The organism is Geobacillus sp. FSL K6-3411, assembly GCF_037965715.1.
Taxonomy (GTDB): domain Bacteria; phylum Bacillota; class Bacilli; order Bacillales; family Anoxybacillaceae; genus Geobacillus; species Geobacillus thermodenitrificans.
In genome coordinates, this window is record NZ_CP150187.1 from 839,902 (window position 1) to 951,626 (window position 111,725).

Annotated in this window: 121 protein-coding genes, 1 tRNA gene, 3 pseudogenes, 2 riboswitches and 1 other annotated feature (1 of these 128 running past the window's edge); of the genes and pseudogenes, 75 read left to right on the plus strand and 50 right to left on the minus strand. The window is 47.8% G+C overall.

Going from position 1 to position 111,725, the window contains the following annotated elements; all coding sequences use genetic code 11:
- Positions 1–109: 109 nt before the first annotated feature.
- On the plus strand, positions 110–850 hold the full coding sequence (locus tag NSQ22_RS04240) for an alpha/beta hydrolase (protein WP_008878985.1): 741 nt from the start codon (positions 110–112) through the stop codon (positions 848–850).
- A gap of 35 nt (positions 851–885) precedes the next feature.
- On the opposite strand, the gene NSQ22_RS04245 is transcribed toward NSQ22_RS04240, so the two are convergent.
- Positions 886–1,134 (minus strand): hypothetical protein, encoded by a 249-nt coding sequence (locus tag NSQ22_RS04245; RefSeq protein WP_099232950.1) that lies wholly within the window; start codon positions 1,132–1,134, stop codon positions 886–888.
- Positions 1,135–1,415: 281 nt separating this feature from the next.
- Between NSQ22_RS04245 and NSQ22_RS04250 the strand changes: the two genes are divergently transcribed.
- The 5 genes from NSQ22_RS04250 to NSQ22_RS04270 all read left to right on the plus strand — a co-directional run bounded on the left by NSQ22_RS04250 (position 1,416) and on the right by NSQ22_RS04270 (position 5,722).
- Positions 1,416–2,348: a beta-ketoacyl-ACP synthase III gene (locus NSQ22_RS04250; protein WP_008878983.1), complete on the plus strand. Its 933-nt coding sequence runs from the start codon at positions 1,416–1,418 to the stop codon at positions 2,346–2,348.
- 37 nt (positions 2,349–2,385) lie between these two features.
- Positions 2,386–3,624 (plus strand): beta-ketoacyl-ACP synthase II, encoded by a 1,239-nt coding sequence (fabF, locus tag NSQ22_RS04255; RefSeq protein WP_011886935.1) that lies wholly within the window; start codon positions 2,386–2,388, stop codon positions 3,622–3,624.
- A 175-nt stretch (positions 3,625–3,799) separates the two neighbouring features.
- The gene (locus tag NSQ22_RS04260; RefSeq protein ID WP_011886936.1) at positions 3,800–4,591 is read left to right on the plus strand and encodes a DUF2268 domain-containing protein; all 792 of its coding nucleotides are present in this window, start codon (positions 3,800–3,802) and stop codon (positions 4,589–4,591) included.
- Between the two features lie 98 nt (positions 4,592–4,689).
- Positions 4,690–4,896, plus strand: coding sequence for a hypothetical protein (locus NSQ22_RS04265; protein ID WP_008878980.1), 207 nt, complete (start codon positions 4,690–4,692; stop codon positions 4,894–4,896).
- Positions 4,897–4,981: 85 nt separating this feature from the next.
- Positions 4,982–5,722 (plus strand): YjbA family protein, encoded by a 741-nt coding sequence (locus tag NSQ22_RS04270; RefSeq protein ID WP_008878979.1) that lies wholly within the window; start codon positions 4,982–4,984, stop codon positions 5,720–5,722.
- Between the two features lie 58 nt (positions 5,723–5,780).
- Here the strand turns inward: NSQ22_RS04270 and trpS are convergent, their stop codons facing one another.
- Both trpS and NSQ22_RS04280 read right to left on the minus strand, forming a co-directional pair.
- The gene (gene trpS, locus NSQ22_RS04275; RefSeq protein WP_011886937.1) at positions 5,781–6,767 is read right to left on the minus strand and encodes a tryptophan--tRNA ligase; all 987 of its coding nucleotides are present in this window, start codon (positions 6,765–6,767) and stop codon (positions 5,781–5,783) included.
- A 49-nt stretch (positions 6,768–6,816) separates the two neighbouring features.
- Positions 6,817–7,049 (minus strand) — a binding site (T-box leader).
- 46 nt (positions 7,050–7,095) lie between these two features.
- Positions 7,096–7,470, minus strand: a complete 375-nt coding sequence (locus NSQ22_RS04280; RefSeq protein WP_008878977.1) for a DUF3899 domain-containing protein — start codon at positions 7,468–7,470, stop codon at positions 7,096–7,098.
- Positions 7,471–7,874: 404 nt separating this feature from the next.
- Between NSQ22_RS04280 and NSQ22_RS04285 the strand changes: the two genes are divergently transcribed.
- From NSQ22_RS04285 to NSQ22_RS04305, 5 genes are all read left to right on the plus strand, one after another.
- Positions 7,875–9,524, plus strand: a complete 1,650-nt coding sequence (locus tag NSQ22_RS04285) for a peptide ABC transporter substrate-binding protein (RefSeq protein ID WP_029761526.1) — start codon at positions 7,875–7,877, stop codon at positions 9,522–9,524.
- 145 nt (positions 9,525–9,669) lie between these two features.
- On the plus strand, positions 9,670–10,599 hold the full coding sequence (gene opp3b / locus NSQ22_RS04290) for an oligopeptide ABC transporter permease (protein ID WP_008878975.1): 930 nt from the start codon (positions 9,670–9,672) through the stop codon (positions 10,597–10,599).
- Positions 10,599–11,618 carry an oligopeptide ABC transporter permease gene (gene opp3C / locus NSQ22_RS04295; protein WP_008878974.1) on the plus strand — a complete coding sequence of 340 codons (1,020 nt, stop codon included), beginning with the start codon at positions 10,599–10,601 and terminating at the stop codon, positions 11,616–11,618. Before opp3b ends, opp3C begins: the two co-directional genes overlap by 1 nt.
- Positions 11,619–11,639: 21 nt before the next feature.
- Positions 11,640–12,701, plus strand: a complete 1,062-nt coding sequence (locus tag NSQ22_RS04300) for an ABC transporter ATP-binding protein (protein ID WP_008878973.1) — start codon at positions 11,640–11,642, stop codon at positions 12,699–12,701.
- The gene (locus NSQ22_RS04305) at positions 12,694–13,629 is read left to right on the plus strand and encodes an ATP-binding cassette domain-containing protein (protein WP_029761528.1); all 936 of its coding nucleotides are present in this window, start codon (positions 12,694–12,696) and stop codon (positions 13,627–13,629) included. The genes NSQ22_RS04300 and NSQ22_RS04305 overlap by 8 nt, the downstream gene beginning before the upstream one ends.
- 118 nt (positions 13,630–13,747) lie before the next feature.
- On the opposite strand, the gene NSQ22_RS04310 is transcribed toward NSQ22_RS04305, so the two are convergent.
- Positions 13,748–13,930 (minus strand): hypothetical protein, encoded by a 183-nt coding sequence (locus NSQ22_RS04310; RefSeq protein ID WP_008878971.1) that lies wholly within the window; start codon positions 13,928–13,930, stop codon positions 13,748–13,750.
- 304 nt (positions 13,931–14,234) lie between these two features.
- Between NSQ22_RS04310 and spxA the strand changes: the two genes are divergently transcribed.
- Positions 14,235–14,633 carry a transcriptional regulator SpxA gene (gene spxA, locus NSQ22_RS04315; RefSeq protein WP_008878970.1) on the plus strand — a complete coding sequence of 133 codons (399 nt, stop codon included), beginning with the start codon at positions 14,235–14,237 and terminating at the stop codon, positions 14,631–14,633.
- A gap of 50 nt (positions 14,634–14,683) precedes the next feature.
- Here the strand turns inward: spxA and NSQ22_RS04320 are convergent, their stop codons facing one another.
- Positions 14,684–15,352, minus strand: coding sequence for a TerC family protein (locus tag NSQ22_RS04320; RefSeq protein WP_081157052.1), 669 nt, complete (start codon positions 15,350–15,352; stop codon positions 14,684–14,686).
- Between the two features lie 215 nt (positions 15,353–15,567).
- On the opposite strand from NSQ22_RS04320, the gene mecA reads away from it, so the two are divergent.
- From mecA to pepF, 4 genes are all read left to right on the plus strand, one after another.
- Positions 15,568–16,248, plus strand: coding sequence for an adaptor protein MecA (gene mecA, locus NSQ22_RS04325; RefSeq protein ID WP_008878968.1), 681 nt, complete (start codon positions 15,568–15,570; stop codon positions 16,246–16,248).
- Between the two features lie 96 nt (positions 16,249–16,344).
- Positions 16,345–17,853 (plus strand): cardiolipin synthase, encoded by a 1,509-nt coding sequence (gene cls, locus NSQ22_RS04330; RefSeq protein WP_008878967.1) that lies wholly within the window; start codon positions 16,345–16,347, stop codon positions 17,851–17,853.
- An 84-nt stretch (positions 17,854–17,937) separates the two neighbouring features.
- Complete coding sequence (locus tag NSQ22_RS04335; protein ID WP_339264221.1) at positions 17,938–19,287, plus strand: competence protein CoiA family protein; 1,350 nt, start codon at positions 17,938–17,940, stop codon at positions 19,285–19,287.
- Positions 19,288–19,319: 32 nt separating this feature from the next.
- On the plus strand, positions 19,320–21,143 hold the full coding sequence (gene pepF / locus NSQ22_RS04340; protein ID WP_011886942.1) for an oligoendopeptidase F: 1,824 nt from the start codon (positions 19,320–19,322) through the stop codon (positions 21,141–21,143).
- Between the two features lie 13 nt (positions 21,144–21,156).
- On the opposite strand, the gene NSQ22_RS04345 is transcribed toward pepF, so the two are convergent.
- The 5 genes from NSQ22_RS04345 to NSQ22_RS04365 all read right to left on the minus strand — a co-directional run bounded on the left by NSQ22_RS04345 (position 21,157) and on the right by NSQ22_RS04365 (position 24,222).
- The gene (locus tag NSQ22_RS04345) at positions 21,157–21,354 is read right to left on the minus strand and encodes a hypothetical protein (RefSeq protein ID WP_011886943.1); all 198 of its coding nucleotides are present in this window, start codon (positions 21,352–21,354) and stop codon (positions 21,157–21,159) included.
- 271 nt (positions 21,355–21,625) lie between these two features.
- Positions 21,626–22,519 carry a ClpXP adapter protein SpxH gene (gene spxH, locus NSQ22_RS04350; RefSeq protein WP_081157054.1) on the minus strand — a complete coding sequence of 298 codons (894 nt, stop codon included), beginning with the start codon at positions 22,517–22,519 and terminating at the stop codon, positions 21,626–21,628.
- Positions 22,512–22,925, minus strand: a complete 414-nt coding sequence (locus NSQ22_RS04355) for a globin (RefSeq protein WP_008878963.1) — start codon at positions 22,923–22,925, stop codon at positions 22,512–22,514. Before NSQ22_RS04355 ends, spxH begins: the two co-directional genes overlap by 8 nt.
- A 101-nt stretch (positions 22,926–23,026) precedes the next feature.
- Entirely contained in the window at positions 23,027–23,635 is a 609-nt protein-coding gene (locus tag NSQ22_RS04360) for a lytic transglycosylase domain-containing protein (RefSeq protein WP_029761533.1), read from the minus strand.
- Positions 23,635–24,222: a CYTH domain-containing protein gene (locus NSQ22_RS04365; protein ID WP_008878961.1), complete on the minus strand. Its 588-nt coding sequence runs from the start codon at positions 24,220–24,222 to the stop codon at positions 23,635–23,637. The genes NSQ22_RS04360 and NSQ22_RS04365 overlap by 1 nt, the downstream gene beginning before the upstream one ends.
- Before the next feature lie 134 nt (positions 24,223–24,356).
- Here NSQ22_RS04365 and NSQ22_RS04370 point away from each other — a divergent pair, with 134 nt between their 5' ends.
- The 4 genes from NSQ22_RS04370 to NSQ22_RS04385 all read left to right on the plus strand — a co-directional run bounded on the left by NSQ22_RS04370 (position 24,357) and on the right by NSQ22_RS04385 (position 27,326).
- Positions 24,357–24,734 carry a hypothetical protein gene (locus tag NSQ22_RS04370; RefSeq protein ID WP_029761534.1) on the plus strand — a complete coding sequence of 126 codons (378 nt, stop codon included), beginning with the start codon at positions 24,357–24,359 and terminating at the stop codon, positions 24,732–24,734.
- Positions 24,735–24,860: 126 nt separating this feature from the next.
- Entirely contained in the window at positions 24,861–25,499 is a 639-nt protein-coding gene (locus tag NSQ22_RS04375) for a GTP pyrophosphokinase family protein (RefSeq protein ID WP_029761535.1), read from the plus strand.
- Positions 25,496–26,311: an NAD kinase gene (locus NSQ22_RS04380; protein WP_081157056.1), complete on the plus strand. Its 816-nt coding sequence runs from the start codon at positions 25,496–25,498 to the stop codon at positions 26,309–26,311. Before NSQ22_RS04375 ends, NSQ22_RS04380 begins: the two co-directional genes overlap by 4 nt.
- A 115-nt stretch (positions 26,312–26,426) precedes the next feature.
- A complete protein-coding gene (locus NSQ22_RS04385; protein WP_011886948.1) occupies positions 26,427–27,326 on the plus strand; it encodes an RluA family pseudouridine synthase in 900 nt (299 codons plus the stop codon).
- Positions 27,327–27,334: 8 nt separating this feature from the next.
- Here NSQ22_RS04385 and prpE read toward each other — a convergent pair whose 3' ends face one another.
- Both prpE and NSQ22_RS04395 read right to left on the minus strand, forming a co-directional pair.
- Positions 27,335–28,072, minus strand: coding sequence for a bis(5'-nucleosyl)-tetraphosphatase PrpE (gene prpE, locus NSQ22_RS04390; protein WP_011886949.1), 738 nt, complete (start codon positions 28,070–28,072; stop codon positions 27,335–27,337).
- Positions 28,073–28,189: 117 nt separating this feature from the next.
- Positions 28,190–29,368, minus strand: coding sequence for an FtsW/RodA/SpoVE family cell cycle protein (locus tag NSQ22_RS04395; RefSeq protein WP_041264261.1), 1,179 nt, complete (start codon positions 29,366–29,368; stop codon positions 28,190–28,192).
- Positions 29,369–29,567: 199 nt separating this feature from the next.
- Here NSQ22_RS04395 and fabI point away from each other — a divergent pair, with 199 nt between their 5' ends.
- Positions 29,568–30,344 (plus strand): enoyl-ACP reductase FabI, encoded by a 777-nt coding sequence (gene fabI, locus NSQ22_RS04400; RefSeq protein ID WP_008878954.1) that lies wholly within the window; start codon positions 29,568–29,570, stop codon positions 30,342–30,344.
- A gap of 118 nt (positions 30,345–30,462) precedes the next feature.
- Positions 30,463–30,870, plus strand: a complete 408-nt coding sequence (locus tag NSQ22_RS04405; RefSeq protein ID WP_081157058.1) for a CotO family spore coat protein — start codon at positions 30,463–30,465, stop codon at positions 30,868–30,870.
- Positions 30,871–31,038: 168 nt separating this feature from the next.
- Here the strand turns inward: NSQ22_RS04405 and NSQ22_RS04410 are convergent, their stop codons facing one another.
- Positions 31,039–32,085: a CotS family spore coat protein gene (locus NSQ22_RS04410; RefSeq protein ID WP_233129478.1), complete on the minus strand. Its 1,047-nt coding sequence runs from the start codon at positions 32,083–32,085 to the stop codon at positions 31,039–31,041.
- Between the two features lie 232 nt (positions 32,086–32,317).
- Between NSQ22_RS04410 and NSQ22_RS04415 the strand changes: the two genes are divergently transcribed.
- From NSQ22_RS04415 to NSQ22_RS04425, 3 genes are read left to right on the plus strand one after another with little or no spacing between them, the layout of a single operon-like run.
- Positions 32,318–33,457 carry a glycosyltransferase family 4 protein gene (locus NSQ22_RS04415; RefSeq protein WP_008878951.1) on the plus strand — a complete coding sequence of 380 codons (1,140 nt, stop codon included), beginning with the start codon at positions 32,318–32,320 and terminating at the stop codon, positions 33,455–33,457.
- Positions 33,458–33,462: 5 nt separating this feature from the next.
- Positions 33,463–34,482 carry a CotS family spore coat protein gene (locus tag NSQ22_RS04420; RefSeq protein WP_008878950.1) on the plus strand — a complete coding sequence of 340 codons (1,020 nt, stop codon included), beginning with the start codon at positions 33,463–33,465 and terminating at the stop codon, positions 34,480–34,482.
- Between the two features lie 9 nt (positions 34,483–34,491).
- Positions 34,492–35,109: a hypothetical protein gene (locus NSQ22_RS04425; RefSeq protein ID WP_008878949.1), complete on the plus strand. Its 618-nt coding sequence runs from the start codon at positions 34,492–34,494 to the stop codon at positions 35,107–35,109.
- Positions 35,110–35,183: 74 nt separating this feature from the next.
- On the opposite strand, the gene NSQ22_RS04430 is transcribed toward NSQ22_RS04425, so the two are convergent.
- The 6 genes from NSQ22_RS04430 to NSQ22_RS04455 form a co-directional block, all read right to left on the minus strand.
- Positions 35,184–36,347, minus strand: a complete 1,164-nt coding sequence (locus NSQ22_RS04430; protein ID WP_011886954.1) for a glycosyltransferase family 4 protein — start codon at positions 36,345–36,347, stop codon at positions 35,184–35,186.
- Positions 36,344–37,300, minus strand: a complete 957-nt coding sequence (locus tag NSQ22_RS04435) for an NAD-dependent epimerase/dehydratase family protein (RefSeq protein ID WP_008878947.1) — start codon at positions 37,298–37,300, stop codon at positions 36,344–36,346. The genes NSQ22_RS04430 and NSQ22_RS04435 overlap by 4 nt, the downstream gene beginning before the upstream one ends.
- Positions 37,297–38,580 (minus strand): UDP-glucose/GDP-mannose dehydrogenase family protein, encoded by a 1,284-nt coding sequence (locus NSQ22_RS04440; RefSeq protein WP_029761540.1) that lies wholly within the window; start codon positions 38,578–38,580, stop codon positions 37,297–37,299. Before NSQ22_RS04440 ends, NSQ22_RS04435 begins: the two co-directional genes overlap by 4 nt.
- Positions 38,581–38,786: 206 nt before the next feature.
- The gene (locus NSQ22_RS04445; RefSeq protein WP_011886955.1) at positions 38,787–39,053 is read right to left on the minus strand and encodes a hypothetical protein; all 267 of its coding nucleotides are present in this window, start codon (positions 39,051–39,053) and stop codon (positions 38,787–38,789) included.
- Positions 39,054–39,132: 79 nt separating this feature from the next.
- Complete coding sequence (locus NSQ22_RS04450) at positions 39,133–39,270, minus strand: hypothetical protein (protein ID WP_190300614.1); 138 nt, start codon at positions 39,268–39,270, stop codon at positions 39,133–39,135.
- Entirely contained in the window at positions 39,254–39,589 is a 336-nt protein-coding gene (locus tag NSQ22_RS04455) for a hypothetical protein (RefSeq protein ID WP_008878945.1), read from the minus strand. Before NSQ22_RS04455 ends, NSQ22_RS04450 begins: the two co-directional genes overlap by 17 nt.
- A gap of 169 nt (positions 39,590–39,758) precedes the next feature.
- On the opposite strand from NSQ22_RS04455, the gene NSQ22_RS04460 reads away from it, so the two are divergent.
- Positions 39,759–40,109 (plus strand): DUF1360 domain-containing protein, encoded by a 351-nt coding sequence (locus NSQ22_RS04460; protein WP_029761542.1) that lies wholly within the window; start codon positions 39,759–39,761, stop codon positions 40,107–40,109.
- Positions 40,110–40,296: 187 nt separating this feature from the next.
- Here the strand turns inward: NSQ22_RS04460 and NSQ22_RS04465 are convergent, their stop codons facing one another.
- Both NSQ22_RS04465 and NSQ22_RS04470 read right to left on the minus strand, forming a co-directional pair.
- Positions 40,297–41,061, minus strand: coding sequence for a hypothetical protein (locus NSQ22_RS04465; RefSeq protein ID WP_081157062.1), 765 nt, complete (start codon positions 41,059–41,061; stop codon positions 40,297–40,299).
- A gap of 102 nt (positions 41,062–41,163) precedes the next feature.
- A complete protein-coding gene (locus NSQ22_RS04470; protein WP_339264227.1) occupies positions 41,164–41,886 on the minus strand; it encodes a hypothetical protein in 723 nt (240 codons plus the stop codon).
- A 150-nt stretch (positions 41,887–42,036) separates the two neighbouring features.
- Between NSQ22_RS04470 and NSQ22_RS04475 the strand changes: the two genes are divergently transcribed.
- The 11 genes from NSQ22_RS04475 to NSQ22_RS04525 all read left to right on the plus strand — a co-directional run bounded on the left by NSQ22_RS04475 (position 42,037) and on the right by NSQ22_RS04525 (position 47,188).
- Positions 42,037–42,375: a spore coat protein gene (locus NSQ22_RS04475; protein WP_008878941.1), complete on the plus strand. Its 339-nt coding sequence runs from the start codon at positions 42,037–42,039 to the stop codon at positions 42,373–42,375.
- 271 nt (positions 42,376–42,646) lie between these two features.
- Complete coding sequence (locus NSQ22_RS04480) at positions 42,647–42,871, plus strand: hypothetical protein (protein ID WP_327054802.1); 225 nt, start codon at positions 42,647–42,649, stop codon at positions 42,869–42,871.
- A gap of 27 nt (positions 42,872–42,898) precedes the next feature.
- A complete protein-coding gene (locus tag NSQ22_RS04485; RefSeq protein WP_008878939.1) occupies positions 42,899–43,102 on the plus strand; it encodes a hypothetical protein in 204 nt (67 codons plus the stop codon).
- Between the two features lie 163 nt (positions 43,103–43,265).
- A complete protein-coding gene (locus tag NSQ22_RS04490) occupies positions 43,266–43,472 on the plus strand; it encodes a DUF1657 domain-containing protein (RefSeq protein ID WP_008878938.1) in 207 nt (68 codons plus the stop codon).
- A 96-nt stretch (positions 43,473–43,568) separates the two neighbouring features.
- Positions 43,569–44,045, plus strand: coding sequence for a YhcN/YlaJ family sporulation lipoprotein (locus NSQ22_RS04495; protein WP_081157066.1), 477 nt, complete (start codon positions 43,569–43,571; stop codon positions 44,043–44,045).
- 11 nt (positions 44,046–44,056) lie between these two features.
- Positions 44,057–44,536 (plus strand): stage V sporulation protein AC, encoded by a 480-nt coding sequence (spoVAC, locus tag NSQ22_RS04500; RefSeq protein WP_008878936.1) that lies wholly within the window; start codon positions 44,057–44,059, stop codon positions 44,534–44,536.
- Positions 44,536–45,549 carry a stage V sporulation protein AD gene (gene spoVAD, locus NSQ22_RS04505; RefSeq protein WP_081157068.1) on the plus strand — a complete coding sequence of 338 codons (1,014 nt, stop codon included), beginning with the start codon at positions 44,536–44,538 and terminating at the stop codon, positions 45,547–45,549. The genes spoVAC and spoVAD overlap by 1 nt, the downstream gene beginning before the upstream one ends.
- Position 45,550: 1 nt before the next feature.
- The gene (gene spoVAE / locus NSQ22_RS04510) at positions 45,551–45,907 is read left to right on the plus strand and encodes a stage V sporulation protein AE (RefSeq protein ID WP_327054803.1); all 357 of its coding nucleotides are present in this window, start codon (positions 45,551–45,553) and stop codon (positions 45,905–45,907) included.
- A gap of 11 nt (positions 45,908–45,918) precedes the next feature.
- A complete protein-coding gene (locus NSQ22_RS04515; RefSeq protein ID WP_081157070.1) occupies positions 45,919–46,125 on the plus strand; it encodes a DUF1657 domain-containing protein in 207 nt (68 codons plus the stop codon).
- Between the two features lie 12 nt (positions 46,126–46,137).
- Positions 46,138–46,998 (plus strand): DUF421 domain-containing protein, encoded by an 861-nt coding sequence (locus NSQ22_RS04520; protein ID WP_081157072.1) that lies wholly within the window; start codon positions 46,138–46,140, stop codon positions 46,996–46,998.
- Between the two features lie 19 nt (positions 46,999–47,017).
- Complete coding sequence (locus NSQ22_RS04525) at positions 47,018–47,188, plus strand: hypothetical protein (RefSeq protein WP_008878931.1); 171 nt, start codon at positions 47,018–47,020, stop codon at positions 47,186–47,188.
- A 125-nt stretch (positions 47,189–47,313) separates the two neighbouring features.
- Here NSQ22_RS04525 and NSQ22_RS04530 read toward each other — a convergent pair whose 3' ends face one another.
- Positions 47,314–47,634, minus strand: coding sequence for a thioredoxin family protein (locus NSQ22_RS04530; RefSeq protein ID WP_008878930.1), 321 nt, complete (start codon positions 47,632–47,634; stop codon positions 47,314–47,316).
- Between the two features lie 124 nt (positions 47,635–47,758).
- On the opposite strand from NSQ22_RS04530, the gene NSQ22_RS04535 reads away from it, so the two are divergent.
- The 3 genes from NSQ22_RS04535 to NSQ22_RS04545 all read left to right on the plus strand — a co-directional run bounded on the left by NSQ22_RS04535 (position 47,759) and on the right by NSQ22_RS04545 (position 48,589).
- Positions 47,759–47,995 (plus strand): hypothetical protein, encoded by a 237-nt coding sequence (locus NSQ22_RS04535; RefSeq protein ID WP_008878929.1) that lies wholly within the window; start codon positions 47,759–47,761, stop codon positions 47,993–47,995.
- Positions 47,996–48,072: 77 nt separating this feature from the next.
- Positions 48,073–48,207 (plus strand): YjcZ family sporulation protein, encoded by a 135-nt coding sequence (locus NSQ22_RS04540; RefSeq protein WP_008878928.1) that lies wholly within the window; start codon positions 48,073–48,075, stop codon positions 48,205–48,207.
- Between the two features lie 124 nt (positions 48,208–48,331).
- Positions 48,332–48,589 (plus strand): stage VI sporulation protein F, encoded by a 258-nt coding sequence (locus tag NSQ22_RS04545; RefSeq protein ID WP_008878927.1) that lies wholly within the window; start codon positions 48,332–48,334, stop codon positions 48,587–48,589.
- 34 nt (positions 48,590–48,623) lie between these two features.
- On the opposite strand, the gene NSQ22_RS04550 is transcribed toward NSQ22_RS04545, so the two are convergent.
- The 3 genes from NSQ22_RS04550 to NSQ22_RS04560 are packed head-to-tail and all read right to left on the minus strand — an operon-like array spanning position 48,624 to position 50,345.
- The gene (locus tag NSQ22_RS04550) at positions 48,624–49,058 is read right to left on the minus strand and encodes a GNAT family N-acetyltransferase (protein ID WP_008878926.1); all 435 of its coding nucleotides are present in this window, start codon (positions 49,056–49,058) and stop codon (positions 48,624–48,626) included.
- Positions 49,058–49,579, minus strand: coding sequence for a YjcG family protein (locus NSQ22_RS04555; RefSeq protein ID WP_008878925.1), 522 nt, complete (start codon positions 49,577–49,579; stop codon positions 49,058–49,060). Before NSQ22_RS04555 ends, NSQ22_RS04550 begins: the two co-directional genes overlap by 1 nt.
- A gap of 37 nt (positions 49,580–49,616) precedes the next feature.
- Entirely contained in the window at positions 49,617–50,345 is a 729-nt protein-coding gene (locus NSQ22_RS04560; protein ID WP_327054804.1) for an alpha/beta hydrolase-fold protein, read from the minus strand.
- A gap of 190 nt (positions 50,346–50,535) precedes the next feature.
- Positions 50,536–50,646, plus strand: a riboswitch (SAM riboswitch).
- A gap of 191 nt (positions 50,647–50,837) precedes the next feature.
- Here NSQ22_RS04560 and NSQ22_RS04565 point away from each other — a divergent pair.
- Positions 50,838–51,941 (plus strand): methionine biosynthesis PLP-dependent protein, encoded by a 1,104-nt coding sequence (locus NSQ22_RS04565; protein ID WP_008878923.1) that lies wholly within the window; start codon positions 50,838–50,840, stop codon positions 51,939–51,941.
- Positions 51,942–51,944: 3 nt separating this feature from the next.
- Positions 51,945–53,123 (plus strand): cystathionine beta-lyase, encoded by a 1,179-nt coding sequence (gene metC / locus NSQ22_RS04570; protein WP_008878922.1) that lies wholly within the window; start codon positions 51,945–51,947, stop codon positions 53,121–53,123.
- Between the two features lie 102 nt (positions 53,124–53,225).
- Here metC and NSQ22_RS04575 read toward each other — a convergent pair whose 3' ends face one another.
- Both NSQ22_RS04575 and NSQ22_RS04580 read right to left on the minus strand, forming a co-directional pair.
- Complete coding sequence (locus NSQ22_RS04575; RefSeq protein ID WP_008878921.1) at positions 53,226–53,435, minus strand: hypothetical protein; 210 nt, start codon at positions 53,433–53,435, stop codon at positions 53,226–53,228.
- Positions 53,436–53,451: 16 nt separating this feature from the next.
- On the minus strand, positions 53,452–53,883 hold the full coding sequence (locus tag NSQ22_RS04580) for a hypothetical protein (protein WP_008878920.1): 432 nt from the start codon (positions 53,881–53,883) through the stop codon (positions 53,452–53,454).
- A 265-nt stretch (positions 53,884–54,148) separates the two neighbouring features.
- On the opposite strand from NSQ22_RS04580, the gene NSQ22_RS04585 reads away from it, so the two are divergent.
- The 7 genes from NSQ22_RS04585 (at position 54,149) to NSQ22_RS04615 (ending at position 60,325) form a co-directional block, all read left to right on the plus strand.
- On the plus strand, positions 54,149–54,847 hold the full coding sequence (locus NSQ22_RS04585; protein WP_008878919.1) for a glycosyltransferase family 2 protein: 699 nt from the start codon (positions 54,149–54,151) through the stop codon (positions 54,845–54,847).
- 5 nt (positions 54,848–54,852) lie between these two features.
- Positions 54,853–55,971 (plus strand): glycosyltransferase family 4 protein, encoded by a 1,119-nt coding sequence (locus tag NSQ22_RS04590; RefSeq protein WP_253806249.1) that lies wholly within the window; start codon positions 54,853–54,855, stop codon positions 55,969–55,971.
- Positions 55,968–57,023: a polysaccharide pyruvyl transferase family protein gene (locus NSQ22_RS04595; RefSeq protein ID WP_008878917.1), complete on the plus strand. Its 1,056-nt coding sequence runs from the start codon at positions 55,968–55,970 to the stop codon at positions 57,021–57,023. The genes NSQ22_RS04590 and NSQ22_RS04595 overlap by 4 nt, the downstream gene beginning before the upstream one ends.
- Positions 57,024–57,151: 128 nt before the next feature.
- Positions 57,152–57,224 (plus strand) — tRNA-Val (locus NSQ22_RS04600).
- Positions 57,225–57,580: 356 nt separating this feature from the next.
- Positions 57,581–58,138, plus strand: a complete 558-nt coding sequence (locus tag NSQ22_RS04605) for a DUF6431 domain-containing protein (RefSeq protein ID WP_042412494.1) — start codon at positions 57,581–57,583, stop codon at positions 58,136–58,138.
- A gap of 140 nt (positions 58,139–58,278) precedes the next feature.
- The gene (locus tag NSQ22_RS04610; RefSeq protein ID WP_021292743.1) at positions 58,279–59,532 is read left to right on the plus strand and encodes an IS481 family transposase; all 1,254 of its coding nucleotides are present in this window, start codon (positions 58,279–58,281) and stop codon (positions 59,530–59,532) included.
- A complete protein-coding gene (locus NSQ22_RS04615) occupies positions 59,525–60,325 on the plus strand; it encodes an AAA family ATPase (protein WP_087959892.1) in 801 nt (266 codons plus the stop codon). Before NSQ22_RS04610 ends, NSQ22_RS04615 begins: the two co-directional genes overlap by 8 nt.
- 144 nt (positions 60,326–60,469) lie before the next feature.
- On the opposite strand, the gene NSQ22_RS04620 is transcribed toward NSQ22_RS04615, so the two are convergent.
- From NSQ22_RS04620 to NSQ22_RS04645, 6 genes and pseudogenes are all read right to left on the minus strand, one after another.
- Entirely contained in the window at positions 60,470–61,600 is a 1,131-nt protein-coding gene (locus NSQ22_RS04620; RefSeq protein ID WP_339264238.1) for a tyrosine-type recombinase/integrase, read from the minus strand.
- Positions 61,601–62,435: 835 nt separating this feature from the next.
- The gene (locus tag NSQ22_RS04625) at positions 62,436–63,602 is read right to left on the minus strand and encodes an IS256 family transposase (protein ID WP_099233518.1); all 1,167 of its coding nucleotides are present in this window, start codon (positions 63,600–63,602) and stop codon (positions 62,436–62,438) included.
- A gap of 325 nt (positions 63,603–63,927) precedes the next feature.
- Positions 63,928–65,163: an IS256 family transposase gene (locus NSQ22_RS04630; protein ID WP_339264603.1), complete on the minus strand. Its 1,236-nt coding sequence runs from the start codon at positions 65,161–65,163 to the stop codon at positions 63,928–63,930.
- Between the two features lie 114 nt (positions 65,164–65,277).
- Positions 65,278–65,802 (minus strand): annotated as a pseudogene (locus tag NSQ22_RS04635) (transposase); the annotation flags it as partial.
- A 169-nt stretch (positions 65,803–65,971) separates the two neighbouring features.
- Positions 65,972–66,349, minus strand: coding sequence for a hypothetical protein (locus NSQ22_RS04640; RefSeq protein WP_025950780.1), 378 nt, complete (start codon positions 66,347–66,349; stop codon positions 65,972–65,974).
- A 149-nt stretch (positions 66,350–66,498) separates the two neighbouring features.
- Positions 66,499–67,668, minus strand: a complete 1,170-nt coding sequence (locus NSQ22_RS04645; protein WP_021292746.1) for an ISL3 family transposase — start codon at positions 67,666–67,668, stop codon at positions 66,499–66,501.
- Positions 67,669–67,929: 261 nt separating this feature from the next.
- Here NSQ22_RS04645 and NSQ22_RS04650 point away from each other — a divergent pair, with 261 nt between their 5' ends.
- Positions 67,930–69,207 carry an IS110 family transposase gene (locus NSQ22_RS04650; protein WP_311089061.1) on the plus strand — a complete coding sequence of 426 codons (1,278 nt, stop codon included), beginning with the start codon at positions 67,930–67,932 and terminating at the stop codon, positions 69,205–69,207.
- A 564-nt stretch (positions 69,208–69,771) separates the two neighbouring features.
- A protein-coding gene (locus NSQ22_RS04655) for an IS3 family transposase (RefSeq protein WP_339264240.1) occupies positions 69,772–71,000 on the plus strand; the annotation gives its coding sequence in 2 pieces (ribosomal slippage) (positions 69,772–70,060 and positions 70,060–71,000; 1,230 coding nt in all).
- Between the two features lie 370 nt (positions 71,001–71,370).
- Here NSQ22_RS04655 and NSQ22_RS04660 read toward each other — a convergent pair.
- On the minus strand, positions 71,371–72,339 hold the full coding sequence (locus NSQ22_RS04660; RefSeq protein ID WP_087959896.1) for a hypothetical protein: 969 nt from the start codon (positions 72,337–72,339) through the stop codon (positions 71,371–71,373).
- A gap of 139 nt (positions 72,340–72,478) precedes the next feature.
- Positions 72,479–73,612, minus strand: a complete 1,134-nt coding sequence (locus NSQ22_RS04665; protein ID WP_015374614.1) for an IS4-like element IS5377 family transposase — start codon at positions 73,610–73,612, stop codon at positions 72,479–72,481.
- 339 nt (positions 73,613–73,951) lie between these two features.
- Between NSQ22_RS04665 and NSQ22_RS04670 the strand changes: the two are divergent.
- A pseudogene (locus NSQ22_RS04670) lies at positions 73,952–74,187 on the plus strand (transposase); the annotation flags it as partial.
- A 170-nt stretch (positions 74,188–74,357) separates the two neighbouring features.
- Here the strand turns inward: NSQ22_RS04670 and NSQ22_RS04675 are convergent.
- The 7 genes from NSQ22_RS04675 to NSQ22_RS04705 all read right to left on the minus strand — a co-directional run bounded on the left by NSQ22_RS04675 (position 74,358) and on the right by NSQ22_RS04705 (position 82,012).
- Entirely contained in the window at positions 74,358–74,699 is a 342-nt protein-coding gene (locus tag NSQ22_RS04675) for a hypothetical protein (protein WP_087959898.1), read from the minus strand.
- A gap of 58 nt (positions 74,700–74,757) precedes the next feature.
- A complete protein-coding gene (locus tag NSQ22_RS04680; protein WP_087959899.1) occupies positions 74,758–74,979 on the minus strand; it encodes a transposase in 222 nt (73 codons plus the stop codon).
- Positions 74,980–75,276: 297 nt separating this feature from the next.
- Positions 75,277–76,944: an IS1634 family transposase gene (locus NSQ22_RS04685; RefSeq protein WP_172437878.1), complete on the minus strand. Its 1,668-nt coding sequence runs from the start codon at positions 76,942–76,944 to the stop codon at positions 75,277–75,279.
- Positions 76,945–77,499: 555 nt separating this feature from the next.
- On the minus strand, positions 77,500–78,987 hold the full coding sequence (locus tag NSQ22_RS04690; RefSeq protein WP_011886990.1) for a PH domain-containing protein: 1,488 nt from the start codon (positions 78,985–78,987) through the stop codon (positions 77,500–77,502).
- Positions 78,984–79,472, minus strand: coding sequence for a PH domain-containing protein (locus NSQ22_RS04695; protein ID WP_099232936.1), 489 nt, complete (start codon positions 79,470–79,472; stop codon positions 78,984–78,986). The genes NSQ22_RS04690 and NSQ22_RS04695 overlap by 4 nt, the downstream gene beginning before the upstream one ends.
- Positions 79,473–79,893: 421 nt before the next feature.
- Entirely contained in the window at positions 79,894–81,444 is a 1,551-nt protein-coding gene (locus NSQ22_RS04700; RefSeq protein ID WP_013399800.1) for an IS1182 family transposase, read from the minus strand.
- 196 nt (positions 81,445–81,640) lie between these two features.
- Positions 81,641–82,012 carry a helix-turn-helix domain-containing protein gene (locus tag NSQ22_RS04705; RefSeq protein WP_008878902.1) on the minus strand — a complete coding sequence of 124 codons (372 nt, stop codon included), beginning with the start codon at positions 82,010–82,012 and terminating at the stop codon, positions 81,641–81,643.
- 190 nt (positions 82,013–82,202) lie between these two features.
- Here NSQ22_RS04705 and NSQ22_RS04710 point away from each other — a divergent pair, with 190 nt between their 5' ends.
- From NSQ22_RS04710 to asnB, 11 genes and pseudogenes are all read left to right on the plus strand, one after another.
- Positions 82,203–83,396 carry an MFS transporter gene (locus NSQ22_RS04710; protein ID WP_029760340.1) on the plus strand — a complete coding sequence of 398 codons (1,194 nt, stop codon included), beginning with the start codon at positions 82,203–82,205 and terminating at the stop codon, positions 83,394–83,396.
- Positions 83,397–83,615: 219 nt separating this feature from the next.
- On the plus strand, positions 83,616–84,461 hold the full coding sequence (locus tag NSQ22_RS04715) for an aldo/keto reductase (protein WP_029760341.1): 846 nt from the start codon (positions 83,616–83,618) through the stop codon (positions 84,459–84,461).
- A 267-nt stretch (positions 84,462–84,728) separates the two neighbouring features.
- Positions 84,729–84,964, plus strand: a pseudogene (locus NSQ22_RS04720) (enoyl-CoA hydratase); the annotation flags it as partial.
- Between the two features lie 424 nt (positions 84,965–85,388).
- Positions 85,389–85,904, plus strand: a complete 516-nt coding sequence (locus NSQ22_RS04725) for a DoxX family protein (protein ID WP_081157188.1) — start codon at positions 85,389–85,391, stop codon at positions 85,902–85,904.
- A gap of 412 nt (positions 85,905–86,316) precedes the next feature.
- Complete coding sequence (locus NSQ22_RS04730) at positions 86,317–87,132, plus strand: electron transfer flavoprotein subunit beta/FixA family protein (protein WP_008878898.1); 816 nt, start codon at positions 86,317–86,319, stop codon at positions 87,130–87,132.
- A gap of 76 nt (positions 87,133–87,208) precedes the next feature.
- Positions 87,209–88,258, plus strand: a complete 1,050-nt coding sequence (locus NSQ22_RS04735; RefSeq protein WP_008878897.1) for an electron transfer flavoprotein subunit alpha/FixB family protein — start codon at positions 87,209–87,211, stop codon at positions 88,256–88,258.
- On the plus strand, positions 88,251–89,546 hold the full coding sequence (locus NSQ22_RS04740; RefSeq protein WP_029760344.1) for an FAD-dependent oxidoreductase: 1,296 nt from the start codon (positions 88,251–88,253) through the stop codon (positions 89,544–89,546). Before NSQ22_RS04735 ends, NSQ22_RS04740 begins: the two co-directional genes overlap by 8 nt.
- Complete coding sequence (locus NSQ22_RS04745; RefSeq protein ID WP_049756676.1) at positions 89,528–89,833, plus strand: 4Fe-4S dicluster domain-containing protein; 306 nt, start codon at positions 89,528–89,530, stop codon at positions 89,831–89,833. Before NSQ22_RS04740 ends, NSQ22_RS04745 begins: the two co-directional genes overlap by 19 nt.
- Before the next feature lie 5 nt (positions 89,834–89,838).
- Positions 89,839–90,054, plus strand: a complete 216-nt coding sequence (locus NSQ22_RS04750; protein ID WP_008878894.1) for a hypothetical protein — start codon at positions 89,839–89,841, stop codon at positions 90,052–90,054.
- A gap of 112 nt (positions 90,055–90,166) precedes the next feature.
- Positions 90,167–90,388: a hypothetical protein gene (locus NSQ22_RS04755; protein WP_008878893.1), complete on the plus strand. Its 222-nt coding sequence runs from the start codon at positions 90,167–90,169 to the stop codon at positions 90,386–90,388.
- A 517-nt stretch (positions 90,389–90,905) separates the two neighbouring features.
- The gene (asnB, locus tag NSQ22_RS04760; RefSeq protein WP_011886997.1) at positions 90,906–92,813 is read left to right on the plus strand and encodes an asparagine synthase (glutamine-hydrolyzing); all 1,908 of its coding nucleotides are present in this window, start codon (positions 90,906–90,908) and stop codon (positions 92,811–92,813) included.
- A gap of 218 nt (positions 92,814–93,031) precedes the next feature.
- Here the strand turns inward: asnB and NSQ22_RS04765 are convergent, their stop codons facing one another.
- The 5 genes from NSQ22_RS04765 to NSQ22_RS04785 all read right to left on the minus strand — a co-directional run bounded on the left by NSQ22_RS04765 (position 93,032) and on the right by NSQ22_RS04785 (position 96,801).
- Positions 93,032–94,096 carry a HAMP domain-containing sensor histidine kinase gene (locus NSQ22_RS04765; RefSeq protein ID WP_011886998.1) on the minus strand — a complete coding sequence of 355 codons (1,065 nt, stop codon included), beginning with the start codon at positions 94,094–94,096 and terminating at the stop codon, positions 93,032–93,034.
- The gene (locus NSQ22_RS04770; protein WP_008878890.1) at positions 94,093–94,767 is read right to left on the minus strand and encodes a response regulator transcription factor; all 675 of its coding nucleotides are present in this window, start codon (positions 94,765–94,767) and stop codon (positions 94,093–94,095) included. The genes NSQ22_RS04765 and NSQ22_RS04770 overlap by 4 nt, the downstream gene beginning before the upstream one ends.
- Positions 94,742–94,921, minus strand: a complete 180-nt coding sequence (locus tag NSQ22_RS04775; RefSeq protein ID WP_190300619.1) for a hypothetical protein — start codon at positions 94,919–94,921, stop codon at positions 94,742–94,744. The genes NSQ22_RS04770 and NSQ22_RS04775 overlap by 26 nt, the downstream gene beginning before the upstream one ends.
- A gap of 76 nt (positions 94,922–94,997) precedes the next feature.
- A complete protein-coding gene (locus NSQ22_RS04780; protein ID WP_008878889.1) occupies positions 94,998–95,789 on the minus strand; it encodes an ABC transporter permease in 792 nt (263 codons plus the stop codon).
- A 1-nt stretch (position 95,790) separates the two neighbouring features.
- On the minus strand, positions 95,791–96,801 hold the full coding sequence (locus NSQ22_RS04785) for an ATP-binding cassette domain-containing protein (RefSeq protein ID WP_008878888.1): 1,011 nt from the start codon (positions 96,799–96,801) through the stop codon (positions 95,791–95,793).
- 189 nt (positions 96,802–96,990) lie between these two features.
- A riboswitch (cobalamin riboswitch) is annotated at positions 96,991–97,187 on the plus strand.
- Positions 97,188–97,314: 127 nt separating this feature from the next.
- Here NSQ22_RS04785 and NSQ22_RS04790 point away from each other — a divergent pair.
- From NSQ22_RS04790 to NSQ22_RS04820, 7 genes are all read left to right on the plus strand, one after another.
- Positions 97,315–99,597: a ribonucleoside-diphosphate reductase subunit alpha gene (locus NSQ22_RS04790; protein ID WP_029760345.1), complete on the plus strand. Its 2,283-nt coding sequence runs from the start codon at positions 97,315–97,317 to the stop codon at positions 99,595–99,597.
- Positions 99,598–99,702: 105 nt separating this feature from the next.
- Positions 99,703–100,737, plus strand: a complete 1,035-nt coding sequence (locus tag NSQ22_RS04795) for a ribonucleotide-diphosphate reductase subunit beta (protein WP_008878886.1) — start codon at positions 99,703–99,705, stop codon at positions 100,735–100,737.
- Positions 100,738–101,355: 618 nt separating this feature from the next.
- Entirely contained in the window at positions 101,356–102,198 is an 843-nt protein-coding gene (locus tag NSQ22_RS04800; protein WP_339264246.1) for a tetratricopeptide repeat protein, read from the plus strand.
- Between the two features lie 231 nt (positions 102,199–102,429).
- On the plus strand, positions 102,430–102,762 hold the full coding sequence (locus tag NSQ22_RS04805; protein WP_339264248.1) for a hypothetical protein: 333 nt from the start codon (positions 102,430–102,432) through the stop codon (positions 102,760–102,762).
- On the plus strand, positions 102,746–102,961 hold the full coding sequence (locus NSQ22_RS04810) for a hypothetical protein (protein ID WP_008878881.1): 216 nt from the start codon (positions 102,746–102,748) through the stop codon (positions 102,959–102,961). The genes NSQ22_RS04805 and NSQ22_RS04810 overlap by 17 nt, the downstream gene beginning before the upstream one ends.
- A 115-nt stretch (positions 102,962–103,076) precedes the next feature.
- The gene (locus tag NSQ22_RS04815) at positions 103,077–103,949 is read left to right on the plus strand and encodes a gamma-glutamylcyclotransferase (RefSeq protein WP_008878880.1); all 873 of its coding nucleotides are present in this window, start codon (positions 103,077–103,079) and stop codon (positions 103,947–103,949) included.
- A 398-nt stretch (positions 103,950–104,347) separates the two neighbouring features.
- Complete coding sequence (locus NSQ22_RS04820) at positions 104,348–104,896, plus strand: DUF2179 domain-containing protein (RefSeq protein ID WP_008878879.1); 549 nt, start codon at positions 104,348–104,350, stop codon at positions 104,894–104,896.
- 117 nt (positions 104,897–105,013) lie between these two features.
- On the opposite strand, the gene NSQ22_RS04825 is transcribed toward NSQ22_RS04820, so the two are convergent.
- The 3 genes from NSQ22_RS04825 to NSQ22_RS04835 form a co-directional block, all read right to left on the minus strand.
- A complete protein-coding gene (locus NSQ22_RS04825) occupies positions 105,014–105,550 on the minus strand; it encodes an HD domain-containing protein (RefSeq protein ID WP_060475689.1) in 537 nt (178 codons plus the stop codon).
- Positions 105,551–105,677: 127 nt separating this feature from the next.
- Positions 105,678–105,815, minus strand: a complete 138-nt coding sequence (locus tag NSQ22_RS04830) for a 2Fe-2S iron-sulfur cluster-binding protein (RefSeq protein ID WP_223812826.1) — start codon at positions 105,813–105,815, stop codon at positions 105,678–105,680.
- A gap of 214 nt (positions 105,816–106,029) precedes the next feature.
- Positions 106,030–106,296 carry an IMEF encapsulin system ferritin-like cargo protein gene (locus NSQ22_RS04835; RefSeq protein WP_008878876.1) on the minus strand — a complete coding sequence of 89 codons (267 nt, stop codon included), beginning with the start codon at positions 106,294–106,296 and terminating at the stop codon, positions 106,030–106,032.
- A gap of 413 nt (positions 106,297–106,709) precedes the next feature.
- On the opposite strand from NSQ22_RS04835, the gene NSQ22_RS04840 reads away from it, so the two are divergent.
- From NSQ22_RS04840 to NSQ22_RS04860, 5 genes are all read left to right on the plus strand, one after another.
- A complete protein-coding gene (locus NSQ22_RS04840) occupies positions 106,710–108,002 on the plus strand; it encodes an MFS transporter (RefSeq protein ID WP_011887010.1) in 1,293 nt (430 codons plus the stop codon).
- A gap of 34 nt (positions 108,003–108,036) precedes the next feature.
- A complete protein-coding gene (locus NSQ22_RS04845) occupies positions 108,037–109,020 on the plus strand; it encodes an NAD(P)-binding domain-containing protein (RefSeq protein WP_011887011.1) in 984 nt (327 codons plus the stop codon).
- Between the two features lie 225 nt (positions 109,021–109,245).
- Positions 109,246–110,160 (plus strand): UDP-N-acetylmuramate dehydrogenase, encoded by a 915-nt coding sequence (gene murB / locus NSQ22_RS04850; RefSeq protein ID WP_008878872.1) that lies wholly within the window; start codon positions 109,246–109,248, stop codon positions 110,158–110,160.
- Between the two features lie 181 nt (positions 110,161–110,341).
- On the plus strand, positions 110,342–111,268 hold the full coding sequence (locus tag NSQ22_RS04855; protein WP_087959904.1) for a diacylglycerol kinase family protein: 927 nt from the start codon (positions 110,342–110,344) through the stop codon (positions 111,266–111,268).
- 51 nt (positions 111,269–111,319) lie between these two features.
- Positions 111,320–111,725, plus strand: partial view of a VC0807 family protein gene (locus NSQ22_RS04860; RefSeq protein ID WP_008878870.1) — the 5' portion only. 221 nt of this gene lie beyond the right edge of the window; the window shows 406 of its 627 coding nt (coding positions 1–406); its start codon is at positions 111,320–111,322; the stop codon falls past the right edge of the window.

Here is a 111,725-nt window from a genome sequence, read left to right on the forward strand (position 1 = left end):
TTTCTTCCCTTATCTTATCACAATTTGTTCATTTAGGCATATACCCGGACGTTTTTTTTCGTCGGGCATATCGTATACTGTACAATTATGTATCGCCAAACAAGGGTGAATGGAAACGATGGCAGGACAACAACGGTTTTTCCAACTTGATGGGCAATGGTGCATCGTTCACGTGCCGGAGCGCCCGAACGGGTTTGCCCTTTTTTTAATGGGGGACGGCGATCATTTCGTGAACGAACAGACGAGTTTTTGGCTCGAGCATCCGGGGCGGCGCCAGTGGCTGGAGGAGTGGCTTGAACGTGGGTATACGGTGTTTTACTCTCATTTGTACGGCCGGCATTGGGGAAGCCCAAAAGCAGTCCGGCTGGCGCGTCAGCTTATCTACTCAGTACTGAAAAGCGAAATTGTCAACAAGCGCATTTATATCGTTGCCGAAGGAATGGGCGCACTTGTCGCCTCGCAGCTGCTTGGCGCCATGCCAAGGCAAATCCGCGCCGTCGCCATGATCAACCCTTGCCTTGATGTACGTGCGCAGCTCAGCTATGCGCAGGAACATTCGTTGATGTATCGACGGATGGTGAAAGAAATCGCGCTTGCCTATGGCATGAAGGAAGAAGAGGTGCCGGAGGCTGTTCCGTCCCTTTTTCTCAGCCCTCATGATGTTCCGGTGACGATTTGGCAGCTCGCCGGTGTGAGCGAATATCCGTCCGCACTGCACAGCCGCAAATACGAACAATGGATGAAAACGATGAACGATCGAGTGCGCGTCGTTTATCATTTACTGGAAAGGCGGCGCCAGCTGGCAGCGCAAATCGGACAATTTTTTCGCCAGTACAATGAGCTCCCGTAAACAACGAAGGCAGACGCATCGCTTGGTTGCGTCTGCTATTTTTTTATGAAATCGACGAGTGAAGAGATCTTTTTGACAAGCGGTTTTAACTGTTGCAAAGAGTCCGTCAGCACGCTGACATTTTCAAACAGTTTCATAAAATCAATGTTTGGCAGCGGGGGCGGATCTGTCTCCTCCCGCTCTTCCCGCCGGTCGGTTTGGCGTGGGGGGAACGGGCCGAACATGAGGCGAGAGAAGCGATCATGCGGCTCGCGATGCTGTTCTGGTGTTGGATTGTTCGCCATGTAGCGTCCTCCCTTTCGTACCATCTTTACTTGTCATTGTATTGTATGAGCGGAAATGAAAAACGGTTTGGACAAATGCCTTTAAGTACAGAGAAGCGCCTGAATTCTCTTTGCTTTTCTTTCAAGGGGATCTCCGCTTTTCTATTGCGCACATGCGCTCTTTCCGATAAAATTAGTACCAAGTAATAATAATTGGTTATGTGGATTGATTGTATATTGGGAATTACGCTGTATTCAAAAGGATTTTCGGTTATTTTGCAAGGAAAAAGGAGATGAGTAGCATGGGAGCAGGAATTATCGGCGTTGGTTACTATGCACCGGAAAAGGTGTTGACAAACGCTGACTTGGAAAAAATGATGGACACATCAGATGAATGGATTCGAACGCGCACGGGGATTGAAGAACGGCGCATCGCTCCAGATGAGATGGATACATCTGACATGGCGTATTTTGCTGCTGAGAAGGCGCTCGCTCACGCGGGCATTTCCGCGAAAGACATTGATTTGATTTTGGTAGCTACCGTTACTCCGGACCGCCCGTTCCCGTCTGTTGCGTGCATGTTGCAAGAGCGCCTCGGTGCTGTCAACGCTGCAGCGTTGGACATTAGCGCTGCCTGCGCCGGGTTTATGTATGGGGTCGTGACGGCGAGCCAATTCATTGACAATGGTGCATACAAGTATATATTGGTAGTAGGCGCGGAAAAACTATCAAAAATTATTGACTGGACCGACCGGAATACGGCAGTGCTGTTTGGCGATGGCGCCGGGGCGGTCGTCATGGGGCCGGTGTCACCCGGACGCGGCATTTTATCCTTTGAATTAGGCGCTGACGGAACGGGAGGAAAACATTTATATCAAGACGAATATATCATCATGAACGGCCGTGAAGTGTTTAAGTTCGCTGTCCGGCAAATGGGAGAGTCAAGCTTGAATGTGCTCGAAAAAGCTGGCCTATCGAAAAATGATGTTGACTTTCTGATTCCCCACCAGGCGAACATTCGCATTATGGAGGCAGCCAGACAGAGGCTCGAGCTGCCGGAAGAGAAAATGTCAACAACGATTCGCCGATACGGCAATACGTCAGCCGCGTCCATTCCAATTTCACTCGCTGAGGAATTTGAAGCGGGGAAAATTAAAGATGATGATGTCATCGTCATGGTTGGATTCGGCGGCGGGCTGACGTGGGGTGCGATCGCCTTGCGCTGGGGCCGCTAACAACTTTTAGATTATCGGAAAAAGGAGAGACGAAGCGATGGAAAAAAGACGAGTTGTCGTGACCGGGATGGGGGCTGTCACCCCACTCGGCAATGACGTCGAAACAACATGGAAAAACATCATTGCCGGTCAGTCTGGCATCGATATTGTCACTCGTGTCAATCCCGACGATTTTCCAGCGAAAGTGGCGGCGGAAGTCAAAGATTTTGACCCGACGGTGTTTATGGATCGCCGCGAGGCACGGAAGATGGATCGTTTTACACAATACGCCGTGGCCGCAGCGCTTATGGCGGTGAAAGACGCCAATCTGGAAATCAATGAACAAAACGCTGAACGAGTCGGTGTCTGGATCGGATCTGGTATCGGCGGGATGGAGACGTTTGAGCAACAGTTTGAAACTTTCCAGAAACGCGGCTACCGTCGGGTGAGCCCGTTTTTCGTGCCGATGATGATTCCGGATATGGCGGCTGGACAAGTGTCGATCATTCTCGGGGCAAAGGGAATCAATTCGTGCACAGTCACTGCTTGCGCGACTGGAGCCAATTCGATCGGCGACGCGTTTAAAGTCATTCAGCGCGGTGATGCCGACGTGATGATCACTGGCGGAGCCGAAGCGCCGATTACGACAATGTCGTTTGCCGGCTTTTGTGCGAACACAGCGCTCTCGACGAATCCAGATCCGAAAACGGCAAGCCGCCCGTTTGATAAAAACCGTGACGGATTTGTCATGGGCGAAGGAGCAGGCATCATCGTTCTTGAAGAGTTGGAGCACGCGTTGCGTCGCGGAGCGCCGATTTATGCCGAAATTGTTGGCTACGGCGCCACCGGAGATGCTTACCATATTACGGCGCCGGCGCCGGGCGGTGAAGGGGGCGTGCGGGCGATGCGCCAAGCGCTCCATGACGCTGGCTTGCAGCCGGAGGAGATCGACTATATTAATGCCCACGGCACAAGCACAGAGTACAATGATAAGTATGAGACGTTTGCCATTAAAGAAGTGTTCGGTGATCATGCGTATAAGCTCGCCGTCAGCTCAACGAAGTCGATGACCGGCCACTTGCTTGGGGCGACCGGTGCGGTGGAAGCTATTTTCTCGGTGTTGACGATTCGCGATGGTATCATTCCGCCGACGATCAACTACGAAACGCCAGATCCGGAATGCGATCTTGACTATGTGCCGAATGAAGCACGCAAGCAAGAAGTGCGCGCAGTCTTAAGCAACTCATTTGGATTTGGCGGCCATAACGCGACATTGATTTTCAAAAAATATGTGTGACGAACGGAAATGAGAGCCTTCGGTTGAACGAAGCTGCCCCCGTTAGGCATAACTAACGAGCAGCAGTTCGTTCAAAGCGAGGCTCTTTTTTGATTGGCGCATCCCGCTCTGTTTCCGCCTTTGTTCACCGTCTTTTCTTCTCCAACATAATGTAAGAGGGAGGGGAGGAGAGACGATGGGACTGTTCCCAACTGACCGGTGGCTCGAACAAGACCAGGGGGATCCGCTTCGGCTATGCGCACGGTTGGTTCCGTTTTTTGGGGATGCGTCAGCGCGTGATATTCATCAATATTTGCGTCTGTATGGCATGTATCGAAGTGCTCGGCAAGCCGTTCGGCTTTTGCCGGACATGAAGGCACAGCGTCTATGGGAGCGGGTCGGCCGCCAATATGACCGGCAGCGCGCGGCATGGGACGGACCGGACGTTCCGGTGTTTTTGCTGCCGGCGGATGATGAGAACCCGAAACTTGCGCGTGAGTTTCACGGAAAAGGCGGCGTGGCATTTGCCGATAAGCTGTTTTTCTTTTTGCTGTCCGATCATCGTGACGACGAGATTGCTGCGCTCGTAGCGCACGAATACAATCATGTCTGCCGACTGCAAAAACTGCCGGATGGCGGCAAAGAAGCGACGCTGTTGGATGCCGTGATTATGGAAGGGCTGGCAGAACATGCGGTTGCTGAGACGGTCGGTGCCGAGAAGTGCGCAAGCTGGACGGCGTACTATACAGATTGGGAGTTAGAGCGATTTTGGCGCCGCTACATCGCTCCAAACCAAGACGTGGCCGTTTCGCATCCACTTAGCACCCGGATTTTGTACGGGATTGGTTGGTATCCGAAAATGGGCGGCTATGCGGTGGGACACGCCATCGTTCAGCGCTGCCTTGGGCGGGGGCATTCATTGACGAAACTGATGGCGATGGAAGCGAAACAAATCGTTGCTTTAGCTGGTTTTGACATCATCAAATAAACAGGTTGTCCATCGGGGCGGCAAACGAACAGTCATGTTGTCCACCAGGCCGACATATATGTAGAGCAAGGAAGTGGACAAGAAGGAAGGGAAGCCCGATGGTCCGCCTGTTTTTTTATTTGGTCGGTTTCGGTTTTTCGGTCGTGGGCGGTATGGTTATTATCGCGTATTTAAACATTATTACCCCGGAACGAGGCTTCAGTGACTATATGGTTTATATCGCGACAAGAGCAGAATGTTATTTATTGCCGCTTGGTTTGCTTTTGATGTGGGGAAGTTTGTCGTTTCCAGGCCGTAGCTCATAGAGGGGAAAAGAGGGCGAAATGGAATAAAATTCTGCCCCTCTGCCTATACTGATGGACAAACACGTCTGGAAGTGAGGGGTATTACATGCTTTACTTGCATGACATTTGGGTGAACTGGTTTGAAGGCGAGGAGAATGGATACAACGTCTGCCATTTCCATGAATGGCGCAAAGACGATCAAATCGAGCTGCTTGACCAGGTACCGCTTTTAAAAGTGTCCCCGGCTTTGTTCCATTATATTGAAAACAGCTTGTCCGACCTTCCGAAACCGCTTTTAGACGATGTTTATCAAAAAGCGTATATCCGCAAAAACCATGAACGCATCCAGCTGGACTATTGTTTCATCGTGACGGATGGGGTCGGCATTTTGGCCGTCGATACGATCGGATACCACATTCCGATCCGTAAAAGTCGGCTCATTCCGCGGCAAGAGCAACTTGTTTACGAAATGGCAGCCGAGGCAGAGGAACAAAAATATCCGTTGCCAAAGTATGAAAAAGAATATCATATTTTATCACCGGCCCCGGAACTGATGTGCGGGCTAACGCGGAAGGAGCGGCAGCTGAAACAATTGCTGTTTATGGCGCTCGATCAGCTGTATTCAACGAAAAACAGTGCGGAAGTGCGCTATTGGTATACAGAGTGGGCACCGGAAAAGTATTCGGACATTCAAAAAATGTCGTTTGAAGAAGCATGGGAACGGTTGTATGAAGAAACAAAATACGGTTGGTCGGAACGCCACGAGCAGTTGTGCGAAAACTTGATTAAAGGTCAGCCATTTTTTGAGAAGCTTTGGGAAACACAGCAAGAACCGAAAGTGAATTAAAAAACGGGCAGGCGCCTCGTGCCTGCCCGTTTTTGTATGGCTGCATTATGCTGATTTTTTACCGACGCCGCCCAAGCCCCATGGCTTGTTCCATTTTGCGCACCATTTCCGAGGCGACACGGTTCGCTTTTTCCGCCCCTTCGTCTAGGACGCGGTCGAGCTCTTCACTTTCGAGCCAATGATAATACCGCTCTTGGATCGGTTGGAGCGTTTCAATGACCACTTGGGCCAAATCGGATTTAAAGACCCCGTATCCTTTTCCTTCGTATTGCCGCTCAAGTTCGTCAATCGGCTGACCCGATAAAATCGAATAAATGTTGAGCAAGTTCGAAATGCCCGGTTTCGCTTCCTTGTCATAGCGAATCGTTCCTTCTGAATCGGTCACAGCACTTTTAATTTTCTTTTCAATCGTTTTGGCGTCGTCAAGCAGCGTAATAAACGATTTCGGGTTTGGGTCAGATTTGCTCATTTTTTTCGTCGGATCGGTAAGCGACATAATGCGGGCGCCGATTTTCGGGATGCGCGCTTCCGGGATAGTGAACAGCTCGCCGTACCGTTTGTTGAAGCGCTCAGCTAAATCGCGCGTCAGCTCGATGTGCTGCTTTTGGTCTTCGCCGACTGGGACAATGTCCGTGTTGTAAAGCAAAATGTCGGCTGCCATAAGCGGTGGATACGTGAGCAACCCGGCACTGACCGCCTCTTTACCGGCTGATTTGTCTTTAAACTGCGTCATCCGCTCCAGTTCGCCGATATAGACGATGCATTGCAGCATCCAAGCCGCTTGGGCGTGCGCCGGCACCTCCGATTGAACGAACAGCGTCGCCTGTTTAGGATCGATGCCGACTGCCAAATATAAGGCAGCGAGACGGCGAATGTTTTGTTGCAGTTCGTTCGGATTTTGCGGAACAGTAATGGCATGTTGGTCGACAATGCAAAAATAGCAGTTGTACTCATGCTGCAGTTCGACAAATTGTCGCATCGCACCAATGTAGTTGCCAAGGGTAATGACGCCGCTTGGCTGAATGCCAGAAAAAATGGTTTTCATCTGCGATCACTCCTCCACCAAGAAAATAAAAAAGCCTACCGCCCCCTTTAATAGGGACGGTAGGACCGTGGTGCCACCCTACTTATTGCGCCTGATGCGCAATCGCTCAGCCCATGCTTTGCGCATGGCCCCCTGTAACGCGGGGAAACGTCCTCACCTACTGCATCGCTGGTTCAGCGGGAAGCTCGAAAGCCCATTCCATATGGCTAGCCGCTTGTTCGCACCACCCACAAGCTCTCTGAAGGCATCGCCATATGTACTCTTCTTTCTCATCGCCCATCTCGCTATTTGCTCTTTATTATATGAAAAACAACCAGCTGTTGCAACCTTATTGGATTGCATACCCGGCGGCGATCATGATGAGAAATAGAAAGAGACCGGAAAACAGCAGCGGGTAGGTGGCCACAAAGTGCCGCGGGCCACGCGATTCCTCTGTTTCCTGTTCCGAAGCCGCCTCTTCGAGATACTGTTCCGCCTTTGTTCCACTTTTGCGCCATCGGCGAAATCCGTAAGCAAATCCGCTGAAAAATCCGCGCTCGTAGACGAACAAAAGCCCGCCGAGCGACAGCGGAACAAGAGAGAGTAAAAAAGCCACGTTAATGAAGGCAACTGCTGTCCACGTCCCTTGCCAAGAAATGATCAGCCCGCTCGCTAGCAACATCGCGGCAATGAGCCATCCGGTTCGAACAGCAATCTGTTTCACGTCGTTTCTCCCGCCTTTCTGCTTGCCGATTTTATTGTACCATAAAACGATCAGGTGAAAAGATTGTTAAAAAAGTTATATCAAAAAATACACCTCTATCTTGGAAACAAAGGAGTAATTTGTTCTGGCGATGATAAAAAAAGGAAAAAAACTATATTGTAAGCGTTTTCTAAAGCATCTATAGAAATTTATTATTTACAAGGTTGGCAAAAGTTTGTACAATGCAATTAAGTCGATATTCCTATATTTTATAAGTAATTAGAAAACTTTTTATTGAATAAAACAAAAAAATTCTTTTCAAATATATTAATAGTCGGTATAATAGGCTTGTAGGTACAATCTTCTGAAACCTAATAGTTCAGAAGATTTGTAATAAAATACATAAGTTTTAAGGGGGGTTTTTAGTGAAGAAGCGATTTTCTTTATTCCTCGTTCTGCTTCTCGCGCTGTCTACGTTCTTAGCAGCGTGTGGCGGGGGCGGGGACGACAAAGCCCAAGGCGGTGAAAGCGGCGAAAAGCCGGCGGAGAAGAAGGAGCAAGTGCTGAACTTGCTTGATTCTTCAGAAATTCCGTCGCTTGACTCAGCGCTCGCTACCGACCAAGTATCGTTTATCGTGTTGAACAACGTCATGGAAGGTCTGTACCGTTTAGGAAAAGACAACAAGCCGGTTCCTGGGGTGGCGGAAAGCCATGAGGTGAGCGAAGACGGCAAAACGTATACGTTCAAGCTTCGCAAAGATGCTAAATGGTCGAACGGTGACCCGGTGACGGCGCATGACTTTGTGTTCGCTTGGAAACGGGTGCTTGATCCGAAAACGAAGTCTGAATATGCGTACATCATGTACGACATTAAAAATGCGGAAGAAGTCAACACCGGCAAATTGCCAGTTGACCAGCTCGGTGTCAAAGCGCTTGACGACTACACGCTCCAAGTGGAGCTGAAAAACCCGGTTCCGTATTTCGTCAGCTTGACGGTATTCGGTTCGTTCATGCCGCAAAACGAAAAATTCGTGACAGCTCAAGGCGACAAGTACGGTTTGGAAGCGAACACGACGCTCTACAACGGTCCGTTCGTCTTAAGCGAATGGAAACACGAGCAAGGTTGGACATATGAGAAAAACCCGAATTACTGGGATAAAGATACAGTTAAGCTCGAAAAAATCAATGTGAAAGTCGTAAAAGACACCGCAACGGCTGTCAACTTGTATGAAACGAAACAAGTTGACCGTGTCGGTTTGTCGGCTGAATTTGTTGATAAGTATAAAAACGACAAAAACTTCAAAACGGAATTGGAGCCATCTCTCTTCTGGCTGCGCATGAACACGAAAAATGAGCCGTTAAACAATGTGAATGCGCGCAAAGCAATTGCGATGGCCATCGACCGCCAAGCAATGGTGGATACGCTGCTTAACAACGGTTCGATTGTAGCGAACTTTACTGTCCCGAAAGATTTCGTTACAGGCCCGGATGGCAAAGACTTCCGCGATGCAAACGGTGACTTAGTGTCGTACAATGTGGACGAAGCGAAAAAACTGTGGGAGCAAGCGAAAAAAGAGCTTGGCAAAGACAATTTCACGATTGAGCTGTTAAACTATGACAGCGACAGCTCGAAGAAAATTGGCGAGTACATCAAAGAAGAATTGGAGAAAAACTTGGAGGGCTTGACGGTCAACATTAAACAGCAACCGTTCCAACAAAAACTTGACCTCGAAAGCAAAATGCAATTTGACTTGTCATTCTCTGGTTGGGGTCCGGACTATCAAGACCCGATGACGTTCCTTGATTTGTGGACGACAAATAACCCGCACAACCAAACGGGTTGGTCGAATGCTGAATACGACAAGTTGATTAAAGATGCAAAAACAACGTTGCTTGGCGATTTGCAAGCTCGTTGGGATGCGATGCTGAAAGCAGAAAAGATCGTCTTTGAAGAAATGCCGATTGCTCCGCTCTATCAGCGTGGCCTCGCTTACCTAGAACGCGAGTATGTAAAAGATATCATTACTCACCCGTTTGGCGGCGACTACAGCTACAAATGGGCCTATATCGAGTAATTCGTTTTCTAAAGAATGCCAAGGAGAGTATATGCGAGGGCATATACTCTCTTTTTGGCTGTCAAGGCGAAAAATGTCGAAAAAAGCAAAATGTTAAGAGATTATTAACAGTAAAGTTTAGGAAATCAATAGGGGAGGTGCAGCCATGGCGCGGTATACGATTCAACGGATCGTGTATATGGTGATTACGTTGTTCATTATTGCCACCCTGACGTTCTTTTTAATGAAGCTGTTGCCTGGTTCGCCGCTGCAAAACCAGGAAAAATTGACGCCAGAACAGCGGGCGCTCATTTTAAAAGAATATGGGTTGGATAAGCCAGTGCCTGTGCAGTACGTGCAATATTTAGGCAATTTGTTGCAAGGGGATTTAGGGGTTTCGTTCCAGTACGACAACCGTCCAGTGACAGAATTGATCGGTGACCGGATCGGCCCATCGGCCCAGCTAGGGTTTCAAGCGATTGTGTTTGGCACGATTGTCGGATTAGTGCTTGGTATTTTTGCAGCTATTCGTCATAACAGTTGGGAAGACTATACGGCCACGGTCATTGCTGTCATCGGAATTTCCGTTCCGTCGTTTGTGTTGGCTGGATTTTTGCAATATTTTATCGGCGTGAAGCTACAGTGGCTGCCGGTCGCTTTTTGGGAAGGGTTTAAATATACGATCATGCCGACATTGGCGCTATCCGTCGGTGTTATTGCCAACATCGCCCGTTTTATGCGGACTGAAATGCTTGAAGTGTTAAGTTCTGATTACATTTTAACGGCTCGGGCAAAAGGGATTAGCAATGCCGGGGTTGTGGTTAAGCACGCCATCCGCAATTCGCTTATCCCCGTGATCACCATTCTCGGTCCGATGGCCGTGAACTTGATGACAGGGACGCTCGTTATTGAGAAAATTTTTGCGGTTCCAGGGCTTGGTGAGCAGTTTGTTCGTTCCATCGAGTTGAACGACTATCCGGTCATTATGGGAACGACGTTGTTTTACTCGGCATTATTAATCTTTGTCATTTTTATCGTGGACATCCTCTATGGAATTGTTGATCCACGCATCCGGTTAGCGGGAGGGAAGAAATAATGGCGAAACAACAATACGATCAGCTTTCACCGGAATGGTTTCAGCCCGCCCCGCCGAACGTCGGCGAACAAGAAAAAATCAATCGTCCAAGCTTGACGTTTTGGCATGACGTATGGCTTCGCCTGCGTGAAAACAAAGCGGCGATCGCCGGGATGATCATGATTGTCATTTTGGCTTTACTGGCGATTTTTGCGCCGATGGCCAGTGAACGTTCATATAAAGCACAAAACTTAAGCCATGCGAAACTGCCGCCGAAAGTCCCGGTTTTGGAGAATATTAGCTGGCTTAATTTAGATGGAAAAGACCCTAATGGCGTCGACGTCTATAAAGAGCGCGGCGTCAAAGAGTACTACTGGTTTGGTACCGATGATTTAGGCCGCGACTTATGGGTGAGAACGTGGTATGGCACCCGCATTTCGCTTTACATAGGATTACTCGCTGCTGTGATTGATTTGTTTATCGGCATTGCCTACGGCGGTATTTCCGGTTATTACGGCGGCCGTGTCGATAACGCAATGCAGCGGGTCATTGAGATTTTAAACGGTATTCCGTATTTGATCGTCGTTATTTTATTTATCTTAATTTTTGAGCCGGGGATTATTTCGATTACACTGGCGATGGTCATCACCGGTTGGACGACGATGGCGCGTATTGTGCGCGGGCAAATTTTGAAGCTAAAAAACATGGAATATGTGCTCGCTGCACGGACGCTAGGAGCGTCTAACTCACGGCTCATTTTTAAACATTTGATTCCGAACGTCATGGGCCCGATTATTATTACGACAATGTTTACGATTCCATCGGCCATTTTTACGGAGGCGTTTTTGAGCTTTATCGGCCTTGGTATCCGTCCGCCGGAAGCATCGCTCGGCTCACTCGTTAACGAAGGGTATAAGTCCATTCAAACGTACCCGCATTTAATTATTATCCCGTCGATCGTCATTAGCTTGCTTATTCTGAGCTTCAACCTTGTCGCTGACGGGCTGCGCGATGCGCTTGACCCGAAAATGCGCAAATAATGGATGGAAGGGGTGAAAACGATGGAGAAAATTTTACAAGTGAACGATTTACACATTTCCTTCGATATCCATGCCGGCGAGGTGCAAGCGGTCCGCGGTGTGACGTTTGATTTGTATAAAGGGGAAACGTTGGCGATCGTCGGTGAGTCGGGATCTGGAAAATCGGTGACATCGAAAGCGCTCATGCGCTTGTTGCCGACGCCGCCAAGCCGCATTAAACAAGGGGAAATTTTATTTGAAGGAAAAGACTTGACGAAGCTGACGGACAAGGAAATGCAGGAGATTCGCGGGAAAAAAATCTCGATGATTTTCCAAGACCCGATGACATCGCTCAATCCAACGATGACGATCGGAAAACAAATTATGGAAGCCATTTTAAAACATCAAAATTTATCAAAAGATGAGGCACGCAAACGGGCGATCGAGCTGTTGCAACTTGTCGGCATTAAAAACGCCGAATTGCGCATGAAACAATATCCGCATCAATTTTCCGGCGGAATGCGTCAGCGCGTTGTGATCGCTATAGCGTTAGCGTGCAACCCGAAAATTTTAATTGCTGATGAGCCGACGACCGCGCTTGATGTAACGATTCAAGCACAAATTTTGGAACTCATGAAAGACCTTCAGAAAAAGCTTGGCATGTCGATCATTTTTATTACCCATGATTTAGGAGTCGTTGCTAACATGGCCGATCGTGTGGCGGTCATGTACGCTGGTAAAATCGTCGAAATGGGCACGGTTGATGAAATTTTTTACAATCCGAAGCATCCGTACACATGGGGTCTGCTTGCGTCGATGCCGAGCCTTGACCATAAAGATACCGAGCTGTATTCGATCCCGGGTTCGCCGCCAGATTTGTTAAACCCGCCAAAAGGTGATGCCTTCGCGCCGCGCAACCCGTACGCGTTAAAAATCGACTATGAGCTTGAGCCGCCGATGTTTCAAGTGTCGGACACGCATTATGCGGCGACATGGCTGTTGCACGAGCTGGCGCCGAAAGTTGAACCGCCGGCCATTGTGCGCGAACGGATGAAACAGTTTGCTGACATCGTTGCCCGGAAAGGAGGCAAACCGCGTGGCTAAACAAAAACTGCTTGAAGTGAAAAACTTAAAACAATACTTCCCAGCCGGCCGCGGTGAAGTCGTCAAAGCAGTCGACGGGGTGACCTTTGACATTTATAAAGGAGAAACGTTCGGCCTTGTCGGAGAGTCGGGCTGCGGCAAGTCGACAACAGGGCGGACGATCATTCGGTTATATGATGCGACAGACGGGGAAGTGCTGTTTAACGGCGTCAGTGTGCACGGAAAAAAATCAAAAAAAGAGCTAAAAGAGTTAAACCGGAAAATGCAAATGATTTTCCAAGACCCGTATGCCTCCCTCAACCCGCGAATGACGGTTGCTGATATTATTGCCGAGGGCATTGATATCCATGGGCTGGCAAAAACAAAAGAAGAGCGGATGCAGCGCGTCTATGAGTTGCTCGAGACGGTCGGCTTAAACCGTGAGCATGCCAGTCGTTATCCGCACGAGTTTTCCGGCGGTCAGCGCCAGCGGATTGGTATCGCCCGAGCGCTCGCGGTCGAACCGGAATTCATCATCGCCGACGAGCCGATTTCCGCCCTTGATGTATCGATCCAAGCGCAAGTCGTAAACTTGTTGAAGCGACTGCAACGCGAAAAAGGGTTGACGTATTTATTTATTGCCCATGATCTATCGATGGTGAAGTACATCAGCGACCGGATCGGAGTCATGTATTTCGGGAAAATGGTCGAGCTCGCCGAGTCGGAAGAGTTGTACCGCAACCCGATCCATCCGTATACAAAAGCGTTGCTCTCCGCGATTCCGCTTCCGGATCCGGAAACGGAGCGAACGCGCAAACGGATCGTCTACGACCCCGCGCAGCATGGTTATAAAGACGGGGAAGAACTCGAATTTCGCGAAATTACGCCAGGGCATTTCGTGCTTTGCTCAGAAGAAGAGTATAAGCGGTATCGGGCGATGTATGCCTAAACAGCGCGATTGACTGAAAGGGACTGTTCCTATGAGCACGAAAAAGCGCCGTCTCTTCACCGACGCTTGATGCGAACGGAGAAGCAGGCGGCGCAATATTATACACTTGTTTCTGGCGTTATTTTTTTCCTCCGACGAAATTCCACCCTTGCTGGATGCGGCGTGAAGCCTCAACATGTTTCTCTCTCTTGTTTCGGCCGAATAACCGTTCTCCAATCGTGTTGCTCATGCTCCCCATCAAGGCAGTGATGCCGACGATCAGTGCTGAAGCAATGACAAAGTCAACAAAATAGTCGGCCATATGTTCTTCCTCCCTTTTTCTCTTCTATTTTGATTGTAGAGGATTTTCCTCCCTATTGGAAGGGGGGCAAAGAAAATTGCATTAATCGTTGAAAAACTATATCTTTTTCCGTGGATTTATTGTATAATATATCATGTTAAAGTCATTTCAATTTGTAAATGATTAACAAGACGGCCGGCCACTAGGCAGGTGGTATAGGCCGTATCACTATGCCGTCAAGCGTATGAAAGTGGCATAGTTGTATGCGCCCGTCAGCTGACGGGCGGGGGAAGCAAGGGATTCCTTGTAAAAAGGAGTGATCAAAATGGTCAAGCTATACACATCACCGAGTTGCACGTCGTGCCGGAAGGCGAAGGCGTGGCTCGAGAAGCATGATATTCCTTATGTTGAACGCAATATTTTCTCCGAGCCGCTCACGGTCGAGGAGATTAAGGAAATTTTACGGATGACGGAAACGGGGACAGATGAAATCATCTCGACCCGTTCGAAAGTGTTCCAAAAGCTGAACATTAACCTCGAATCCTTACCGTTGCAAGATTTGTACGAGCTTATTCAAAAAAACCCGGGCATTTTGCGCCGGCCGATCATCATCGATGAAAAACGACTTCAAGTCGGTTATAACGAAGATGAAATCCGCCGCTTCCTACCGCGCAAAGTGCGTGCGTATCAGCTCCGCGAAGCGCAGCGGTTAGTGAATGGATGATAAAAACTTCTACATGGCTTGCCATGTAGAAGTTTTTTATCAATGTCTAATCATCGCCATTTGACCGTGCGTGTTCGACGGTTGGCCGCAAAGCCGAGCAGAACGGCAAGAATGGCCCCTGAGAGCGGGAAGAAGAGTTCCCAACGCGGATCGTAAAACGGGCGCAGCTGTTCTTCGGCGGCGATCATTTTTCCAGCAGTATAGGCCAATAAGGCGCCGCCGATATAAATGAGAGGCGGGAATCGCTCCATGGCATAAAGGATGATTTTGCTGCCTAAAATGATGATAGGAACGGAGCAAAGAAAGCCGAAGACGACAAGCTCGAGATGCCCTTGGGCCGCTCCGGCAATGGCGATGACGTTGTCCATGCCCATGACGACATCGGCGACAACGATTGTCCGGACAGCTTTCCAAAGCGATGGTTCAGCTTTAATCGCAGCCTGTTTTTCGTCTTTTTGCCTGATAAGCTTTAAGGCGATCCAAAAGAGGATAAGGCCGCCAACAAGCTGTAAAAACGGAATCGTCAATAGCCAAACAACGGCTGCCGTCAATAAAATACGGACGGCGATCGCCAACGCCGTGCCAAGGACGATGGCGATATTCCGTTTTTGTTCCGGCAAGTTGCGGCTCGCTAACGCAATGACAACCGCATTGTCCCCACCTAGAATGACATCGATGCCGATGATTAATAAGATCGATACGATATATTCATCCACCATAGGCGTCCCTCATTCCGTCCGTGTTCATCACCATTATAGTAGGGCATGGCCGGTTTCATAACCAATTTTTAAAAACGCGTTTTTTTATTTCCCTTCTTTCGCTTTTTATCATAAAATATAAATTACAAGATATGAGTTTTCATTATAAATAAAATGTTTGAGGGCACGATCCCTTCCCTTTTTTATTTCTTTGTTTAGAAGGGAGAGTTGAGAAGATGGAAATCGAACGTATCAATGATCATACGGTGAAATTTTACATTTCGTATGTTGATATAGAGGAGCGCGGTTTTGACCGTGAAGAAATTTGGTATAATCGGGAACGAAGCGAAGAACTATTTTGGGAAATGATGGATGAGGTCCATAGCGAAAGTGATTTTTCGCTCGACGGTCCGCTTTGGATTCAAGTGCAAGCATTGGAAAAAGGGCTTGAAGTTGTCGTGACGAAAGCGCAGTTGTCCAAAGACGGGAGTAAGCTTGAGTTGCCGCTTCCGGAAGAAAGATGGCGTGAGTTTTCACTGTCAGCCGATGAGAAGCTTGAGTCGTTGCTCAGCCATCATTTCCATTTTGGACGAAACAATGACGCCGAAGACGGCCAGGAGCAAGACGTTCTTCAATTTGTCATTTCGTTTAAAGACATCGAAGACGTGATCTCCTTGGCACATCGCGCTGATTTTTCCGGCCTGTCGAACCGCCTGTTCCAGTTTGAAGGGCGTTACTATTTGTTTGTCGAATTTGGTGAACAATATACTGAGCATGACATAGACAATATGCTCAGCCTTCTGTTGGAATACGGGAACGATTCGCAGCTGACGATTTATCGTCTAGAAGAATACGGGACCGAGATTATGAGTGATAATGCGCTTGAAACAGTAAAAAGATATTTTCCGGCCCCATAACGTCTCCATACCGCCGATTTCGCTGCCAGAAATCGGCGTTTTCTTCGTTAATGAAGGGAAGGGTAGCCATCATGAAAAGCAGGTGGAGGGGTTTCGTTGAGAAACACATCTAGAGTGGCGATTCTCATCGTCATTGTCGGTGTACTGCTGACATTGACGCACGATTATTGGGGAGGAAAGCTGCTTGGCATTTTTAGTGTGCTCATCTCTTGTTCAGTGGTATTTATCGCATTTGTCATTTCACTCGAGAATCGAAAACCAGCGCAAACGATCGCTTGGCTGGCAGTGTTAGGCAGCTTTCCGTTTCTTGGATTTTTATTTTATTTATTGTTTGGGCGTAACTATTGGCAACAGCGGCGCTTTAAAAAGAAAGCTGAATCTGATGAAGCAGTGTTGCTGAAGTTTCAAGAGCCGTCGCCGATCGCCATAGAGCGGCTGCCGATGGCACCCCATCAGCGCCCGTTGTTGCATCTTGCCTATCGCATCGGCCAACATCCAGTTTCATTGGCGTCACAAACGGCGGTGTTGACGAACGGCGAAGAGACGTTTGCCGCGATTTTTGACGAGTTGGAAAAAGCACAGCACCATATTCATTTGGAATACTATATCGTCCGTCATGACGAAATCGGTCAAAAACTGAAACATGTCCTGATGGAAAAGGCGTGCCAAGGTGTGCATGTTCGCTTTTTGTATGACGCTGTCGGAAGCTGGAAGCTGTCGAACGCATACATTGAAGAGCTGCGTGCAGCTGGGGTGGAAATGATTCCGTTTTCACCGGTGCGTCTGCCCTTTTTGAGCAACCAAATCAACTTCCGCAACCACCGAAAAATTATTGTCATCGACGGAGGCGTCGGCTTTGTCGGCGGGCTGAACATCGGTGATGAATATTTGGGAAAAGACGAATATTTTGGGTTTTGGCGTGATACCCATTTGTTGATTCGAGGCGAGGCTGTTCGGACGCTGCAACTTATTTTCTTGCAAGACTGGTATTATATGACGGGAGAGCGATTGTTGACGCCGGAATATTTATCACCACCGCTCATTGTCGAGGAAGGCCAGGGCGGGGTGCAGCTCATTGCCGGCGGGCCGGATCAAAAGTGGGAAGTGATTAAACAGTTGTATTTTGCCATGATTACGTCAGCGAAACGGTCGATTTGGGTCGCCTCGCCGTACTTTGTTCCGGATGAAGACATTTTAACGGCGCTGAAAGTGGCGGCACTAAGTGGCATCGACGTCCGCCTGCTGGCACCGAAGCGCCCGGACAAAAAAATCGTCTTTTACGCCTCGCGCTCGTACTTCCCAGAACTGTTGGAAGCCGGAGTGAAAATTTACGAGTACGAAAAAGGGTTTTTGCACAGCAAGGTGATCGTCGTCGATGGAGAGCTTGCCTCGATTGGCACGGCAAACATGGATATGCGCAGCTTTCATTTAAACTTTGAAGTGAACGCGTTTTTGTATTATACGGACAGCACAAACAAACTTGTGAACGATTTTTTGGAAGATTTCCGTCATGCTTCCCCAATTGATTATGTACAGTTCCAGCAGCGCCCATTCCGGGTGCGGATTGTTGAATCGGTTTCGCGCCTGCTGTCGCCGCTATTGTAACGATATGTTTTGAGTGCTTGAGATGCAAGTCCGCCGGCTTGGCGGGCTTTTTTTATTGGCCTGTTCCCCATCGGCAGGAAAAACGTGGACGTTTGCCGAAACAATAAACGGACGAAGGCCGACAATAAGAGAAAGGGAGGGAGTTTCTTGTTTGTCGCCATCTCAGCCGATGGCCGGACGATTTCGCTTGCTGGGGTGGAACGGTGGAACCGGGAGCGGCTTATGCAGCTGAGAAACGGTGAACCGTTTTTTTGTCCCGCCTGTCGGAAAGAAGTTGTGTTGCGATCCGGCCGCCGTCGCCTGCCGCATTTCGCCCACCGGAAAGGCACGGTCTGCCCGTTCGAGCATGAACCGGAATCGGAGCGGCATTTAACCGGAAAGCATGATTTGTTCACATGGCTCGTTCGTCAAGGGATTGAAGCGAAGCTTGAGCCATATTTGACCGCCATCGGGCAGCGTCCTGATGTGTTATTTCGTTATGGTCCCCGTCTGTATGCCCTCGAATATCAATGTTCCACGATTGATGAGTCGCTGTTTTACGAACGCAATGACGGCTACCGCCGCCTCGGCATCCAGCCGCTTTGGGTGTTAGGGGCTCATCACTTACGACGCTCGCCGAAACGCCCGAATGAAGTGTCGCTCTCCCGCTTTCAATGGCTGTTTGCTCACCGCCTTTCGTTTTCTGCTGTCCCTCACATACGGTACTATAGTCCGGAAACGAAACGTTTCCTCTTTCTTTCCCGTCTTGTGCCGCTGTCGGTGCGCCGCACGTTGGTCACCGTCGATTCGCTTCCTCTTTCTTCACTGTCTTTCGCCACTTTGACTGCCTATGAGCAGCCGCTTCCGCCGACATTTTGGAAGCAATGGCTTGAAGGCAAGAAACAATGGCGCCAAACGTTCCCGCTTTATCCGAATAAGGTGACACGCCGCATTTGTGCTGATTTTTACCATGCTGGCATCGTTCCGTCGCTGTTTCCGATTGAAGCCGGCTGGCCATTGCCGCATGGTTATTTATGGGAAACAGCTCCGTTCATTTGGCAAACATACGTCCTTCTGCCGCTTCTTCGTCAGCAAGGGAAGCCAATGGCGCTGACGGCACTCTTCCGGTGGATTGACGAGAAAATCCGCACCGGGCTGCTCGCTCCACGTCGACTGCCTCTTGTCGGTCAGGACAATTACCGGCAGGCAGTCCATGAATATTTGCATTGGTTAAGTTTGCTCGGTTATCTTCGCTATGAGGGGAGAAGAAGGATTTGTTTGACTAAGCCGCTGTTGCTTCCAGCAACATTCGAAGACGTCATCCGCCAAGATGCAGTTTTTTTTGAGCAAATTTTCCAGACACCGACGCTTGCATCATATCGGACGATGCTTGAGTTTGGAGCTGACGTGAAAAATGAGCAAAAAACAGGAAAAGGGAGCGAAAATGGTGAATAATAATTCGTGTATCGATTGTTTAAGGAGGGACTATGACGGTGGAAGAGAATAAGGCAAAGAAATCGCTCCCGTCCCGGAGCGAAATCCCTGTCGAGGAAACGTGGCGGCTCGAGGACATTTTCCCAACCGATGATGCGTGGGAACAGGAGTTTCAGCAAGTAAAGGCGATGATTCCAAAAATCAGCGAATACAAAGGGCGGCTTGGCGAATCGCCGGAAGTGATGTATGAAGCGCTGCAATACCAAGATGAAGTATCGATGCGTCTCGGCAAGCTGTATACATACGCCCATATGCGCTATGACCAAGACACGACGAACTCGTTTTACCAAGGGCTCGACGACAGGGCGAAAGGGTTGTACAGCGAAGCATCGAGCGCGATGGCGTTTATCGTGCCGGAAATTTTAGCCATCGATGAAGCGGTGCTGCGTTCGTTTTTAGAGCAATACGAACCGCTTCGGCTGTATGAGCACGCGTTAGACGAAATCACGCGCCAGCGCCCGCACGTCTTGTCCGCTGAAGAAGAAGCGCTGTTGGCACAGGCTGCTGAGGTGATGCAGGCGACATCGTCGACGTTCAGTGCGTTAAACAACGCTGACTTAACGTTCCCGACGATTCGCGACGAAAATGGGGATGAAGTGGAAGTGACGCACGGCCGGTTTATCCGATTTTTAGAAAGTACCGACCGCCGCGTTCGTCGCGATGCGTTTCATGCAGTATACCATACGTACGAGAAGTTCCAGAACACGTTTGCCAACACACTTGCGGGCACGGTGAAAAAAGACAACTTTTTCGCTCGCGTCCGCCGCTACAAATCAGCACGAGAAGCGGCGTTAGATGCGAACAATATACCGGAAAGCGTCTATGATAATTTAATTGCCACAATTCATGAGCATTTACCGCTTTTGCACCGGTATGTGCGGCTGCGCAAAAGCGTACTAGGGCTTGACGAGCTGCATATGTATGACTTATATACTCCGCTCGTGCAAGATGTGAAAATGGAAGTGACATACGACGAAGCGAAGCAATATATGCTTGACGGGTTGGCGCCGCTTGGCGAGGAATATGTGTCGATCGTCAAAGAAGGGCTTGAGAATCGATGGGTCGATGTGCGCGAAAATAAAGGAAAGCGAAGTGGAGCCTATTCGTCAGGAGCGTATGGCACCCACCCGTATATTTTGCTGAACTGGCAAGATAATGTGAACAACTTGTTTACGCTCGTACATGAGTTCGGCCACTCAGTCCATAGTTACTATACGCGCAAAACGCAGCCGTATCCGTATGCTCATTATTCGATTTTTGTCGCTGAAGTGGCGTCGACATGCAATGAGGCATTGCTGAACGATTATTTGTTGAAAACGATCGATGATGAGAAAAAACGGCTATACTTGCTGAACCATTATCTTGAAGGATTCCGCGGTACCGTCTTTCGACAAACGATGTTTGCCGAATTCGAGCATTTGATCCATCTGAAGGCGCAGGAGGGAGAGGCGCTGACAGCACAGACGCTCACATCGCTCTATTATGACCTGAACAAAAAATATTTCGGCGATGATATGGTGGTTGATGAGGAAATTGGTCTTGAATGGGCGCGCATCCCGCATTTTTATTACAACTATTACGTATATCAATACGCGACCGGCTTCAGCGCGGCAACGGCGCTTAGCAAGCAGATTTTAGAGGAAGGCGAGCCGGCGGTGAAACGGTACATCGAGTTTTTAAAAGCCGGAAGCTCTGATTATCCGATTGAGGTGCTGAAAAAAGCTGGCGTCGATATGACGAGCGCTGAACCGATTCGTCAAGCGTGTCAAGTGTTTGCAGAGAAGTTGGAAGAAATGGAGCGCTTGCTTGGAAAATAAAGAGGATGTGGCGTTATGGCCACATCCGTTTGGATGAAAACCCTTTAAACTGATGGCGGCGGTTCCAAGCTGTCAATAACCCGAGCAATGTGAGAAACAAGAAAAGCATCGTCGCCCAAAGAGGGAGCAGTTGCATAAGTCCTAAAAGATTGAGGAAAAACGCAGTCACAACAGCCACGATCCAAAGGAATAAAACGATTCGTCTTTTCATAAACGCCTGCCCCTTTTCGTTTGCTTCTAATTGAATCATATGTGCATTGGCTATGTAATCATGACAAGTGTCAAAGGCGAGGCCAATTATGACAATAATGTGAACAAACGAGCAAAGCGGTTGTCAATTTGTGTGGCCATTTGTTAAGATAAAAGCGTGAACGGAAGACAAAACTGATACCCCTTTGTTTGACCGTGAACAATTTCTCCCATCCCCTTTGTTGTCTTGACAACAAGAAGAAAGCCCGGCGTCAGCCGGGCTTTCTTCTTGTTTAAGACCGCGCATCTTCGATATAGCGCCAAAACGTTCCGTGTTTGACAGGCACCCGCTCCACTTTTTGCTTCAGCTGCAGCTTTTTCATTTCTGTTTCCGCTTCTTGGATAGTCCAGTTGTACACAACGGCAACTTCTTTCGTGGCGACAAATTTAAAATGGCTTAAAAATGACTCGAGCGGAGGGGGAGAGGACGGCTCGGGATGGAAGCCGAGCATTTCGGCGATTAATTCGACGTAAATGTCGTACGGATAGCATCCGGAAATTTTTATGCCTTCGTCTTCAATGTTCTCATTAAACAACACAAGTGTCGGCGTTTCGTCGACATCCATTTCCGAGGTGATTTTTACATCACACTGGAGCGCTTTCGCTGCCCCTGGTGAATGAATGTCGCGCAGGAATTCATCCACATCAAGTCCGGCTTCGGCGGCACATTCCGCCAGTACATTCAAGTCAGCAACGTTTTGTTTTTCGAGAAACAGCTGTTCCTGCAGTTTGCGCAAAAAACGAATGCCGGCCTGTTTTCCTTGCATTTCCGCCGCTTTAATGGCGAGTGATGGGGCAAACGGACTCGAGATCGGGTTCTCCAGCCAGACGCTTCCGTCGCATGGCATGCCGGAGCGACTAGCTGTCCATTCCCACGCCTTGGCCATCGCTTCCAATTTTGCTCCTTTGCGCGCGTTCCATGTCGCCCACTTTCCGATCAATACGTACCTTATGGTAAAAAAACGGCCGTATTCAATCTTCAGCTTTTTGATGATCGGTTCAAGCCCCCAGCATTCCGGGCATAAAGGATCAATAAATAAGTAAAGCTCCAGCGGTTTGTTCGTGTTGCCTAGCGGCTGGGAAGGGGCATAAGACGACGCCGCTTTCCCAGCGAACTTCTTATTCAAGGGAATGCTCCTTTCTGTCCAAATGATCCGGGGTATTGACCATATGGTGGGCGGTGAGAACAAGCCGGTGATAAAACTGTTCGCGCGCCGGCCCGGACAAGCCGATTTCATCCATCGCCGCTCGCATACAGGCAAGCCATGCTTCCGCCCGTTTCGGTGTAATTTCAAACCGAAGATGACGCGCCCGCATCATCGGGTGGCCATGCTCGGCGGTATAAAGCGGAGGCCCACCCAAATATTGCGTTAAAAACTGTTTCTGCTTACGGGCGATTTCCGTGAAATCGTCCGGAAAAATCGGGCGCAAGTCCGGATGTGCGGCTACGCGTCGGTAAAACGCTTCGACAAGTTTCGTAATCGTTTCCTCTCCGCCGATCGCCTCATAAAGGGTCTGCCATTGTTCTCCCATTGCGGATGCTCCTTTTGTTTGAAAGTCATTCGTCGTCGTTTGATTGCTATTTTATCAACAGCAGACGTTTATCTCAAACAAAGTGACTTGAACACGGCGATTTACGCACGATAGCTTCGCAGTACGCGCTCAACGTACGCCTTCGTTTCGGCAAACGGTGGGACCCCGCCGTAACGGTCGACGCGGCCTGGCCCAGCGTTATAAGCAGCCAAGGCAAGGGTGGTATTCCCGTCGTATCGGTCAAGAAGCTGACGCAAATATTTTACCCCGCCGTCGATGTTTTGCGCAGGATCAAGCGGATTGTCAACCCCAAGCATTTTCGCCGTGCTCGGCATGAGCTGCATTAACCCAAGCGCCCCGGCTCGGCTTTTTGCGTCCGGGCGGAAGTTGGATTCGTGGCGAATGACAGCACGGACGAGCTGCGGGTCGACATCATATTTTTTGGCCGCAGCGTCAATGAGCGCATCAATCGAAGACGGCGCGACCGAGGATGATGTCGCCTGACTGTCCCGTTTAGTGGAATCGCTGCTGCTAGCAGGCGTGGAATTCTGCAACCCATGAGCTGACGATTCCGCTTGGCTTTCGAGGTACTCGGCAAGCAAGTTGGAAAACAATGATGGAACAGGTGATGACAATAAGCTTGAGCTCCTGGATGAGAGCGTTTGGAGTGATTGCCATTCGACAAGCAGTTTTAACGGTGAAACGGTCATCATCTTTCCTCCATTTCGTACTTGCGTGCATAAAAGCGGGCGATTTTATTTGGTGCCGGGCGGCGTGGAATGCCGAGCGTCCCGAGCAAGCGCAAAAATCGCTCTTCGCCCGCTTCAGCGTTGTCTGTCTCATATTCAAGTTCGTAATCTTCGCTTTGCAAATAGCGGTTATGGTCAAGGCATAACGTGCCACCTTCATGCGGCCATTCGGCACGGTCAGTGACGAGGGAGCCGAAGCAACGGACATCATGCGGGTCGACGTTCATTTCCCTAAGCAGTACTGCGATCGCTCCCTGTGGAGCTGCGCCGGCGAGCAATGCCTCTGCTTCGGACGGCGTGAGCGGTTCGTGCGTTTCTAAGATCGTTCCGTCGGTTTGCGTTTGTTTTAACGTCAAGGTAAAGCGCCCGTCTTTCACCCGGATGCGCAATGCAGCCGCCTGTTCTTTTAAGGCGAACAAAGGGGTGTCAAAGTAATGATTTTCTTGGCGACGGAAAGCGCCATCATCGAGGCGGAAAGCAGCACGAACCGCGTCGAATTCCGCTGCGGTCAACAAATTTTTTAATTCGATTTCCACTTCTTGATACATGATTGATCTCCTTCGAGCAAGACATCGTCTCTTTCTATTATCAGTTGTTTTGCGGTGAATATCAATTATTTCGTCTGCATAGGGTGAATATGGTAAAATAATGGGCGGATGGTTGATGCGGAAGGAGAGAAAGTATGAGCAACAAAGTGACTGTTGAACGGGCGGAGCGGAAAGACGGTCGGCTTTGGCTGTACGCTGACAATGTCCCGGTTCCGCTTGCCCATGTAACGCCAAAACGCCATATGCTCGTCGATTCGGATGCATTGGCGTTTGTGTACATTTTGGAAACCGATGACCGTTTTCTTTATGTCATCATTCCGAAACAGTGGTGGCCAGAGTTGAAAGCGGCATTTGCCGAGGGTGAACCGATCTGGCTTGAGAGCGAAGGGATGGCGCTCGAACTCGAACAGTTTGGCGAAGAATTAGCTTACTTGCTTGAAAATATTCGCGACAACGCCAATTATGGCGAGACGTTTGAACAAGCGGTGCAAGAAGTGTTTTTTGCCGAGTAAGCAAGCCGGGTGCCTGCCTTTAAGGGGGGACGGGGTTGGAGCGCAGGTCTCCAAGTAGGCCGTTGAATGCTCCAAAAAGAGCGGCAGAGGCCGAAGCAGATGAAAAACATGTGGGCAGGTGATACAATGGTAAAACATTGGGATTTGTTTTTAGCCCCGTATAAACAGGCGGTCGAAGAGTTGAAAGTAAAATTAAGGGGGATTCGTGCTCAGTTTGAGATGAGTGAGACGCATTCGCCGATTGAATTTGTCACTGGGCGGGTGAAGCCCATTGCCAGCATTTTAGATAAAGCACAAAAGAAAAACATCCCGCTCGACCGCCTCGAGGAAGAGATGCAAGATATTGCAGGGCTGCGTATTATGTGTCAGTTTGTCGATGATATTAAAACGGTTGTCAAGTTACTGCGCCAACGCAACGATTTTACGATCGTTGAGGAGCGTGATTATGTCACGCAAAAAAAAGAAAGCGGCTATCGCTCATATCACATTGTAATCCGCTACCCGGTGCAGACGATTCACGGCGAGAAAAACATTTTGGCCGAAATTCAAATTCGCACGTTGGCGATGAATTTTTGGGCGACGATCGAACATTCGCTCAATTATAAATATAGCGGCCGTTTTCCGGAAGATATTAAAGCACGGCTGCAGCGTGCGGCAGAAGCAGCCTACCGCCTTGATGAGGAAATGTCGAAAATACGCTTCGAGATTCAAGAAGCGCAAGCTGCTTTTTCACGAAAACAAGAAGCAAAAGGGGAAGGGCAATGAAACGAACGGACGCACCGCTGGCGTTTGCCATTACCTCAAAAGGGGATGATACTTCGAACGCCCTCGCGCAGAAGATGAAAACGTATTTGCTTGATTTCAACTTGCGTTACGATGAAGAGGCCCCTGACTTAATCATTTCCGTAGGTGGGGATGGAACGCTTTTATACGCGTTCCATCGCTATTGCCACCGGTTGGACAAGACGGCGTTCGTCGGCATCCATACCGGTCATCTCGGTTTTTATGCTGACTGGGTGCCGGAAGAAATTGAAAAGCTCGTCATCGCTATCGCCAAAACGCCGTACCAGGTCGTTGAGTATCCGTTGCTTGAGGTGACGATCCGCTATCTTAACGGCGGGAGCGAGGCGAAGTATTTAGCGCTCAATGAATGTACGGTGAAATGTGTCAGCGGCACGCTCGTCATGGATGTTGAGATCCGCGGCGACTTGTTTGAACGGTTTCGCGGTGACGGGCTGTGCATTTCGACGCCGACCGGCAGCACGGCATATAATAAAGCGCTCGGCGGGGCGATTTTGCATCCATCGCTTGAAGCGATTCAAGTGACGGAGATGGCGTCGATCAACAACCGCGTCTTCCGGACGATCGGTTCGCCACTCGTGCTGCCGGCGCATCATACGTGTCTGCTAAAGCCTGTCAACAATGTCGATTTTCAAATTACGATCGACCATTTGTCACTATTGCACAAAGAGGTCAAATCGATTCAGTGCCGGGTCGCCGATGAAAAAGTGCGTTTCGCCCGCTTCCGACCGTTTCCGTTTTGGCGGCGGGTGCGTGATTCGTTTATCGCTGACTGACAACAAATGTCCGATTGTTGTTGCCTGATCAGCGTTCAGCTGGCGTGCTGGAGTTGGATTAGCCCGCCGCCCAACGGCGAAAATTTGCAACTATAGACAGAGAGGTAGACGACCATTGCCGCCATTTACGTTGACATTTTCAATCAATGAACAGCATGATGGAAAACTGCTGCGTCAATTTTTGCAAGAGAACGGCATTTCGCGGACTGCGCTCACCGATATTAAATTTCACGGTGGGGCGCTCTACGTTAATAGCCGTCCAGTCACGGTCCGCCACGTGTTGCGCGCTGGTGAGACGCTCTCGGTCGTCTTTCCGCCGGAGAGGACAAGCGACTGGATGGACCCTGAAGAGATGCCGCTAGATATCGTGTATGAAGACGAGTACGTCCTTGTTGTCAACAAACCGGCGGGGTTGGCGACGATTCCGTCGCGCCACCACCCAGGCGGAACGCTTGCCAATGGCCTATTGCATCATTATCGGCAGCAGCAGCTTGATTCGACCGTCCATATCATCACTCGGCTTGACCGCGACACGTCCGGGCTTGTACTCGTCGCGAAGCATCGCCATGTTCATCATTTGCTGTCGACATTGCAGCAAAAAGGACAAGTTACTCGCACGTATGAGGCCGTGTGCCATGGCGTGATCGACGAGGAGGAGGGGACGATTGACGCGCCGATCAGCCGGCAAAACGACAGCATCATCGCCCGTGAAGTGCGCGAGGATGGAAAGCGGGCCATCACCCATTTCCGTGTGCTTGAGCGGCTTTCTGGCTATACATACGTTTCGCTTCGGCTTGAGACAGGGCGTACGCATCAGATCCGCGTCCATTTGGCTTATCTTGGCCATCCGCTTGCCGGCGATGAGCTGTACGGAGGAAGCCGGGAGATGATCGGCCGCCAAGCGCTGCATAGCCGACAGCTGTCTTTTTTTCACCCGTTTGCCAGACAGCTGTATACGTTTACCGCTCCGCTTCCCGATGATATGGCACGCCTCATTGAGGCGGCGCGCAAGTGAAAGTCAGGTCAAGAAAATGTACGGAACTTTTCTGGTACGTGCGGCATCGACGATGGGACAGAGACCGTCGTCATCTCCGGATAACGCAACGCAGTCAGCGCGCCGCCAAATACACAGCCTGTGTCGATGTTGACGGTTCGACCGACAAAGCGCGGTTTTTCCACCGGAGTGTGGCCGTACACGATCCACGCATCGCCGCGATACCGTTTTGCCCAGTCGCGGCGCACAGGTGTACCGTCCGGGTTCGTTTCGCCCGTGATGTCGCCGTAAAGGACAAACGTCTTCACTTTTTTATCCATCCGGCCGATATAATCGTGGCGAATGCCGGCGTGGGCGATGACGAGGCGTCCCTCATCTAAAACAGCATAGAGCGGTGCTCCTTCATATAGACGAATGAACTTGCGGCGGATCATCTCTTGTTCGCTCGGAGGCAAAGCACGGTACTCAGCGACCGTCGTCTCGAGCCCGTGGGTGACTTGTACATTTCGCCCTAAAAAAAAGCGGTATAATTTATTGCAATGGTTGCCGGGCACATAGTGGGCAAGCTTGCGGTCGACAAGGGCGCAGACGATGTCAATCATTTTCAGCGACTCAGGACCGCGGTCAGTCAAATCACCGACAAAACCGAGCTTCCGACCGTCTGGATGAATCGGTATCCCTTTGTCCCATACATAACCGAGTTTTTCCGTTAATGCGGTAAATTCGCGATAACAACCATGAATGTCACCGATGATGTCGATGTGCATGTTGCGTGCTCCTTTCCTGTTGGGTGTAGTTACTAACAGCGTGCCCGTCCGACGGAAGGAACAGACATTTTGAGTTAGGCAAAAAAGCAAAGCCGCTTACCGGCAAGCAGTAAGCGGCTATTCGTCGTCGCTAGCGAACATAAATTTTCTTGTCCGCGAATGGACGTTTAAGACGAGTCCAATGGCCAGCATATAAGTGGCGAGCGAGCTTCCCCCGTAACTGATAAATGGCAGCGGCAGCCCCGTAATTGGCAAGAGTCCGATCGTCATGCCGATGTTTTGAAACACTTGAAACGTAATCATGCCCGCTACACCGGCGCATAAACAGCTGCCGTACAAATCGTTGCTCTCTAGCGCGGTATGAACAAGGCGATAGACAAGCAGGAAGAAGAGTGAGACGACGATGCTTGAGCCGACAAACCCGAACTGTTCGGCGATGACGCCGAAAATAAAGTCCGTATGTGCTTCAGGCAAGTATACTTGCAAATTGCCAAGTCCTTTCCCATACAATTCCCCTGACCCGATGGCCATAAGCGAACGGACGAGTTGGAACCCTTGTTCGTTTGAATACTCATACGGGGCAAGCCAGCCGTAAAATCGGTTTAACTGATAGTCTTCTTTAATGATATATTGATGAAAGAAATCAGGAAAATAAAAGTAAATAAAGACTATCGTCGCCACAGCTGCCATTCCGGAAAAGACGATGCCGAAAATAATGCGCCAACGGATGCCGGAAATAAGCACCAATGTGGCGGTGATGGCGACAAACACCATCGACATTCCCATATCCGGCTGTTTAGCAAGCAAAAAGAGTGGCGGCAAAACAGTAGCGGCGATTTTGCCGAGCAATTTGAAGTCATCGCCAACCGTCGGATCGGGATATTTTTCCCGATGATTGACAATGATACGGCTGAGAACGATGATCATAAAGATTTTCATCAGCTCAGACGGCTGGAAGTTCCCGCCCGGCAGGCTGTACCAGCTCGTTGCCCCTTTGACCGTCACAGTCCCCGGGACGTTCAGCTCAAGGCCAAGCAATAGCAGCATCCCGAATCCATACAAATACCAAGCGATTTGAAACAGACGGTCATAGTCGATAATCATCGTCAAGGCAATGACGACTGCACCAATGGCGTACCATTGCAGCTGCTTGGCGGCGAAGTTGACATTTTGCAGTTTCTCTGGCAACAGCACCTCCGCGCTATGGATGGCGATGGCGCTGACGACGGCCATTAAGAATAAAACAAACAACAAGTGGTAATCGAGCTTCGATTGGGAAAAACGATCATGATCCATGGAACGATCCTCTCCATTTAAATGTACCATATACCATATTAACGAATTCGGCTTGTTTTGCAAAGTGGGAAAAATCGTCGTCGGCGCCAAGAAAGCGGGAAGCAAAAGAGCGGCAGCTCATTTACATTGTCCGCGGCATATCCTATAATAGAATTAACACCTGGTGCTAATATTAAATAATAATTAGGAGGATGAACGAATGACATTATCATTGGAAGGACGTACATATGTCGTCATGGGGGTGGCGAACAAGCGGAGCATCGCCTGGGGAATCGCCCGTTCGCTCCACGCTGCCGGTGCCCGACTCGTATTTACATACGCCGGAGAGCGGTTTGAAAAGGAAGTACGGGCGCTTGTCGATACGTTGGAAGATGAACGTTCGCTTCTGTTGCCGTGCGATGTGGCAAATGACGAGGACATCGTTCAATGTTTTGCGCAAATTAAAGAACAAGTCGGCGTTATTCATGGTGTCGCCCACTGCATCGCCTATGCCAATAAGGATGATTTAAGCGGCGAGTACATGAAGGTGAGCCGCGACGGCTTTTTGCTTGCTCATAATATTAGCGCCTATTCCCTCACTGCGGTGGCACGCGAGGCGAAAGAGCTCATGACCGAAGGCGGCAGCATCGTCACTCTCACGTACTTAGGCGGTGAGCGCGTTGTGCAAAACTACAATATCATGGGAGTGGCGAAAGCGTCGTTGGATGCGAGTGTCAAATACTTGGCAAACGATTTAGGCAAATACGGCATCCGCGTCAACGCCATTTCCGCAGGCCCTATTCGCACGCTGTCGGCCAAAGGAGTGAGCGATTTCAACTCGATTTTAAAAGAGATCGAGGAGCGCGCACCGCTCCGTCGGACGACGACGCAAGAGGAAGTCGGCGATGCAGCGCTGTTTTTGTTCAGCGATTTATCGCGTGGCATCACCGGGGAAATCATTCATGTCGACTCTGGATACCATATTTTAGGATACTAAAAAAACGAGGCAGCCGCCCTAGTACGTGGGGCGGCTGTTTTTTGTCCGTCTGAGGGCAATTATCGGAATGGAAGGCATACATATATAAAGGTAAGGCAAGCGTGAAAGGGGGATTGGCGTGCGGAAAGAAAAAGTTGTAGAAACAAAGCCGCTGCTTTACATTGTGCAGCCAAAGGACATGCGGGCCGTGGCGCATATGCAAGAAACGTTTACATGGGCGAATCGCTCTCACCAGAAGAAAACGGACGGTGTCGCTCAACAGGTTGGGGAGGAGCAGAGAACGTTTTTCGTCAAAAAAAGGGAGTTTCAAGCGATGACGCTTGATGAGAAACTTGCTTTTTTAACGGATCTGCCTGCCCATTTGCCGCCGCTCAAATGTGAATTTGCCACGAAAGAGCAAAGCTATGAAGGGGTGCTGAAACGGTGCACGGCGACCGAATTGACGGTCGTCGATGAACAAGGAGACGAAACGGTCATCGAGCGCACGCAGCTTCTTTCTGTGACGATGATCGGGTTTGTGCAATAATCGATGATCAATGCCCCTCGAAATCAGGAGATCTTTTTGTCTCGATGCCGTTGTTTAAGACGTTAAGAAGTCGGCGGGCACAAATGTTGGTTGCTGTGCATTGTCCGCCGACTTACGGTGGTGAGCTGCGTTCCTAGGGGCATCTGCCGTTCTGGGAACGCTCGTTTTTTACAACGAATCGAGCCGTCTCTCGATTTCCTCCCATTTTGCCTGTTCATAAGCCATTGCTTCCGCCAGTTCCGCTTCGGTGATAGGCACGTTCCGGATATATTTTTCCACCGCCAGCTCATGCAAATCATACGGAAACAGTAGATCGATAAACAGCACCTTTTTTTCCTTTTTCGTCAGCGGGCGCACGTCCTCATACGCTTCAAGCACGATATCGGCTTTTGTTTTTCCTTTCTCGTCTGTTTCAAAAAGAAACGGTGCCATCATTTTACGGACATCGCGAATTGGCAAGTCGAAGGCAGTTGTATCGAGATCGATGATCCAGACGTTTCCGTCTTCTCCACGCAGCGAGTTCCCTGTCCCATAGTCTTGGTGACAAAGTGAAGGTCGTTTCTTCATTTGCTCAACCCATGTCTCGTAATACGATTCTAGTAGTTGTTGCAACACTTCCTCCCCTTTTTCAATAAAGCGGTCGATTTCGGCCAAATACAGGCGGGAAAACGGATCGTCGCGATCCAATTTGGCGAGCTGCTTCCATGCCTCGAGTTGCCGGCATCGCTTCATATAATGCTTCGGCCATTTGCCGAGTTTACTGAATACCGGAACACCGGGCGGTGGTTCGTAGCCGACTGACTGCTCATGAAAATGAGCAAGGGCTTCGATCATAGCAATTAAATCGTCGTGGACGTTCAAATCAAACGGTGTTCCTTCAATCCAGTCGTACAGCACAAATAAAAACGGGCCGTATTGTTTAAACAGGCGGTGGTTGCGTGTCTCAATGATGCGCGGAACATAAAGCCCCTTTTTTGCCAAAGTGTCTTGTGCGTAAATCGAGAAGAGGGCCTTTTTTTTCGGACGGTGAATGCGTTTTAGGCATTTCGGCCCGTCATCGGTATACACTTTCCAGACGAGTGCCATTTGTCCGCTTTGTATGACGTCAATCGCTTTGGCTTCGACGTCCCACTGCTTTAACAGTAACCGCGCCATGTGGACGAGCCGTTCGTTGGTGACTGGCGACGTGGTTGAATAAACGGTTTGATCAGCCATCATCAGTCCCTGCTTTCCTTTTTTTTTCTACTGTATGGTCGATGACGGCTGCTGTCTATAGCCATTTATCCCGAGTTAAAAAAAATGGGTGAACGTCCAGCCGGTTCATCACCTAGAAGGGCGTTTGACGGATGCCCGTTTGCTGCATAGGCATGCACAGTGGGAAAGGAGCACACGTATGATATAAAAACAAACTTTTGCCTGAACTTTTTTAGAAGACGGGGGAAATTTCATGAAAATCGCCATGATTGCGACGGAAAAACTGCCAGTGCCGCCCATCCGGGGAGGGGCGACACAAATTTATCTCGATGCGACAGCGGCGATCATGGCGCGAAAACACGACGTCACTGTGTTGTCGATTCGCGACCGTGATCTGCCGGACGTGGAGAAAAACAAAAATGGGGTATCCTATCGACGTTTCTCCCAAGAAACATATATACAAGAAGTGGCCAACCATTTGCGCACGGAAACGTATGACGTCATTCACGTATGCAATCGGCCGCGCTGGATTCGCCACATCCGTGAAGCTTCACCAGACAGTGCTCTTGTGTTAAGCATCCATAATGAAATGTTCCGCGACGATAAAATTTCCTATGCCGAAGGAGTCGATTGTATCAACGCAGTCAAACAAATTGTAACTGTGAGTGACTATATCAAGATGACCATTTGCGATCGCTTTCCACAGGCGATTGGAAAAGTAGCGACCGTTTATTCAGGGGTCGATGTCGAGACGTTCCAACCGAAATGGACAGCGCAAGGGGAGAAAATCTATGCGGCTATCCGCCGTGAGCTCGGGCTCGAGGGAAGAAAAGTTGTGCTGTTTGTCGGGCGATTAAGCAAAGTGAAAGGCGCCCATTTGCTTCTTGAGGCGTTGCCGTCAATCATCAAAAAGCACCCAGAAGCGGTGATCGTGTTTGTCGGCTCGAAATGGTTTGGCGACAACGAGGTGAACAGCTACGTCCGTTACTTGTATACCCTTGGGGCGATGTACGAAAACAATGCGATGTTCATTCAATTTGTCAAGCCGGAGCAAATTCCACAGCTGTACACGATGGCTGATTTGTTCGTTTGCCCGTCCCAGTGGCAAGAGCCATTGGCACGCGTTCATTATGAGGCGATGGCGGCCGGGCTGCCGATCATTACGAGCAATCGCGGGGGAAACCCCGAGGTGATTGAGAACGGCAAAAATGGTTATATCGTCAAAGATTTCAGCAACCCTGAAGCGTACGCAGCACTCATTAATAAGCTGTTTGACGAACCATCATCTTCCATCCAAATGGGCAAATACGGGCGGCAGAAGGTCGAACGGGAATTCAACTGGGAAGTGGTAGCCGCGAAGTTGTTGCGCGCTTACGGGGAAGAAAGGGGGTAAAGCGGTTGCAGTCACAATGGATTGCTGACAAAGTACTCGAACTGTATCCGTACGAAGTTGAGCAGATTGAGCTTCAGGTGATGCGGCCGAAGGAAACGGTCTGGACGGTTGCTACAGATGAGGGAGAGAAAGTGTTGCGGCAACGGGCGACGCTGCCGGAGCGGATGCTGTTTTATGCCGAGGCGCATTGGCATTTGCAGCAGCGGCAGTTTCCGATTGCCCCGTTATGCCGGACGAAAAACGGCGGTCTATGCGTCGCAGGAGGGGAGCAGGCATACGCGCTATACGATGCCGTCAGTGGCAAGGAAGTGGGCTATTACAATGTCGAACAGCTTGAAAATGCGTTCGAATTTCTTGGTTTGTTCCACGCCGCCTCGCAACAGTTTTCTCCAAGCTCGAAGGCGAAAAAACGAAACCGGCTTGGAAAGTGGCCAAAGGCGTATACTTGGAAATTGCAAGAGCTGTCTGGCTACAAGAAAATGGCAGCCGCATTTGCCGATGATCCGTTTTCTGTCCTGTTTTTTGAAGCCGCTGACGCAATGATCGCCGCAGCTGAAGAGGCGACCAAGCAACTAGAGAGCGACGCCTACGCTGAATGGACAGCCGGACCGAACCGGTGGACAGGATTTATCCATAAAGATATTTCCTTGTCACACCTTATCGAAACGGAGGAGACGATGATGATGAGTTATCTTCCCGCAGTCGTCATCGACTTGCCGGTGCGCGACATTCAAGTGCTGCTCCATAAAATCATGAAAAAGATGGCGGTGTGGGATGAAGAACTGGCTGCACGGCTTCTGCAAGCGTACCATCGCGTCCATCCGCTTACCGACGATCAATACAGGCTGCTCGAAGCGGAGCTGTTGTTTCCACACTTGTTTGCTTCTGTCGCCCGCAAGTATTATTTAAAGGCGAAAGACAATTGGTCAGATGAAAAATATATGTGGGAGATACAGACGGCTATTACGGTTGAGCGGTCAAAACAAGACGCGCTCCGCCGCACGCCGCTGCCATCGCTTTTGTAAAGGAGGTGCATGAGGTTGGACCACATTCCGAAACTCGATTTGCAGCCGTTTCGTTTTTCCCCGCCTGGGCCGATGGGATGGGGATGGATAGAAGATGATGAGTTTTTCGATCAGCTATTGCTTGGATTAGAGGAAGAAGGGGAAGACGAGGAAGAAGAGGAAACAGACGTTGACTTGCCGCCTGTCCTTGTTGAGTTGGGCACGGAAGGGGAAGGACAAGAAGCTGTTATCCCGCTGCCACTAAGGCAACTGGAGAAGAGCAAAAAAGAAAAGCGAACCGTTAAGCGGAAAAAAGAAAGCCGTCGGGAAACACGGCTGAAAAAGACGGTTCAAAACGAAGAGCTGGTGTCAGTGAAACAAGCAGCAGACGATACCCTTCAAAAACAGAGCCAGCAGGAGAAATGGAAGACGAACGAGGTTCAAAGCGAAATACTGGAGCTAGTGAAGCAATCGGTAGCAGACAGTGGACAAAAACAGCGTCAGCTAGCAGAGCAAGAGAGCAAAAAGGCTTTGCAACAGGCAGTTCAGCGGCAGGTGGCCGTTCCATTTGTTCTTTCTTCCACCTATGCCAACCGTCCAAAAGCAGCCGGGACAAACAAAAGAAGCAATATGTTTGCGATTGGATAAGACAAAAGGATGCTGCCTCATAGGGCGGGCATCCTTTGTTTTTGTCTGTTCTGTATACCCAGAAGGCATTGCTGCTAGAGGGAAGAAGTTTGGCTCTTATGGCTGGCGAGCGCTTCCGCATAAACAGCCTCAAGACGGCTGGCGACATGTTTGAACTGAAAATGTGTTTCCACAAGTTTTCGTGCTGTTTTGGCCATGCGTTCGGCATGTTCTTTTTGTTCAAGCATGTAGCTGATGGCCTCGGCAAAGGCTTGCTTGTTCGTGTAATCATCAATGACGATGCCCGTTTGTCCGTGTCGGACGATTTCGGCGTTGCCACCGCGGTTGGTCGTCACGACTGGAATGCCAGCGGCCATCGCTTCGTAATGGACGCGGGCGAGCGGCTCGTGCCATTGGGAGCTGCATACAAATACATCGGCCATTAACAGCAGTTTTGGAATATGAAAGTGCGGAATGTAATTCGTGAAGATGACGTGGTCACCTAACGGCGCAGCGAGTTGATGCAACCAATCAATATATTCGTTTCGGCTGTTGTCGCTAAACCACTTCCCACCAGTGATGACAAGCACTGCCTCGGGATGGCGTGTCAGCAGGGACGGCAAGGAGTGAATCAGGACATGTGGGCCTTTTGTTTTGCTAAGACGACCGATAAATAAAATGACTTTTTTGTCGACGAGTCCATGTTCCTCACGCAAAGATTGGCGGATGCGCGCCCCTTCTTCCGTCCAAACCGGAACGTATTGATCTAAGTCCACTCCGGAATAAATCACGTTAATTTTTTGAGGATCGACCGGATAGCGTCCTGTCACTGTCCGTTTAATATATTCGCTAACGGCGGTAAGCCGCGTACAAGCCATCAGTGCCCGTTCAGCTTCCGTCGGCGTGATTTTCAGCGGCGAAAACATGTCGTTATGGAGACTCAGCACAAAGGCGCTGTGCGGTGCTGCGGTTTGGTAACTAGCGAGAGGCGCAGGGCGATTGAACACGTGGACGACGTCGAAACGGTTTGCAGCTAGCGCGCGCGCTACATCGGCTTCGTATGTCATCTTCGGAAAACGGATATAGTGGATGTTTTCGACCGTCTCTTCAGATGGCAAGAGCGGATCGGCTACAGAAAAAATGGTTAGTTTGTGGGAGCGGGCAATGAACGGTGCGATTCCGTCAATCATGACTTGAATCGCACCGCCCTTTATTGCTGGTGAAGGCAGTTTTTCCGTGCAAACGTAGGCGATGTTCATGGCTGCTCACCCTTGTATAACGAACGGATGTATTCGATTTCTTTTTGCAATCCATCTATGAGCGTGATAGTCGGTTCGTATGCGAGCAGCTGTTCTGCTTTTGTCAAGTCGGCCCATGTCTGTTTCGGCTCCCCGCGGGCGGCGGACGTATAGTGGATCGTCGCCTTTCTTCCGGTCAACACTTCAAGCAAGTGAATCACATCATTCACGGATGCACGTTCTTTCCCGCCGATGTTGATCGTTTCCCCGATTACATGATCTCGTTCGAGCGCGGCTGCCGTCCCGTCGATGCAATCGGAAATATAGGTGAAATCGCGCGATTGCGTTCCGTCGCCGAATACGGTGAGCGGCTGACCAGCGAGCAGTTGGCGAATAAAGCGGTGGAACGACATATCGGGGCGTTGGCGTGGCCCGTAAACGGTAAAATAGCGCAAAATGACAACTGGTACGGCAAACTCGCGGAAATAGACGCGGCATAAATGCTCGCCTGTGAGCTTTGTAATGCCGTATGGAGAGAGCGGAACTGGTTCGAGTGTTTCCGACAGCGGACCACTCCGTTCACCGTAAACGGACGAGGTTGAAGCATAGATGAACCGTTTGAGGGGCAAGTCTTTGCACGCTTCCAACAGCCGTTGTGTAACGGAAATGTTGTGCACTGCATAGTCGGCAAAGTCCGTTCCCCAGCTTGTTCGCACGCCGGGCATACCGGCTAAATGGTATACGGCTTCCACATCTTTTAACAATGCTGGCAAGTCGGCTGTCAGCAAATCCGTCTCAACCAACGTAAACCGCGGATGGGATTGCAAATGGGCGATGTTTTTCATCTTCAGCGGCGCCGGTGTTGGCCCGATAAAGCCGTCGACGCCGATGACTTGGTGTTGATCGTTTTCGAGCAGTTTTTCACATAAATGAGAGCCGATAAATCCGGCCGCTCCAGTGACGAGAATGTTCATGGACGTCCCACCCCCACGTAGCGCAAGCCGCTTTGTTCGACAGCGCGGCGATCTAAGCAATTTCGTCCGTCAAAGACGAGTGTCCCGTTCATTGCCGCTTTCACTTCTGACCAGTCAAGTGTGCGAAATTCGTCCCAGTCGGTGGCGATGATCAGGGCATCTGCGTCTTGGATCGCTTCGTGCACCGATTGTACTTGTATGACATTGGCAAGCGGCGCCGTTAGCGTCGCCTTCGGATCGTAGGCAGCGACCGTGCAGCCCGATCCACTTAACTGACGGATGAGCGCTTCGGCGGGGGAAAAGCGAGTATCGTCTGTATTCGGCTTAAAGGCGATGCCAAGCACGGCTATTTTTTTACCGTTCAACGGAGCAAGCTCTTTATTCAGTTTGTTGAGACAAACGTCAATTTGAGTGGCGTTGACAGATTGGACTGCCTGTAGCAAGCGGGGCTCGACATCACGCGAGCGCGCTGCATGTTCGAGTGCTTTCACATCCTTGGGGAAGCAGGAGCCTCCATAGCCGAGACCAGCTTGCAAAAAATGCGGTCCTATGCGCGGGTCGAAGCCAATCCCGCGGGCGACGTCGTTGATATCGACGGCAAATGCGTCGCAAATGCGCGCCATTTCGTTGATAAAGGATATTTTGGTTGCTAAAAAGGCGTTGGCGGCATATTTGATCAGTTCCGCCCCGGTGAGGCTTGTCGTGACGTAAGGAGCGTTGATGCCGGCATACATGGTCTGCACGACAGCAAGCGACCGATCGTCATCCGGCTCGAGGCCGACAACGATTTTGTCCGGATGAAACATATCGTAAACAGCCGACCCTTCGCGCAAAAACTCCGGATTGGATACGATGCGGAATAAATGTGGGGCTACTCCTTTTCGGATGAGTTCAGCGCGCATCCATTCATTCGTCCCCGGAGGGACAGTGCTTTTTGTGACGATCGTTTTGTACGATTCGATCGTGGCGGCTAAACGGTCGAGCACCGCTTCGATATAGCGTAAGTCGGCGCTGCCGTCCGGCCGCGGCGGAGTGCCGACGCAAATGACAATGACGGCCGCCCGTTTAATATAATCCCAGCGGCCGCTAAATGTTAAATAGTTACAATTTTTAGTGATTAACTCTTCTAATCCCGGCTCATAAAACGGAACTTCTCCGTTGTTGAGCAGGTGAATTTTCCGTTCATCATGGTCGATGCAATGCACCTCATGCCCAAGTTCAGCGAGGACGGCTGCAGTGGTCAGTCCGACGTAGCCAGCGCCGATGATGCAGATATTCATGCTAATAGGCCTCCTTCACGAAATCTTCTTTTATAGCGTATTAACGGACAAGTTTTGTTTGCTATGGCAAGCGCCTAAAACGCCGGAAATAAAGCAGCCTATTTTGGGAAGACAATCTCCCATGTCATTCGGAAACGAATACGACAAGGATATAGAGGACAAGGAGGGGGAGTGGTGGTCAAAAAGGTGATCATCCCCGCGGTCGGTTATGGGACAAGAGGCTTGCCGGAGCCATAAGTCCATCCAATAGTAATAGCGGTTTTTTCGATGAACATAATATTGCTTTGTTTTAGTTTAGAAAATTTAGGGGCATGAAATCCTGTCTCGTATCGTTTGGAATGAAGCAAGAGGGGAAAATCGGTTTGCGCCTCATTTAGCTGCTTGAGCACGTACCGCTGGCCTGTTTTTCTTTTTTGTATAAGCCATATCTTTTCGTTCTTCCGTTCGCCGATGACGTCAGTTTCGATTTCCAACAGGCTGTAATTGTTGAAAACATCAAATAACAGGCGAGATCGTCAGTTCCTCTTAGCGCAATGGTCGATTAGTAACAGTTTATGTAAGAGAAAAAGAAATGGTGTAGACAAGCGCACTAGTCAGCGAGAAGACGGCACTGCCTAAAATGAAGCGCCGGCTGCGCTGTTTGGACGCCAGCCGGCGATGTTGTTTTCTCTCGTTATTCCACCTCGTCATCCAAATTCGTTGATGAGGATGACTGCATGGAAGCAGGGAGATCGATTGCAGTGATCGTGGTTGCATCGAGGGTAAGCGTGTGCCCTCCATCTTCGTAAAAACGGTCAACCAACAGCGAAACGGTGTTTGTCTGCGGCTCGAAACCGAGAAAAAGCGCATTGTAATACGTCTCATTCGCAGTGTGCACGTTCACTTCAGTGTCGGGCAGGAGCGCAGTTAACTGTTCGTAAAGAGCGCCAGGCAGTTGGGGCAGTTGGGGGCGAACCGGCTGCTGGGTTGGTCGTCGGGTCGGTCGCCGCTCGAAAAATACATGATACATTGTGTCGCCTCCTTTCTTGTGTTAAAAACCTATACTTCATCATATGATTGGCGTAGGAGAGCGTTTGGGTAAACGTCCGTACGAAGACGAATTCGCCCGCCGCTACATGAAAGAGAAGGGGAAAAGAGACTTCCTTTTGCGGTCATGGGGAGTGGAGAGGGGGAGGAATGTGGATAGTCCGTTTTCGTTTGTTCTTCTTTGTTTGGCTAGCTTCCGCCTGACGAGGCTCATCGTGTATGATACGATCACCAACTGGCTGCGTCAGCCTTTCCATGAATGGGTGGAAGAGGAGCTTCCGGATGGAAGAAAGGAAGTATTTCTCGTTTTGAAGGGAAACGGGGTGCGCCGCTGGTTCGGCGAATTGTTGAGCTGCTACTGGTGCACTGGGATATGGTGTGCAGCGTTTTGTTACGCTGGTATTACGCTGTGGCCGGGCGTTTTTCAACCGCTCATCGTGTTGCTTGCCATTGCCGGCGGGGCAGCGATCATTGAGACGGTTGTCGGCAAATGGCTCTCATAGAGAGACATTGCCGACTTAGGCCGCGATCGGCCAATGAGGATTGACCATTGATGCGACCGATTGTCAATAGCTGTTTGACGAGAAGGGGACACCGTTCACCTCAGGAATGAGAAAACCGGCCTAAGAGCAGGCCGGCTAAGAAAAGAAGACGCGCCGCCGAGCGATGTGAAGCGAAGGAAAGAACCGTTTACCATTGGATGGCGATATGGTTGGCTGCGGGTACGCCTTTTGGCAATTCAGAGCAATACACAAAACCATCGACTGTCAGCGATCGAGCGCTACCGGATGGGCGGACGGCGATCTCAAATTGGGAAAAACGCCGTTCTTCTCCGGGTTCGAGCGGAGAACCATGGAGCGGGGCGATCCAATATTCGCCGTTTTGCCGCACTTTCTCTCGCCAGTTTTCTTGGATGAACGTCCAGCTTTCTCCGCTGTTTCCGGCAAGCAGTTCCTGTTCCGCACGGGCGCTTTGGGGCAGCACAATTTTTCCGCTCAGTACTGCTATTTTCGGCGGCGAGAGACGGAGGCAAACAATGAGATGGTGAAGTGGTGTTGTCCCGCTGTTGCGAATGATGAAATCACCGATCACGGTCATTTCTTCTTCGTCAAGATGTGGCGGAATGACAATAGAATAGTGAAACAGCGCCGAGACCGAGGCAACCGGTTCAGCCATTGTTTGTTGCCATTCAGAGCGCTGATGTTCTGTCTCTTCCAAAGCGATTTCGTACATCAACAGCTGGCGTTCCAAGGCGGCGATTTTCTTCTTATACGTTTCAACATTGGTCGTTTCTGCTTCACGGAACTTTTCTTTCCAGTAGGCGCTACGCATTTTTTCCTTGGCCAGCTCGGCTTCAAGTTGCTGCAACTGTTCCTTGCATGAGGCGGCTTCCGAGCGGTAGTGGATGATTTGCTGCTGCAGACGGAGGTGTTGGTCATCGTTCGTGTTTTTCACTTGCTTTCCACCCCTTCCATTTTTATCTTATGTACGCACGGCCGGCAAATGCCATATAAAAAAGGCTGTTGTTGGGAACAACAGCCTGAACGGTGCAGGACGTTACATTGCCGGGAATACGTCTGGGCATTGCGGCGGGAATTTCTTCGTCGGGCAAAGCGTGATGCCTTCAGCAAGTTCTTCCCGCGGCTGGCAGAAACGGGCTTCGACTTCGATTTTGACATCAGCTTCCATTTGGACTTCGAGGCACAAGGTGATGGAAACGTCGAGCTGGTTAAAGTTGTCTGTGCAAACTAGGCTCGTGTCGCATTCGAAGAAAGAAATATGGCAGTTGAGTTGCGTGCCTTCTGGAGCGCATAAAATGAATGTTTGCGCCGTGGCAAACGGAATCGGCGCCGATTCGCAAATGACCGTGCCGGTCGGGCTGACGATTTGCACGACGACGTGTCCTTTGACGAGCGCTTTGACTTTTTGCAACGTGACAGTCTCACCAGAAGGAAGAGTGACGTTTACAGGCTGCCGGCCGTTTGATTGCGTAATTTCCTGGCAAATCAAGGCGTCGTGATCAACGGTTGGGTCGATCGGATTTCCTTCAGCATCGGATAAGAAGCACCGGATCGTAAAAGATTGCGGGTCTGCCGATTGCGATGCCAAGAATTCGCAAATCGTTCCCTGCCGAGGGCAATTGGCCGATGGAAAAATTTTTTCCAAATCGTCGCCGCTGAAGCTTCGTAACGGTACATCAACTTGGCGCGTCACCCAGTCGTAAATTTTACGGGTTCTGATGCATACTTTTTCTTTATCGCGACGGTGATAATGGCCCATTTTCTTCGTTCCTCCTATCGTTCATTTGTTCCCCAACTCCTGATGGTTTGGGACTACTGTATACTATGAACGATATGGGTAAATGTGTTGGGACAGATGCGGATTTTTTGCTGACGCACACTAGAGAACGAAATGAAGGGGAGATGACGAATGAAAGAGAAACAAAGGGCAATAAATACAGAGAAAAAAGGAATGGATGAACGGCTGGTTGAACAGATCGCCGAACTGGAGCGTCGATTGAAAGAGGTGGAAGCAGAAAATATTGTCTTGCGGGAATTGGCCTACCAAAGTGAGCAGCGTTACGAACAAATCAAACAGCTCATGAAAGAAAACAACGAGCTGCGCCGTCAACTGCAACAACTGCCACAGTCGGAAGAGACGAGCGATGTCTACGAGGAAGAGCAGCCGGACAGTTGGTTTTTCCATACACTAAGGCACGAAAACGCGATCGTCCCCATCCAGAGCGAGACAAAGAAAAATGAAAAATGAGAAGCACCCTTGACTTATAGGGCCATACAATAACAGTAGTTATACATTTTTTTCTATACGGGGGGATGAAGCCATGAGGAAACCAACTTCTCCGAAACGGAAGGCAGTGGTACTTTCCTCGGCAACCCAGCCTGTGCGTCGTCCACGGGGCTGCGGCTGCGGCCGGCCGATCGCAAAGAAATAGCAAACGGCCGTGAGAGACGCCTATACCCTGCTTCCCTTCATTGCATAGTCTAACAGTGCAACTAGGCGAAAGGAAGGGGGGATGGGCATGTCGGATCGAAAAAAAGCAAAAGTCATCCAGGTTGATAAGTTGATCATTCACGCCGATGATGTGGTGATTGTGCCACGTAGACGCATTCGTGATCCATGGTTGTTCCCGCATCGTGTTGATGATGAAATCGAAGCCATCGAAGATGTGCGGGATGAAAAAGGGCGCGATGAAGAGAAACATGGTCGGGACGAAGGGGAATGGAGACCGTTCTCATGGATTTAGTGATGAGATAAATGGGGGATATGAACGGTGGAGCGTTTTAAAAATTACGGTCTTTGGATTGCGATCGGGTCGTTTGCTGTGCTGATGCTTGAGACGTTTGGCATTGATATCGACCTTGGTAAATACGAGCAGCTGTATCAAGCGCTGTTAAGCATTTTAGTGATGGCCGGCATTTTAAACAATCCATCGCTCGGCCGCGGCTATTCTGACAAAATCGACAAAAAGTCATAAACGGTAGGGGGCGCCTGCAGTCAACGGCGCCCTTTTTGTGTCCGAAAAGGTGGAACGTGAGGCGGAATGTTTTACAGCAAATTACAATTATAATTTGACACCGAAAAGCCACTATAAATATTGTCAACCCCAACTTCTATACATGGTGAGGAGGACATAAATCATGACGGTTGCTACACAAGTAAAACAAACATTAGCTGGATTAAAAGCCGCCCAAGCGAGCTTCGAGACGTTCGCGTTGCAAACGGAAAACCAAAATGCAAAACAGCTTTACCAGCAAGCTGCTCAGCAAACGCAAGCGGTCATCGATTTAGTTAACACGCGCGTGCAGGAAATTCAAAACGAAGAGCCACAATATAAACAGCAGTAACTTTTTGTCGGGGCAGATGTTGTGGTTCGGGCGGAAAGGTTGGCAGTACGCCAACCTTTCCCCAAATTGACGGAAATACATAAAAAGAATGGATTGATGGCGATGAAACAATGGTGGTTGGTCGTGATGGCCGCTCTCATGGTAGCCAGCGGCTGTGCGAAAGAGGAAACAGAACAAAAACAATCGTTGCAAGGGACGAATTTGATGCGGGCTCAAACATCCGGGACAGCAAAAGGAACTAAGCTTGACCAAGGGCCGGCCGAGCGGGCCGCCGACTATTTACGTAGACGTGAGGATATCCGGGATGTCGTGGTGGTCAACAGCGGAGACCGGCTGCTTGTCGCATACCAAATTCCCCATATGCAGCGATGGAACCGAAAGAAGATTGAAAAAGACGTTGAAGGTCGATTGCGCGATATGTTTCCCGGTTACAAGGTGATTTCCTCGAGTGATTTGAAAATCTTTTGGAAAACGCAGCAATTAAAAACAAAGATGAGTAACAAGAGCTTGGATCATCGAGAGGTCAACCGGGAAATCGGACGCATTGAAAAGCTGAGCAAAGAGCAGACATAAGAGGTGTCATTATGGCGAATGAAAAGAGGAAAAACTTAACTCCAGTTCAACAAGAGTATCACTTATTTGAAAAGGAACGGGAAACAAAGCGCCCGATCGTCCGCAACTGTGCCCGTGCTTTTCTCGTTGGCGGGATTATTTGTACGATCGGACAGGCGATCTCTTATTTTTATATGTATTTCTTTGACTTCACTGAGCAGACGGCAGGGAACCCGACCGTAGCGACAATGGTTTTTTTGTCAATGATTTTAACCGGGCTTGGCGTTTATGACCGGATCGCTCAATTCGCGGGAGCGGGGAGTGCTGTGCCCGTAACGGGGTTTGGCAACGCCGTTATTTCCGCGGCGATTGAACATCGAACAGAAGGATTTGTGCTCGGCGTCGGTTCTAACATGTTCAAACTCGCCGGTTCGGTCATTTTGTTCGGCACGTTTGCCGCGTTTGTCATCGCCCTCATCAAAACGATTGCCATACAATGGGGGGGATTGTAATGCTGAAAGGGCATCGCACATGGGTATTTGCGAACAAGCCAGTCATTGTTGCGACTGCTGCAGTTGGTGGACCGTTTGAAGCAAACGGCCGTCTCGCTGACGATTTCGACTTTCTTCATGAAGATTTATGGCTTGGCGAGGACTCGTATGAAAAAGCGCACCGCGTCTTGTTCGAGGAAGCGGCATTTCAAGCGATGGAAAAAGCCGGTTTGGAGAAGGAAAAGGTGCAATTTCTCATCGCTGGCGACTTAATTAACCAAATGACGCCGACAAGTTTTGCCGCTCGGACGCTCGGTGCACCATATCTCGGCGTTTTCGGCGCTTGTTCCACGTCAATGGAAGGGCTGGCGCTCAGCGCTTTTATTACAAATTATGGTGGGGCAGATTATATATTGACCGGGGCATCAAGCCACAACACCGCCGTCGAAAAACAGTTCCGCTATCCGACGGAATACGGCGGACAAAAACCACCGACGGCGCAGTGGACTGTCACTGGCGCGGGGGTGGCCATCGTCAGTCCAAAAGGGGATGGACCGCGTGTAACGGCGGCGACGATCGGCCGTGTCGTCGATATGGGAATGACGGATCCGTTTAATATGGGCGGTGCGATGGCACCAGCAGCGGTCGATACGATTGAGGCACATTTGCGCGATATGCAAATTGACGCATCCCACTATGACTTGATTGTCACTGGCGACTTAGGGAGAATTGGGCGTCAAGTTTCCCTTGATTTGCTGCGTCAGCACGGCATCGATATCGATGAGGAACGCTATCAAGATTGTGGGCTGCTCATTTACCGCGACGGGCAGCCGGTGCTGTCCGGGGCAAGTGGGGCAGCTTGTTCCGCTGTCGTCATTTACGGCCACTTGCTCAAGCGGATGCGACGCGGCGAGCTGAAGCGCATTTTAGCTGTAGCGACAGGGGCATTATTGTCGCCATTGTCGTTCCAACAAAATGAAACGATTCCTTGCATCGCCCATGCGGTAGCAATTGAGTATAGAGGTGAGGCGTAGCGTGTTGACCATGTTTTTTTGGGCGTTTGTCGTCGGTGGGGTGATTTGCGTTATTGGCCAAATTTTGATGGATGTTTTTAAATTAACCCCCGCCCATACATTAACAATTCTTGTTGTCACCGGGGCGATTTTAGACGGACTTGGTTTGTACGAACCGCTTATCGATTTCGCCGGTGCCGGGGCAACGATTCCGATCACGAGCTTTGGAAACTCGCTCGTCCACGGGGCGATGCAAGAAGCAGAAAAGCATGGAATTGTTGGCGTGTTGACTGGCATGTTTGAAGTGACAAGTGCCGGCATCTCTGCCGCCATCGTCTTCGGATTTATCGGGGCGCTTTTGTTCCGCCCGAAAGGATAGGAGGAGCGTTCATGACGGTTGCTTCGCAAGTGAAACAAACGTTAGCGAGCTTAAAAGGCATTCATGCCGGACTGCAGCAATTGGCGCTCACATCGCAGGATGAAACAGCGCAACGGACGTTTCATGAGGCGATGCTCACCACCGAGGAGATCATCGCCAAGCTGAAAAAACGGATCAGCCGACTTGAGTTCGAGGAGCCGCAATATCATGGAAAGTAAGGAGCATGATCCATGCCTGTATGGTTAGAAGTCGCCATTCGTTCCTTTTGTATTTTGATCGGACTGTTTATCATTACTCGCATTCTTGGCAAAAAGCCGTTGGCAAAGCTGTCATTTTTCGAATATATTGTCGGCATTACCGTGGGGGATATTGCCGGAACAATGTCTGTCGATTTGGAAATTTCTCTTCAGGAAGGAATTACAAGTATTTTAATTTGGTCGCTCATTCCGGTGTTGGCCGCCCGCATTTCGTTGCGCAACAAAAAGTTCCGCGATTTTGTCGAGGGCAACTCGACGGTTTTGATCAAAAACGGCAAAATTTTAGAGGAAAACTTAAAGCGGGAGAAATACACAGCTGACGAGTTGCTTGAGCAGTTGCGTAAAAAAGATGTGTTCCGTGTCGCCGATGTCGAGTTTGCAATACTGGAGCCGAACGGTGATTTGAACATCTTGTTGAAGCGGGAAAAGCAGCCGCTTACGGTTGGTGATGTATTTCCGAACCCGCCGCAGGAAAAAGAGCCACAAACCGTCATTATGGATGGAGTGATTTTGGACGAGCCACTCTCTACGTTGGGACTTGGCCGCGGTTGGCTGAAGGAGCAACTTGATAAGCAAGGAGTAGCAGTCGAAAATGTCTTCCTCGCCCAAGTCGATTCATATGGACAGTTAACGATTGATTTGTACGATGACAAAATCCAAGTGGCCGAACCGCAGGAGAAAAAGTTGTTGTTGGCTGCAATGAAAAAAGTACAAGCTGATTTCGAGTTATATGCGTTGCAAACCGATTCGAAAGAGGCAAAAGCGCTGTACGAAACAAATGCGGTGAAAATGACGGAGCTCATCCAAAAAGTCGAGCCACTGTTGCGAAATTAATATTGAGGAGGATCAGATCATGGAGAATAAACGGACAAAAACAACGGATGAGGAAATTCAAATTCAGCTTAAAGCAGATGGCCGCCCTGAACGAGCGCGAACGACCGACGAAGAAATTTCGATTCAATTTATGTTCGATGGTGGCAGGCTGACCCACCAACCGAAAGATTACGAAGAGATCGAATATTAAGTGTTGTGTGATCGAGAAAGGTGTCCCAAATGTACGGGACACCTTTCTCATTGCTGCGTATACGCCAAAACAATGGCCCGAAAATGGTTGCAGCGCCTTGTTTTTCATGATGCAGGAAAGGGCGATCAAGCGGGCAATGATTGCAAAAAGGCGCGCACCTCTTCGGGGGTTTTCGCGTTGGCGCTATGCAGATGGGCGATTTTTTCCCCGTTTTGGAACACAAGCAAGCTCGGGATGCCGAGCACTTGATATTTCTCGCCAAGCTCCGGGAATTGGTCGCGGTTAATCTCAAACCAATCATATTGATCGTAATCACGAATGATGTCATCGATGAACATGTTCAAGCGTACACAATCAGGGCACCAAGTGGTGTAAAATTTGATGACAGCTGGTTTGCTGCCAGAAATAGCCGCTGTGAACTGATCGTTCGTTTCAATGGCTTTCATGCGTGTTCCCTCCATTTCATGTTGTCATCCTTTACTTTACCATATGGTGCGGTAAAAAAGAACAGGAACGCCTTCACATTCGGCCCCCCGTCTTGCATACAACAGAAAGAAAGGGGGGAAAGGTGTGAGCAAAGAGCTGGAAAAGGCGCTGGAAGCATGGGTGGCATCAAGGAAAGAAGGACACGAACAATTCATCCGTCTGTTTGAACAGTGGGGGAACGATTTCAATAAACAGCTGCAAGAAATCGAAAAACTAAACAATGGGTTTTTACAAAGCGTACAAGGCAACCTAAATTACATTGAACAATGGTTTGCGAAAAAGGAAAAGGAGTTTGCTATGCTGTTCCGCTTATTTGGATGACAAAATGGCGCGTGCGCCCATACGCTACCTCGAGCCGATGAATACAATACAGTAAACGAAGAAGGAGGTGCACGAGGATGGGCTTCTGCGGCTATGGAGGCTACGGTTATGGTGGCTACGGCTATGGCGGCTATGGCTATGGCGGTGGCTTTGTGTTGATTGTCGTCTTGTTCATCTTGTTGATCATTGTCGGCGCTGCATTTGTCGGCTAATGGAAAAAACGAATCCGATACGGGTCGTTTCGGTGCTGCGGAGCGGCTCGTATTTTTCTTTCCTCATTTGATGCACCTTCTTGTAGAGGCATCATACGATATACAGGGAGAAGGAGGCGGGAAGATGGATCAGCAATTTTTTAAAAACATTGAAAAGAAAACAGGCGTCAATATGAAAGATATTTTTGAGCTTGCCAACTCGCTGCAAAACGCCAATTTCAGCGATGAAAAAACAGTGCGCCAAGTAGTGAAGCGGGTTGCTCAAATCGCTAATCGGAGAGTGCCGAAAGAACTTGAAGACCAAATCGTCAAAACGATCGTCCATAGCGGCAAACAAATTGACTTTAATACGATCGCCAATATGCTGAACAATAAAAAATAAGCAAAAGGGAGCTGTGCAGATGCAAGCTCCCTTATTATTCAAGCGATTTCACCATTGTGACGTGCGGAATGCCGGCGTCCATAAACACGTCGGATATCACCTCATAGCCGAGTTTTTTGTAAAACGGTTCGGCGTGAGTTTGGGCGTTCAGCTTCACTTTTTTCGCCCCTTTTGTTTTCGCGAGCTGTTCAATGGCCGCCATCACCATTTGTCCAACGCCGCGGCCGCGGTAGGACGGCAAAACGCAAATGCGCTCAATTTTGCCAACCCCTTCGTCGATGAAGCGCAGTCGGCCGGCCGCGACCGGTTTTTCGCCATCATATAAAACAAGATGGGACGATTCTTGCTCGAACGCATCGATTTCGTCCTCTTCCGGCACGTCTTGTTCCTCGATAAATACGAGCCGGCGGACGTGCAAAGCGTCCTCGTACAAGGAGCGATCTTTTGTTGTTCCAATGGCGATGTTCATTATACCGTTTCCTTTCCTCCAACGACAAATGTGTCATACACGGTCCATGATCCGTTTTCGAGCTGGTAAAGGAGATGGAAGCGGTCGATCGTCTCTTCAAAATGTACGTGTTGCAGCTTCACTTGGCTGTAGACATCGGCGTATTCCGCCCCCGGTAAATCACGGCCGATCGTAATGTGCGGCACGAATGCAAATTCTGGCTTGCCGGCGAACAGGCCACTGTGCAGCTGTTCATGGAGGTGCTTAAGCACGTCGTTTTGCTCCACTTTCAAATAAATGATGTTGCTCGTCGGGTAAAACGAGCTGAATTTTGTCACTTTGATGGGGATTGGAGGAGTTTCCGCTGCGATACGGTGCAATTCTTTCGTCATCTCTTTCAATTGCCCCTCATTCGCTTCAAACGGATATTTTAACGTGATGTGCGGCGGAATAAGAGCGTAATGGCTGTCATACCGTTTTCGGTAAGAGTTGGCAAAATCTTGAATGCATTTTGATGGAAATAATACAATGCCGTACTTCATCCCGATTTCCCTCCTTAGATGGTTGTTTTTCTATTGTTTACAGCGACAAAATAGCGGATACAGCTCTCGGTAAGTCAGGCTGCCAATACGTCCACGCATGACCGCCGGCAAACTCATGGTACGTATAGGCGAATTGTTTTTCCATAAACAAGTCTCGCGCCATCCGATTTGGTGTAATAAAGTCGCGCACATGGCCGTCCGTTGTTTTCACGGCTGTTTCTTCCGTGCCGACGGAATGGTAAATCGAAAGAAGTGACGGATCACGGAATGCGCGGATACGCGCCAGCACTGAGTCATCGATATAAGGGGACTGCATGGCGATGTTTCCAAATGTATGCGGATACAACAATCCAGCTAGCAACGAGATCGTTCCACCGAGCGAATCGCCGATCAGCGCCCGGCCTTTGCCCATTTGATAGGTCGGTAGCTCATGGTCCAAAAACGGAACGAGTTCATGAGCTAAAAAACGAATGTACGCTTCGTGTTTTTGCCCCGCTGGGTGATATTTCTCGTAGCGGTCGTTCACATTCCGATATGGGATGCCGACGACGATCGTCCGGTCGATCGTTCCTTCCTCCATGAGCGTTTCGATGACGCGTTTCACTTTTCCATACATAAAATAATCTTTGCCGTCTTGAGCGATTAGTAAAGAATATTTGTGAAGCGGAGAAAAATTGCTTGGCAAATAAACAAGTAGTTCGATTTTCTCTTGAAGTTCTCCGCTGTAAAGCGCATAATCACGCATTATTCCTGCTGCGATTGCCATGACCATCCTCCATGAAAACGGTAAGTTCACCTGTTATTGTAACATATTTGGGCGAAAAGATGTTAATGAAGGGCTCGAATTTTTCATCAATTTGCCGAACATTGCCAATGTCAAAAAAAAAATGACTTGCAAAAACGGCCGGAATGCGTTACATTTTTTTATAAATTAACAAAATTGAATATACGTCCTATTCTTATCAAGAGAAGCGGAGGGAACTGGCCCTGTGAAGCTTCAGCAACCAGCCGGAAATCGGCCAGGTGCTAAATCCAGCGAATTGAGTATTCAATTCGGCAGATAAGAAGAAGCGTGACCATGGATATGGAAAAGTCTTCTTCTTAGAAGACTTTTTTTATTTTCTTTTTTTGGGTGATTGATCCGCTGACTTGTGAGTCGATCCGAAAACGAGGTGCTTGGCTGCCGAGACAAGCAGCGGTACGCTTCAGACACCCTATCCGTCGGAAGGGAATTTTTCGGCAGAAGGAGAGAGATGAGATGAAGAAACTGGAGACATTGTTGGCACAAATTGGCAATCGGAGCGAAACGGTGACGGGGACGGTCAACCCGCCGGTTTATTTTTCCACCGCCTACCGCCATGCCGGCATTGGAGAGTCCACCGGGTTTGACTACATCCGCACCGGCAATCCGACGCGCAAAATCGTCGAAGAGGCGATCGCGAGGCTTGAAGGTGGTGACCAAGGCTATGCGTTCAGTTCCGGCATGGCCGCCATTCAGACAGTGCTCGCCTTGTTTGAGAGCGGAGACGAGTTTCTCGTATCGGCCGACCTTTACGGCGGCACGTACCGACTGTTTGAGCGCGGCTGGCGTAAATACGGCCTCGGATTTCATTACGTTGATTTTGCTGATTTGGATGCCGTGGAAGAAAAAATCACGGAACGGACGAAAGCGATCTTTTTGGAAACTCCAACAAACCCGCTTATGCATGAGACCGATATCCGCGCCGTCTCAGAGCTCGCTAGGCGGTATGGGCTTTTACTGATCGTTGACAACACGTTTTATACGCCAGTGCTTCAACGCCCGATCGAACAAGGGGCTGATATTGTCATCCATAGCGCCACGAAATATTTAGGCGGCCATAACGACGTCTTAGCTGGTCTAGTTGTTGCTAAGGGCGAAGAGCTCTGTCAGCGCTTGGCGGAGTACCATAACGCCATCGGCGCCGTTTTGTCGCCGTTTGATTCATGGCTGTTGATTCGCGGGATGAAAACGTTGGCGCTGCGGATGCGCCAGCATGAAGAAAACGCCAAGCGCATCTGCTCCTTTTTGCGTGAACACGAAGAGGTCACTGATGTGCTATACCCGGGAAGAGGGGGAATGTTGTCGTTCCGGATTGCCGATGAAAAATGGGTGAACGGTTTTTTGCGATGTTTGCGTCTCATTACGTTCGCGGAAAGCCTAGGCGGGGTCGAAAGCTTTATCACGTATCCGGCGACGCAGACGCACGCTGATATTCCGGAAGAAATCCGCATCCAAAACGGTGTTTGCAACCGTCTGCTCCGTTTCTCGGTCGGTATCGAGCATGCCGACGATTTGATCGCTGATTTAGCGCAGGCATTGAAAAACATGAAAGAGGTGTGAGCGATGGAACGGGAATGGTCGTTTTCGACGAAATTGCTCCATAACAAATGGAAAGTCGATCGACATACAGGGGCGGTGAGCGTGCCGATCCAGCATGCATCCACGTTCCATCAGTTCGATTTCGACTCATTCGGCAAATACGACTACAGCCGCTCCGGCAATCCGACGCGCGAGGCGCTTGAAGAAACGATTGCCGCATTGGAAGGCGGTGTGCGCGGGTTTGCATTTGCTTCTGGCATGGCTGCCATTTCCACAGCATTTTTGCTCCTGTCAAAGGGTGACCATGTGCTCGTGACGGAAGATGTCTACGGCGGCACATACCGGATGATTACCGAGGTGCTTAATCGCTTTGGTATCGAATATACGTTCGTTGACATGACGGACCTTGAAGCAGTGGCGGAAAACATCCGGCCGAACACAAAGGTCATTTATATGGAAACGCCGTCCAATCCGCTCTTAAAAGTGACCGACATTCGCGGTGTCGTCAAGTTGGCGAAAGCGCATGGCTGTTTAACTTTTCTGGACAATACGTTCATGACCCCAGCGTTGCAGCGGCCGTTGGATCTCGGCGTCGATGTTGTGCTTCATAGTGCGACGAAGTTTTTAGCCGGCCATAGCGACGTCGTTGCCGGGTTGGCGGTCGTAAAAGACGAGGAGCTCGGCAAACAGCTATACAAATTGCAAAACGCCTTTGGCGCTGTCCTTGGCGTCCAAGATGCTTGGCTTGTGCTGCGCGGTGTAAAAACACTCCATGTCCGGCTGAAACAGTCGTCTGAATCAGCGGCCGCCCTTGCTGCCTATTTGACGCGCCATCCCAAAGTAGAGGAAGTGTACTATCCAGGATTGTCCCACCACCCGGGCCATGCGATCCAGCGCAATCAAGCGGCTGGGTTCGGCGCTGTGCTGTCGTTCCGCCTGGCGGATGAAGAAGCGGCCCGGACGTTCGTCCGAAACGTTCGCTTACCGGTGTTCGCCGTCAGTCTTGGCGCTGTTGAATCGATTTTATCGTATCCAGCGAAAATGTCACATGCCGCCATGCCGAAAGACGAGCGGCTGCGACGCGGCATTACCGACGGACTGTTGCGGTTGAGCGTCGGGCTTGAGGATCTCAACGATTTGATCGCCGATTTTGAGCAGGCGCTATCATTTGTCAACGAGCGCTCGTCGATTCCGGCGCGATGAAAGAAAGTAAAAAAATGGCTATGCTGTAACAGCATAGCCGTTTTTCATTGTTTGATAAGGTATGTGAGGTTTCGGCGGATGCATACCTTATACTCTTTGTTGTTACAACTCGCGAACAAAGTTAATGGCCGAAAGTTGAATCAAGACCGTTCGTGTTTCCTGCTCATATTCACCTGCTTCGGCTTGCAGTTGAATAATTCCATTCCCAACAGCAGTCAATTTTCCTTCAAACAAGTTGTTATCGGTTGCGACTTGGAGCGTCTCGCCGATCAAGCGGCGGAGCTGCAGTATCAATAGGAGCGAAAAGTTCATCGTTTCCTCCCTCCTTTCAGTCTAATAGGGCGACGGCTTGAATGTTGGTAAACGGAAGGTAGACGAAACGGCCGAGCGCATCTTCAAGCACAACATAATCGATTCGGACTGCCCTGACGGTGCCGGTCACGAGCCCGAAATTGACCGTAATTTCTACCGTTTCACCGATCAAGTCGTTAAGTTCATCGCGAATATCGCCTATTAACGATGTACCGGTATGCAGCGCGTCACAAATCTTCTGCAACAACTCCCTTTCATCTGCTAAAAGAGCACGCTGTTCTTGTCCCTCACCACGCATTCTTTTCAAAATTTGTTCCACATCACCTTTGCGCTCTTGTAACAAAGAATGGATCTGTTCCAATGTCGAATCGTCCAAATCTAGTTTTTCAAGCCATGTACGGATTTTTTTCATCTCTTTTGACGCATGGTGTAAATGTTTAGAGCTCAATGTGTTTTCCTCCTTCCTGTGATTTCGATACGTTAACTACGTATATGCACCGTGCTCTTATTCGACACGGGTACGTATCCACGGAAAAAAGAACGATTTTTTTAGTGGCAGGTATGGGGGAAAGGTCGAATTTTGTTAGGAAAGATGGTAGAGGGGAAAGTAATATTATCCTATTTTTTTACAAATCAACGATCGCCTCTCACCGCTAAGAAGAAAACTGGATATATAGTATAAGAAGAAAACTGGATAGTAGAAGAGGGGATTGATGATGGAATCAAAGCGAAAAAGCGATTTTATTAGCGTCGTCATTCCATGCTATAATGCTTCCCGTTACATTCAAGATTGTCTTGACGGGCTTGCTAGGCAAACATACCAACAGTTTGAGGTCATTATTGTCGATGATGGTTCCACGGATCAAAGCGAAGAAACGGTAAAACAATGGATGGAACAACATTCGCCATTTTTTTCGATCATGTATATTAAGCTACCCCGCAACATTGGCTTTGCCGGGGCGGTAACGGTCGGCTATTTTTCAAGCATCGGAGAGTACATTGCTGTTCATGATGCCGACGATATTTCCCACCCTGAGCGGTTGGAAAAACAGCTTTCCTTTTTGCGCGAGCACCCAAACATCGCCTTAGTCGGCACCAAATACGCTTTCTTTCCCGACGGCCATTTTGAGCGCCAAACCCCCGCTAACTGGCTGGCGTACGGAAGCGACAACATCCGCCGTGTATACGCCCAAGGCAAACATTGCGTTTGCCACGGAACGATTATGTTCCGCGGTGAAGTATTCGACCGGCTCGGCGGGCCGACAAGACGCATTCGAGGTGCGGAAGACTATGAGTTTATCGTCAAGTTTTTAAACGCGAAGCTCGAAATCGATAACTTGCCTGATATCCTTTATTATTACCGCAGCCATCCGAAGCAACGCTCGCGTCAATTTTACGGGAAAAGAGGTTGAGGATGATGCGTGTATTGATGGTGCTAGACGGCCTTGATTTCGGAGGAACAGAAACACACGCCTTAAGTTTGGCAAAAGAAATGGCAGCCCGCGGTATTCACATCGCTGTCGCCGCCCGAAATGGGGCGCTCGCTTCCCGCTTCGAGGCAGTTGGCTGTCCGCTTTACTTCATTGATTTTCCAACGGTGATCAACATTGACGAGCAGCGAAAAGAACAGATCATTGAGCAGCTTGAGGCGGTGATAAAGAAGGAAAACATCTCGATCGTTCACACCCATCAAACCCCATCCGGCATCCTCACTGCCCTTGCAGCGAACCGTTGCGGCGTCCCGGTTGTCTTTACCGCTCATGGCACATACTATCCACTTTCCGAATTGGAAACGATGCTCCGCTTAGCGTCAGCTGCTATCGCTGTCAGCCCACCTGTCGAGCGCCATATCCGCCCGATGATCGTGAAGCGGTTTCTCATTCCGAACGGCATTGACACGAACGAGTTCGCACCGCTTGGCCGTCAGGGACGGCAGGCGCTCGGCATCCCAGACGATGCCCTTGTCATCGTCTACAGTAGCCGGCTCGCCTGGGCAAAAGCGCGCATTTGCTTTATGGTGTTAAAAGCGTGCAAAGATCTCAAACCGCTGTTTCCGAACTTGTACGTCGTTGTTGTCGGAGACGGTCCGCGCTTTTCCGACGCCGAGAACCTTACCCGTCTCATCCACCAAACGTGTCGCGCGACGTTTATTCATCTTGTTGGTGAACAAGGGGACATGGCGCCATACTATTCGCTTGCCGATCTTGTCGTCGGCACTGGGAGAGTCGCCTTAGAAGCAATGGCATGCGGCAAACCGGTGCTTGCCGCCGGCAACCACGGCTACTTCGGCCTCGTCGAACCAAACTCCTATAAGGACGCATGGGAATGCTACTTCGGCGATCATGGCTCACGTCAAGACTGCAGCCGCTACATCCTTTCCCAAGACATGAAACACCTTCTTCGATCCCCCTTATATCTCGAACAGCTCGGCCAGGCCGGGCGGGAGTGGGTCATGCGCCAGTTCAATATTCAAACGTGTGTGGATCAAGTGCTTAACGTCTATGAATCATTGCTGAAAGGGGAAGCGAAACAATGAAAAAAGTGCTGTATATCGGTTGGCTTGGATTTCAAAACATCGGTGATGAACTGTTATGGAACGTCTTCACCGCCTCGGCTCGCCAGTACGCCCCAGGCGTTCAGATCGTTCCGTCAACGCCTAAGGTCAATTGGAAAGACACGAGCCCTTATGACGCCATCGTCCTCGGCGGCGGTTCGCTCTTGCTTCCGGGCTATATGGCCGTTTTGCGTCAAGCGCACGAAGCAGGAAAACCAATCTGGATATGGGGAACCGGCATCGACTGGATCGGCCCGATGGAAACGGACGCCTTGCGCGCGGGTGCCAAGCCAGCACTCAACCATCATTTTTCCGCCAAAGACGCCGAACTCTTTCGCACGGTCCTTGCCTCGGCCGCCTTCGCGGGCATCCGTGGCCCGCTCAGCAAAGCGGCCTTGGACACGTTAGACGCTTGTCCTCCAAACGTCCGTGTCATCGGCGATCCCGGACTGCTTCTATCACCCGCTATGCCCGCTGAGCAGCCAAAGACAGAAAAAACAATCGGCATTAACTGGGGGACGACGTATAACCGCTTGTTCGGGCAAAACGAAGCGCTCGTCGAAGACGCACTCGTCCGCGCCGCCAAAACGTGGATTGACGCTGGTTACCGGATTTACTTGTACATCGTCTGGCCGAGCGATCGCTCCGCCTGCGAGCGGCTGTACAAGAAAATCAATTGCCCGGAGCGCGTCACCTTCGACCGCACGTTATACAACGAACAACAGCTCATCGAGCGGCTCCGCCCATTGACAGCCACCGTCAACTTTAAGCTCCATGCCAACTTGTTGTCCCTTGCTGCTCGCGTTCCGGCCGTCATGCTCGGCTACCGGTTTAAAGTCTTCGATTTCGCCGCCTCGCTCGGCTTCGAACAGTATGTCATTTCCACCGCTAGCCCGCAGCTTGACACGGAATTGGTCAAAACAGTGGCCCTCGCCGAAGAACAGCGCAGCCGCATCATTGAGCAATACGAAGCCGCCCGCCGCCAATACACTCCGCTCTTGCTCGAACCGTTCCAACACGGATTATTTGTTTAGGGGAAGGCGCCTTCCCCTTTTCATTACCTTTTTTCATCATGAACATCGATTTTTTAAAAAAAGTTGTTGACAACCTGTATGCTCGTCTATATAATTAAAAATGTGTTCGATAGCGAACAACAAAATATGATTCCGTAGCTCAGCTGGGAGAGCGCCACCTTGACAGGGTGGAGGTCGCTGGTTCGAGCCCAGTCGGAATCACTAAAGTGAGAGGCTTGAAATCCTTTTGTATCAAGGGTTTCAAGCTTTTTTCGTTTTATTAGCAATTGTGTTACAATCTCCGTGATTTAAAAACTTGCACAAAACTTGCACCTTTAGTCAACTAAAGGGTTCTAACTCTGTTTTAACAAGGCATTTTCAAATTTCTCTGCCGCTTGCTCTTGTAAATCGTCACTGACATGTGAGTGTAAATTATCACTTTATTTCGGAACAAAAGAGCCATTTTTTTGCACATTCCTTCAGAAAGCCCTCTCCCCTTTTCTGAAAGAATGTGCTAAATTTTTTGTGAATTATTTCGGAAGAGAAAATCCATCGGTTCATAGGAGGGGGAGGAGGACGTGATTCAATTTCATGACTTTGGCATTGACGTCCAAACGTATGCAGAGCGTGGAAAAGAAAACGACTTCCCTCTTCTGAAAAAGTGTCCGCATTGCCGGGCCAAGCGCCCGTTGCACCGCCACGGTTACTATGAGCGAAACGCATTGACCCCACATGGTGATTATCGCATTTGGATTGTCCGGTATCGCTGTCGGGAATGCTTGAAGACGGTGAGTGTGCTGCCTTCCTTTCTCCTCCCGTATTTTCAGTATACGTTGTCCGCCATATGGCAAGTCGTGAAAGAGCAGTTGGGATTGACCGAGGGGACGAACCGGGCTCCGTTTCTCCCGACAAAGGACGGCATCATCTTTTATGTCCGGCGGTTCTGCCGAAACCTATCAAGCCTTCACAGCTTTTTTGCGAGGCGGTGGAGGATCATAGGCCCTATCGTGAAAAAAGAAAAGGAACGGGCTTCCTGGTGGATCCGGACGTTGGAGAAACACGGTCTCTATTCGGTCATCAGAGACATGTGGGAGGACGGATTCCGACACCCTTTTGCGAATCAAATGGGATCCTGATTTTACATACATATCCTAAATTGGAAATAGTTGAGGTTCCCACAAACCTTTCCTATCGACGGAGAAAAAGCGATCCGGTACGATAAGGGCAGACGGACCGGAACGGTCCTGATTCCAAGTGAGACAAGGAGGAGATTCGAATGGATGAGTCGATGAGACACGACATTGCCCTGTTTCGGTACGGGCTAATCGCTCCGTTGGTGAATGGGCAGGTGGAACCGAAGACGTATCTGAAAGAGGTGAGCGAGCGAGTGCACCATGTTCCCCACCAGGGCGACAAACGAATCGCAGCCAAGACGATCCTCGATTGGTGCACCCGATACAAAAAAGGGGGCTTTGACGCCTTAAAGCCGAAGCGCCGTTCGGACCGCGGCCACTCAAGGCGTCTGTCGCCCGATGATGAGGATCATATTTTAGCCCTAAGAAAAGAACATCCCACCATGCCCGTGACGGTGTTCTACGAACACCTGATCGAGCAGGGGGAAATCCCAGAAAATCATACCTCTTACTTTACTATATACCGATTGTTGAAAAAACACAACCTTGTCGGGAAAGAAATCTTGCCCATGCCGGAGCGAAAGCGCTTTGCGTATGACCAGATCAATGAGCTTTGGCAAGGGGACTTATCCCATGGACCAACGATTCGAGTCAATGGGAAAGCCCAGAAAACGTTTTTGATCGCCTATATCGATGACTGCTCGCGGTTTGTGCCGTACGCGCAGTTTTTCCCTTCGGAGAAGTTTGACGGGCTGCGGATCGTCACGAAGGAAGCGGTGCTTCGTTGCGGGAAGCCGAAGCGCATTTACTCGGACAACGGGAAAATTTATCGATCCGAGGTGCTGCAGTATGCGTGCGCCGAGATGGGAATTACGCTCATCCACACCCAGCCGTATGACCCGCAAAGCAAAGGGAAAATCGAACGGTTCTTCCGCACCGTACAGACGCGGTTTTATCCGCTGCTGGAGTTGGATCCCCCGAAGTCGCTCGAAGAGCTGAACGAGCGCTTTTGGAGGTGGCTTGAAGAGGAGTATCATCGAAAACCGCACGCCTCGCTGGACGGAAAAACGCCGCATGAGGTGTTTCAATCGCAAGTGCATCTCGTGTCGTTCATCGAAGATAGCGATTGGCTGGATGCGATTTTTCTGAAGCGGGAGCACCGCAAGGTCAAAGCCGATGGAACGATCACCTTGAACAAGCAGCTGTATGAAGTGCCGCCCCGGTTCATTGGGCAATCGATTGAACTCCGCTATGACGAACGGGGCGTCTATGTGTACGAAGATGGAAGGAAGGTGGCGGAGGCCGTTCGGGTTCGTTTGGAGGACAACGCCTATGTAAAACGCCATCGGTCCCCGTTTGCGGCGATTCCGGCGAAGGAGGGAGAACACGGTGTATAAATCGTTTTACTCCCTTTCGCGGGAGCCGTTTGCGAAAGAAACAGACCCGTCCGAGGCGTATCAAGGGGCGCCGTTTCAGGAAGCGTTGCGGGCGCTGGAGTACGTGAAACGAACCCGGGGGATCGGGCTGTTAATCGGAGAGCCAGGGGCGGGCAAGACGTTCGCCCTTCGGGCGCTGAAAGAGTCATTGAATCCATCATTGTATCATGTCGTCTACTTTCCGTTATCCACCGGAGGCGTGATGGATTTTTACCGTGGTTTGGCCTTGGGATTAGGAGAGGAACCGAAGTACCGCAAGGTAGACCTCTTCCGCCAAATCCAGCAGGCGATCGAGCGATTGTATCATGAACGGCGGATCACGCCGGTGTTCATTTTGGACGAGATGCATTTAGCGAAGGATGCATTTTTACAGGACATCGCGATCTTGTTCAACTTTGAGATGGATTCGACCAACCCATTTGTCTTGATTTTGGCCGGGCTGCCCCATTTACAGGGGAAGCTGCGGCTCAATCAGCACCGCCCTCTCGACCAGCGGATCATCATGCGATACCGGATGGGGCCGCTGGAGAAGGAAGAGGTGGCGGGCTACATCGAACATCGGATGAAACAGGCCGGGGCGAAGCATCCGATCTTCACCCCATCGGCGTTAGAGTCGATTGCCCTGCAGTCGCGGGGATGGCCTCGGGTGATCAACACGTTGGCCACGACGTGCCTGTTATACGGGTACCAGCTGAAAAAGGACGCCATTGACGAAGAAATGGTGCGCATGGCCGCAGAGGAAATGGGGTATTAGCACGAAAGGGGCCGAATCGGCCTCTTTTGTGCTTTCTCTTTTCCATCGATCCATCAGGCGCGCTGGAAATCTTCATCTGAAAGAGCGTGCAAACGTTCCGAAAGAATGTGCAAAATCCGGAACAATCCGCAAAAATTTTGCACATTATTTCCGAATCCGCCTGAAATAATTTGAAAAAGGGATTCTGAAATAATGTGCTAGTTTACAATGTGAGTATAAATCTAAAGTTATACCGACGCGAGAATGTCCCAGCCGCTCGCTAACCACTTTTGGATTTTCGCCTTGCTGCATTAAGATGGTTGCATGTGTATGCCGCAAATCATGGAAGCTTATACGTGGTACATTTGCTTCTTCGATCAAGCGATAAAATTGTCGTAACAAGTTTCGTGGATCGAGAGGTTTTCCGTCGTCAGTGCAGACAATTAAATTGTTATCTTGGTATTGAGTACCCAATTTCTCCTTCTGAAATTCTTGTTTTTGTTTATGTTTCTTTAATACATTTACAACATGTTGAGAAATTGAAATTTGTCTTTTCGATTTTTTTGTTTTAGGCTCTTTAAAAATTAGTCCTTTGCCTGAGACAAAGCATAAGCTACGCTTGATGCGGATTTTCTTATTCTCAAAATCCACGTCATCCCATTTTAGTCCTAAAACTTCTCCACGTCGCATTCCTGTAAAAATCGCAAGAAGGTAAGGGATCTCCATAGAGCTATTTTTAATCAGATTCAGAAATCGATTTACCTCATCCACTGTCCATGTAATTTTTTCTTCACTTTTCACTTTGGGTGGTTTAGCATTTTTTACAGGGTTCACTTTAACCAATGACCATTTTACCGCTTGATCAAATGCTTGATTGAGCAAATTATGCATTTGTCGGATATATGCACCTGAATACCCGTTGTCTAACTTGTCTACATAGAAACTGTCAATATCAAATGTTGTAATTTCATTAATTTTTTTATGTTGGAAATATTTCATAATATGATTTCTGATTACATATTCTCTGCTTTTTGCGGTAGTTATTTCTACTGTTCTTTTGTAAGAGGTGTTAAACCACCGCTCCATGAACATTGAAAAATCTTCTGTACTTTCTTTAAAATAACTTCCATCATCGACTTGGTTTTTAATTTTAAGAAGTTCTTTCTTCGCTTCAGTCTTTGTACGAAATGGTCCGAAACTTGCTTGCTTTCTCTTACCAGTAACGGGATCTTTCCCTACATCGATACGAAAATAAAATCCTTTTTTCTTTTCCTTAATTAACTTGTCAAAGTTCATCATTACACCCCATTCCTAGTTTGAAACTGGAATAGTGTGTAGTATGTGGTTAAGTAAATACTATCAAAATAATACTTTTTAGGAAAGCGTTAAATTTATAAAAGATGGACATCAACTAGTATGAAAAAGTATACATTCCGGTCTTGTAACGGGATATATCTATACATCCGTATAACTAATATTACAAGTGTGGATTTAACTTATTAAAAAAGGGGTATTCGGATTATCTGGTGGAATACAATTTAGGTTTAGTATCTTCTAGTGTTTTGTTACACTATTTCTTCGAACTGTGCAACAAGTTATTCCAATATTATGGATAGTCCTATGATAAAATAAAGTTACATTCTTAGGACGGTGATATTTATGAAAGAATTTTTATCTAGTTTTTTACTTATTACCAGTTGGCTTATATTTGCAATTAGTGGATACCTATTTATTTGGACAATCTTCTTCGTTTATGCCATTGTACCAGCCTTTTTAAGTTTAGCTGTTGGCTTATTCTGCTTTTATTGCTCAAAGAAGCTGGACAGTAACATCAAAAAGAATTCTTAAAATCCCCCTATGTCGCAGTATGTGTCTACTGTGTAACGTAATTATTTTTATATAATTCCGAAATTAACGTTTTCACCCCTTAATCTGAAGAACCAAAAAAGTAGAGAAAGTGGGGTAAAATGTTTGGTACCGTCAAGAATTTTGTGTAATGTAGTGGGGTAGGGTTTCTCTGAAATGGATTTGAATTGATAGGGGACTGATTTTCTCCACACAGGAGACTGAATATTCAGTCTCCTGTGTGGAAAGGGAGAATCCCCCTATTTTGTTTATTTACAGTATTTGGTTAATGATAACGTTCTTCAAACATTCGTTGAAGGGCTTCATGCGCTTCGGCAAATCCTCGCAACTTTCGCCCTGCCCATTTCTCATTAAAATCTTGAATGGTCAAATACACGATTTTTTCAGCGGCTTCTAAACTATTCAAACTGTTCATCGGTTTTAGGCGTTTCCGAATCTCCTTGATCGTTCGTTCGATGGCATTGGTCGTGTAAATCACACTTCGAATACTGCTTGGATCATCCATAAATGTAAGGAGGACATCCAACTCATTGGCCCAAGATTGAACTTCTCTTGGATATTTGCTGGACCATTTCGACTCAAACTGTTGAAACATTTGTAACGCCATCTCCTTATTCGGCGCGCGATAAATCAGCTTGAGATCCTCGGCCACTTCGAATTGGTCTTTTTTCCGAACACGATGGAGCGTGTTGCGGACTTTGTGAACGACACAACGCTGCACATCGGCTTTCGGATAAACCGCCTTAAAGGCTTCCTCCAACCCCGGTAGTCCATCGAATACGCCCAGAAGCACTTCCTTTACGCCCCTGTTGTATAGTTGTTGAAGAATCTCCTGCCATACATAGGCGCTTTCCTGTCCCCCCACAAAGAAATCAAGAATTTCGCGATATCCTTCTTCATTCACCCCTAACACCACATAAATGGCTTCTTTCTCCACGGTTTCGCGACGAAGTTTTACGTATAAACCATCCAAATATAAGACAGAATAACGCTTGTGCAGTGGACGAGTGTGCCATTTCTCGATGTCTTCCTTCACTACATCGGTAATACGACTGATCGTTGCAGGAGAATAGGCATTGCCTAAAATTCGTTCAATAAACTTGCCAATTTCACGTGTGCTCATGCCACTTTGATACATCCTGATGATGGCTTCCTCAAGCCAGCCCGTGTGGCGTTGGTAAGGGGCAAACAGCTGCGTTTGAAATTCTCCGTTTCGGTCTCTAGGGACCAAAAGACCTTCAATCCGACCGTATTGCGTATCTAGATTTCTCTGATAGTAGCCGTTTCTCATATTCGACGTTCCAGCCTGTTCAATTTCGAGGAAATTTTTAATTTCTTCCCGCATGATCAGTTCTAATTTTTCCTTTACAAACTGACGAATAACACTTTCCAGTTGATTTGCCCAGTCTACATTCGGTATACTTTTAGACATAGGTAGGGTTCTCCTTTCTCTGGAATGTTTTGGTCCAAATCAGAGAATACCCTACCTTTTTTCTTTTGGTCTAGCAAAATGCTTTACACAAAATTTTATACATCATCACTACCGGTCAAGTCCAAATTATTGTGTAAATTCCCCTTTGATAGACAACATGGACCTGATGACTTGACGTATGGTAGGTAAGACCGGCAAGTCTCCCTGCCGGTCGCCTTCCCGGACAAATGATCATGTTGTCAAGGAACAGGCATGTCAAGGAGCTTTCGCGGCATATCCTCACTTCGCTCCGGTATTCCACGTTCTCCTTGACACGGCGTAGAGGTTATCCCACTCTCTTGATCGCCGGAGCCTCCTGATTCACCGATCGGACTCCTTGCTCTTTCGTTTTCCGCCACTTCCAATATTCAGCCATATCCAAGTATTTGCGCCCTGACATCCATTTTTCATCGATTTCGATCAACACGGCACCAACGAGGCGATACACCGATTCCCGGTTCGGAAAGATGCGGATGACCCGTTCTCTGCGACGAATTTCTTCGTTCAGCCGTTCCACTCCGTTGGTCGTGCGCAGACGCCGACGATAACGGTCCGGATAGTCCAATACGGCGGTGGCGTCTTCGAATCCCTCTTCGAGGATTTGCATGGCTTTTGGGGCTTTTTCTTCCCATTTGGCCAGCACTTGTTCCAATAACAGCCGGGCCGTTTGCTTATTTGGAGCATGAAGAATCCCACGAATCTCCTCGAGCAAGGCATCCTGCATATACTTTGGTGCGGCATCGAGGATATTACGAATAAAATGTGTCTGGCATCGTTGCCATGTAGCGCCTTGGAAATGCTTTTCAATGGCTTGCACCAGCCCACCGTGCTGATCCGAGATGATCAAGTCCACTCCCCGGAGTCCCCGGTCTTTCAGCCATCCGAAGAACTCGCTCCAGCTGGACTCCGATTCACTGTTTCCGATTTGCAGGCCAAGAATTTCTCGATATCCTTCCTCATTCACTCCTGTAGCGATCAACACGGCTCTGGAGCGTACTCGTCCATCCTCCCGGACTTTCGTATAAATAGCATCTACTAGCACAAACGGATACACGTGTTCATGAAGGGAACGGTAATTCCAGTCTTGGATAATCGGATCCAGTCCCTTGCACGGTGAGGAGACCGTGGACTTGGAAAACGAAGTGCCGCATAATTCCTCCGTGATTTGAGTGATTTTTCGGGTAGACACCCCGTTTACCACCATTTCCATTAGTGCCAGTACCAGTGCTTGTTCGCTCCGTTGATACCGTTGGAACAGTTCCGTAGAGAACTCCCCATCTCTTGTCCGTGGAACGCGCAAGGTCAACCGTCCCACCCGGGTCGTCAGCTGGCGTGGATACGAACCGTTTCGATAGCCTTTTCGTTCTTCCGTTCGTTCATAACGGCGAGCTCCCAGCTGTTCTTCTACTTGTGCCTCGAGGATTTGATTGAGGACTTGTTCCAATAGCTTAGCTAATCCCTCATCTCTGGTGAATAACCCGTGCAAAAGTTCATCATTTAGGGTAATATGATATTGAGCCATGGTTGCATACCTCCTTATGTTTGGTGTTTTTGGTCCACTGTTTATTCTACCAAAGGGGAAGCAACATGGCTCTTTTTCTATTTCCCTTTTTACACAATTATATGGACTTAACTCTAACACCACATAAATGGCTTCTTTCTCCACGGTTTCGCGACGAAGTTTTACGTATAAACCATCCAAATATAAGACAGAATAACGCTTGTGCAGTGGACGAGTGTGCCATTTCTCGATGTCTTCCTTCACTACATCGGTAATACGGCTGATCGTTGCAGGAGAATAGGCATTGCCTAAAATTCGTTCAATAAACGTGCCAATTTCACGTGTGCTCATGCCACTTTGATACATCCTGATGATGGCTTCCTCAAGCCAGCCCGTGTGGCGTTGGTAAGGGGCAAACAGCTGCGTTTGAAATTCTCCGTTTCGGTCTCTAGGGACCAAAAGACCTTCAATCCGACCGTATTGCGTATCTAGATTTCTCTGATAGTAGCCGTTTCTCATATTCGACGTTCCAGCCTGTTCAATTTCGAGGAAATTTTTAATTTCTTCCCGCATGATCAGTTCTAATTTTTCCTTTACAAACTGACGAATGACGCTTTCCAGTTGATTTGTCCAGTCGACATTCGGTATACTTTTGGACATAGGTAGGGTTCTCCTTTCTCTGGAATGTGTTGGTCCAAATCAGAGAATACCCTACCTTTTTTCTTTTGTTCTAGCAAAATGCTTTACACAAAATTTTATACATCATCGCGGGAGGCGTAGCGAGGTCTTTCGATCGAGCGTAAAAAAGAAAAGGTATAGTGAAGAATCTTTATTTTAATCCTATATTTTCTGTGTAATCAATTATTTTAAGATCTTTATCCACTTTTTCTAGTTCTTCTTTTGTGTTTGGGTAACGTTTATAGTTATTATCTATATCTCTCTTATATAAGGATTCAATTTGTTTTCCTGAAACATCATATATGAGCTCAATAAATTTTCCGTCTTTAAAAACAATAATACCTGTGTCTTCTCTTTTTAAAATTTGGGTATCAGAAAATATTTTCTCTTTTTGTAAGTATTTATTTTCTAAAGTAATCACTTGATTAATTGCTGAATCATACTTTTTCTTGTTTTTTTCCTCGTTACATCCTGTTAATAAGATTGTAATTATTAAAAGAACTACAAAAGGTATTAACTTCAATTTCATTTGATTTTCCCCTCTTTCTGAAAAAGTATACTTATTAGTATGTTATCTTATTGTACATAATTTAAAGAATTTTTTAAACTATAATTTCATTTATCTGGTAAACATGTATAATATAGGTTCATCACCAAAAGATGTACTTGATTTTTACGTTAAAATGTGATAGAGGTCTCTAGACGGACACGCAAAGTAAAACGCTGGATATTTCGATACCCATATCCTCGCCTTTTGATCAATTTTATTTTGTTGTTGATTCCTTCCATTGGACCATTTGAGTAAGAAAAAACGATGCAAGAAAGCACTGCGTCTCTTCGGGTGATGAGTGCCTTGGCAATACTGCGTACGGCGGCACAGTCGCTAAAAAGGTACCGGTCAAACCATTGGGTCAAACGAGTTTCGGCTTGCTTTCTTGTTTGGCTTTTGGATACGTAACGGAAATGTTGAAGTGCTTGATAGACATCACGTAAATAAGCACTTTCTTGGCACCATTGTCGAACTTCCTGTCTCTCTTCTTCTGTTAATTTTTCTGGACGTTGGCTTAACAATCGGCACACGCGGCGAACGCTTCCATGTTTGGTTCCGCCTTTGGCAAGGTATTTGCGACAACGTTCCAGTGCATCGGTGAATAACTGAATCACATGGAAGTGGTCAAGAACATGGATGGCTTTTGGACATACCTTTTCAATGGCTTTTCTCATGGCAGGAGCCAAGTCGCTGACAACATACTTCACTTTGGAGGCGACGGGTTGAAGCGCCTCCACAATGGCTTCTTCATTTTTTCCAGAAGCAATGGAAAGGACATTCCGAGTCTGTGTGTCCATCACCGCTACTCCGTAATCATGTCCCTTTCGGAAAGCGAATTCATCCACACATACTACTGTAGGATTCGATGTTGGTAAAAGAGCCGGGGCATATTGATAAAACCAGCGTTCTACTGTCGTATAGGCGAGTTGTAACAAGCGAGCGACTTCTTGAATCGTTTTTCCGATGCATAACTGGGCGACCCAATGTTGAAACGATTCCGTCGCGATACTGTGAGACGGAAGTCCCGGATAAGAAACGGTGAACGTCAGAAAACAGGCTTGGCAACGCCGTCTTTCTATGGGAAGTTCAATCCAAAATAAACCGACCGTATTTGTATAGCCATGAATCCATTGTTTTCGTTTCGATGATATTTTGGTTGTCCGTCCGAAGCAAGTCGGGCAGATCGGACAATGAGGAGGGAGGGAAAGTTCAAAAATCCATCGTTCTCCCTCTTTTCGTTCTCCATGAATAAGAAAGCCTGGTAAAGTGATCAAATCTTTGATAAACTGAGATTGCATGCGAAATTTCCTCCATGGTTGATGGTTTGGTCACCTTTACCATACAGGAAATTTCGCATTTTTTGTACCCTTGATCAGAAAACAACCTGATTGTCAAGTACATTTTGTGGTGAAGAGCCATAATATAATTATATTAGTAAAAAGGAGCATTCCTGTTAGAAGTTTTTTCGGGGACTTGAATAAAAAAAGCCCTCTTGGTATGATTCGGGGGTGTCAATCGCACGAATTGACCCCTAATTTGGATACCAAGGAGGACTATACATGAATTCTATCTCAAACAAGAAGATTAATCAAGTCACCGATCAAACGCTGGTTGTTGGGATGGATATCGCAAAGAAAAAACATTATGCCTGCTTTGTGGATGAGCGAGGGAGGGTGTTAAAAAAGCCGTTTCCCGTTCTGCAATCGAGAGAAGGATTGGAATGGTTGTACCAGTGTATCGTAGAAGCCATGAAGGAATTTGGAAAAACCGAGGTGATCGTTGGCATCGAGCCAACGGGACATTATTGGCTGAATCTCGCCTATTTTCTTGATGAGAAAGGCATCCCTCTCGTCATGACAAACCCGATGCACGTGAAGCGATCGAAAGAGCTGGACGATAACCTTCCAACCAAGCATGATGCGAAAGATGCGCTCGTCATTGCCCGGTTAGTGAAAGACGGCCGATTCAGCTATCCGCGTATTCTGAAAGGGATGGAGGCGGAGCTGCGCGTTGGAGCGACATTTCGCTCCAAATTGGTGGAAGAACAGGGAGCAGTTCGAAATCAGATGATTCGCTGGCTCGATCGATATTTTCCAGAGTTTTCCCAAGTCTTCCCGTCATTTGGGAAAATGGCGCTCGCGGTGCTGGAATATACGCCATTTCCGAGTGATCTGGCAGGAAAAGAACTGGAAGAGGTGCTGGCCCTTTACCGGCAAAGTGAGGGATTACAATCGCCACAAAAACCGAAAGCGAAGAAGTTGATGGAATTGGCCCAACACTCCATTGGCGTAACGGAAGGACAACAGATGGCCCGTATCGAAATTGCCACGCTTGTCCGCCGGTACCGCCAACTGGAAGAAGAAATCGAGGCACTGACAGAGCAGCTGATCGAACTCGTACAGACATCGGTCGAGTACGAATGGTTGAAGACCGTTCCGGGCTTAGGCGATGCGACCATCGTAGAACTGTTATCAGAGATCGGGAGTTTCTCCCATTATCAGGATCCGCGGCAGCTTATCAAATTAGCGGGCCTGACGCTGCGGGAACATTCCTCCGGCCAACACAAAGGGCAAAAACGGATCTCGAAGCGTGGAAGAAGGCGGTTGCGCGCCCTCCTCTTCCGCGTGATGATGCCGATGATCCGCCACAACGAAGCGTTTCGGCAGCTGCACGAATATTACACGACACGTCCTGATAATCCGTTGCGGAAGAAGCAATCGATTGTGGTGTTATGCGGAAAATTATTGAAGGTATTGCACGCTGTATGTACGAAGCACCAAGCGTTCGATGCGAAGCGAATGATGCAGGACATCTTTGGCCTCGAAACGGCTGCTTGATGCCTATAGTCTCGATTCTCTAGACAACAAGGATGACACGGAGAAGCTGGCGCGATATCATCCATTCGACCTTGAGTCCCTAAAGGAGCTTAGCCGGCCTCTGCCTGATGACTAGACCGAACGAAGGAATGTAGGCACAAGGATGCCAAGAGACATGGGAGGGTTCGTCATCATCAGCGATGCAGAGATCCACGGTGCATCCCATACGCTTCCTCCACTACAACCAAATTTAACCAGTAGTGGCCGCGAAGCGTACCCAGTCAATGTAAGATATACACATATTTAAGAAATAATGTTAGAATCTTTGTCGAAAAATATTTTTTTGACACCCCTGAGACGGCTACAACCGTTGATATATCAACATTTATAGAGGGAGGAGGAATATTAATGGAAATTAGTAAAAAAGTATTAGTATTTTTGCTGGTTGGAGTGTTTTCTTTCACAATCCTACCTATCTCTAGTAATGCTTATGTACTTACTCATTAGCCCCCTAATGAATTTGGACACTCGATAAGGTGTTTTTTATAATCGAAGTGACCAAATGAAGGGGGCTTTTGATATTACATGAAACGAAGAAAACATTCGAAGGAATTTAAGCTACAAGTGGTGAAAGAAGCATTAGAAGTCGGAAATAAAGCATTGGTAGCTAGAAGATACGAGCTTAGCCCGAATCTTGTGCAAAGATGGGTGAAGGCATATGAAGAAGGAAAACTAGGACAAGAAATGGTTTCCTCTCCCTCTTCAGCTGAAATCAAACGGCTGGAGGAAGAAAACGAGCAGCTCAAGAAGCTATTAGGGGAAAAAGATTTAGAAATCGCGATTTTGCGTGATTTGATAAAAAAGAAGAACCCTCACTTACTGAAAAATTGGAAGTAGCTGAGCAGTGGATCAAGAAAAGATATCCGATTACAAAAGTATTGGAGATTCTAGAAATCAATCGCTCAACCTACTATTATCAGCAGAACGGAAAAGTCGAGAAGAAAACAGTAGGTGGGGGACGTCCAACACCCGGCTACTCTCTAACGGCAACTGGCGAAAAAGTGTCAGACGAACAAATCCAAGAATGGCTCTCTGAGCTTGTGATGGGAGAAGGATTTGCCTACGGATATCGAAAGCTGACCATTCAGTTAAGAAGAGACCATCAGCTTGTGATCAGTAAGAAAAAAGTATATCGATTGTGTAAAGCGATGGACTTACTACGTCCGCAGCGAGAGAAACGGATTCCATATCCGAAGAAACTCGCTCGAAATCGCATTATTACAGGCTCGAATCAGTTATGGGAAATGGATGTGAAATATGGATATATCGAAGGAGAAGAACGCTTTTTCTTTGTTTTGTCGCTCATCGATGTGTATGACCGTTCGGTAATTGATTACCATATTGGGTTGAGTTGTTCAGGAAGCGATGCCGTAAAGACGCTTCAAAGAGCGTTATTCAAGCGTCAGCAATTTGAACAGGCAAATAAACCTGTGATTCGGACAGACAACGGCCCGCAATTTATTTCTCATGCCTTTGAAGCTGCCTGTGAGCGATTTGGAATCGAACATGAACGGATTCCACCACGGACGCCGAATATGAATGCGCATATGGAAGCGTTTCATCGTTTACTGGAGGAGGAATGTCTAGGAAGAATGGCGTTTGACAGCTATGAAGAAGCTTATCAAGCCGTGATGGAGTACATGAAATTTTATAACGAGCGAAGGATTCATTCGAGTATTCTTGATCTTCCACCGCATGAATTTCACAAAAAAGCGCAAACGGAATCGTTAATCATCAAAGAAGTTCGCGTATAAGGCAAGAGGATTTTGTCTTCTTGCCAAGAAAAAACGAGAAATTTTGAGAATAACCTAAAATAAGATAGGATGTGTCCAAATTTAGGGGGTCAATCCGCAATTAAATTTGAATAAATAATCGATAATTGGAACTTAATTATTATTCTTTATATTGCTGGTCAGTTAAGTTGCGAAATCTAAGCTGTAGTGTGATGCGATGTGGATATAGCTTGAAAACCGAGTGTTTTTAAGCTTTATCATGGTACATTGTGTTAAACTTAAGTTAGGCTTTACCTAGAGGTGTGGAATTTAAGGAATCCAGATAAGAGGCAACATCCTATATTTAGATCAAATATGGGAGGTACTATAAAAAAGAGATAGCCTATATTGGCTATCTCCGAAAAGCACTATGTAACTCTTGTTTTCCTTGCCATATCATTTTCCAGTAATTCTCGATTCGTTTAAATGTGTCATCAGAATGCTGTGTAACAAAATCTCTTGCCAATTGGTAATCCACATCCTTTGGTGAAATACCTTTCGTTACAAATTCGAGCAGCTGTTCTTTAACTTTTAATAGAACAGAGGATAAATCCTCTTCATTTTTAATTTCCTTAAACATTTCTTGATAATTTTTTATCACCGATTCTATTTCTTCGTGTGTATAAATGGTTTTTCCAAGTTTATTCGTCATTGATAAATGACGTGCTTGTTGGTATGTCAGCGGAGCATTTAGCGGATTGATTTTGGCTCGTGCTGCATAGAATCTTTCCTCTACGGATTGATAATCCATCACTTTTTTCGTATTGTGGCGAACATAATCTTGAATCAGTTGATCAAATCCAGCTTTTACGTCGCCACTTAAAAACGTATCACTGAAGTGTTGAAGCGCAGCTGTCGAAGAAGCAAGGTCAAGATGTGCTTCATAAGAGTTAAGCTGTTGCTTCTTTATTCCAAAAAGGTTAATCCCTGCATATTTCGCTAAACTATCCATTCCATCCGTAATGTGTTGTAAGATGGATTCCACTTTCTTCAATTCTTCATCGCTTAGCGAATCAAAGTATTTGGACTCATGTAAATATTGACTGAAAACGAGCCATTGATCCTGTGGCCGATAAGAAAAAATATCGGTAGGGTCTGCGTTTTGTAGGTTAATATCTTTTGAAAAAAACTCTTCTACCGTCATGCTCATCAGACCTTGAACCTGTTTGATTTCATCCGAAAGGGTGATTTTATAAGCCTCTCCATTTCTGATGACTTCTACTTGCTTTCCAGCTAATGGATTTTTGATTTCATGTATGGATGGCATTCTGGCATCATTTCGGGCGACCATCGCTCCGATATATCCAAGATCAATTTTCATGGGGTCATCCCCTCCTAATCTAAATAATCAACGGTTAGAATCATAATGTATGATTCTTTTTATTTACTTTTGCTTGAATAAACGATAGTCTTTTAGGTCCGTGAATGTACTATATATGTTTTATTTTCACGAGTGTTGATTATCCAAAATTAGACATACGCCTTCCATAAATTTGGGCATACTCAAACAAAGCAGCGGCCATCCCGGATTTCCAATCGAGAGGAAGCTGCCCAGAGAAAAAACGGCGAACGAACGAAATGAAGGAAAGAGAGACGTTCGTCTGTTTTTTGGTTTGATCATACAGCCATCGCAGCAACACATACGCGATGAACGCCGCAAACAGTTGGTTGTATACCGCATTTTCCGTCGTGCCAAACAAGGTCGGGACATTCAGATATTGCTTCACCCAACGGAAAAAGACCTCAACAGTCCAACGTTGTTGGTACATGTCGGCAATGGTTTCCGCAGACGCATGGAAGAGGTTCGTCACGACCCGAATGTCGCGGCCATTCGCATCTCGAAAGATCACCACCCGGTGACGCTTGGTGGAGCGGCATTGTTTCGTCCCCAACTGGCACGTGAAGTCGGCTTGAACCGATGAGGATGTGCTGGAAAGGCGTTTCAAGCTTTTTTTCTGATGAAGTTCGATGTTGTCCTTCATCCGAATGACAAAGAGCTGATGCTGCTCCACAAATCGATCGAGGCGTTCGATTTTGAAATACGCCCGGTCTTCCACCAGCACTTGTTGAGCGTTCGTCAACTGTTCTCCCACCGGGCCATCATGACGCAGTCCGATGGTTTCCACCACGTCTGCCGGCAACGAGGATTCCGGCGAATACGCGACGTGCAGCTTCACTCCGGCGCGTTCGCCGTGATACGGCGCCCATGGCAGGCGGTTTTTCCCGACCGTGACGGTCGTCGAATCCACCACCCGAAGCGGTTTGGGAAACCGAAGCGAGCGGCGGGTTTGGCGGTTGCACTTGGAAATGATCAACGCCAACAAGCGTTTCATGATGTCATAGGGAACTTCTTTCGCTTTCTTGGATACAGTTGAATAATGGAATCGCGGCAATCCATACAGAGGCCCCACATCGGCTCCGTGGCGAAAGCTTTTCCATTGATGCATGGCGGCCAGCAGGAAGAAGTGAATCAACTCGCGCAACGTAAAGGTTCGAGACGAATCACGATACCCAACCGCTTCGGCAATCAGTTGAATCTCTTCATCCGAAACAAGTTTTTGCATCAAATTCGGGAGTGTGGTATGCTTGTTCATAGAGAGCACCTCCTGGGTTTGTTTGTGTCGCTACTCACATTCTACAGGAAAGGTGCTCTTTTTTCTATACCCTTTGGATTTTATTGGATAATCAACACGCCTGTTTTATTTTATTTTTTTCATCATTTTTGATATTTTCGGAGTAAATAGTCAGGATTAATGAAAAGATGGCAGCTAAGATAATAATAATAGAAGTTATATCAACACCATTATTAATGACCTGATAAACACCATATCCCATTAATAGAATAGGACTAAAGTAATTAAGAAATTTAGTTTTCATTGATATTATTCCTTCCTATTAATTTCTTCAAAAAATATTTGTTTCCATTTTAGGATGAAGAAATCAAAAATTTCCTCTAAATCGAACAGGCGGAAACATCGAATATGAGAAATGACTATTATCAACGAAATCTAGATACGCAATATGACCGGATTGAAGGTCTTTTTTGGTCCCAAGAAATCGAAATGGGGAATTTTAAACGCAGTTGTTTGCTCCTTGCCAACGTCACACCGGCTGGCTGGAGAAAGCGATCATCAAGATGTATCAAAGTGGCATGAGTACACGTGAGATTGAATTCCAAATAATGCAAAATTCCACAAAAATGTTATAGAAATTGCTCATCTAGGTGGCTTAGTTGTAGAACACTTGGTTATTGAAAAAAACAATAAAAATTACTAAATGAACGCCCTTTTCCAGTTTTTCTTGATTATAATCCGTAAGCTTTATATCCTAAAATTTGATTTAAGTTTCGATTAATCGTTGTACAACAGGTGATTTTTGATGCCCATTTGGATCTAGTATTCCTAATTTACCAGCTCTTTTCAATGCTTGAATAAGGAGTTCACTGTTTCCGTTGCTGCGAAGTTGACGTTCTTCTTCCGCTGACATGTGTATCACATTATCTGGATTAATGGGTTCCGTTGCATTTTCCATCATATTTCTGAAACCTTTACCATCTAAAATAACAACATTATTTTTTTCTTCTAATACATGTCCTTTATATCCATAAAGAGATCGAAGCATCCAAAGTTGACGATTAGAATTAAAATTTGCCATCTGTTCTTGGTTTAATCCACTCAACATTATTCTCGCTTCCTTTCTATTTTATTATATCGACTTCATTATGCAAATTTTTATAATTTTAACTAAAAAATTCAATATTTTCGTTCAGCCGTTCCATCCCATTGGTTGTGCGCAAACGACAGCAGTAACGGTCTGGATAGTCTAAAACCGCCGTGGCGTCTTCAAACCCTTCTTCGAGGATTTGATTCAGAACTTGTTCGAGCAGCTTAGTCAATCCTTGATCTTTCAGCAATAATCCGTGCAAAAGTTCATCATTTACAGGAATATGATATTGGGCCATCGTTGCATACCTCCTTATGTTTGGGGTTCACTGTTTATTTGACCAAAGAGGAAGCAACGTGGCTCTTTTGTTTATTCCCTTTTTACACAATTATACGGACTTAACTTAGGAACCCACATACTACACACCGAAGAAAAATTTGCACAAAACTTGCACAAAATCTGCACAAGAGGCACTTTAACACAATTAATTTATTTAATTTTTACCCGAGTTCGACAGTCACTAGGCAAACAAAATGCCTCTCGCCCCTTGATACAAAAGGGATCGGAGGCATTTGGGCACACTTCGGGCGTGTATCTAGGTGCGAGGGTGGATGCCTAGAATCTTTGGAGGAGGTTCCAGCCCTAGAGCCGCAAGGAATAGCGCTTGTTTGGCCGTCAGTTCGGTTCGTTGATAAAGGTCGCCGTTTTTTGAAGAAAAATGTCCAAGCATGAGACGCTCGCATTCGTCTCTTACTTTCGGCCACGATTCATGAGTTCGGATCTCCACGATCCGAACCAGCAAGAGAGCCAGCCAACTGAGCAGCACATGCGCCCGGATACGGTCTTCCAAGCGATGATACATGGGGCGCAGCTCGAGTGTTGATTTCAACGTCCGAAAGGCCTGCTCGATATCCACCAGTTGCTTATACCCGAGCGCGACATCCTCGGCAGACAAGGTGTCATCGGAGGTTCGGATGAGATATTTGCCATCGTACGTTTCCGCTTCACGAACCGCTTGCTTGTCGATGCGAAGCGTTCCATCCTTCAATTGACGCAAGTATTTTCCGTAGGACGGATGGGAACGCAGCCGGCAGGTGGCCTTATGATGAGCTTCATTGGGGAGTTGGCGAAGCCCCTCCAACTCCTCTTTCAGCGATTCGAGCAGCGTTTCCCGTTCCTTGCGTTGGCGTTCGGCTTCGCTGGGATTGTACACGAGAACATAGCGCTGACGCGCTTCTCCGTCGCCCACGATGATTTCTTTGATATGCAAGTTCTCGCGAACTTGTTGGTAGCGCCCGCGACGGTTTAGGGCCTCTTCGACGGCGGCTTTGCCGGACCGCATTTTTTCGCCGACAATGTAGTGTCCCCCGGCCTGTTGCAAGATTCGCAAATTCTCTTCAGACGAAAATCCGCGGTCCATCACGCTGATCACACGCCCAAGCTTCCAGCCAATCAAGTCTTGTTTCACCTGTTTGATGACCGTCATATCCATCGTATTGCCAGGCCATACCCAAGCGCGAATGGGGACTCCTTCCCGGGTAACGGCCAGTCCAATGACGATTTGGACCAAATCGGGACGCTTATCTTTGGAAAACCCCTGCTTTCGAAGCGATTCTCCTTCTGGTGTTTCGGATGGATCCACTTCGAAGTACGACGAAGTCGTATCAAAGTAAATCAAATCGACTTCCAGGTTCAATAAATCGGCCACGGCATGGAACACTTGGCGTTCCAATTCCGGCTGCACAGCCAGCAGCTCATCCATCGCCCGGTACAACTGGTGGCTGGCGACTTGGGGAAGATGAGGGATATGCACGTCTTTCTCCACCCACTCCTCCATCGCCAACTTGCTTGACGGATGAAGGGCACGATTCGCCACCATGGCAAAAATCAGCCGTTCCAACGGAATCTGATGATGTCGGGAGGCAAACAAGGAGTGGAGAATCTCTCCCAATCCCAGTTGTCTCCAGAGCTGATCCAAAAGCCAAGCGCCACCAAGGCGTTTGCTTGATTGAAACTGAAAGTCATCCGACACTTCTCCTGTCAACGTCTCGATTTCCCAAGCCTGCTCAGGAGAAAGGAATCGCGAAATGCTTTTGGCCAGACGCTCCAAGACAGCGCGATCCACCTCGTCTTCGCGCCCAAACGAATAAATCACCTTCGCTTTCGCATATTTGGCCTTCGGATCCCATTCGTTGTGAGCAAGCTGGAGATACGCCACGGTCGTTCCATCTTTGTTTTTGCGTGTTACTCGCCGTATGTACATGCCTATATTATAACCGATATTCAGCTGTTTTAAAAGTTAAAATAAACAAGTCGTGTGCCTATGAAATTCAGTGTTTTTTTCTAGGATCCGCATCGCGAAATCTTTGATATAACAGCATTTTGGCCATTTTCATTTGCCTAAAATGGCCTCAAAACTGTCGAACTCGGGTTTTATTAACTCTCTTAAACAAAAAACCTTGGAATATCGCGTATTTTCAAGACATATTTAATTTTATTTATCCCATATTTACATAGTTGAATTTCCCCTTCTATTTTGACAGGATGGAGGTCGCTGGTTCGAGCCCAGTCGGAATCACTAAAGTGAAAAGCTTGAAATCCTTGCATGTATCAAGGATTTCAAGCTTTTCGTTTTTTATAGCATTTACTCAAATGACGGTCGTGCCATTTTGGTACCGAAGCATTTTTCGTTTGATTTTGATAGCAAAGCATCGATCTGATTGGATGCTTCCTTTTCAATTAAGATATAAATGGTTAACTATCATGATGTTTTTGAAAAAATAAAGCAGCATCATTTCATATGCTGCTGGTAGGTGATTTATTTGCTATTCACTTCAACGTAAGAAGGAATCGGACAAGCCTCTTGCTTTAAAGAACTGTACTGTGAATGTGGATCAATCTCCACATCTTTTGTGCGCGCTTCAAACCAAGAGGTGATCAACGGCTGTAGAGAAGAATCGATATCTAATAACGTTGTTACGTGAACCGGGTGTGCACGATTGGTCAGTTTTACACTCATGACACCAAACATTCGCTGTAGCAAAGAACGCTCAAATTGCAATTCAAGCAACTTTGCGCGTTTCGTTACGAGTGTTTCTACTGTAAAGGCACCTGAGCGAAGCTGCACATGTGTATCTTCTAACCGAAACGCTGTATGACGGTATTCTCGAATGCGGTTGATATAAGTAAACACCAACACAATCGCACCAAGAATAAAGAAAAGTGGTTTCCAAAATCCAATGGCAGCAACGAGGCTTGCAAAAATAGGCGGCCGAAGCCAAATCAACTTTTTTGCTTTAGGGGATGCATAATGTGTCATACTACGCAGTTGAAATTCTGGCAGCATGATGGCTATTAATTCATGTGCTTTTTCCGTCGGTAAGTACGGGAAAAATTCATTAAGGTTTTGGTCCTCACTCGGCAAAATTTCCCCTGCTGAAATCAGCTTAATGGTTGTCACACCGAGCAACTTTTGATAGCCGTTTTGTTTGTAAATGACCGCTTGTACTTTGTCTTTACGAATGGAAAAGCTTTGTTTAGAAAGCCAGCCTTTTTGTACATAAATGCGTTCATTGTCCATTGAAATGGTATATTGATAGTAGCTATTAAACGTTTTAAAGACGCCGATACCGACAGCTGCGAATACGGCAAGTAAGACGAGCAAGATGAGCAGCCATCCTGAAAGATGAGACATCACCGTATCTACATTAATGTATTTCTCTGGATGTACATCTGACCATATATTTAAGCCAATAGGAATGATGGCTAAAAAACTGAAAGACAAAAGGGACGCTTTCAAAATATCACGAATGGTAGTAGTAAAAAGAACTTGACGTTCAGATCCATGGATGGCTTCCCCAACCTGTTTCTCTTGATTCCCATTTCGTAAAACATAATCCTCTATCTTGATGCAATCTGCTTTGCTTACAAATTTCAATGTCACATCGCTAGTCGCTTCACCTGTTTCCATTGTGATCGATTGTACGCCAAATAATCGTTGCAAAACATTTGCCTGCGTTTGCACATTCTCAAATTTTTCGCGCGGTATAAATTGCTCTGATTTAGAAAATAGGCCCTTATGTATATGAATACCATCTTCAGCAAATACCACTTTAGTAAATAATGTCTCATAGATGCGAAACAGGAAACTGAATCCGAAAACCGCAATCGCACCCCATTGCACAATATTCATGAACATAGAGTTACTACCTGCATTTAGGAATAAAATGAACAGTATAAACAGATTGTTTTTGATAAGGTCTAGCATGTCATAGAATAGTTTTAGCTTGGAATAGCGAAACGTCATCTTTCATCAAGCTCCTTTAAACGGGCAAGCTTCGAAATATCATCGCGGAGCTTTATGGCAACTTCTTCCTCAATATGTGGAATGGTAACGCCGCCTTGCATCGTTTTAATTTCAATGGAGCGGACACCATATTTTCGCATAATGATGCCTTGAATCAATTCAATGGATTGTATTTTTGTCATCGGCACTACAACTTCCACTTTTGTCAAAACCCCGCTTTTAATGTATAAAAAATCATCCGTTAGCCCGTATCGAAATGTTTTATAGTATATCGGTGAGCTTACAAAATACGTCCACGGAATACCAATGATAGTAATGATAAACAGGGCGATCCAAACATACCGTAGCCAGTTCCACCAGTTAAAATAATCTGTGCAAAAATAAAGTCCAGTTATAACGACAAGGGAAATGAGTGATGTAATCAGTTCATTTAAATTGCGCACCTTCATCGCTTTAGGTGAGATTTGTTGATACTGTACTTCCATACGGTTCTCTCCTTTAAGTTGGAAAATTATCCATGCAATTTCACTTACGGTAAGTGATAAAAAAAGTTTCGTTTGAATAAGCTGTGATTGAAATTTTTGTAAAACAGCTATTTCGAAAAGTGAGAGATCTTTGAAGGAAATGTTTTGGGCTATGAGATACATTTTTGCTCTTCGCATAGCCCACAGGATATGAGTATGAGATGAAAAACAAACTTCAACAATCGGGCGATTTTTTTGAAGAAAGATGGAATGATATATGACTTTTTTTAGGTTTAGGGAATTTCATTAAAAAATTCAAGAGGCTGTCTCAAAAGGTCGTCTAAACCGACCTTTTGAGAGTAGCCTCTGTTTCTTTTTCTTACCATTTGGTTATTTATTCCTTTTTTGAGGCAGGAATTTCTCCTTATTTCCGAATTTTATCCTATTTTTTCCTTGTTGGGTCGGTCGTTGTGGCCCACTTTCTCAAATTGTGGGCAGCACAAACTAGACCCCACTCCAAGGTAATTTTTGGGAGGCCTCTCAATGAAAACCGATGAAATTGCTGATTATGCTTGATTTGCCCAAACACCGGCTCGTTTTCGATTTGCCGTCTTCGATATGTCGTCGCCCCTTCTTCCGTGGACAGCCGTTTCCGGATTTCTTGCCGTTGTTGTTGATTTTTCAAGGAAACGCGGATGGTTTTCGTGTCTTTGCCTTTGGCACATGCTGCTTGAAACGGGCATCCGGCACATGCTGTACAACGATACGTCCGTTTGACGATGACGTACCCGTTGTCGGTCGTTTCCTTCCGTTTATACACAAACACCAGCCGTTCCCCTTTCGCGCAAATCCACTCATCCAATTCCTCATCGTACGTCATGTTCTCGATTCGGCCGATCTCTTTCGCCCACGCTTTCGTTTGTTCCCGGTCCAATGTGTTGTACTTGATCAGCGCGACGATCTGCTTTTTCTCGCAGTACGTGTAGTTCTCCTCACTCCCATAGGCGGAATCCGCAATCGCTCGTTTAGGCATGGGACGCCCATAGGCGGCCAATTGCTCCAAATGTGGAATGAAGCATCCGGCATCCCCCGCCCGTTGATGCACGCTAAATCCAGTGATGAATTGGTTCTCTGTCCCTATCTGCACATTATATCCCGGTTTGAGCTGGCCGTTTTTCATATGGTCGTCTTTCATCCGCATAAACGTCGCATCGGGGTCCGTTTTCGAAAAACTGTTTCGTTCGCCTAACACTTTTTTGTATTCTTCATATTTTTTCTTACGGGGGAGAATGTCTTGTTCCAATTGCTGTTTTGCTTTCTTTAACGTGCGATTCTTCGGCTCTTTCTTTAGATGTTCTTCCACTTGTTCGATCACGGCTTCGATCTTTTCAGACGTGATCGGTGAAGCTTCCAGCTTTTCTTGAAAATCTCCTTCTTGTTCCGACTCTTCATCCTCTTTTACCACCTGTTCGATCGAGGCTACGATTTTCCGGAATTTCTCCTCCAACTTCTGATCGTACTTTTCCGTTGATTTGCGCCAAACGAACGTGTACTTGTTGGCGCTGGCCTCGATTTTCGTTCCATCCAGAAAGTAATCCTCTAGTTTGACCAACCCTTCTTGACGCAGAAGATCGACAATGGAGAAAAACGTTTCGTAAATGATGTCCTTCATCCGTTCCGACCGAAATCGGTTGATGGTGCGGAAATCCGGTGTTTGATGGCCGGATAGCCACATAAAATAAATGTTTTCTTTCAATTGCTTGGCGATTTGGCGAGAGGAATAGATCCGATTGGCGTAGGCATACAGGATGACTTTCAACATCATTTTCGGATGATAGGCTGGGCGGCCTCCGCCGGGATAGAGGGAAACGAGCAGAGCTGGATCCATTTTTTCCACGGCTAGATCCACGATCCGGCAAAGATGATGTTTGGGAATGAGAATTTCAAGATCCATTGGCAAAATGAGTTGATCTCGGTTATAATAAATGTACATAAGAAAACCGTCCTTTCTTGGTAGGGTTGTGGTGACTCTATTATACCAAAAAAGGAACGGTTTTCTTCTTTTTTTGCCCAAAAAAGTGCCCCAAAAGCGAACGCTATGCGAACACTTTTGGGACATCCTCTTGAGTCATTCTTCTGTATTTGCATTTTTTCACTTATTCATTCTGCTCGTATCTATTCAATGTGTGTTATTTTAGATTATCATTTAAAACGCTCTCCTCTAACACAGTAAATTTATCACCGTATACCTTGGTAATATGTTTTTCTCCCCATGCACATAAAGAGTCTAAAATCTCTTTTAAACTCCATCCATATTCGCTAAGTTCATATTCCACTTTTGGAGGAACTTGGTTATAAACAATGCGATTAATGATCCCATCTGCTTCTAACTCGCGTAGTTGTTGAGTTAACATTTTTTGTGTAATGCCGGGCATAAGACGTTTTAGCTCACTTGTCCGTTTTTTACCGTGTGTTAGATGGCAAAGGATTACGCATTTCCATTTTCCGCCTATCACTTCTAATGTTGCTTCAACGGGAATATTATACTTCTTTTTTTGCATTTTTCTTCCTCCTAACCGATAGGTACTAAAAAGTATCTATAGTACTTTTAAGTGTCTATATTACTTAAAAGTACGTACTTTCCTGAGTAATTTATATGTATCATAATAACATTTGCCGGCCGGTTTTCACCATCCTCTTTTGTATATCGTTTGTTTGCATAGATGGAAACAATGATTAGGAGGCAAAAAAATGACTTTAGATAAAAAACGAAGTACATTGGCATTGCTGGCATTAGCAGTGAGTGCCTTTGCCATTGGGACAACGGAATTTATTAGTGTAGGACTATTACCACTTATATCTCAAGATTTACACGTTTCTGTTTCAACGGCGGGGTTAACCGTTTCCTTATATGCTTTAGGGGTAACCTTTGGAGCACCGATCCTGACATCTGTGACATCGAATATGTCACGTAAATCGTTATTACTTTGGATTATGATTATTTTTATTATCGGAAATAGCATTGCTGCTAGTGCAACTAGTATTGGTGTGTTGTTAGTCGCTCGTGTGCTTTCGGCTTTTTCACACGGGGTATTTATGTCAATTGGCTCCACGATCGCAGCAAGTTTAGTACCGGAAAATCGCAGAGCTAGTGCTATTTCCATTATGTTCACAGGTCTCACCGTAGCAACTATTACGGGTGTACCTTTTGGCACATTCATTGGGCAGCAATTCGGCTGGAGGATTGCTTTTATATTTATTGTTGTTGTCGGCATTATTGCTTTCATCGCCAACGGTATTCTTGTTCCATCGAATTTACGAAAAGGTGCTCGTACTACATTGGGTGATCAGTTCAAGCTTTTGACAAATGGCCGCTTATTGCTTTTATTTATCATTACGGCTTTAGGATATGGAGGTACGTTTGTTGTCTTTACGTATTTATCTCCACTTCTTCAAGAGATCACGGGATTTCATGAGAAGACAGTTGCTGTCATTCTACTTATCTATGGAGTTGCCATTGCGATTGGTAACGTGATGGGTGGAAAGTTGTCTAATCAAAATCCGATTGGTGCATTATTTTATATGTTTATTGTGCAAGCCATTGTGCTCTGTATCTTAACATTCACAGCTCCATTTAAAGCAGCTGCATTCATTACGATCATCTTAATGGGATTGCTAGCTTTTATGAACGTGCCGGGACTGCAAGTATATGTAGTAATGTTAGCCGAGCGTTTTGTACCGAGTGCAGTAGATGTGGCTTCTGCGATTAATATTGCAGCATTTAACGCTGGAATCGCAATCGGATCGTACCTGGGTGGGGTAATCACCGATTTGCTTGGACTTATTCATACACCGTGGATAGGAGCATTAATGGTTCTAGGAGCTGTGATCTTAACAGATTGGAGTCGAACCCTAGAGCGAAAAGATCAAAAAAGTGTTGCGTAAAATTTAGATAAAGAAGGAAAGACATTCAAAAAAACAACCTTTCAATATACGTTTACAGAATGCGATGACTATCAACTATGCTTGCTTTCTTTGTTGGTATAAATCGGTTTATTAACTAAAAAATATAAAATATTGCTTAGAGGGAGGTGATGGATACTTACATAGACAGCAACACTGTTTAAAACCAATTTCAATTCTTAATCATTAGGAGGTCAAGTTATGGTTGCAAAAAATTTACAAGATACAACTACTTTGCATAACGGTGTAAAAATGCCCTGGTTTGGTATCGGAGTGTTTAAAGTAGAAGAAGGTCCCGAGCTAGTTAATGCTGTCAAAACAGCCATTAAACACGGTTATCGCAGTATTGATACAGCAGCTATTTATGGAAATGAAGTGGGAGTCGGTCAAGGTATTCGTGAAGGGATGAAAGAAACTGGTATTTCTAGAGAAGAGCTATTTGTGACATCGAAAGTTTGGAATACCGATTTAGGATACGAATCTACGATTGCAGCCTATGAAACGAGCTTAACTAAACTTGGTTTAGAGTATCTAGATTTATATCTCATTCACTGGCCTGTAGAAGGTAAGTATAAAGATGCATGGAGAGCATTAGAGACGCTTTATAAAGAAGGACGAGTAAAAGCTATTGGAGTAAGTAATTTTCAAATCCATCATCTTGAAGACTTGATGAAAGACGCAGAAATTAAACCAATGGTGAACCAAGTGGAATACCATCCGCGTTTAACCCAAAAAGAACTTCAGTTGTTTTGTCAGGAACATGGGATTCAGCTAGAAGCTTGGTCTCCATTAATGCAAGGTCAATTACTAAATAATGAGGTTTTACAAGAGATCGCAAATAAGTATAACAAATCTGTTGCCCAAGTCATTTTACGTTGGGACTTACAAAACGGCGTTGTAACCATTCCGAAAACTACAAAAGAACATCGCATTGTTGAAAACGCATCAGTATTTGATTTTGAGTTAACGGAAGAAGATATGAAGAAGATTGATGGTCTGAATCAGAATCATCGAGTCGGTCCAGACCCAGACAATTTTGATTTTTAACATGTTCGCCGAGAAGGACCCATCTCTTAATGGCTCGTAAGGGGGAGAGGCTCATAAACGGAAAAGAAGTACCTTATGGGACTAAAGGAAGCTCAAGACTAGATTAGTATAAAGATTATTACCCCAGTCAGAATCATCAAATGAAATCCCTTGAGTCACAAGGCTGCAAGGGATTGTTTGTTTTTTCAGTGATCTAGTGTAATTTTTAGAGTGATTGAGCAATTATTGCATCCTATTTTTTATATTAAAAAACAAGGGGAGAGTCCTATGCCATTGAAAACAGGGGATGTCATCACCTTCGGCTGGACGTTTCTGGTGACAGCGGCATTCATCATGTCACCCCATATGAACAAGGAAGGCTTGTCGTTCAAGGATTGCTGACGACGACGTTGCCAACGAAGATCGGTGGGGATGATAACATCTTGGCGCGCACGGTGAATGTTGAGTGTTTGCGCCCTTTGTTTACGGGGGATACGATCCGTTGGGATGTGAACATTGAGAAGTCGGGATTTTTTATAGGATATATTGGGAGAGTGAAGAAATTTCGAAGTTGGACTACGATGAACCGAAAGAGGCTCTCTCATTGAAAACTTGCGTTTCTACCTATTACAAAAGGAAAATCACTCATTTGGGCCTAGGAAAGAAAACGACATCTGAACAATCAATTTCTTTGTTGTCATTTGATGGGCTGTTGGTCCCGAGTTGTGGCCTCATGGATGAGGTTAGCAAGTTCACGCTCATGGCCATGATGTCGGTTTGGGAAAACGGATAGATCGCCGTATTTTGCGGGTGAAGTGGTTAGACACCATTTCGCCATAACTTTTTGAACAGATTGTGAAATGTTGAACAAAGTTATTCCGTTTGTCGGAAAAAGGAGTATGATGAAAGTGTAAGGAACATCTTCCAAAATGAGAGGGGAGACATACAATGGTAGTAAAATGGTTGCGTGAATACGTTACAGCATCAGCGTTGATGGTAGTATTGAGGCTGTATTTAGGATATGAGTGGATGGTGGCAGGGTGGGGAAAACTGACGAACGGCTTTGATGCTTCAGGGTTTTTAAAAGGAACGTTGGCGAAGGCCACAGGCGAACATCCAGCTGTGCAAGGCTGGTGGGCAGCCTTTATCGAAAACGTAGCACTGCCGAATGTTGGATTGTTTAACTTCCTCGTGCCATGGGGCGAATTTCTCGTCGGCATCGCACTGATTCTTGGATTGTTTACGACTTTTGCTGCGCTCATGGGAGCGGTCATGAACTTCGCCTTCATGTTCTCGGGCACGACGAGCACGAACCCGCAAATGGTGCTGCTGACCGTCTTCATCCTCGTCGCCGGGGCCAATGCGGGACGATACGGTTTAGATCGTTGGGTGTTGCCTTATCTCCGCCAACGGTGGACGGATAAAATGCATCGTCCGCATCGTCCGGCCGTAGTGCATAAATAACCGCCATCACGCTGCGTAAGCTGTTTCGGATTTCTTCTTTATTCCAACGGCCGCTTCTTCTCCGATATGGAAGGAAGCGGCCGTTCGCTGTAGCAACCAAAATCTATGATCACGATCGCCCTTTTAAATAGAAGGATGGATCATCTTAAGCTGGAAGTGGGACACTTTCAACTTTTAAAAAGCGGGTGGCTTTTTATCCGTTTTGACAAACTCTTTTAGCAGATCGTCAAAATGATATTTATATTATTTTTATAATATATATGTTGTTCGCCTTTGATACTGCTCCCTTCTAGTAAATAAGTTGCGAGAAATTTGAACAAAATAGCAAAATATTTGACAAAAACTTCAGGAAATTTCTTGGCTGCGCTAGAATATGAATATAGGAAAATAAACCATTTTGGGAGGTGGATGTATGCTACATATTGTAGCCTGTATTAAGCAAGTGCCGGATACGAAGGTCGCCAAGATCAACCCGAAGACGAATACGATCGACCGCGCGAGCGCCCCGGCGATTTTAAACCCGTATGATGCGCATGCTGTAGAGGAAGCTGTCCGCTTGAAAAAAAGATATGGCGGCGTCGTTTCCGTCTTGACGATGGGCCCGCCGCCGGCAGTAAAAGCGATTCGAAAGTGCATTGAGCTTGGTGCTGATGAAGGGTATATGATTTCCGACCGCGCGTTTGCCGGGGCGGATACGTTGGCGACGAGCTATGCGCTGGCGAAGGCGTTGGAACAAATCGCGAAACAACGGCCGATTGATTTGATTATTTGTGGAAAAATGACCATCGACGGTGATACAGGCCAAGTGGGGCCAGGCATTGCCCGGCGTTTGGATATTCCGCCGCTCACCGGTGTGAACAAGGTCGTTGAAATTAACAAAGAAAAAGGATATGCGATTGTCCACCGCAAGCTCGAAGATGGTTATGAAGTCGTGAAGTCGACGCTCCCATGTTTATTCACGGTTGAAAAGGAAATTAACGACATCTCCTTTGCACCTTTACCCAACATGATTAAAGCCGCACGATACTACCCGACAATTTGGACCGCAAACGATTTGGAAAACGTTGACCGCAAACAGTTAGGATTAAAAGGTTCCCCGACAATTGTTTCGAAAATATGGACACCACCAAAGCCAAAAGGCGGTGAGATGCTCGAAGGGACGACAGAAGAAAAAGTAGAACAGCTGCTTTCGATCGTGCTTGAGAAAAAAGAGTTGTTTCAATCGTAGCAACGTTCCTGAACCTGCTTGGCTCGCTGCTAGGAGCGAAAAGGAATGTTTGATGTTCACAAGGAGGGGATAAAGTATGAACTTGGCTGATTACCAAGGGATATGGGTCTATATTGAAGTAAAAGACGGAAAGGTAGCCCCTGTTTCCTTGGAATTGCTTGGGGCCGGGCGAAAGCTCGCGGATAAACGCGGCACGGAACTTGGCGGAGTGTTGATTGGAAGCGGTATCAAAGAGCTCGCTCCGACGTTGTTCGCTTATGGGGCCGACGTTGTCTACGTCTATGACGATCCGATTTTTGCCCATTACCGCACAGAACCGTATATGCGCGCATTGCTTCACTGTTGCCAAAAGTATAAGCCGGAAGTGCTGTTATACGGAGCGACGCCGACAGGAAAAGACTTAGCGAGCGCGATTGCCACGGATTTGCCGACTGGATTGACGGCGGATACGACGATTCTTGACATTGAAGAAGACACGGGATTATTGTTGGCAAGCCGACCGGCGTTTGGAGGCAACATTATGGCGACGATTTTATGCAAAAAGTACCGCCCGCAAATGGCGACGGTCCGGCCGAAAGTAATGAAGGCTCTTCCGCCAGATCCGACTCGAACCGGCCGAATCGTTGAAGAGCGGATCGAGCTGCGCGAGGAGGAGATGCGGACGAAAGTGCTTGAAGTCGTAAGGCAAACAGTAAAAAAGGCGCGTATCGATGAAGCGGATATCGTCGTTGCCGGCGGCAAAGGAATGGGCAGCAAAGAAGGATTTCAGCTTATCCATGAGCTGGCGGATGTCCTCGGCGCCGCGGTCGGCGCTAGCCGTGATGTCGTTGAAGCCGGCTGGATCGACCACCATCACCAAGTCGGGCAAACCGGGGTGACGGTGACGCCGAAAATTTATTTCGCCATCGGCATCTCAGGAGCGATTCAACATATTGTCGGCATGCAAAACTCCGAACTGATCATCGCCATCAATAAAGATCCGAACGCGCCCATTTTCCAATCGTGCCATTATGGCATTGTCGGCGATGCGTTGGAGATTGTGCCTTTATTAATCAAACGGTTTAAAGAAGAGATCCCGAAATTAAAAGCATCAGCCGATGCGAAGGAGGAAATCCGCCATGCCTGAAAAATTTGACTGTATCGTCGTCGGAGCGGGTCCGGCCGGAACGGCTTGTGCCTATGAGCTCGCCAAAGCCGGAGTCAACGTATTGTTGCTTGAGCGCGGCGAATATCCAGGATCGAAAAACGTCATGGGCGGCGTGCTCTATCGAAAAATGATGGAAGACATAATCCCTGAGTTTTATAAAGAGGCGCCGCTCGAGCGGCCGATTGTTGAACAGCGGTTTATGTTGATGGATAAAGAGTCAGCGGTGACGTTCAGCTATAAAGGATTGGAGTGGGGACGCGAGCCGTATAACAACTTTACCGTTTTGCGGGCGAAATTTGACCAATGGTTTGCCGAGAAAGCGGTCGAACAAGGAGCGTTGCTTGTTTGTGAAACGGTGGCACTCGAATGCATCGTCGAAAACGGCCGCGTCGTCGGTGTCCGCACTGACCGTCCAGATGGCGAGGTATACGCCGATGTCGTTGTGCTGGCTGATGGCGTCAATTCGCTTTTGGCGAAACAGCTCGGGTTTCATCGCGAATGGCGGCCGGATGAAGTTGCCTTAGCAACAATGGAAATTTTAAAGTTGGACAAAAAAGTGATTGAAGAGCGTTTCAATCTCGAACCAGGGCAAGGATGCACGATCGAACTGCTCGGTGATGCGACGAAAGGCATTTTAGGGACAGGGTTTTTATATACGAATAAAGATACGTTAAGCATCGGCGTCGGCACGCTGCTTTCCGGGCTGATTAAGCATAAGATTAAGCCGTATGAGCTGCTTGAATACGTGAAAAACCATCCAATGATTCGACCGTATCTTCAAGGGAGCGAACCGGTCGAGTATTTGGCGCACTTGATTCCGGAAGGTGGCTATCATTCGATGCCGAAAGTCGTCGGCGACGGCGTGCTTGTCGTCGGTGACGCCGCCCAGCTCGTCAACGCCATTCACCGTGAAGGCTCGAACATGGCGATGACTTCCGGGCGCTTGGCAGCCGAAACGATCATTATGGCCAAAACGTACAACGACTTCTCGGAAAGCATGCTTGACCACTATCGCCTGAAACTGATGGAAAGCTTTATTGTCCAAGACTTGAAGAAGTATAAAGATGCCACCCATCATTTTGATGCGTTCCCGCAATATTTTGAACGCTATATTCCGCTGCTCAACCGGGCGGCTAGCCATATGTTCACCGTCGATGGAGCATCGAAGTGGGAAAAACAGAGAAAAATTTGGCGCGATCTTGGCTCGATGAAAGAAAAACTCAAATTGGCGCGCGATGTGTTTAAGGCATGGGAGGTGATGAAATAATGAGCCATTCGTCAACCATTGAGGAAAAGCAATATTTAGTCCGATTTAATGCCGATACGAAATCACACCTTCACGTCCTTGACCACGACATTTGCCTGACGAAATGTCCGGATAAAATTTGCACGATTTTCTGCCCGGCGGCGGTATATAAATGGGAGGGAACACGGATGCATGTTGGTTATGAAGGATGTCATGAATGCGGCAGCTGCCGCATCGGCTGTCCATATGAAAATATTCGTTGGGAGTATCCGAGAGGCGGCCACGGGATCGTCTTTCGGTTAGGGTGATCGCCATGTTCCAAATCGGGGATTGCGTCGTTTTCGCCCGTGATGGGGCAAGGGGAATCGTGCTTGAAATGAACGATCACTCCTGCCACGTGTTATGGGAAGACCGTTTTGTCAGCTGGGAGAAAAAAGAGCTGTTAACGGTCGATGTTGAGTTGACGAAAAGACAAACAATCCGTGTTTCTTCCGAACATGTTTCCTCTGATGTCAACCACCCGTTGTAAGGGTGGTTTTTTGTGTGCATGGGCAGCCCTCCGTGCTCACTAGGAAAGGTTTGGTTATGAACGGTGCAAAGACAAAATTTCATTGGAAATTGCTGATTTGCGGATGCTGTGTATGACAATCAAGCTGATGAACGGCATCCGTTTGGATCAAGTGATGAAACGGTTTGGGCAATGGGTTCATGCCATAGCGAACGGGAGATCACGCCGTTCGCTTTTTTTAGGTGTAGGGACTATCTTTTGTTATTTTGTTCCTTTGAAGGAAATTATTTTTTTATATTTTGCCGGTAATATATTGGAGGTTTTAACGTTTATATATTCGGGAGTGAAAATGTAACAACTATTTTTTTACAAAAAACCTTTAAATTTCAAATCAGCTTGTAATAAAATGAAAGTGTTCTTTGATAATTCTTTTGTTCTAGCCTTATCTGTTCATTGATTTAGTGAATGATTTCCACTTCACTTGACTTGAAGAGGGCGTTTCTTCGTTTCACGACGAAAGCCGCCTTTCGCCTCTCTGAGCCCTATTTTGGGTCGTCCCAACGGTGAGCATCCGGTGATTCGGAGTTCTTTCGCACCGCGGATATTTTACCTATGGGAGGCTTGGCTTTTTCCGTGAAAATGTGGGTGCGTTGAGCCGCCGTTTTCATGATCGGGTGAAGAACAAAGTTTGCTCATGGAACTTTTCCATGAAACCCCATATATAAAAACATCATACACAGGGCCTTTATCATGTGGGGGGTTGACACTAAATTACATTCATCTTCTGTTGATTGGCCAAACTCTGCCTTTTATGAGCGTAAAGCAACAATCTTCTTTTAGAACGATGATACCAAGGGGGAAGAATCAACATTATGTGCGGCTTTATCGGTTGTGTTCACGATCATCCGCGAATAAGAAATAAAAAATGGAACGAAATGTTTCAACTAATGAACGGTCTTATTACCCATCGCGGTCCTGATGATGAAGGGTATTTTTTTGATGACTACGTGTCTTTCGGGTTTCGACGTTTAAGCATTATCGATTTAGAAGCAGGGCATCAGCCGCTCTCTTACGAAAACGAACGCTACTGGATCATCTTTAACGGGGAAATCTACAACTATATTGAATTGCGGGAAGAACTGTTGGCGAAGGGGCATCAATTCGCGACGCACTCTGATACTGAAGTGATTGTTGCTCTTTATAGCGTGGAAAAAGAAAAAGCAGTCGAAAGGCTGCGCGGGATGTTTGCGTTTGTCATTTGGGACAAGCAAGAGAAATCGGTGTTTGCGGCGCGGGACCCGTTTGGTATTAAGCCATTTTTTTATGCGGAACAAGAGGGTCGCACATTTTTTGCTTCAGAAAAGAAAAGCATTTTGTTTGCGTTGGGGCATGAATCATTGGAGCATGATTCTCTACAACATTATTTAACCTTCCAATACGTCCCTGAGCCATTGACGATGTCGTCTGGCATTTACAAGTTGGAACCAGGGCATTATATCAAGAAAAAAGTTGGGGAACCGCTCACCGTTCACCGTTATTGGAAAGCATCCTTCCAGCCTGTTCGCCAATCGGAAGAGGAGCTTGTGAAACAAATTCGCGAGGCGCTGTTTGATTCGGTGAACGTGCATATGCGCAGCGATGTGCCGGTTGGAGCGTTTTTGTCAGGCGGGATTGACTCATCGTTGATCGTGGCCATCGCCAAGCAATTCCATCCGCATCTTAAGACATTTTCTGTCGGGTTTGAGCGGGAAGGGTTCAGCGAAATTGATGTTGCCAAAGAAACGGCGGAGAAGCTCGGTGTGGACAATATCAGCTATGTCATCTCCCCGCAGGAGTATATGGACGAGCTTCCGAAAATCATGTGGCATATGGATGACCCATTAGCTGATCCGGCAGCTGTGCCGCTCTATTTTGTGGCCCGTGAGGCGAGAAAACATGTTACGGTCGTGCTTTCCGGTGAGGGGGCAGACGAGCTGTTTGGCGGTTACAATATTTATCGCGAACCGCAGTCACTGCGGCTGTTCGAGCGGATGCCAGACGTGGTGAAAGCTGTGTTGCGGATGATCGCGAAGCTTCTTCCGGATGGAATGAAAGGAAAAAGTTTCTTAGAACGCGGGACGACGCCGCTCGAGGAACGGTATGTTGGCAATGCGAAAATGTATAGCGAAAACGAAAAAGAGGCATTACTCAAAACATATCAAAAAGGGCGCGAGTATACAACGATTACGGCTCCCTTTTATGAAGAAACGTCTCATTACCCTCCGGTCAACCGGATGCAATACATTGACATTCATACATGGCTAAGAGGCGATATTTTATTAAAAGCGGATAAAATGACGATGGCTCATTCGCTCGAACTGCGGGTTCCATTTTTAGATCGAAAGGTGTTTGAAGTCGCATCCAAAATTGCTCCTGACATGAAAACAGCCAACGGTACGACAAAATACATTTTGCGCAAGGCCGCTGAAGGCATCGTGCCGGATCATGTGTTAAACCGGAAGAAACTAGGGTTCCCGGTGCCGATTCGCCATTGGCTGAGAAATGAAATGTATGACTGGGCAAGACGACTTATCTATGAAAGTGAAACTGACCATTTGTTCCATAAGGATGTGCTATACCGTTTGCTCGATGAGCACGCCCAGCAGAAAGCGGATCATAGTCGCAAGCTGTGGACCGTCTTGGCGTTTATGATCTGGCACCAAGTCTATGTAGAAAAGAAATACGATTTTGCTTTATCTGTACAAGACGAAAAGTGGTCAACATCTGTTTTGGAGGCATAGCAGCGAACTGAAAAGGGGTCTCGGGAGTGTAGCCGGGACTCCTTTTTTGATGATTGCAAACAGAAAAGGAGTTCAGCAGTGAAGGGGGGAGTCAGCTCCCGTTTGATGCGGAAAGCAGGATTCCACAACGTTTTCCCTCAAATGAGCAACGGTTGGAAACGTATGTGTTCACGGAATAAAAAACCCCCTTCTTGACCTGTTTCTCCGTAAGAAACAGGTCAAGAAAAGGGACCGCGAATGGGAAGTTCCACTGTAAAGGTCGCTCCTTCTCCCGGCTCGCTCTGAACGGAGATAGTTCCATGGTGCATATCCACAATTTGTTTCGCGATCGCCAAGCCGAGCCCGCTGCCGCCTGCGGCGCGATGGCGGGATTTATCGACTTTATAAAACCGCTCAAAAATGCGGGGTTGGTCATGCTTTGGAATTCCCGGCCCTGTATCAGAAATCGTGACGATGGCTTGTTCGCCACGGCGTTGAACCTGGACGGTGATTGTTCCTCCTTTCGGTGTAAATTTGATGGCATTATGGATCAAGTTCAGCCACACTTGACTGAGCAAATCTTCATCAGCTGTAATCGATACTTTTTCCATCACGGCACACATGTCCACGTCTTTTTCCGCCCACTGCGGCTCGCAGTGAAGAATGAGCGTTTGTAATTGCGTGTCCAAACGATAGGATGTCGGATGAAGCGGGTAGCGCTCAGAATCTAACATCGCCAACCGCAGCAAATTCTCGCTTAGCTTTGACAGTCTTACGCATTCAGTTTCAATAATATCAAGATAATGCATCCGCTGCTCTTGGCTTAAGTTCTCGTTTTTGAGTGCGCGGGCAAATCCACGAATCGATGTTAGCGGAGAGCCAATCTCATGAGAAACGTTGGAAATAAATTCTTGACGCATGTCTTCCATGGCCTGCAAATTTGCGGCCATGTCGTTAATGCGTGTCACGAGTTCGGCAAACGGATGATGCCGTCCGCCCCAGTCAACCTGAAGATTCACTCGAAAATCGCCTTTGGCGATTCGATTAATGGCGTCTATTAAGTGGTGCCAAAATACTCTTTCGCGCTTTCGCAAAAAAGGACCGATCGCGCTCATGGTCATCCCGAATAGCAAAAAGCCGAAGATCGATGAAATGATTTGCCGAACGAGCGGATGCGGCTGCCAAGCGAATCGGGTGTAGATCGCTTCTGTGATGAAATATGCCGCAGACCAAAAGAGGCAGATGATTGACATCACAGCGATCACGGTCAAGATGGATTTAAACACAAACCATAATCGTTTCATTGGCGTGCCTCCAGCCGATAGCCGAGTCCACGAATCGTGCGGATGAAAAAGGGAGCGTTCGGCTGAGCGAACCGTTCACGCAGCCGCTTGATATGAACATCAACGGTTCGCTCATCTCCTTCATAATCGTAACCCCAAATCTGTTCAATCAATTCGTCGCGCGTGAACGTTTTACCGGGATAGCTGGCCAGTTGAAAAAGCAGTTCGAATTCTTTTGGTGGCAAAGGGACTTCCACGTCTCCCAAACGGCATTCGTACGTCTTGCGGTTTAACGACAAATGGCCAATTTGCACGATTTGCGAGGTGGCGATACGATACCGTTTAAGCAATGCTTTGACACGGGCGACAAGTTCAAGGGGGTCAAACGGTTTGACGAGATAGTCGTCTGCCCCAAGAGAAAATCCTTTCACTTTTTCCCTCGTTTCCCCTTTAGCGGTCAACATCAGAATGGGAACATCGTCATAGTCGCGCAGTTCACGGCATAGTTCCCACCCATCCATTTCCGGCATCATAATATCCATAATGACCAAATCTACTTTCGTCGTTTCTAGCACGTCAAGTGCTTCTTTTCCATTAGCTGCTTCGTGGATTGTCAATCCTTCCAAACTTAAAAAATGGCTGACGAGTTCGCGGATATGTGCATCATCATCGACAACTAAAATTCGGGCCATTGTCATCTTCCCTCCACGCGTTCTCTTTTCCATTGTGCCGTTTTCGTTCGTCCCCGTCAATGTAGCGGGCGTATTGCTCGCCATTCATCGCTATTCGTCCGATGTTTTCGTTCGTTTCCGTTAATGTAGCAGCCCATCTGTTCCTTATTTTCATCCTGACGTCAGATCGTGAATGAATCTGTTTGTTGGTTTTGGCTGTTCGGGGGATAAGTGTCAGACATCCCCCATGATTATGCGCGGCGCATATAGACACGAACCGTGATCGGGGCAAAAATCGCGACAATCGCTCCTGCGCCGATTAAAGAAATAATAAAATCAGTGCCAATCGTGCCATGGTTCGTTAGTTCGCGAACGGCCGTGATCATATGGGAAAGGGGATTGGCTTTGGCAATCCATTGCAGCCAGTCAGGCATTGTCTTGACTGGCACGAACGCATTTGAAAGAAACATAAGCGGAAACAGCGCCAACATGGAAATTCCTTGTACGCTAGCTGCATTGCGGGCAATGACGCCGAAGAAGGCAAATATCCAGCTGACAGCCCACGTGCACCCGATGGAGAACACGATGGCAAGCGCCACACTGGCGACACCTCCTTCCGGACGATAGCCGATGAGAAATCCGATGGTAAACGTCAGCACAGCGGCAATGACATAGCGAACGACATCGGCTAATAACGCCCCTGCCAACGGCGCGATGCGGGCGATCGGCAATGATTTAAAGCGGTCGAACACACCTTTGTCCATATCATCCCGAAGTTGGACTCCTGAAGCGACAGAGGCGCCGATCAATGTTTGGATGAGAATGCCGGGAATAATCATTGGCAGGTAGTTGTCCACATTTCCGGCGATGGCTCCACCAAAGATATAAGTAAACATCAACGTGAAAATGATCGGCTGGAAAGTGACGTCAAATAGTTGTTCCGGCGTACGCCGTACCTTCAGCAAACCGCGGTAGGCCATTGTAAACGAGTTTCGCACCGCTTGGGAAATGCTCGTACGGCTGTTCAGTTGGCGAGTGTTCATTCTATCGAACCTCCCTTAGAACGCTGAATTCTTCTTCATCTTTTTTCGTTCCATGGCCGGTAATGGCTAAAAAGACTTCATCAAGGGTTGGTTTTTGGACGTTGACCTCGGCTAAGCGGATCCCCTCTTGCCGCAAAGCGACAAGCACGTCCGTCACTTGATCCGGATCGGCCATTGACGCCGTGATGTTCCCGGTTTCTGCAGATATGCTTGACCGGATACGGAGAACGTGTTCAATGATGCGTTTGGCCGCTTCGATCTTTTCCGGTTGTTGCAATTTGACTTGCAATGACGACTGGCCGACAGATGTTTTGAGTTCATCGGGGGTCCCTTCGGCGACAACACGGCCGTGATTAATCACGGCGATGCGGTCCGCCAATTCATCCGCTTCTTGCAAGTATTGGGTCGTCAACAGCACGGTTGATCCCATGCGGACTAAGCGGCGGATCGTTTCCCACATTTGATTACGTGTGATCGGATCGAGACCCGTGGTCGGCTCATCAAGAAAAATGAGCGGCGGCTGGGCGATCAGGCTGGCGGCGAGATCGAGGCGCCGACGCATGCCGCCCGAGAAATGTTTTAACGGGCGTTTGGCCGCTTCTGTCAAGCCGAATTCCTCCAATAATTCACTTGTTTTCCGTCGCGCCTCTGCTCGGCTCAGTCCGAGAAGTCTACAAAAGATCATCAAATTTTCTACAGCGCTGAGCGTTTCGTCAACGGACGCATATTGGCCGGTGACACCGATCAACTGTCGGACAATTTGAGGTTGCTTGACAACATCGTACCCAAAAATTTGGGCCGAACCGCCATCCGGGCGCAACAAGGTCGCCAACATTCGAATGGTTGTTGTCTTGCCGGCGCCATTGGGTCCAAGCACTCCATAGATCGTGCCGGTACGTACACGCAACTCGAGGCCATCTACGGCCCGATGGTCGCCAAAAACTTTTACCAATCCGTGCGCTTCCACTGCCCACTCTTGATGCTCGGAAGCGGAGCGGTGTTTGTGTCCCATTTTTGTGTCCTCCTCTTTACAATGATTTGTACATGGCAAATCGTAGCACGCTATTATGAACAGAATGTGAACAAGGAACAATTTTTTGATTTACCCACTCTTGCAATTTTCCCGGTTTTGGTATATGCTTGTTCCAGTAACATGATAAATACTATATATCGTTGTGTTTGTTTGCTTTAACAACTACATATGGTGATTGCAAGCAATGGTGTCCATCAGGACTTAATAGGGAATCCGGTGCGAATCCGGAACTGCCCCCGCAACTGTATGTGCGGACGAAATGGGATGGCCACTGGCGGTGAAAGCTTGCACGGCACGCCGCTGGGAAGGACCCAAAGTAGGACGATGCACGAGTCAGGAGACCTGCCTTGCTTGGAAGTTTCATGTTCTTCGGGGTGTGAGAAGATGAAACGATAGGGAAATAGAAAAAGGAATCGTATGCCTTTTTCTGTCTGTCGTTTCATCCGCTCGTTCACCCGAGCGGATTTTTTTATTGAAGGAGAGGGAAAACGAATGACAGCGGTCACGAAATCCATTGTTGTTGATGATCAAGGAAAAGAGAAGTCGCTTTCGCGCAGAGAGTTTGCCGCGTTAATTGAGCAGGCGACGGCAGGCTTTGTCCGTTTGTCGCTTGAGGAATATGAAGAGCGTGTATGGCAGCTTCTCAGTCGAAAAGAGTTCGTCACCGTTGATCAACTGTATCAAACCGCTATTTTAGAAGGGTTGTCGTACATTAGTGAAGAGGAGCCGGAATGGACGTTTGTGTGCGCGCGGTTGTATTTGCGGATGATGTACCGCGAGGCGGCACGGCAGCGCGGGTACGATGCGCGCGAGCGGTATGGTGATTTTTATTCATTAATCGTTTCTTTGACAGAACAAGGGGTGTACAGCCCGCTATTGCTTGAGCGTTATACAAAAGAAGAGATCGAGACGGCTGGCTCATTTCTTGATCCAGACAAAGACTTGTTGTTTACGTATATCGGGTTGCGCACGCTCGCTGACCGTTATTTGGCCCGCGATTATGAGCGGCGGCTGTACGAACTGCCACAAGAACGGTTTCTCATCATTGCTATGACCTTGATGGTGAACGAACCGCCTAAGCGGCGCCTCGAGTTGGTGAAGGAAGCGTATTGGGCGTTAAGCAACCTATATATGACGGTGGCCACGCCGACACTTGCCAATGCCGGGAAGTCATACGGTCAGTTGTCAAGCTGCTTTGTCGACACGGTGGATGACAGCTTGCAGGCGATTTACGACAGCAACACTGACATTGCCAATTTATCGAAGTCAGGCGGCGGCATCGGTGTCTATCTTGGCAAAATCCGTTCGCGCGGCAGCGACATCAGAGGATTTAAAGGTGTTTCGTCAGGCGTCATTCCGTGGATGAAACAGCTGAACAATACGGCGGTGAGCGTTGATCAGTTAGGGCAACGCAAAGGGGCGATTTCCGTCTATTTAGATGTGTGGCATAAAGACATTTTTGCCTTTCTTGATGCACGGCTCAATAACGGCGACGAACGGCTGCGCACGCACGACTTGTTTACCGGTGTTTGCATTCCTGATTTGTTCATGGAACAAGTCGAACAGCGAGGCGACTGGTATTTGTTTGACCCACATGAGGTGCGGAAGGTGATGGGGTTTAGCCTCGAAGACTTTTATGATGAGGAAAAAGGGCGTGGCAGCTTTCGCGAGAAATATTGGCAATGCGTCAATGACTCAAGGCTGTCAAAAGAAAAAGTGCCAGCGATTGAAGTGATGAAAAGCATTATGCGCAGCCAGCTCGAGTCGGGGACGCCGTTTATGTTTTACCGCGATGAAGTCAACCGGCAAAATCCCAACCGCCATCTTGGCATGATCTACTGCAGCAATCTTTGTACGGAAATTGCGCAAAACCAAAGTCCGACGGTGACGAAGCAGCAATATGTGAAAGATGGAACGATCATCATCGAAAAAATACCGGGCGATTTTGTCGTCTGCAATTTATCGTCAATCAATTTGGCGCGCGCCGTCACCGATGGAGTGTTCGAACGTTTGATTCCGATTCAACTGCGGATGCTTGATAATGTCATTGATTTGAACAACATTCCTGTGCTGCAAGCAAGCTTGACGAACAAAAAATACCGTGCTGTCGGTCTCGGTACATTTGGCTGGCATCATCTGTTGGCGTTAAAAGGGATTCGCTGGGAGTCAGAGGAAGCCGTCCGCTACACTGATGAGCTGTATGAAACGATTGCTTATTTGGCGATACAAGCTAGCATGGAGCTGGCGAAAGAAAAAGGGAGCTACCCGGGGTTTTCAGGGTCAGATTGGCAAACGGGTGCTTATTTTGAGCGGCGTGGCTACAAAAACCACGGCGAACGGGATTGGGATCGGTTGAAGAGAGAGGTGGCACGCTACGGGATGCGCAACGGCTATCTCATGGCGGTCGCCCCAAACGCATCGACATCGATCATCGCTGGCAGCACGGCGAGCATTGACCCGATTTTTCGAAAAGTGTATGCCGAGGAAAAGAAAGATTATAAGATTCCTGTTACGGTGCCGGATTTAAACGAACAGACGACATGGTATTACAAATCAGCGTATTATATTGACCAGCGTTGGAGCATTAGACAAAACGCTGCCCGTCAGCGCCATATCGATCAAGCAATCTCGTTTAACTTCTACGTCATGAATACGATTAAGGCGAAAGAATTGTTGGAGTTGCATTTGACGGCGTGGAAGTCGGGGCTGAAAACGACGTATTATGTCCGCTCAACGTCAGGGACGATGGAAGAATGTGATGCTTGTGCGAGCTGACCGCGGACAACGCCATGCTATTTGTCGGATCGGGTTTCTTATGTTAGAAGAGATGTCCGGTGAGTGGGTTGCCTAGGAATACGATGACACGAGGGGGAATCGACGATGAACTTAACGAAACGACCGATTATGGATCCAGAAGCGCCAAACCGCTCAACAGGCATGATCAATGGACGCTGCTCGAATGTGTTGAACTGGGACGATATCGCCTACCCTTGGGCGTATGCGAAATATAAGCGGATGCTCGCCAACTTTTGGACGCCGTTTGAAATCAATATGGCGCAAGATGTGAAGCAGTTTCCGCAGCTAACCGCACGCGAGCAGGATGCATTTTTAAAAATCATCGGGCTCTTGGCGCTCCTTGACAGCATCCAAACCGATTACGCAGGACGTGTTGCCGATTACATCACCGACCCGAGCATTAATGCGTTGATGATTATGCTCGCCCAGCAAGAGGTGATTCACAATCACTCGTATTCGTACGTGCTCTCAAGTCTTGTACCAAAAGCGAAGCAAGATGAAGTGTTTGATTTTTGGCGGAATGAACCGACGTTGCGCAAGCGAAACGACTTTGTGACGAACGGCTACAAGGCGTTTGCCGAAAAGCCGAACGTCGAGAACTTGCTTCGGTCGATCGTTTTTGACGTGATTTTGGAAGGGCTGTTTTTCTACTCAGGATTCGCTTTCTTTTACAATCTCGCCCGCCAGCAAAAAATGGTGGCGACAAGCACGATGATCAATTACATTAATCGTGACGAGCACATTCATGTTGACTTGTTTGCGAAAATTTTCAAGGAAGTGCTGAATGAATATCCAGAGTATCGGACGCCCGAGTTGGCTGATTTTGCCCGCAGTACGTTTATGAAAGCGGCCGAGCTGGAAATCGAATGGGCTGGGGAAATCATCGGAAATGACATTGATGGCATCGACTTGGCGGATTTGGAAGCGTATATTAAGTTTTACGCCAACGTCCGCGCCCATCAGCTTGGGTTCGACCGTCCGTTTGACGGCTACCGGACAAACCCGCTCCGCTGGATTAAGGCGTATGAAGAAGTCGACCTTGGCAAGTCCGACTTTTTTGAACAAAAACCGCGCCAATATACGAAAGTGCAAGTGGATAACGGATTTGATGAATTATAATGAGGAAAGCCACGTTTGACGATGGTCAGGCGTGGCTTTTTTGTCAGACAAGGCCGTTCGTCTCTCTTTTGATTGATCGTCTTTCGTGATATGATGGCGGCAAACAAGAGAAACGGCGCTCCGTCGTGGACGTGTCCTGCGGTTTTTCATAGATGGCAGGACATCGCTGAAAGGGGACGAGCTGCTCGGCAAGATGGTGTCATTTTTCATGCTGGACGGTTTTCACGGTGGGGAAGTTGAGTTCAATACGCAAACAAGTACATGTTTACTCGAGCCGGTCAAACCGATCATTCACTTCTGTATGAAACAGTAGCCTTTTGGCTCGAGACTGTCGGCGGTTTCTTGGATTCCGGCCCGCAGCTGATTGCGCAGATCGTCAGTTTGGCCACGGATATTGCCGAGAAAATAACTTCAGCGCCTACCATCTCTTTCACGACCGTATCGCACTCCATACTAGTTCCTCTTCTTCTGTTTTGATTATACAATGAGAATGGGAAAAAATGATATTGCTTTTGTCGAATGGAGGAGCTGCTTGGTGTATTCCTAATGCTTCCATGTGTCATAGTATCATGAGAAAAAAGCATATCCCTTGCTGTTGAAATAGGGGAGGGGAGATAGATGGAAGAAATGGAGAAAAAACAGGACATGGAGCGGCTGCGAGAAGAATTGAATCATTGGCTTGCGGAAGAGGAGAGCGATGATGACTGGAAATGGTTGAAACGGGGGGAAGACATTTGTCTTCGTTTCTCTCAACTCGAACCGAAAAATAGGAAATTCAAAATATGGTTTGCTCAAATTTTGCGCGATTATGGCCGTGACATAAAGTTAAAGAAAGAGAATTATCGCAAAGCGAGGAAATTGTTTGAAGAAGCTCTTCGTCTTGATCCGGAAGACGCGGTTTGCCGCTACCATTTGGGGCATCTCGAGCTGTATGACGGGCGGTGGCATAAGGCGATTCGTCAATTCCAACTCGTTTTGCAATCAACAAGCAAAAACCTAGAACCGTATCACTATATTCGTGCGCTCTGTTCTAGCGCTATCGCCTATAATCAGCTTGGCGATCCCGAAAAGGCGCTTCGCCTCCTTGATGAAGCGAAGGAAAGGGACAGCGAGCGTTTGTATCGTACGGAAATTGACAATGTTCGTTTGCAAGTGAATGTGGGGAAAAAACGGATGTGGAGGAAGAGGATATTTCTATTAATCGAACGAAATAAACGCTCCTATATTACATACGAAGAAGCTTGCAGACTGGCTGAGGAAGACGAAACATATGTCATTTTAGATATGCGGAGGGGTCAAGCGGTTTTCCATGGCCCGCATGACTCTGTTGGCTTGCCCGGTCGACTTGTCAAATTGCTTCGCTATTTGCTCGAGGATGCGCCGAAGGTTAAACGATACGATGCCATCCTTACTAACGTTTGGGAAGATAAAGATACCGTGAAAAAAATGATCATAAGTTGAGGAAAAAATTAGAACAATGTTTTTCCGAGCCAGCTGATCAGATTATTGTGAATGTAAGAGGGGAAGGATATGTGTGGAATTGTAAGATTCCGTACCGGATTATCGTTTGCCTGGATGAATATGAATATTTCACATGAAAAACAGCCTACGGGAATGGTCACCATGTTGGTGACCATTTTTTCGTATGATGACATTGTAATCCATAAAGTGAAGGAGAAGGAGGGAGTCGCAATGGCGACATTGACAGCACAATTGTTGATCGGAAAGGGTCATCCGTACCACGGCGGCATTAACCCGACTCATTATTTGTTTTTATCGGAGAACAGCGTACCGGCATGGATTTTAGTCCCGGAAAATCTTCTCTCGTCTAAACACCCGAAAACGTTTAAGAAAAAAGTATGGATTCCGACGCTCGAGCATATGCTTGAGGACGGACTGCTCATGGTGGCGTATTATGTCCTCAATGACCCTGTGATCCAAGAAAAGGCGAGACCGTTCATTGAAGGGAAAAAAGGGCAGACGTGTTCAATTGTACGAGGACATCGCTATGAGCAGTCTTCGTGAGCTGCATGCGCTCTGCCGGCAGATGGACACGGATTATAAAATCGCGTTCACCATTTTTGATGATTCCACGCTGAACGGTCATTTGGATGTATTGAAACAATACAAGATGGATGTAGAAATTTGCCTTTCTTGCTATCATCGCTATGGGAATGTGTGGGGCCAGCGAACGGTGGAAAGAGGAAGCTGGCCGATCCGTTGACGATGCAGTGTCCTAGGAGGAGCTTGATAGATTTTTCAACGGTTTGGCTGCTAGGGGTCGAGCGGTGAACGACAATCCAACAAACATGTATTTTAAGGATAACGGAGGAATAAAAATGGAAATGATCAATGTATTTGTATACGGAACACTTCGGCGAGGTGGGGGGAATCACCAGCTGATTGCTGAGTATGTGCAGTCTGTGCACGAGGCAACGGTAAAAGGGATGCTGTTTCATTTGCCATACGGCTATCCGGCAATGGTGGATGGAAGAGGGACAGTGCGCGGCGAAATATTGGAACTCAGCAATCCGGAAACAGCGCTAACCATACTCGATGAGCTTGAGGGGTATCACGGTCCGGGGCAGTCTAACGAGTATGAACGAATCACCGTTACAGCAGTGACCGCCGATGGCAACAAATATATTTGTTACACTTATGTTTATCCAGAGGAACAGAGAGAGTGGCTCGAGCAAAACGCTCAACCCATTTTCGGGGGTGATTGGATGGCGTTTCTTCATTCAAAAGATGAAGTGATGTATTTTGCGTATGGCTCTTGCATGAGTGAACGCGATTTTCGCCGCACTGTCCCGCATTTCGAAGTGATGGGGCGGGCCGTGCTTGATGACTATCGGTTGGCGTTTACGCGGTATTCGTCCGGTCGGCAAGGCGGGGTGGCTGATATCGTACCTTCTCCTGGCGACCGGGTTGAAGGGGTGCTGTACAAAATTTCGTCACGCTACGTAAAGGATTTGGATTGGCGCGAAGGTGTTCCGGCTGGTGTGTACCGCCGGGAATACATCGATGTGCAGCATAACGGACAACTTGTTTCCGCCCTCACGTACGTTGTCGTTGAGAAACAGTTGGATGAAATTGCTCCGAGCGAATCGTACGCTTCGATTATTCTTGATGAAGGGACGTCTCTTTTAAGTCCGCAATACATCGAGCAAGTGCGGCGTCATATTGAAACCTTACAGAAAAAAGGGCGGTAAGCATAAAGTACAGCTCATTGGCGGCAGGGATGACGATCCAAGACCTGCTGTTTTTTGGGCTAGGAAGTGATGGTTTCTGCACATCGTTGGGCTCTTTACCGTAAATTCGGCATAGCTGTCATGTGACAGCAACTTCAGCGTTTAGATGGCTTCTCCCAACTGTATCATCACTTCTTAATATATGGGGGAATTCGTGGAAAACGCTTTGCCAGTCAACCTGTGCCTTGTTTCAAGCTTGATGGATCTCCGCGATATTGCGACGGGAATAGGAGGGAGATTTATACCATAGACAGCAGGTGAGGGTAGCTGATATGATGAGGAGGTGAAAGGATAGCAAGCTGGATGCGTAAATGCGCATCTGGCTTATTCTATTTTTTTGACGATTTGAGGGGGATGACATGCTCAAAGACATTGTTTTAGTGTTGGCGCTGCAGCTTGTTTATGTGCCGATTTTAACGCTGCGGACCATTTTTATGGTCAAAAATATGAGCCTATTGGCTGCGTTCATGGGATTTTTAGAAGCACTCATTTATGTGTTTGGACTATCGATCGTCTTTAGCGGAGAACAAAGCTATATCGTTATGATCGTCTATGCGGCTGGATTTGGCGCCGGGCTTTTTATTGGAGGATATATCGAGCAAAAGCTGGCGATTGGGTATACGACTGTGACGGTCAATTTGCAACAAAAAAACCAAGAGTTGATTCACTTGCTTCGGGAAAGTGGCTATGGCGTTACCGTTTATACGGGGGAAGGAAGGGACAGTCAGCGGTATCGGCTTGATATTTTGACGAAACGGAATCGGGAAGAGGAGTTATTGGAACTGATCGAACGGTATGAACCGAAGGCGTTTATCATTTCTTACGAGCCGCGGCGGTTTAAAGGCGGGTTTTTAGTCGCCTCGATGAAAAAGCGTGTGAAAAGGAAAAAGGAGTGTCACGAGTCATGACTGATACGCGAGCAGCCCACCTGGTTAACGGGTGGGCTGTTTCCGTTTAGGGCGTACACATTGTTCGTATCGATGTTTCGTACCTGTGAACGGGGAACGTCAACATAAGGAAAGAGGTCAAACGATATCCCCGAGCTGCTCTTTTCCAAGTTGGCGGCTGACGAGTTCATCAAGCTGGCGGATTTTTTTCAACGCCAAATCATCGCTGATCGTTCGGTAATGGTGGCGGCCGCCGGGTTCCTCGTCGGCTTCGTCAGCCCATTTGACGATGGCTTGGAGCGGATTTCGTTTCAGCTCGCCTTCCGGAAGGTATGAATCAGTATGCAGCAAAATCGCTAAGGCGATTTCTTTCGCATTTTGCGGATGTTCGCCAAGGTGGATAAGCAATTTATGAGCGCGCTCTGCTCCCTTAATGGCGTGGATGTCATTTTGCTTGTATTGTTCATAATCCCATTGACCGTTTTTGTACCATGTATAATGACCGATGTCATGAAGCAGCGCAGCTTTCGTCGCCAGATCGGGGTTGACTCCGTACCGGAGGGCTAGGTGATAGGCGTAGTATGCTGTGGCGATGGCGTGGGCGAGGCCAGATCGTTTTAAATATTTTTGCGCAATCGGATGGGTAAAGACGTCCGTTAAGGTGACCGTTCTCATGGGCATCCCCTCCGTGTTTTTCTTACCATCATATCATGGCAAGAAGAAGCCAGCAATGGGGGAAAACGGACGAGAGCGGTTGCATGGATGAAAAATAGGCCGGCCGTGTTGAACAATAGTGGTCGACCTATTTCATCCGTGCTTGGCAAGCCAGCCGTTTCGTTGGTTGATTCGTTTTTTCGCGCTCGCGCCGTGTTTTCGGGGCGAGAAAGTGAGCGCCGGCAAGGAGGGTGACAGCACAGCGGCCACACGTTCTTTTTTGCATTTATGATCAAGTGGAATGCCTTGCCAAGGGGCGGCATCAAGAAGGGAAACGCCGGAGGCTGGTTGCACGACAAACCGTTTTCCTTTTTGTTCTACTTGAATAACAGAGGATGCAGCAAGCGGCACATTAGGTTTGGATGATGTAGCAGAAGCAGCTTGCATGGGTGGACGGGCGGTAGGCTTCAGCGAGCCGACAGTAACAGTAAATGTTGGTTTCATTTTTTGGCTTGCAAAAGACGCAGAAAATCGCCGTTTTCCCGCGATAAGAACGCTTCGTTCGCCAACGCCTCTTCCAGTTTTGGAAGCAAAGCGGCCCAACGATCAAAGCGGTGTTCCTCTTCTTCGTAAATATGATGCCAATACAGCCGCTCATGATCATCAGTGGCTTGTTCAATCGTCGGTTCTAAAATGGCTTGAAATTGGCTGAGCGCTTCTTTGGAGCGGCTAAGAATAGCATGGACTTCCGCTAGTGTGTCGTGCAATGAACTCCCTCCCATATCATTGTCTTATATCATCTTTTTCACATGAAAAGCGGGATAAAACATCTAATCTATGTTGCTTTCTTGGTTGATATAGAAGGTCGGTGATTGATGGAGAAACGAGGCTTAAAGACAAAGCTTCCCCAATAGAGGAACTTTACAAATATCTCCTTTCATTTCCTATTGAAAACGGCTAGGCGGTAAGGAAACAATCAGTAAAAAATACAGCTTCTTAAGAAGAAAAAGCAAACATAGATCGAAAATAGAGAATGTACTTAAGCCAAAATATATGGATAGGGAAAAGGGGATGAAAGGCAAAGTTGATGAATAATCAGAATATTTATTATTTACTGTCTGTATAATATTTTTATATAATTTATTATGGATAGACTGTCTATCAACAGGGGGGAGAACTGATGGATAAAGGGGTATCTAAACGGGTTTTAGTCGCGAGTCTCGTCGGCAGTTCAATTGAATGGTTTGACTACTTTCTGTATGGAACGGTCGCAGCACTTGTGTTCAATCAATTGTTTTTTCCAAGTGAAGACCCAACTGTCGGCTTGCTCTTATCATATGCATCATTTGCCCTTTCATTTTTCATTCGCCCGTTAGGTGGCATTGTGTTTAGTCATATCGGCGATAAAATCGGGCGAAAGAAGACGCTTGTTTTGACGTTAAGCCTCATGGGGATCGCCACGGCCGGCATGGGGCTGTTGCCAACGTATGAAACGATCGGCATATGGGCGCCCGTGCTGCTTATTTTGCTTCGCCTCATCCAAGGGATTGGTCTCGGCGGTGAGTGGGGCGGGGCGCTGTTGCTCGCGGTCGAATACGCACCGAAAGAAAAGCGCGGCTTATTCGGCAGCATCCCGCAAATGGGCGTGACGATCGGCTTGCTTCTTGGCACCTTTGTAATGTCGCTCATGACGCTTATGCCGGACGAGACGTTTATGTCATGGGGGTGGCGCATTCCTTTTCTGTTAAGTGCGTTGCTTGTCGTTTTTGGATTGTGGGTGCGCCATGGCATTGATGAAACACCTTCGTTTAAGAAGGTGCAAGCAACCGGACGAGTGGCGAACGTGCCGCTTATTGAGACACTGCGAACTCAATGGAAGGAAGTATTGATCGCAGTCGGCGGCAAAGTGGTTGAAACAGCGCCGTTTTACATTTTTGGAACGTTTATCGTTTCATATGCAACAACGAACTTAGGTTTCTCGAAAACAGCAGCATTGAATGCAGTAACTGTGGCGACAGTCGTGACGACGATTCTGATTCCACTGATGGGTAAATGGTCGGACCGTTACGGCCGCAAGCCGCTTTATATAGCGGGGACGATCGGGATGATCGTTTATGCGTTCCCATATTTTTGGCTTTTGCAACAAAAATCAGTCGCCTTGTTGATGATAGCGACGATCATTGGTCTTGGCATCATTTGGGCACCGATTACGGCTGTGCTCGGCACGATGTTTTCGGAAATTTTCCCGTCCAATGTTCGATACACGGGCATTTCGCTCGGCTACCAAATCGGTGCTGCATTAGCGGGGGGAACGGCGCCTTTGATCGCTACAGCCTTGCTTGCGGCGTACGGGAACTCTTATGTTCCGGTCGCCTTGTACATTATATTCGTATCGCTTGTTTCGCTGATCGCAGTTTGGTCGGTGCGCGACCGCAAACATGAGGAACTTGATGAGGAAGACGGAATCGCGTAACGCGGTTCCGTTTCGTTCTAACGGAGGGAGAATCATGCTTATTTTGTCGGAGAAAGAAATTCAGCGTCTGTATACGATGGAGGATGCTATTTCCGATGTAAAGGAAATGTTGCATCAAAAACAGTCAGGGAATGTGAACACCCCTGAGCGCACAGTGCTTTCTTTTCCGCATGATGACGCTTCGATTTTGTATATGCCTTCTGCGGAGGAGAGAGCGGCGGCGGTGAAAGTGGTGAGCATTTTTCCGCACAATCCCGCTTTAGGAAAACCGACAACCCAAGGAGTTATGATATTCACAGATACGAAAACTGGGGAGCACCGGATGCTTTGCAGTGCCACTTATTTGACGCGGCTGAGAACAGGAGCGCTATCGGCGATCGCTGCCGACTATTTAGCCAAACGAGAGGCATCGCGATTAGCCGTGATCGGAACAGGGGCGATGGCGAGGGAACAAGTAGCCGGCATGCTTGCGGTCAGGGAGATCGAGCATATTTTCTTATACAACCGGACGAGAAGCAAAGCGGAACATTTTGCGTTGGACATGCAGCGAATGAACTCTTGCTGGAAAGGAAAAGTGCACATCGTCGATGACGCAAATGAGGCCGTCCGCCAGGCGGACATTGTTGTATGCAGCACGCGCTCGGAGCAACCGGTATTCTCAAGTCGGGCGCTGCAGCCGGGCACGCACGTTAGCGCCATCGGTTCGTATTTGCCGCATATGCGTGAATTGGATGTGGAAACTATCGTTATGGCTGACCGTATTGTTGTTGATACGGTGGAGGGCGCCAAGCATGAGGCAGGAGAACTTATTCAGGCGGCCGAGAGCGGAAAATGGTCTTTTTCCCGAATTGATGCCGAAATCGGGGAACTCGTCACCGGGGAGAAAGCCGGGCGGCAACATGAACAGGAAATCACCTTGTTTAAATCGGTTGGAGCAGCTTTCTATGATTTGGCCGTGGCGATGGGCGTCTATCAAAAGGCGACGGAGCTCGGAGCAGGGCAAGAAATTGAGTTGTAAGGGATGCATATGTTGTTTTGGAGAGAGACAGGCGGTCGTTTTCCGGACGGCTGTCCGTCCATTTTTTGGGCCGTTTCCATCCGCGTCACCTTTGGGCCTAGTCCGGAATAAAACAGAATAAGGAACATTGCCCACTTGATATGAGGCGCGTTTCCGGCGATAATGGAAACAGTGCGTGATGAATGCGCTTGTCAGCATGGAATGAACGAAGAAGGTGACAGAAAGATGGAACGTGCGGAACACATTTATCAAAAACTTGTAGCTATTTGTGGAGAAGAGAATGTTTTGCGCGATGAGCCGATGAAACATCATACATTAGTGCGGATCGGCGGCAAGGCTGATTTTCTCGTTTGGCCGGAAACGTACGAACAAGTCGTTGACGTGCTGCGGCTGAAAGAGGAGTACGAGCTGCCGTTTACGCTTCTTGGCAACGGCTCCAATGTCATTATCCGCGATGGCGGGCTGCGCGGTATTGTTATGCAGCTGAAGCATCTCAATCGCATTTGGCGCGAAGGGAACAACATCATCGCTCAAAGCGGAGCAGATATTAAGGCAGTGTCTCGGTTTGCGCTGGAACAACATCTCACTGGTTTGGAGTTTGCCTGCGGCATCCCGGGATCGGTCGGCGGGGCGATTATGATGAATGCCGGGGCTTACGGTGGAGAAGTGAAAGATGTGCTCGACCATGTGAAAGTGGCGACGCTTACTGGCGAGTTGAAGACGTTGACAAATGAGGAGCTCGAACTCGGATATCGAACGAGCTTGATTAGCCGGACACACGATATTGTGCTTGAAGTCGTGTTTGCACTCCAGCCGGGTGATTATGGACAAATTAAAGCCAAAATGGATGATTTGACGTTTCAACGTGAATCAAAGCAGCCGCTTGAATACCCGTCAGTCGGCAGCGTATTCAAGCGCCCGCCGGGCTATTTTGCCGGCAAGCTTATTCAAGACAGCGGCCTGCAAGGGAAAGGGTTTGGCGGTGCGGAAGTGTCGACCAAGCACGCCGGGTTTATTATTAATAAAAACAATGCAACGGCTGCCGATTACATTGCGACGATTGAAATGGTGCGCAAAACAGTGAAAGAAAAATTCGGCGTTGAACTTGAATTGGAAGTGAAAATTCTCGGCGAAGAGTGACACCTATCCGAACCCGATTGGCGGGTTCGGATTTTTTTATCATGTCGAACTGAGAAGATTCTCTTTTTCATGCGCAGGCATAACTTGCATCATCGAATCGTGACGGGAGAGTGTTCAAAGTTATTGATGAACTGAAAAAATAGAGTAGTAGGAATAGTATTTGGAAAACGGGGGAAGGAAGATGAATCTGTATTTTATCGTTAACCCTGCAGCCAAAAACGGCCGCTCGGCAATAGTATGGGAACGGGTGCAGCATATGCTGGAACAGGAAGGCGTGTCATATGAAGTGCACTGGACGAAAAAGGCAGGAGACGGAAAACGAATTGCCCGTCTGATTGCTGAGCGAAATGCTGAACCGCTAGTGCTCATTGCTGTTGGTGGGGACGGAACTGTGTATGAAGTCGTCAACGGGGCGTCGTTGTTTCCGCATGTCGTCATCGGCTACATCCCGGCAGGGACAGGAAATGATTTTGCTCGTGGTTTCGGCATGCCACGCCGTCCGGAACAGGCGCTTCAACGGCTGTTGACTGGGAAGGTAGCTAGCGGTGATCTTGGCCGCTTTGTGAGCAGTGATGTACGGGATGGAGTGTTTGTCAATAGCATCGGCTGTGGTTTTGATGCTCACATTGCCCGCGAAGTCAACCGATCCAAATGGAAAGGGCGGCTGAACCGCCTCGGACTCGGTACACTCGTTTATGTGTTTTATTTAGTGAAAGAGCTATTCCGTTATCAACCGACCGATCTCGATATTTGTATTGACGGACAAACCTATTCGTTTCAACAAGCTTGGGTGGCGACCGTATCGAATCATCCATACTATGGTGGCGGGATGCGCATTGCACCGTCAGCCCGGGCCGATGACGGCCTCCTTCACGTGACCGTTGTCAGCCGTCTGACGCGTTGGAAAATTCTTTCAGTATTTCTAACCGTATTTTGGGGCGGGCATGTGCGAATGAAAGAAGTTTCCGTGTTTGCTGGGCGGAACGTGCGCATTCGCCCTGCTGCTCCTGTGCCGGTTCACGCTGATGGAGAGGAGGCAGGGAGAGGAGAGGTGTCAGCTTGGATTGAGTCTGGAGGCTTGAGAGTGATCGGTGCGGAAACTTTGTGAATGATTGGTACGTATGTAAAAAGAAGAAAGGAGGTGTGAGGAAGACGAGTGATGGAGAAGCGGATGGTCATGCTTGATGTCGTATTCTATGTGGTGTTTCCGATCGTTCTCTGGCATGCATTGCGCGGCCCGGTCGGGGAGTACGGGGCGATGTTGATTTGCACCGTGCCGGGAGCGATTTATACGGTTTACCGTTTTTGGTCCATTCGCCGAGTACAATGGTTTGGCACGTTTTTGCTTGTCAATCTCGCAGTTAGTACGCTATTGAACGTATTAGCCGGATCAGCGTTGCAGATGTTATGGAACGACGTATGGTACTCAATTGCTTTGTCCGTCTTTTTTCTAGCGACTGTCGTTGTCAAGCGCCCGTTGATGCTTTATTTTTCGCTTGATTTTGTGGAAATGCAGGGAGCGCCGCGTTCGGTAATGAAAAAGCAATTTTTTGAGCGCGATGTTT

What these genes read in the sequence shown, in the direction of transcription:
- NSQ22_RS04435 (WP_008878947.1), bottom strand. Translation starts at nt 37,300, where the DNA reads ATGAACATTCTCGTCACTGGAGCGGCCGGATTTATCGGCTCTCATTTA.
- NSQ22_RS04745 (WP_049756676.1), top strand. Translation starts at nt 89,528, where the DNA reads ATGGGAGGTGATGAAATAATGAGCCATTCGTCAACCATTGAGGAAAAG.
- NSQ22_RS04565 (WP_008878923.1), top strand. Translation starts at nt 50,838, where the DNA reads ATGAAGAAACTGGAGACATTGTTGGCACAAATTGGCAATCGGAGCGAA.
- NSQ22_RS04490 (WP_008878938.1), top strand. Translation starts at nt 43,266, where the DNA reads ATGACGGTTGCTACACAAGTAAAACAAACATTAGCTGGATTAAAAGCC.
- NSQ22_RS04265 (WP_008878980.1), top strand. Translation starts at nt 4,690, where the DNA reads ATGGTCCGCCTGTTTTTTTATTTGGTCGGTTTCGGTTTTTCGGTCGTG.
- spxA (WP_008878970.1), top strand. Translation starts at nt 14,235, where the DNA reads ATGGTCAAGCTATACACATCACCGAGTTGCACGTCGTGCCGGAAGGCG.
- NSQ22_RS04625 (WP_099233518.1), bottom strand. Translation starts at nt 63,602, where the DNA reads ATGTCTAAAAGTATACCGAATGTAGACTGGGCAAATCAACTGGAAAGT.
- NSQ22_RS04245 (WP_099232950.1), bottom strand. Translation starts at nt 1,134, where the DNA reads ATGGCGAACAATCCAACACCAGAACAGCATCGCGAGCCGCATGATCGC.
- NSQ22_RS04755 (WP_008878893.1), top strand. Translation starts at nt 90,167, where the DNA reads ATGACAATCAAGCTGATGAACGGCATCCGTTTGGATCAAGTGATGAAA.
- opp3C (WP_008878974.1), top strand. Translation starts at nt 10,599, where the DNA reads ATGGCGAAACAACAATACGATCAGCTTTCACCGGAATGGTTTCAGCCC.
- NSQ22_RS04475 (WP_008878941.1), top strand. Translation starts at nt 42,037, where the DNA reads ATGAAAGAGAAACAAAGGGCAATAAATACAGAGAAAAAAGGAATGGAT.
- NSQ22_RS04740 (WP_029760344.1), top strand. Translation starts at nt 88,251, where the DNA reads ATGCCTGAAAAATTTGACTGTATCGTCGTCGGAGCGGGTCCGGCCGGA.
- NSQ22_RS04550 (WP_008878926.1), bottom strand. Translation starts at nt 49,058, where the DNA reads ATGAACATCGCCATTGGAACAACAAAAGATCGCTCCTTGTACGAGGAC.
- NSQ22_RS04480 (WP_327054802.1), top strand. Translation starts at nt 42,647, where the DNA reads ATGTCGGATCGAAAAAAAGCAAAAGTCATCCAGGTTGATAAGTTGATC.
- NSQ22_RS04380 (WP_081157056.1), top strand. Translation starts at nt 25,496, where the DNA reads ATGAAACGAACGGACGCACCGCTGGCGTTTGCCATTACCTCAAAAGGG.
- NSQ22_RS04705 (WP_008878902.1), bottom strand. Translation starts at nt 82,012, where the DNA reads ATGCAAAAAAAGAAGTATAATATTCCCGTTGAAGCAACATTAGAAGTG.
- NSQ22_RS04360 (WP_029761533.1), bottom strand. Translation starts at nt 23,635, where the DNA reads ATGACCGTTTCACCGTTAAAACTGCTTGTCGAATGGCAATCACTCCAA.
- NSQ22_RS04750 (WP_008878894.1), top strand. Translation starts at nt 89,839, where the DNA reads ATGTTCCAAATCGGGGATTGCGTCGTTTTCGCCCGTGATGGGGCAAGG.
- spoVAC (WP_008878936.1), top strand. Translation starts at nt 44,057, where the DNA reads ATGGCGAATGAAAAGAGGAAAAACTTAACTCCAGTTCAACAAGAGTAT.
- NSQ22_RS04630 (WP_339264603.1), bottom strand. Translation starts at nt 65,163, where the DNA reads ATGGCTCAATATCATATTACCCTAAATGATGAACTTTTGCACGGGTTA.
- NSQ22_RS04645 (WP_021292746.1), bottom strand. Translation starts at nt 67,668, where the DNA reads ATGCAATCTCAGTTTATCAAAGATTTGATCACTTTACCAGGCTTTCTT.
- NSQ22_RS04840 (WP_011887010.1), top strand. Translation starts at nt 106,710, where the DNA reads ATGGATAAAGGGGTATCTAAACGGGTTTTAGTCGCGAGTCTCGTCGGC.
- NSQ22_RS04690 (WP_011886990.1), bottom strand. Translation starts at nt 78,987, where the DNA reads ATGACGTTTCGCTATTCCAAGCTAAAACTATTCTATGACATGCTAGAC.
- NSQ22_RS04715 (WP_029760341.1), top strand. Translation starts at nt 83,616, where the DNA reads ATGGTTGCAAAAAATTTACAAGATACAACTACTTTGCATAACGGTGTA.
- NSQ22_RS04430 (WP_011886954.1), bottom strand. Translation starts at nt 36,347, where the DNA reads ATGAACATCGCCTACGTTTGCACGGAAAAACTGCCTTCACCAGCAATA.
- NSQ22_RS04345 (WP_011886943.1), bottom strand. Translation starts at nt 21,354, where the DNA reads ATGAAAAGACGAATCGTTTTATTCCTTTGGATCGTGGCTGTTGTGACT.
- NSQ22_RS04620 (WP_339264238.1), bottom strand. Translation starts at nt 61,600, where the DNA reads ATGAACTTTGACAAGTTAATTAAGGAAAAGAAAAAAGGATTTTATTTT.
- NSQ22_RS04680 (WP_087959899.1), bottom strand. Translation starts at nt 74,979, where the DNA reads ATGGCCCAATATCATATTCCTGTAAATGATGAACTTTTGCACGGATTA.
- NSQ22_RS04725 (WP_081157188.1), top strand. Translation starts at nt 85,389, where the DNA reads ATGGTAGTAAAATGGTTGCGTGAATACGTTACAGCATCAGCGTTGATG.
- NSQ22_RS04685 (WP_172437878.1), bottom strand. Translation starts at nt 76,944, where the DNA reads ATGTACATACGGCGAGTAACACGCAAAAACAAAGATGGAACGACCGTG.
- NSQ22_RS04845 (WP_011887011.1), top strand. Translation starts at nt 108,037, where the DNA reads ATGCTTATTTTGTCGGAGAAAGAAATTCAGCGTCTGTATACGATGGAG.
- NSQ22_RS04455 (WP_008878945.1), bottom strand. Translation starts at nt 39,589, where the DNA reads ATGTATCATGTATTTTTCGAGCGGCGACCGACCCGACGACCAACCCAG.
- NSQ22_RS04520 (WP_081157072.1), top strand. Translation starts at nt 46,138, where the DNA reads ATGCCTGTATGGTTAGAAGTCGCCATTCGTTCCTTTTGTATTTTGATC.
- NSQ22_RS04660 (WP_087959896.1), bottom strand. Translation starts at nt 72,339, where the DNA reads ATGAAAATTGATCTTGGATATATCGGAGCGATGGTCGCCCGAAATGAT.
- pepF (WP_011886942.1), top strand. Translation starts at nt 19,320, where the DNA reads ATGACGGTGGAAGAGAATAAGGCAAAGAAATCGCTCCCGTCCCGGAGC.
- NSQ22_RS04800 (WP_339264246.1), top strand. Translation starts at nt 101,356, where the DNA reads ATGGAAGAAATGGAGAAAAAACAGGACATGGAGCGGCTGCGAGAAGAA.
- NSQ22_RS04765 (WP_011886998.1), bottom strand. Translation starts at nt 94,096, where the DNA reads ATGAAACGATTATGGTTTGTGTTTAAATCCATCTTGACCGTGATCGCT.
- NSQ22_RS04830 (WP_223812826.1), bottom strand. Translation starts at nt 105,815, where the DNA reads ATGCAAAAAAGAACGTGTGGCCGCTGTGCTGTCACCCTCCTTGCCGGC.
- NSQ22_RS04770 (WP_008878890.1), bottom strand. Translation starts at nt 94,767, where the DNA reads ATGGCCCGAATTTTAGTTGTCGATGATGATGCACATATCCGCGAACTC.
- NSQ22_RS04560 (WP_327054804.1), bottom strand. Translation starts at nt 50,345, where the DNA reads ATGGCAATCGCAGCAGGAATAATGCGTGATTATGCGCTTTACAGCGGA.
- NSQ22_RS04810 (WP_008878881.1), top strand. Translation starts at nt 102,746, where the DNA reads ATGAGCAGTCTTCGTGAGCTGCATGCGCTCTGCCGGCAGATGGACACG.
- NSQ22_RS04260 (WP_011886936.1), top strand. Translation starts at nt 3,800, where the DNA reads ATGGGACTGTTCCCAACTGACCGGTGGCTCGAACAAGACCAGGGGGAT.
- NSQ22_RS04590 (WP_253806249.1), top strand. Translation starts at nt 54,853, where the DNA reads ATGCGTGTATTGATGGTGCTAGACGGCCTTGATTTCGGAGGAACAGAA.
- NSQ22_RS04665 (WP_015374614.1), bottom strand. Translation starts at nt 73,612, where the DNA reads ATGAACAAGCATACCACACTCCCGAATTTGATGCAAAAACTTGTTTCG.
- NSQ22_RS04375 (WP_029761535.1), top strand. Translation starts at nt 24,861, where the DNA reads ATGGTAAAACATTGGGATTTGTTTTTAGCCCCGTATAAACAGGCGGTC.
- NSQ22_RS04525 (WP_008878931.1), top strand. Translation starts at nt 47,018, where the DNA reads ATGGAGAATAAACGGACAAAAACAACGGATGAGGAAATTCAAATTCAG.
- NSQ22_RS04735 (WP_008878897.1), top strand. Translation starts at nt 87,209, where the DNA reads ATGAACTTGGCTGATTACCAAGGGATATGGGTCTATATTGAAGTAAAA.
- NSQ22_RS04320 (WP_081157052.1), bottom strand. Translation starts at nt 15,352, where the DNA reads ATGGTGGATGAATATATCGTATCGATCTTATTAATCATCGGCATCGAT.
- NSQ22_RS04450 (WP_190300614.1), bottom strand. Translation starts at nt 39,270, where the DNA reads ATGACGAGGTGGAATAACGAGAGAAAACAACATCGCCGGCTGGCGTCC.
- NSQ22_RS04370 (WP_029761534.1), top strand. Translation starts at nt 24,357, where the DNA reads ATGAGCAACAAAGTGACTGTTGAACGGGCGGAGCGGAAAGACGGTCGG.
- NSQ22_RS04790 (WP_029760345.1), top strand. Translation starts at nt 97,315, where the DNA reads ATGACAGCGGTCACGAAATCCATTGTTGTTGATGATCAAGGAAAAGAG.
- NSQ22_RS04650 (WP_311089061.1), top strand. Translation starts at nt 67,930, where the DNA reads ATGAATTCTATCTCAAACAAGAAGATTAATCAAGTCACCGATCAAACG.
- NSQ22_RS04675 (WP_087959898.1), bottom strand. Translation starts at nt 74,699, where the DNA reads ATGTTGAGTGGATTAAACCAAGAACAGATGGCAAATTTTAATTCTAAT.
- NSQ22_RS04820 (WP_008878879.1), top strand. Translation starts at nt 104,348, where the DNA reads ATGCTCAAAGACATTGTTTTAGTGTTGGCGCTGCAGCTTGTTTATGTG.
- NSQ22_RS04530 (WP_008878930.1), bottom strand. Translation starts at nt 47,634, where the DNA reads ATGAAAGCCATTGAAACGAACGATCAGTTCACAGCGGCTATTTCTGGC.
- NSQ22_RS04795 (WP_008878886.1), top strand. Translation starts at nt 99,703, where the DNA reads ATGAACTTAACGAAACGACCGATTATGGATCCAGAAGCGCCAAACCGC.
- NSQ22_RS04540 (WP_008878928.1), top strand. Translation starts at nt 48,073, where the DNA reads ATGGGCTTCTGCGGCTATGGAGGCTACGGTTATGGTGGCTACGGCTAT.
- NSQ22_RS04310 (WP_008878971.1), bottom strand. Translation starts at nt 13,930, where the DNA reads ATGGCCGACTATTTTGTTGACTTTGTCATTGCTTCAGCACTGATCGTC.
- NSQ22_RS04495 (WP_081157066.1), top strand. Translation starts at nt 43,569, where the DNA reads ATGGCGATGAAACAATGGTGGTTGGTCGTGATGGCCGCTCTCATGGTA.
- NSQ22_RS04555 (WP_008878925.1), bottom strand. Translation starts at nt 49,579, where the DNA reads ATGAAGTACGGCATTGTATTATTTCCATCAAAATGCATTCAAGATTTT.
- NSQ22_RS04775 (WP_190300619.1), bottom strand. Translation starts at nt 94,921, where the DNA reads ATGAAAATAAGGAACAGATGGGCTGCTACATTAACGGAAACGAACGAA.
- NSQ22_RS04515 (WP_081157070.1), top strand. Translation starts at nt 45,919, where the DNA reads ATGACGGTTGCTTCGCAAGTGAAACAAACGTTAGCGAGCTTAAAAGGC.
- prpE (WP_011886949.1), bottom strand. Translation starts at nt 28,072, where the DNA reads ATGCACATCGACATCATCGGTGACATTCATGGTTGTTATCGCGAATTT.
- NSQ22_RS04780 (WP_008878889.1), bottom strand. Translation starts at nt 95,789, where the DNA reads ATGAACACTCGCCAACTGAACAGCCGTACGAGCATTTCCCAAGCGGTG.
- NSQ22_RS04585 (WP_008878919.1), top strand. Translation starts at nt 54,149, where the DNA reads ATGATGGAATCAAAGCGAAAAAGCGATTTTATTAGCGTCGTCATTCCA.
- NSQ22_RS04855 (WP_087959904.1), top strand. Translation starts at nt 110,342, where the DNA reads ATGAATCTGTATTTTATCGTTAACCCTGCAGCCAAAAACGGCCGCTCG.
- NSQ22_RS04300 (WP_008878973.1), top strand. Translation starts at nt 11,640, where the DNA reads ATGGAGAAAATTTTACAAGTGAACGATTTACACATTTCCTTCGATATC.
- NSQ22_RS04365 (WP_008878961.1), bottom strand. Translation starts at nt 24,222, where the DNA reads ATGTATCAAGAAGTGGAAATCGAATTAAAAAATTTGTTGACCGCAGCG.
- fabF (WP_011886935.1), top strand. Translation starts at nt 2,386, where the DNA reads ATGGAAAAAAGACGAGTTGTCGTGACCGGGATGGGGGCTGTCACCCCA.
- NSQ22_RS04355 (WP_008878963.1), bottom strand. Translation starts at nt 22,925, where the DNA reads ATGGGAGAACAATGGCAGACCCTTTATGAGGCGATCGGCGGAGAGGAA.
- NSQ22_RS04640 (WP_025950780.1), bottom strand. Translation starts at nt 66,349, where the DNA reads ATGAAATTGAAGTTAATACCTTTTGTAGTTCTTTTAATAATTACAATC.
- opp3b (WP_008878975.1), top strand. Translation starts at nt 9,670, where the DNA reads ATGGCGCGGTATACGATTCAACGGATCGTGTATATGGTGATTACGTTG.
- NSQ22_RS04700 (WP_013399800.1), bottom strand. Translation starts at nt 81,444, where the DNA reads ATGTACATTTATTATAACCGAGATCAACTCATTTTGCCAATGGATCTT.
- asnB (WP_011886997.1), top strand. Translation starts at nt 90,906, where the DNA reads ATGTGCGGCTTTATCGGTTGTGTTCACGATCATCCGCGAATAAGAAAT.
- NSQ22_RS04470 (WP_339264227.1), bottom strand. Translation starts at nt 41,886, where the DNA reads ATGGGCCATTATCACCGTCGCGATAAAGAAAAAGTATGCATCAGAACC.
- NSQ22_RS04730 (WP_008878898.1), top strand. Translation starts at nt 86,317, where the DNA reads ATGCTACATATTGTAGCCTGTATTAAGCAAGTGCCGGATACGAAGGTC.
- NSQ22_RS04440 (WP_029761540.1), bottom strand. Translation starts at nt 38,580, where the DNA reads ATGAATATCTGCATCATCGGCGCTGGCTACGTCGGACTGACCACTGCA.
- NSQ22_RS04395 (WP_041264261.1), bottom strand. Translation starts at nt 29,368, where the DNA reads ATGGATCATGATCGTTTTTCCCAATCGAAGCTCGATTACCACTTGTTG.
- mecA (WP_008878968.1), top strand. Translation starts at nt 15,568, where the DNA reads ATGGAAATCGAACGTATCAATGATCATACGGTGAAATTTTACATTTCG.
- NSQ22_RS04425 (WP_008878949.1), top strand. Translation starts at nt 34,492, where the DNA reads ATGAGGTTGGACCACATTCCGAAACTCGATTTGCAGCCGTTTCGTTTT.
- NSQ22_RS04240 (WP_008878985.1), top strand. Translation starts at nt 110, where the DNA reads ATGGAAACGATGGCAGGACAACAACGGTTTTTCCAACTTGATGGGCAA.
- NSQ22_RS04270 (WP_008878979.1), top strand. Translation starts at nt 4,982, where the DNA reads ATGCTTTACTTGCATGACATTTGGGTGAACTGGTTTGAAGGCGAGGAG.
- NSQ22_RS04610 (WP_021292743.1), top strand. Translation starts at nt 58,279, where the DNA reads ATGGATGAGTCGATGAGACACGACATTGCCCTGTTTCGGTACGGGCTA.
- NSQ22_RS04815 (WP_008878880.1), top strand. Translation starts at nt 103,077, where the DNA reads ATGGAAATGATCAATGTATTTGTATACGGAACACTTCGGCGAGGTGGG.
- NSQ22_RS04805 (WP_339264248.1), top strand. Translation starts at nt 102,430, where the DNA reads ATGGCGACATTGACAGCACAATTGTTGATCGGAAAGGGTCATCCGTAC.
- NSQ22_RS04695 (WP_099232936.1), bottom strand. Translation starts at nt 79,472, where the DNA reads ATGGAAGTACAGTATCAACAAATCTCACCTAAAGCGATGAAGGTGCGC.
- NSQ22_RS04250 (WP_008878983.1), top strand. Translation starts at nt 1,416, where the DNA reads ATGGGAGCAGGAATTATCGGCGTTGGTTACTATGCACCGGAAAAGGTG.
- NSQ22_RS04710 (WP_029760340.1), top strand. Translation starts at nt 82,203, where the DNA reads ATGACTTTAGATAAAAAACGAAGTACATTGGCATTGCTGGCATTAGCA.
- NSQ22_RS04545 (WP_008878927.1), top strand. Translation starts at nt 48,332, where the DNA reads ATGGATCAGCAATTTTTTAAAAACATTGAAAAGAAAACAGGCGTCAAT.
- spoVAD (WP_081157068.1), top strand. Translation starts at nt 44,536, where the DNA reads ATGCTGAAAGGGCATCGCACATGGGTATTTGCGAACAAGCCAGTCATT.
- murB (WP_008878872.1), top strand. Translation starts at nt 109,246, where the DNA reads ATGGAACGTGCGGAACACATTTATCAAAAACTTGTAGCTATTTGTGGA.
- NSQ22_RS04575 (WP_008878921.1), bottom strand. Translation starts at nt 53,435, where the DNA reads ATGAACTTTTCGCTCCTATTGATACTGCAGCTCCGCCGCTTGATCGGC.
- NSQ22_RS04825 (WP_060475689.1), bottom strand. Translation starts at nt 105,550, where the DNA reads ATGAGAACGGTCACCTTAACGGACGTCTTTACCCATCCGATTGCGCAA.
- NSQ22_RS04410 (WP_233129478.1), bottom strand. Translation starts at nt 32,085, where the DNA reads ATGGCTGATCAAACCGTTTATTCAACCACGTCGCCAGTCACCAACGAA.
- NSQ22_RS04595 (WP_008878917.1), top strand. Translation starts at nt 55,968, where the DNA reads ATGAAAAAAGTGCTGTATATCGGTTGGCTTGGATTTCAAAACATCGGT.
- trpS (WP_011886937.1), bottom strand. Translation starts at nt 6,767, where the DNA reads ATGAAAACCATTTTTTCTGGCATTCAGCCAAGCGGCGTCATTACCCTT.
- metC (WP_008878922.1), top strand. Translation starts at nt 51,945, where the DNA reads ATGGAACGGGAATGGTCGTTTTCGACGAAATTGCTCCATAACAAATGG.
- NSQ22_RS04785 (WP_008878888.1), bottom strand. Translation starts at nt 96,801, where the DNA reads ATGGGACACAAACACCGCTCCGCTTCCGAGCATCAAGAGTGGGCAGTG.
- fabI (WP_008878954.1), top strand. Translation starts at nt 29,568, where the DNA reads ATGACATTATCATTGGAAGGACGTACATATGTCGTCATGGGGGTGGCG.
- NSQ22_RS04415 (WP_008878951.1), top strand. Translation starts at nt 32,318, where the DNA reads ATGAAAATCGCCATGATTGCGACGGAAAAACTGCCAGTGCCGCCCATC.